This is a genomic window from Micromonospora humidisoli, from assembly GCF_016900955.1.
Taxonomy (GTDB): domain Bacteria; phylum Actinomycetota; class Actinomycetes; order Mycobacteriales; family Micromonosporaceae; genus Micromonospora; species Micromonospora wenchangensis.
Genome location: NZ_JAFEUO010000007.1, coordinates 286,648 through 399,946, shown reverse-complemented (window position 1 = coordinate 399,946; position 113,299 = coordinate 286,648). Strand labels below are relative to the sequence as shown.

The following is a 113,299-nucleotide window of genomic DNA, read 5'->3' as shown; positions in this document are numbered from 1 at the left end:
CGGCCGGGGCGTCGGGCGTCGCCGCCACCGGGTCCGGGTCGACCCAGTAGCGCCGACGCTCGAACGGGTACGTGGGCAGCGGCACCCGCCGGGCGGCCGGGTCGGCGTCGAGCCGCACCCCGGTCCCGGCGCACCACAGGGCGGCGGCGCTGGTGAGCAGGGTGGCCAGGTCGCCGGTGGGCTCGCCCGGGCCGGGCAGGCTGCCCAGCGGGGTCAACGCCCGCTGCGCCGGGGAGCCCTTGGCGACCTGCATCCGGGCCAGGTTGGCCAGTTGCCGGCCCGGACCGCACTCCAGCAGCGCCCAGGTGCCCGCCCCGAGCAGGGTCGCCACGCAGTCACCGAACCGCACCGGCTGGCGCAGGTGCGCCGCCCAGTACGCCGGGTCGGTGGCCTGTTCGGCGGTGATCCAGGTGCCCGTCACGTTGGACAGGAACGGGATGGCCGGCGCGTGCAGCGGCACCGTCGCCATCAGCGCGGTGAACTCGGCCAGGATCGGGTCCATCATCGGCGAGTGGAACGCGTGCGAGGTGCGCAGCGGCTTGCTCTTCTTGCCGCCGAGGCTGTCGGCGAACGCCGCGACGGCCTCGCTCCCGCCGGCCACCACGCAGGTGCCGGGCCCGTTGACGGTGGCGATCGACAAACCCTCGGGCAGCCGGGCGGCGACCTGCGTCTCGTCGAGCGACACGGCCAGCATCGCCCCCGCCGGCAGCGACTGCATCAGCCGGCCCCGGGCGGCGACCACCCGCAGCGCGTCGGGCAGGGTCAGCACCCCGGCGACGGTGGCGGCGACGTACTCGCCGATCGAGTGGCCGATCATCGCCGCCGGGCGTACCCCGGCCCGCTGCCAGTGCAGCGCCAGGGCGTACTCGACGACGAACAGCGCCGGCTGGGTGTAGCGGGTCTCGGTGAGCTTCTCCGCCGCCTGCGGGTCCCGGCCGAGGATCAGGTCCCGCAGGTCCAGGCCCAGCTCGGGCCGGAGCAGCGCGGCGCACTCGTCGACGGTGGCGGCGAAGGCCGGCTCCTCGGCGTAGAGCTGTGCGCCCATCCCGGCGTACTGGGCGCCCTGGCCGGAGAAGAGGAACGCGGTGCGCGGCGCGGCGGCGTCGACCACCCCGGACTGACGGCGGCGCGGGGTGCGCAGCGCGGTCACCGCCTCGGCCAGGTCGGTGGCGACCACGGCCACCCGGTGCGGGTACTCCTGGCGGCCCACCCGCAGCGTGTGCGCCACGTCGGCGAGCAGTTCCGGCCCGCCGTCGGTGGCCGCGGCCAGGTGGTCGGCGAGCCGGGTGACGGCGCTGTCCAGCGCCGACGCGGTCTTCGCCGACACCGTCAGCAGGTGCGCCGGGCGGACCCGCCGGTCCGCGCGGTGCGCGGCCGGCGACTCCTCGAGCACCACGTGGGCGTTGGTGCCGCCGATGCCGAACGAGCTGACCCCGGCCCGGCGCGGCCCGCCGTCGGTGTCCCACTTGGTCAGGGTGTTCGCGACGTAGAACGGGGTGTCGGCGAAGTCGATGCCCGGGTTGGGGGTCTCGTAGTTGATCGTCGGGGGGATCAGCCCGTGCTCCATCGCCAGCACCGTCTTGATCACGCTGACGATGCCGGACGGCTGGCTCAGGTGCCCGATGTTGGACTTCACCGAGCCGATGCCGCACCAGCCCCGCTCGTCGGTGTCCCGGGTGAACACCGCCGACAGGGCGGCCACCTCGATCGGGTCGCCGAGTGCGGTGCCGGTGCCGTGCGCCTCGACGTAGCTGATGGTGCGCGGGTCGATCCCGGCCATCCCGACCGCCTGGGCGATCGCCTCGACCTGCCCGTCGACGCTGGGGGCGGTGAAGCCGACCTTCCCGGCGCCGTCGTTGTTGATCGCGTTGCCCAGCACCACCGCGCGGATCGTGTCGCCGTCGGCGATCGCGTCGGAGAGCCGCTTGAGCAGGGTCACCCCGACGCCGCTGCCCCAGACCGTGCCGTTGGCCCCGGCGTCGAACGGCCGGCACCGGCCGTCGGGCGAGGTGAAGCCGTCCATGCCCAGGTAGCCGACGTGCGGCAGCTCCACGTTGACCCCGCCGGCCAGCGCCATGTCGCACTCGTGGTTGCGCAGCGCCTCGCAGGCCAGGTGGAAGGCGACCAGCGAGGTCGAGCAGGCGGTGTGCACGGTCAGGCTCGGCCCGCGCAGGTCCAGCCGGTACGACACGTTGGTCGCCACGTAGTTGGGCGAGTTGCCGGTGGCCAGGGATACCGCGCCGTGCGGGTTGCCGCCGACGCGCTTGTTGCGCAGCACGTACCGGTGCAGGTAGGTGTTGCCGCCGGTGCCGGCGTACACGCCCACCGCACCGTCGTAGCGGGCCGGGTCGTAACCGGCGTCCTGCAACGCGGTGTAGCAGCTCTCCAGGAACAGCCGGTGCTGCGGGTCGGTCATCTCCGCCTCACGGCTGGTCATCCCGAACAGCCCGGCGTCGAAGGTGTCGTACCCGTCGATCAGCGGCGCCCGGTTCACCCAGCCCGGGTCGTCGACCTCGTCGGCGCTGGCGCCCCGGGCGAGCTGTTCCTCGCGGCTCAGCTCGGTGACCGACTCGACGCCGTCGACCAGGTTGCGCCAGAACTCGTCGACGTCGGCGGCACCGGGCAGCCGGGCGGCGAGCCCGACGATGGCGATGGGTTCGATGCCGTCGTCGGTGGGCGGCACGGTGGCGATCTCGTTCTGCATCGGGGTTGTCCTTTGTCGCAAGGTGCCGCCCGCGGGCGGTGGGGAGGGAGGCGTCGTCACGGTTGGTGCGGTCGGCGGGGTGGCGGGGGCCGACGGGTCCGGCCGCGCCGGGCGGCGGCGCGCAACGCGGCGCGGGCCAGCTCGGGTCGGTCGGCGGCCCCGTCGAGGCTGGCGGCGAGCGCCCGGACGGTGGGGTGCCGGAACAGGTCGAGCATCGTGATCGACCGGCCGGTGGCGGCGGTGAGCCGGGCGTGCACCGCCGCCAGCGCCAGCGAGTGCCCGCCGATGTCGAAGAAGTTGTCGGCGACCCCGACCCGGTCGCGTTCCAGCACCTGCCGCCAGATGCCGGCGATCAGCTCCTCGGTCTCGGTCAGCTCGTCCGGCCCGGTCGGCACCGGCGCGACCGGGGCCGGTGCGGCGGCGGCCACCGTCATCGCGCCCAGCGCCGCCACCCGGACGGTCGGCCGGGGCAGCGCCTCGGCGACCGCGTCGGCCGGGGTGTCGGGGTCGGCGGCGAGCGCGCCGACCAGGTCGGCGAGGTCGGCCAGGAGCGCGTCGATCCGGTCGGCGTCGAACAGGTCGGGGTTGTAGACCACGTCCACCCCGCACCGGCCGTCGCGCTGCACCACGTAGACGGTGATGTCGAACGGGGAGCCGGGCTTGGGCACCGGCAGCGCCTCGGCGGTCAGCCCGGTCAGCGTCAGCCGGGGTGCGGTGAAGTTGAGCACGTTGAACAGCACCTGCACCAGGGGCGCCCGGGAGGTGTCCCGGCCGACGCCCAGGGTCTCGACGAGCTTCTCCAGCGGCGCGCCCGGGTGGGCGGTCGCCTCGTGCAGCTCGGCGGCGCACCTGTCGACCAGTTCGGCGAACCCGACCCCACCGCCGGTCGTGCCGTCGGGGCCGGTGCGCAGCCGCACCGGGACGGTGTCGATGAAGAAGCCGACCACGTCGTCGAAGGCGGCCAGCCGGCGGTCGGCGACGATCGCCCCGACCAGGTGGTCGTCGCCGCCGGTGAGCCGGCGCAGCAGCTCGGCGAATCCGGCCAGCAGCACCGCCGCGACGGTGCTGCCGCGCCGCCCGGCCAGGTCCCGCACCGCCCGGTCGGCGGTGGCGGTCAGGGTCACCGCTGCCTCCGCGCCCGCGTACGTCTGCACGGCCGGGCGGGGACGGTCGCGGGGCAGATCCAGCACGGTCGGCACGCCCCGCAGGTGCTCCGCCCACCAGGTGAGGTCGGCGGGGCCCTGCCGGCGGTCCCGCTCGTCGCGCCACACCGCGTAGTCGGCGTACGAGGCGGACAGCGGCGGCAGGGCCGGCGGCGTCCCGGCGACGGCGTGCGCGTACCCGGTGGCCAGGTCGGCGTAGAGGACGGCCTCGGACCAGCCGTCGAAGACCGCGTGGTGCATGGTCATCGCCAGCACGTGCTCGGCGGGGCCGAGCCGGTAGACGGTCACCTGCCAGGGCGGGCCGGTGGCCAGGTCGAAGGCGTGCGCGGCACCGGCGGCGAGCATCCCGGCCAGTTCGGCCTCGGCATCGGCGCGGCCGGTCAGGTCGACCACCGGCACCGCCACGTCGGTCGGTTCCTCGCACACCGCGTAGGGCACCCCGGCGGTCTGCGGGATGCGCCAGCGCAGCACGTCGTGCCGGGTGGCCACGGCGCGCAGCGCCGCGCCGAGCGCCCCGGTGTCCAGCGGGCCGCGCAGCCGGTGCGCGACGGCGATGTTGTAGGGGGCGCTGGAGGGGGCGAGCTGGTCGACGAACCACAGCCGGCGCTGCGGCGGGGACAACGTGGGGGGGTTGCCGGTGGTCAGCCCGTCGGCGTCGGCGGGCGCGGCGGCCCGCAGCCGGGCGGCCAGCGCGGCCGGGGTGCGCCCGGTCAGCACGTCCCGGGTGTCGACGTACCGGCCCAGCTCGGCGCGCAGCGCCGCGACCAGCCGCATCGCGGCGATGGAGTTGCCACCGGCGGCGAGGAAGTCGGTGTCCGGGCCGGGTGCCGCGCCGAGCAGCCGGGTCCAGGCCCGCCGCACGGCCCGCTCGACCGGGTCGGCCGGCTCGTCGGTCGGCCCGGCGGCGGGGGCGGCGGTCAGGGCGGCGTCGGCAAGCGCCCGCAGTGCCGGCCGGTCCAGCTTGCCGGTGGTGGCGCTGACCGGCAGGTCGCCGCGGCGCAGCAGCCGCGCCGGCAGCATCGCGGCGGTCAACCGCCCCCCGGCGTACGCCCGGACGGCGTCGTCGTCGGGCGCGGTGGCCGGGGTGAGGAAGGCGACCAGTTCCGTCCCGGCCGGGCCGGGCACCGCCTCCACGGCCACCCGCTCGACGCCGGGCACGGCGGCCAGCACGGCCTCCACCTCGCCCAGTTCGATCCGCTGGCCCCGGATCTTGACCTGCCGGTCGGTCCGGCCGAGATAGACGATCCGCCCGTCGTCGGCCTGCCGGACCAGGTCGCCGGTGCGGTAGAGCCGCTCGCCGGGCAGCCCGGAGAACGGGTCGGGGACGAACCGGTCGGCGGTCAGGCCGGGCCGGTTGAGGTAGCCGTCGGCCAGCCCCGGCCCGCCGATCAGCAGTTCACCGGTCTGCCCCGGCGGCACCGCCCGCAACGCGTCGTCCACCACGTACGCCCGGTGGTTGGGCAGGGGCAGCCCGATCGGCACCGGGTCGGTGTCGAGGCCGGTCAGCTCGCCGCTGACCGCCAGCACGGTGGTCTCGGTGGGGCCGTAGCCGTTGAGCAGCCGTCGGCCCGACGCCCAGCGGGCGGCCAGGTCGGCGGGGACGGCCTCGCCGCCGCAGAGCACCGTTCGCCAGCCGGGCACCCGGGCCGGGTCCAGCATGGACAGCACGGTCGGGGTGATGAAACCCCAGTTGACGTCGTGGGCGGCGATGAACCGGGCCAGCCGGTCCGGGTCGGCGCGGTCGTCCGCGCCGAGCAGTTGCACGCTGCCGCCGAGCAGCAGCGGGACGAACAGGTCGATGCTCGCCGCGTCGAAGCCGAGCGAGGCGATGCCGAGGCTGCGGACCCCGGCGTCGGCGGCGCTGAGCGCGGCGCAGCCGGTGACGAACTCCACCACGTTGCGGTGGGTGGTCAGCACCCCCTTGGGCCGCCCGGTGGAGCCCGAGGTGAACAGCACGTACGCCGGGTCGCCGGCCCGCGCCGGGCAGGGTGCCAGCGGGGCCGGGCCGGTGGCGGTGACCACCTCGATCCCGGGGGTGTCGGCGAACTCGACCGCCGCCGCGTCGCCGACGACCAGCGTCACCCCGGCGTCGGCGGCGATCTCCCGCAGCCGCCGCCGGGGGCCACCGGGCTCCAGCGGCACGTAGCAGCCCCCGGCGAGCAGCACACCGAGGACGTCGACCACCAGGTCGGGGCGGCGGTGGGCGCAGATCCCCACCCGGGTCTGCCGGCCCACCCCCCGGGCCCGCAGCGCGGCGGCCAGGCCGGCCGCCCGGCCGACCAGCTCCCGGTAGGTGAGCCGGTCGTCCCACTGGCGCACCGCCACCGCGTCCGGGCAGCGGGCCGCCCGCTCGACGATCAGGTCGGCAAGCGTGCCGTCCGGCCAGGGCAGCGTCTCCCCGGCGACGGCGCTGACGGTCAGGATGTCGGTCACTGCACTCCCCGTACGGTGGCGGGGTCGGCTCCCCGGTGGCTGGCGGGTTCGACGCCCGGGTAGGTGGCCGGGTCGGTGATCAGCAGGCGCAGTTCGCTGACGTAGCCCCGGCCCGCCGCATCGGGCACCCAGGAGTCGGCCGGGGTGGGCAGCAGCTCGGTGACGACCAGCGGGACGTCCGGGCCGGTCCGGGCGGCGGTGTCGACCATGGCGCACAGCGACTGGGCGTACAGCGGGCCGGTCAGGTCGACGTAGCAGGGCTTGACCTCGGTGCCGACCTTGACGAACACCCGCTCGGGCAGGTCGGCGGCGGCCCGGAAGCGGCGCACCGCGAGGTAGCGGGCCGTCTCGTCGGGGTGCCCGGCGAGGCCGCTGGCCCCCACCGTGGTCCGCCAGGTGCGTCGGGCCACCACCAGCCGGTCGATGACGATCCGGGGCATGTGCGGGGCCGGGTCGAGCAGCTTGAACGCGTCCAGCAGCAGCGCGCCGAGGACCTGGGCGAAGACCTCCACCAGCGGCCAGCGGACGCCGTCGGGGAAGACCGCGACCAGCTCGTCGCCGTCGTGGCAGACGGTGACGGCGGTGGACGCCACCAGCCTGTCGACGTCGGCCCCCTGCGCGGTGTCGATGCCCAGCTCACGGTCGGTGGGTCCGGGCAGGCCGTAGGTGGTGCGGGTGGCCCGCCGGGGGAAGCTCTCCGGCCACAGCACCCGCAGCCGGGTCGGGCCGAGATCGGTGTCGAAGTCCGCCCGCAGCGCCGCCGGGTCGGGGTGGAACATGCTGAGCACCGCGCTGTCGAACGCGATCGCGGCCGGATGCAGCTCGCCGAGGACCAGCAGGAACTCCCCCCGCTCGAACGCCTGCGGGGAGGCGGCGGCGAGCTGCACGTCGGGGTTGTGCAGCCGGGCCGACGGCCAGCCGGGCCGGTCGGCGGGGAAGACCTCGGCCACCTGCCCGGCCAGGTCGGCGGCGGACAGCCGCAGCTCGACGCAGTCGGCCGGCAGGTCCCGCAGGCCGAACAGCCGGGCCCACCGCTCGGTGAGCTCGGCCCCCGCGGTGGCGATCGGACCGTGCGGGGAGACCAGCGTGCCCTGGGCCAGCGACCAGATGTCGGCGAGCCGGACCGGCCCGTCGACGGCCAACTCGTCGTACAGCTCGGCCAGCAGGGTGCCGACCCCGACGCCGATCTCGGCGGTCAGCCAGCGGGCGGCCTGCAACACCACCGCCAGCGGGGCGGCCAGCGCGTCGAGGACCGGCGCGCCGAGGCGGAACTCCAGGTCCCGGGCGGAGTCCTCGTAGCAGACGGTGCGCCCGGCGTACATCTGGCCACGGTGGCGGGTGGCGGGCCGCCCGGTGACAGCGGTGAACTCGGTGTTGAGGCCGGCCAGCGCGGCGGCGAGCCGGTCCGGGTCACCGGCGGCGGCGGCGACCTCGTCGCGGGCCGCCCGCAGCCGGTCGAACCCGGCGGCGGCCCCGGCGCGGGCCGGGTCGTCGCCGATCGCGGCGATCCGGTCGGCGAGCACCCGTTCGGCGTCCGGGCTGACCGGCAGGTTGGCCCCCCAGGAGAGGTGGCCCCGCTCGACCCAGCGGTCCAACAGCAGGTAACCGTCGTCGACGCGGTGTACCAGCCCGTCGGCGTGCAGCCGCCGGACCAGGTCGACGGCGGGGGTCCGGCCGTCGCAGTCGGCCAGCAGCCGGGCCTCGGTGGCGGTCAACGCGATCGGCGGGTGCAGCGGCCGGCGCAACTGTCGGTCCTCGACGGTCAGGTGCGGTTGCCGCATCGGCGCCCACCACCGGCGGACGACGAGGTCGTCGGCGAGCCGGTCGGCGTACTCGGTCAACGCCCACGCCTCGAAGAACACCTGCCGGCGGGTGACCAGGGCCGGGCCGGGCCGCAGCTGCACGCCCGGGTGGGCGGGGTCGAACACGCCCCAGCAGACCGGGCCGAAGAAGCCGATCGTCTCGGCCTTGCCGCAGTACCGCTGCCAGTAGCGCAGCAGGCTCGACTCGCGCTTGCGGCGGCGGACGTTGCGCACCGCCGGATCGGTCCGCAGCAGCCCGTCCAACGCCGCCAGCATGTCCGGGTTCTGCCAGGTGACCGCCTCCCGCAGCAGCGGGTCGGCGGCGATCTCCCCGGCGGCGGCCGAGGACTCCAGGAAGGCCGCGCCGAGGATCTTGCCGAAGACCTCCGGTGGGACCTCCCCGGCGAGCACACCGTCGGCGGCGGCCGCCGCGCCGGGGGCGGCGAACCGGTCCAGCCCGGTGGCCGGGAAACCGGCGCTGCGCAGCACCACGTCCCGCCACACCGACCAGCCGGTGCCGCCCAGGGGTATCAGGTGGCTCATCGGGTGGCCTCCCCGGCGGGGGCGTCGACGATCTGCAACCGCAGCTCGCTGAAGTAGCGCCGGCCGGCGGCGTCGGGCACCCACGCCTGGTCGGGGGTGGGCAGCATCTCGCTGACCACCAGGGAGACCGCGTCGCCGCCGTCGACCCGGGCGGCCCGGACCATGGCGCAGAGCACGTTGGCGAAGGCGGGGCTGCTCAGGTCGACGAAGCAGGGCTTGGTCTCGGTGCCGAGCTTGACGTAGACCTGCTCCGGCAGGCCCAGCCGCCGCCGCCAGGCCCGGACGGCCAGGTAGCGGTCGCGTTCCCCACGCGCGTCGGCGAACCCGCACTGCCCGACGGTGGTCCGCCACGTCTCACGGGCCACCACCAGGTTGTCCAGCACGATCCGGGGCGTACGGGGGGCGGCGGCGACCAGCTTGAACCCGTCGACGGCGTGCGCGCTGAGCAGTTCGGCGAAGATCTCCACCAACGGCCACCGCTGTCCGTCGCCGGCGGTCGCGACCAGTTCCCCCCGCTCGTCGGTGACGGTGAGATCCACGGTGGGCAGCAGCCGGGCCGGGTCGCCGCCGGGCGCGGGCAGGAACGCCAGGTGCCGGTCCGTCGGCCCGGTCAGCGCCTCGGCGGTGCGACTGGTCCGGCGCGGCCAGTCGGTCGGGAAGAGCAGCCGGACCCGTCGTGCGCCGAGATCCTCGGCGAGCGCGGCGCGCAGCCGTTCGACGTCCGGATGCGCGGGGGTGAACACCGAGCAGTCGAACGACGACCAGCCGGCGTGCAGTTCACCCAGCACGACGGTGTAGTCCCCGCGCCGCAGGGCGTCCACGTCGGGGGCGCAGATCTGCAGGTCGGGGCTGTGCAGCAGGGCGTTGGACCAGGTCGGTCGGGTGGCGGGGAAGGTCGCGTCGACCCGGTCGGCGAGGTCGGCGACCCGCAGCCGGACCACCCCGGCGTCGGCGGGCCGGGTGTCCAACCCGAACAGTCCGGCCCAGCGGGCCGCGAACTCGGCGGCCACCGCGTCGACCGGCCGCTCCCCCTCGCCCCAGAACAGGCCCTGCACCAGGAACCACAGGTCGGACAGGGCGACCGGGCCGTCGCCGGCCTCGGCGCGCAGTTCCTCGTAGAGCGACCGGAACACCGCGTCGTACGCCTGCGCCAGCGCCTGCACCAGCCAGCGCGCGGCACGCAGCAGCACGTCGAGCGGGGCGGCGAGGTCGGCCAGCAGGGGTGCGCCGAAGACCGCGTCGAGGTCCCGGCTGGTGTCCTCGTAACAGATGGTCCGGCCGGCGTACATCTGGCCCTCCCGGCGGCGGGCGGCGGCCCCGGTCAGCGCGGTGAAGGTCCCGTCCAGTTCGTCGAGAGCGACCCGCAGCCGCTCGGGGTCGCCGGCCGCCGCGGCGACGGCGTCACGGGCCGCCCGCAGCTCGTCCCAGCCGGCCTGTGCGGCCAGCCGGGCCGGTTCGTCGCCGATCGCGGCGATCCGGGCGGAGAGCACCGGCTCGGCGTCGGGGCTGACCGGCAGGGCGGCGTCCCAGGTGAGCAGTTCCCGGGCCACCAGCCGGTCCAGCAGGGCGTAGCCGTCCTCGGGCCGGCGCAGCCCGACGGCCGGGTCGGCGACCAGGTCGTACGCGGGCCGGTGGCCGTCGACGGCGGCGAGCAGCGCGGCCTCCACCGGGGACAGCGGGACCGGTGGCCGGCCGGGCCGCAACACCTGGCGTCCCCGGACGCTGAGCTGGGCGCAGAGCCGCGGCGGCCACCAGCGGCGGACCGCCTCGTCGGCACCGATCCGGTCGGCGTAGGCCGTCAGCGCCCACGACTCGAACCAGACCCACCGGCGGCGGACCAGCGCCGCGCCGTGGTCGATCCGGGCCACCTCCGGCTGCTGCGGGTCGACGGTCACCCAGCAGCTCGGCCCGAAGAAGCCGACGGTCTCGTTCTTGCCGGCGTAGCGCTGCCAGTACTTGAGCAGCGCCCGTTCGCGGTCGCGGCGGCGCACGTTGCGGGCCGCGTCGCCGCCGCTGCGGGCCAGTCCGTCCAGGGCGACCAGCGCGCCCCGGTTCTGCCAGGTGACCGCCTCCCGCAGCAGCGGGTCGGCGGCCAGTTCGCTGCACCGGTGCGCGGCGGCGCGGACGGCCTCGGCGAACTCCTTGTCGAACCGGTCCGGTGGGGTGTCGCCGTCGAGCAGGTCGTCGGCGGCGGCGGCCAACTGCGGCGCGGCGAAGCGGGTCAGCCCGTCGGCGGGAAAGCCGGTGCCGCGCAGGATCGCGTCGCGCCACACCGACCAACCGGTGTCGCCCAGCGGCACCCGGTGACCGCCGACCCCGGCCGGCACCGGCCCGACGGCGGCTGGCAGGTCGGCGCGGATCAACCGCAGCAGCTCGGGCAGCCGGTCGTGCAGGAAGAAGTGGCCGCCGTCGAGTTCGTGCAGGGTGAAGCCGGCAGTGGTGTGCTCCGCCCAGGCGGCGCTCTGTTCCCGGCTGACCGCCAGGTCGTGCCGCCCGGCGAACGCCACCACCGGCACCGGCAGCGGCACCTCGGGGACGTACCGGTAGCTGTCGACCCGGCCGAAGTCGGCGCGCAGCAACGGCAGCAGCAGCTCCACCAGTTCCGGGTGGTCCAGCAGGCCGTCGGGCAGGCCACCACCGTCGGCGAGCCGGCGCAGCAGCTCGTCGTCGTCCACCCGGGACAGCCCGTCGAAGGAGCTCGCGGCGGTGACGTGCGGGGCGCGGGCACCGCCGACGTACAGCCGCACCGGCAGCTGACGGCCGGCCCGGCGCAGCTCCCGCACCACCTCGAAGCCGAGCCGCCCGCCCATCGAGTGTCCGTAGATCGCGTACGGGCGGTCGGCCCGGTCGGCGATGGCGGCGGCCAGCTCCGCGACGGTGAAGTCCGGGTCGTCGCCGATCCGGTTCTCCCGACCGGGTAGCTGCACCGGCAGCACCTCCACGTCCGGGCCGGCCTCCGGCTGCCAGCGGCGGAACGCGCTGGCTCCACCCCCGGCGTACGGCAGACAGAACAACTGCACCGGTGCCTGGGGTCGGCTTCCGGGCGAGACGAACCAGTTCACCGTGCGCCTCTCTGCGGTGGGTCGATCCAGTGCCGCCGGCGCTGGAAGGGGTAGCCGGGCAGTCCGGTGCGTCGGACGACGCCCTGCGGGTGCAGTGCGGCCCAGTCGACGTCGCGGCCGGCCACCCAGCCGGCGGCCAGGTCACGCAGCGCCCCCGGCGCACCGGCCACGGTGGCGTCGGTGGCGAGCAGTTCGTCGAGTCCGGCGACCGCCTCGGCCAGGTCGGCGGCGACCACGGCGGCCCGCCGGGCGAAGGACCGCCGGCCCAGCGCCAGGGTCGCGGCCACCTCGGGCAGGGCCGGCCCGACGCCGGCCAGGTGATGCCGCAGCCGGGTCAACGCCGCGTGCAACGCCTGCGGGGTACGCGCCGACACCGGCAGCAGCCAGGCCCGCGGCGGCGACGGCTCGACCGGTACGGCAGGTGGCGGCTGCTCCACGACCACGTGCGCGTTGGTGCCGCCGAGCCCGAACGCGCTGACCCCGGCCACCCGGCGCGGCGCGTCCGGCCAGTCCCGCGCCTTGGTGGGCACGTAGAACGGGCCGCCGGCCAGGTCGATCTCCGGGTGCGGGCGGGTGAAGTGCAGGTTCGGCGGGATCACCCCATGCTGGACGGCGAGCACCGTCTTGATCAGCCCGGCGATGCCGGCCCCGGCGTCGAGGTGACCGATGTTGGTCTTCACCGCGCCGAGCGCGCAGGACTCGGCGGGGGCGGCGCCGCCGTACACCTCGTGCAGGGCGGCGACCTCGATGGCGTCGCCCAGGGGCGTACCGCTGCCGTGGGCCTCGATGAAACGGACCTCGCCGGGGGCGACCTCGGCGGCGGCCAGGGCGTTCGCGACGGCGGCGGCCTGGCCGGCGGGTCCGGGGACCGCGAAGCCGGCCCGGTCGGGGCCGTCGTTGGTGACCGCCCAGCCGGGCAGGACGGCGTAGATCCGGTCTCCGTCGGCCTGGGCGTCGGCGAGCCGGCGCAGCGCCACCACGCCGACGCCGGACCCGAAGCCGGAGCCCTCGGCGGCCTCGTCGAAGGCGCGGCAGCGGCCGTCCGGGGAGGCCAGCCCGCCGGGGGTGGCCCGGTAGCGGGGCCAGGTGACGTTGACCCCGCCGGCGAGGGCGATGTCGCACTGGTAGTCGGCGAGGCTCTGGGCGGCGGTACACACCGCTACCAGGGAACTGGAGCAGGCGCTCTGCACGGCCACCGCCGGCCCGGTCAACCCGAGCCGGTACGCCACCTGGCCGGGCAGGTGGTCGGTGGACTGCCGGCCGATCAGCCGGGCCTCCCAGTCGTCCGGGTCGACGTCGCCGACCACCGCCGGGTTGTCCATCAAGTGGAACAGGAAGTAGCGGTTGGCGGAGGTGGCCGCGTAGACGCCGACCAGTCCGGGGAAGCGGGTCGGGTCGTGCCCGGCGTCCTCCAGCGCCTCCCATGCGGTTTCCAGGAAGAGCCGGTGCTGGGGGTCGGTCCGGGCGGCCTCCTCGTCGCCCATGGCGAAGAACTCGGCGTCGAAGTCGGTGACCCCGTCGAGCCGGCCGGTGGCCCGCACGTGCCGGGGGTCGGCGCGTAGTCGCGGCCCGATGCCGAGGGCGGTCAGCTCGGCGTCGGAGTGGTCGTGCACCGAGTCGACCCCGGCGCAGACGTTCCACCAGAAGGTGGCCGCGTCGGGTGCGCCGGGGAACCGGCCGGCGAGCCCCACCACCACGATCTCGTCGCCGGTGTACTCGCGGGCGGCGACCGACGGCGCGGTCGGGGTGGGCAGGCTCGGCGCGGGGGTCGGGCCGGTGCGCGCCGCCCCGGCCGGCGGCCCGTCGACACCCGGGTCGAGCAGCCGGGCCTGGGCGGCGATCGTCGGGTGGGCGAACAGCCGCACCATGGGCAGCGTCGCGCCGAACCGGTCGGCGATGCGCTGCTGCACCTGGCCGAGCAACAGGGACTGTCCTCCGGCGTCGAAGAAGCTCTCCTGCCGGCCGACGGCGTCGCGGCCGAGCACCGCGCACCAGATGTCGTGCACGGCCCGCTCGGTGTCGGTGGCCGGTTCCTGCCCGGCGGGGACCGTCCGGGGCGGGTCCGGCAGCGCCCGCTCGTCGATCTTGCCGGTGACGGTGAGCGGGAACGCGTCGAGGACCAGTACGGCGCGGGGCAGCGCGTAGTCGGGCAGCCGTCGGGCCAACGCGGTGCGCAGCGCCGCCGGGTCGAGGTCACCGCCGGCCGGCACGGCGTACGCGAGCAGCGTCCCGTCGCGGGCGATGGCGCGGACGGCGGCGACGCCCGGCTGCGCGGCGAGGACGGCCTCGACCTCGGTCAGCTCGACCCGGAACCCACGGACCTTGACCTGGCGGTCGAGCCGGCCGAGGCAGACCAGTTCCCCGTCGGGCAGCCACGCGCCGAAGTCGCCGGTGGCGTAGCTGGGCGTCCCGTCGGGGTCGACGCCGAACCGGTCGCTGTGTTGGCCGAGGTAGCCGGGGGCGAGGTGCGGGCTGCGCACCACGATCTCGCCGGAGTCGGCCAGCCGCAGCGTGTAGCCGGGTAGCGCCGTGCCGATCGGCAGCGGGCCGGTGCGGCCCGGGTCGGCGTCGGCCAGCGGCAGCGCGTACCGGGCGGCGAACGTCATCTCGGTGGCGCCGTAGCCGTTGACCAGCACGCATCCCGGGGCGAACCGGTCGCGACCCCGGGCGGCGTCGACGTGGGTGGCCTGCTCGCCGCCGAGCAGCACCACCCGGATGCTGTCCAGCCGTCGCTCACCGAGGGTGTCGAGGAGGAACCGGTAGACCGTCGGGGTGGAGTGGTAGACGGTGACCCGGTGCCGGGCGAGTTGCCCGACGGCGTACGCCAGGCCGTGCCGGCGCAGGTCGACCGGGACGACGGCGGCCCCGGTGAGCAGCGCCGGGTAGAGGTCGGGGATGGCCGCGTCGAAGCTGAACGAGGCGAGCAGGCTGAGCCGGTCGGTCGGGCCGATGGCCAGGGTGCGGATCTGGTTGTCGACGACGTGCCGCAGGTTGCGGTGGGTCTGCGCGACGGCTTTCGGGGTGCCGGTGGACCCGGAGGTGAACAGCACGTAGGCCGGGCTGTCGGGATCGACCGGGACGGGGTGCAGCACGGCGGTGGCGGTCGGGTCGAGGACCAGCACGGCGGTGCCGGGGCGGGCGGCGCACAGGGCGTCGGCGAGGTCGCGGTGGTCGGGGACGCAGGCCACGACGCGCACGTCGGCGGCGGCGAGCATGTGCCGGAGCCGGTCGACCGGGAAGCCGGGGTCCAGCGGCACGTACACGCCACCGGCGGCGAGGGTGCCGAGGACGGCCGCGATGGTGCCGACGCCGTGCCCGGTGAGCAGGGCGACCCGGTCGCCGGGGCGGACGCCGGCCGCGGTGAGCGCGACCGCGTGCCCGCCGACGGTGGCGGCCAGGGCGGCGTAGCTGACCTCGTGGGTCTCGCCGAGGATCGCCGGGTGGTCGGTACGGGTGGCCGAAACCTCGGCGAACTGTTGGATGATCGTCGGTTGCGCCATGTCAGCGGATCGGCTCGACTCCACTGTGGGCGGCCGCGCAGGAACAGCCGATTGTGATCATGATCCCCCCCAGGACTTCACAATGGAAGCAGAATAGGGCGACATCCGGCCGAGGAAAGATCATCGATCGGAGTCGGACCGAAGGGCCCACCAGGCCCTGAAGATCGGACGGCGAAAATCGGCCGATCATCCCCCTAGCGCGAAAAGGAGTTTCAGCTTAAGTGTCCAACGACAAGTGATTTTGCGGCGAAAGAGCTTGCAAACCGGCTATTTTCCATCTTGGACGGCGCCTTAACGCCAGGTCAGGCGGGTTGCCGCAGCCGCCGGCCCACGCCATCCTAGGGTCGGCCGACCACCCGGGACCTCCGGCCCGTCAGGACGTGACGGCGGTCGACGCGCGCACGGTGGACGAGGGCACCGGCTACCGGACGGTGGTGGACCTGCTCACCGCCCGGCACGTCACGGCGGCGCCGGTGGTCGACGACACCCGACGGGTGCCCGGCGTGGTCTCCCAGGCCGACCTGCCGACCCGGGGCCGGGGTCACGCCGGCGGGGCACCCGTCCCGCACCCAGGGTCGACCCTGCAACACCCTGCGTCACCAGGGCCGACCCGCCACCCGTGGGGGCTGACGATGGCCGCCCGGGTCCGTAGCATCTGTCGGGTGTCCGCGTCGGCGCGGACACCCGACGGCCGGCGGCGTGCCCTCCGCACGCGCGCCGGGTGGCGACGTTTCCGCGACGGGCAGAGAGGCCGGCGATGAGTCGAGCAGAGCAGGACACCGCGGCGGGCACCGAGGGTGAGGACTACACCCAGCGGCTGCAACGCCTCGGTGGCGCACGCTGGAAGCAGGTGCTCGACGTGCAGGCGCCGTACCGGTGGAACCTCCAGCGGCTCGACCTGGGCCGCACCCTCGACGTCGGCTGCGGCCTCGGCCGCAACCTGGCCAACCTGGGCGAGGGCGCGGTCGGGGTGGACCACAACCCCACCTCGGTGGCGCACGCACGGGCCGCCGGACTGGAGGCGTACACGATCGAGGAGTTCCACCAGTCCCCGCACGCCCGGCCCGGTGCCTTCGACGCGCTGCTCGCCGCCCACCTGCTGGAGCACCTGCCCGCCGACGCGGCCCTGGAGGTCATCTCCAGCTACCTGCCGTTCCTGCGTTCCGGCGGCACGGCGGTCTTCATCACCCCGCAGGAGCGGGGTTACGCCAGCGACGCGACCCATGTCCGGTTCGTCGGGTTCGACGAGGCCGCGCAGGCCGCCCGGGATCTCGGCATGACGGTGGTCAAGCAGTACTCCTTCCCGTTCCCCCGGTCGATGGGCAAGGTCTTCACCTACAACGAGTTCGTCACGGTGGCCCAGCTGCCCTGAGCCCCGCCGTGACCGGCCCGCCTCCCCCGGCACGGTGGGCGGTGCCGTGCCGCCCCGGCACGCCGGGCCGGCCGGTTACCGTGGCGGCATGACCAACCCGACCCGGTGGGCGACCGAGACCGGCCCCGAACACTCCCAGTGGTACATCGACCGGTTCCGCCGGCTCGCCGCCGAGGGGGCCGACCTGGCCGGGGAGGCCCGCCTGGTCGACGCGGTGGTGGCCCCCGGCTCCCGCATCCTCGACGCCGGCTGCGGCACCGGACGTGTCGGTGCCGCGCTCGCCGCGCGGGGGCACCAGGTGGTCGGGGTCGACGCCGATCCCGCCCTGGTCGAGGCGGCCCGCACCGACCATCCCGGGCCCCGCTGGCTGGTCGCCGACCTCGCCACGCTGGATCTCGCCGCCGACGGCGAGGCCGAGCCGTTCGACGCCGCCGTGGTGGCCGGCAACGTGATGGCCTTCGTCGCTGCCGGCACCGAACCCGCCGTGCTGACCCGGATCGCCGCCCACCTGCGCCCGGACGGGGCGGTGCTGGTCGGGTTCGGCCTCGACCGGGGCTACCGGCTCGACCACTTCGACAGCGACCTGGCCGCCGCCGGCCTGCGGCTCGAACAGCGCTTCGCCACCTGGGACCTGCGCCCCTGGCGCGACGACGCGGACTTCGCCGTCAGCCTGCTGCGCCGCCCCACCGGCTGACCCCCGCGCACCGCCCCGGGCGCGGGCCGGGCCGGGTGGTCAGGACGGGGCAGCCGCCGCCCGGGCGGCGGCCGGGTCGAGGGTGCTGCCGGCGGGAACGAGGCTGACCAGGCCGGCCGGGAGCCGGACCGGGGTGACCCCCCGGTAGCCGAGCATGCCGAGCACCCCCTCGTCGGCGAGCACGTAGCGGCGGCCCAGGTCGGTGACCACCGACACCGCCCCGCCGTCGGCGCCCGGCGCGGCCACCGACTCCACGACCGCACCGCGTCCCGGCTCGACCAGCACCTGGTCGGCGCGCACCCCGCCCGGGGTGTCGGTGCTGCGGGCGGCGGTGAGATCCGGCACGGTCGCGTCGACCCGCACCTCACCGACCGTGCCGTCGTCGCCGATCCGGGCACAGAGCACGCCGCCGTCGACCCCGGCCAGGCGGGGCGGGGCCGGTGGCGGCGCGGTCGGCCCGGTCGGCACCAGATCGGGCAGCTTGGGCGACGCGGCGAACCGGCCCAGGCTGATCGGGGCCGGCTCGTCCTGGCCGGTGCGGGCCATCAGCAGGGCCGCCTGGAGTTCGGTGATCCCGGCCAGGCCCGCGCGCCCGGCGACCGCGTACTGCCGACCGCCGCCGGAGTTGCGGACCAGGTAGACGTCCCCGACCGTGGCGTCGGTGACCCCGGACGAGGGCTCGCCGAGCCCGGCCAGCGACGGCGGGGCCAGGTCGACGCCCGCCGGCAGGGCGTTGAGCAGCGCCGGGGCGGCGGGAACCGCGCGTTCCCTGGTGGTCGCCAGCGCGGCGAGCACCCGGGCGGTGTCGCGCAGCAGGTGCCGACGCTGGTGCCAGATCAGGTGCAGCCCGCCGTCGGGGTGCCGGACCAGCACCGCCTCCTCGGTGAGCCGCCGCCCGCCGGTCGGCTCCCGGCCGATCAGCAGCGCCGAGCGGGGTACGGCCCGCGCCGCCTCGGCCGACACCCGCGAGCAGACCGTCCACGGCGCGGTGGACAGCCGCCCGGCGGCCGGCAGCGAGTCCGGGGCGTCGGCGATGCCCAACGGCAGCCCGCGCGGCACCCCCTCGATGGAGCGGCGGGACACCAGCACCGTACGGGACCGGTCCGCGCCGACGATCAGCAGCGCGGAGGCGTAGTTGAGCACCGGGTGCAGCCGGCCGTCACGGTAGACGAACCGAGCCCCGGACTCCTTCTCGACGATCACCGCACCGGCGTCGCGCCAGCTCGACCCGCCCCCCACGAACAGGCCGTAGAGCGCGCAGCCACCCAGCCCGATCGCCGCCACCAGGACGCTGGCCAGCCCGGCACCGGCCAGCCGGCGAAACGGTGACCGCGCCGGGTCGGTCTCCCGCATGACCAGGGCGGCGACGGCCCGCTGCACGGTGAACTGGTAGGAGTGGAGCTGGTCCTGCCGCGACGGCATGGCGTCCCTTCCGCGAGTCCTCGGCGGACAGGATATGCGCTGCGTCGATGTCCCGTGGACCCTGCGTGGTGACCGGCGACGTCCGCCCGGCCGCGTCGCCGCGCGCCGGTGCCGCGCCGAACCGGTCACCCGGTAGCATCCCGGCACGACGACGGTGGAGGGACGACCGGGTGGGCGTGCGATTCGAGGAACTGGCCTGGCGGGAGACCCCGATCGGCGCGATCAGCCTGCGCCGGCGGCGGGAACCCGCGCTCGACGTCGACGTCTACGAGGTGAAGCTCGACGACGAGTATCTGATGTCCAGTCTCTTCCCGGTCGCCGAGATCGAACTGGCCCGGCTGGGGCTGGCCCCGTTGGGCGACGGGCCGCTCGACGTGGTGGTCGGTGGTCTCGGCCTCGGCTACACCGCCCGTACCGCGCTGGAGGACGCCCGGGTACGCACGGTGCTGGTGGTGGAGACGATCGAGGACGTCATCGACTGGCACCGCCGGCAGTTGCTGCCCTTCGCCGCCGGTCTCGCCCCGGACCCACGGACCCGGTTCGTCCGGGCCGACTTCTTCGCCGCGGTCGCCGACGGCAGCGGTTTCGACCCGGACCAGCCGGGCCGCCGGTTCCACGCGGTGCTGCTCGACGTCGACCACTCCCCGCGCAACGTGCTGCACCCCAGCCACGCCGCCTTCTACACCGCCGACGGGCTGCGCCGGCTGGCCGACCTGCTGCTGCCCGAGGGGGTGTTCGCGCTCTGGTCGGACGACCCGCCGGACGACGCGTTCGGCCGGGTCCTGGCCGAGGTGTTCACCACCTGGCAGGCGCACGTCGTCCCGTTCGCCAACCCGCTGACCGGCGGGAAGTCCGCCAACACCGTCTACGTCGCCCACCGGCGGCCCGACCCGCGCTGACCCCGCTCCCGGTGGCTGCGGGGCATACGGCGGCCCGGAACGGGAAGGCTGCCCGGTCAGCGAGTCACGGGAGGTGGACATGCGGGCCATGCTCTGGGTCGTCGGTGTCGTCGGCGGCGCGCTCATCCTGCTCGGGCTGCTGCTGGAGGCGGTCCGTTGGCTGGCCATCATCGGCCTCGTCGCGCTGCTGGTGGTGATCGTGCTGGCGTTCGTGCGGGGACGGCAGGTGGTGCACCGGCACTCCGCGGGCCGCCGCTAGCCCACGTGCCACAGCCGGCCGACCCCGCACCGGGGGCGGCCGGCTCAGTGCGCCCCACCCAGGTTGAGCACGACCACTCCCCCGATGATCAGTCCCACCCCGATCACCTTCGTCAGGCTCAGCGGCTCACCGAGGAAGGCCGCGCCGACGGCGACGATCGCGGCGGTGCCGAGCCCGGACCACATCGCGTACGCCACCCCGACCGGGATGTCCCGGACCGCCAGCGCGAGCATCCCGAAGGCCAGCAGGTAGGCCACGGCCAGCCCGACCGTGGGCCAGAGCCGGGTGAACCCCTGCGTCGCCTTGAGCAGGCTGGTGCCGGCCACCTCGGCACCGATCGCGATCAGCAGGAACAGGTAGGCCATCGCATTTCCTCCGCTGCTTCACCCCCGCGGTCCCGCACCGCCGCGACGCCGGGCAGGGTCCGACGCGGGACGGACCGGCGGGCCGGTCGCGTATCGGACACCGCGCAACCTGACCTCGGTTTCGACCGTAATACAGGCAACACAGGCGTCCGGTCCGCCCGGTCGACACAGCGGGACGGGCCGGTACGCCGGACCACCCCGCACCGGTCGCGCCCCGCCGCGACCGACGTGGCGGGGCCGGGCGGGTGCCGGGACCACCACCACGTCCGAAGGGATCCGCCATGATCGGTCAACGAGTGTTCGCCGGGGCCGCGGTCGGCCTGCTCACCGCGGCGCTGGCCCTGCCCGGGTCGGCCGCGGCCGGGCCACGCCGGGACAGCATCGGGTACTGCGCGTTGCGTCCGTTGCCACTGCCGGCGGGGCTGACGCACGGCGAGGCCCAGGCGGTGGACCCGACCGGCCGGTTCGTCGCCGGCATCGGCACCCGGATCACCGACGGGGTGTGGGAGCAACTCCTGCTGATCTGGCAGGGCAACCGGGTCACCGCCGTGGACACCCCGCTGGCCGGAGAGGTCACCGGGATCAACCCGGCCGGCGTGGTGATCGGCAACGGGGCCATGTCCGCGACGTACCGCCCCTGGCGTTACCAGGACGGCCAGCTCACCGAACTACCCGTCCCGGGGACCGTCTCGAACGTCTGGGCCGAGGGGATCAACGCCCGCGGCGACATCGTGGGACGCGGCTCGGTGGACGCCGCCGAGACCCAGGTCCCGCTGCGGTGGCCGGCGGACCGGCCGGGCACGGTCGAGACGGTCGCGCCGCTGACCGACGCGGTCGCCAACGCGGTCCTGGACGACGGCAGCGTCGTGGGCACCTCGGTCGGACCGGACGGCCCGCCGAGCTACGCGGGCTGGGTACGTCGCCCCGACGGCAGCATCCGCTGGCTCAGCGTGCCCGGCAAACCCCGCGCCTGGGCGTCCGTGGGTCGGGGTGACTGGGCCGCCGGTGGGGTGGACGACACCCCGGAGGAGGGGGACGGGACCCCCCAGCGGTGGAACCTGCGCACCGGGGCGGCGACACCGGTCCATCCGGCGGTGGGGTGGCGGATCTACGGCGTGACGGCAAGCGGTGTGGTGCTCGGCGAGTCGGCGGTGGGGCACGGTGACCGGGTGACGCCGCTGCCCGGGGCGGGCAACACCATCCGCTTCGTCCGGGCGGGCGCAATCGCGGACAACGGCACGGTGGTCGGCTGGACCGTCGGTGACCGGCTCACCCCGGTGCGCTGGACCGGCTGCTGACGGGCCACCCAGCGGGCCGCCTGCGGGGTCAGACCCCGGAGGTGGCGAGCACCCGGGCCGGGGGTTCGTCGGTGGCCGGCGGGGCGGTCTCCCGGTTGGGCAGGGAGAGCCGGATGACCTTCCACCAGGCGGAGGCGACCTGCTTGGGCAGCGGGCCCGTGGTGTAGGTCAGCCCGTACCTGTCGAACAGTGCCCGCACCTGCGGGGCGATCTCCTGGTAGCGCTTGCTGGGCAGGTCGGGGAAGAGGTGGTGCTCGATCTGGAAGGACAGGTTGCCGGTCATGATGTGCATCAGCCGGCTGCCGCTGATGTTGGCCGAGCCGAGCATCTGCCGCAGGTACCACTCGCCCCGGGTCTCCCCCTCGATCGAGGTCTTGGAGAACGTCTCGACCCCGTTGGGGAAGTGGCCGCACATGATCACCGAGTGGCTCCAGAGGTTGCGGAGCAGGTTCGCGGTGAAGGTGGCGGCCAGGGTGGTCAGGAAGGACGGACCGGACAGCAGCGGGTGGATGACGTAGTCCTTGAGCACCTGGCGGCGGATCTTGCGGCCGACCGCGCGCAGCCGGGCCCGGAACTCGGGGGTCTTGTGCCGGCCCTTGCGCAGGTTACGACCCAGCTCCAGGTCGTACGCGGCGATGCCGTACTCGAAGAAACAGGCGTTGACGAAGTTCCACAGCGGCTGGCCGAGGTGCATCGGGTACCACTTCTGGTCCTCGTCGACGCGCATGATGCCGTACCCGAGGTCGTTGTCCTTGCCCAGCACGTTGGTGTACGTGTGGTGCAGCTGGTTGTGCGAGTGCTTCCACTGGTCGGCCGGGGAGACGTGGTCCCACTCCCAGGTGGTGGAGTGGATCTTCGGATCGCGCATGAAGTCGTACTGGCCGTGCAGGATGTTGTGGCCGATCTCCATGTTCTCCAGGATCTTGGCCACCGTCAGGCCGGCGGTGCCGACCACCCAGGCCGGCGGGAAGAGCGAGAAGAGCAGCACCGCGCGGCTGCCCATCTCCAGGGTCCGCTGCGTCTTGATCACCTTGCGGATGTAGGCCGCGTCGCTCGCGCCGCGCTCGGCGAGCACCCGGTCCCGGATGGCGTCGAGTTCCTTGCCGAGCGTCTCGATGTCCTCGGCGCTCAGGTGGGCGATCGGGTTGACGGGCTTGTGCTGGATGACGGTCACGTCCGGCCTCCGGTCAGAGATCGATGTCGCAGGAGCCGGCCGCCGCCGACACGCAGGTCTGGATGAGCACGCCGTCACCGGGGACGGCGGTGGTGAGTTCCCCGGTCCGCAGGTCCCGCACCGCCCCCTGGCGCAGCGGCAGGACGCAGCCGTAGCAGATCCCCATCCGACAGCCGGACGGCATCAGCGCGCCGGCGGCCTCACCGGCGTCGAGGATCGGGGTGCCGCCGCCCGCGGCGAGGGTGAGGCCGGTGCGGGTGAAGGTGACGGTGCCGCCCTCGCCGGGCGCGATCACCGTCGGCCGGAACCGTTCGGTGTGCAGCCGGTCGGCGACGCCGGCCGCCGCCCAGTGCTCCTGCACCGCGTCGAGCATCCCGACCGGGCCACACGCCCAGGTCTCCCGGTCGAGGTAATCGGGGACCAGGGTGGCCAGCTCGTCGACGCCGAGCAGACCGTGCCGGTCGGTGTGCCGCTCGACCAGGCGGATACCGCCCTGCCCGGCCAGCGCCCGCAGCCGCGGGCCGAACACGACGTCGTCGGGGGTCGGCGCGGAGTGCACCACGACCACGTCGGCGCGGGTGTGCACACCGGCGCGGAGCATGCCCATCACCGGGGTGATGCCGCTGCCGGCGGTGAGGAACAGCACCCGGGCGGGAACCGGGTCGGGCAGGACGAAGTCACCGAGTGCCTGGTCGAGCTGGACGACGGTGCCGACCGGGGTCCGCCGGACCAGGTGGTTGCTGACCCGGCCGTCGGGGATGGCCTTGACGGTGACGCTGATCAGGCGGTCGGGGCGGTCGGGGGCGGAGGTCAGCGAGTAGGCCCGCCACTGGCGTACCCCGTCGACGTCGACGCCGAGGCGGACGTACTGGCCGGGGGTGTGGCCGCGCCAGTTGCGGCCGGGCCGGATGGTGAGGGTCGCCGCGTCGGGGGTCTCGGGCTCGACGGCGACGATCCGCCCGCGCAGGGCGGCCCCGGCGCGCAGCGGCGCGACCAGGTCGAGGTAGTCCTCCGGCAGCAGCGGGGTGGTGACCGTCTCGGCCAACCGCAGGAGCCGGTCCCGGACGGTGGTCTTCGCCGGGCGGTGCGGGACGGTGGTGGTCATGAACCCAGGGTCCTCGCACTTCCGCATAACATCTTGACCAGGGAAGGTGAATCGGACGCGATAACTTGTTCGAAGGGAACAACATGTCGGAAACGGAGGCGGCCGGCCACCCCGGCGGACGGCTGGAACTCGACGCGCCGGTGGCCGCCCGGTTACGCGGCCGGTTGCCGATGGTCGCCGCGCACACCGTGACCACCATCACCGCCGAGGTCCCCGCCTACTCCGGCACCCTCACCGGCCAGATGCGCGAGAAGATCGAGAATGCGGTACGCATCGCGTTGGGCACGTTCCTCCAGCTCATCGAGCGGGCCGGCACCGCGGCCGACCCGAGCACCCCGCTGAACCGGGCGCTGGAGGCCGCGTACGCGCTGGGCGCCGGGGAGGCGCGGGCGGGGCGCAGCATGGACGCGCTGCTGGCCGCGTACCGGGTGGGGGCCCGGGTGGCCTGGCGCGAGGTCTCCACCACCACCGTACGCAGCGGGCTGTCCGCCGAGACGGTCGCCGAGTTCGCCGAGCTGATGTTCGCCTACATCGACGAACTCTCCGCCGCCAGCGTCGCCGGCCACTCCGACGAGCTGGCCAACGTCGGCCGGGCCCGGCGGCGCGACCTGGACCGGCTCACCCAGCAACTGCTGACCGGCGAGCCGGAGGAGGTGCTGCGGCGCAGCGCCGAACGGGCCGAGTGGCCACCGCCGCAGACCCTGACCGTGGTGGTGCTGCCCCGCAGCAGCCTGCGCGGGGTGCTCGCGGTGCTCCCGACGCACACCCTGGAGAGCGGTGAGGAACTGCCCGGGGCGCAGTGGGCCGAGGAGGGGGCGCTGCTGCTCGTACCGGACATGCACGGTGGGCGGCGGCGGCAGCTCGCCACGGCGCTGCACGGGCACCGCGCGGTGCTCGGCCCGGCCCGGCCGTGGGTGGCGGTGGCCCGGTCGTACCAGCGGGTGCTGAAGGCGCTCGCCCTCGGCCTGCCGTCACCGGCGGACGCCGCCGCGTGGGACACCGAGCAGCACCTGGCCCGGCTGGTGCTGCACACCGACCCGGAGGCGCTGGCCGACCTGCGCGCCCAGGTGCTCGCACCGCTGGCCACGCTGCCGGCGGCGACCGCCGCGCGGCTGGCCGAGACGATGCGGTCCTGGCTGCTGCACCAGGGCCGGCGCGACGACGTCGCCGCCGACCTGTTCGTGCACCCGCAGACGGTCCGGTACCGGATGGGCCGGCTGCGCGAGCTGTACGGCGACCGGCTCAACGAGCCCGGCACGGTGCTCGACCTGACCGTGGCGCTGGCGTTCCCACCCACCGACGACACCGTGCCCGCCGGCTCCTGAGCCGGCACTCCGTCACCACCGACGCCTCCCCCACATCGGACGGTCCACCGGCCGCGCAATTCCCACCGGACTCGGTCGTGGCGGTGGTCCGACATGGACGGTCGGCGGGACTGTGTCGACAGGACGACAGGAGAGCGTCCCGCGGCTGACACCGCGTGACGGCATGGGCCATGATGACGGCATGCGTCTGATCTTCTCGGTCTCGGACTCCGACGAGTCGCCGGTGCACGACCTTCGCGACGAGTTGGTGGCCGACCCGGAGCTGCGCGACGCCCGGGTCCGGCTGATCCACCGCGCACCCGAGCCGGGCACCCTCGGGGCCGCCGAGGTGCTGGAGTTCATCGGCCAGGACGTGCTGCTGCCCGTGGTGATCCAGGCGGTGTACGACTGGTACCAGGCCCGGCGCGGCGCCCGGCGCGGCGGCGACACCACCGTCACGGTGACCCTCACCGACAGCCCGGACGGCACCCGGGAGGTGAAGATCGAGGCCAGCGGCTCGGCCGAGGACGTCGTCGCGGTGCTCAAGCAGGGCCTGCGGTGACCGCTGCGCACCAACCACGGTTCGATCCGGCCCAGTCCCGTGCCGTCCTGCTGGGGGTCAGCTCCTACGCCCATCTGGGGCTGACCGTCCCGGCCGCCGGGGACAACCTCACGGCCCTGGCCGAGGCGTTCGCCGATCCCGCCGTCTGGGGGCTGCCGAAGCGGCGGATCGCCGTGGTGCCCGACCCCACGGCCGACGACCTGGCCGGGTACGTCGAGGACGCGGCCCGGCTCGTCGGCCGCGACGGCGTGCTGGTGGTCTACTTCGCCGGTCACGCCGTCCTGGCGGGCCGGTCGCTACGGCTCCTTCCCCACGAGGCTGCGGACACCTCCGGCAAGGAGTTCCCGGTGGAGAGTTTCGTGGCGGCGGCCAGGGGCACCGACGCCCAGCGGTGCCTGCTGATCCTCGACTGCTGCCACGCGGGCAACGCCAGCCTGGTCCTGCCGTCGGAGGCGCTGCACCTCGACGAGGACCGTGGCTGGCAGCTGATGGCGGCCGTCCGCAGTGGGCCGGCGCTCGACGCCGGCCCGGACGAGCTGCACACCCCGTTCACCCGGGCCCTGCTGGAGGTCTTCGGGCGCGGCCGGGCGGACGCGCCCGAGTGGCTGAGCCCGACGGAGGTGCTGCGGGAGGCCGGGGAACTCCTGGCCGGCGAAGGCTTTCCGCCGCCGGCCCGCAGCCCGGTCGAGTTCGACCGGGGCTGGGTGCGTAACCCCGCGTGGCGTCCGCCGCAGCGGCGTGCGGTGCCGTTCCCCCGCCGGCCCGCCGGCTCCCCCACCGACCACGGCGAGCGGGCCGGCTTCGAGAGCGCCTGGCCGGACCGGCAGCTGCCGTTCGCCGGCCGGGTCCCGGAACTGGTCCGGGGCGGGGCCAGCCTGCGCCTGCCACAGGGGGCGGTGCTGCCGGTCGTCGGGCCCCGGCACGCCGGCAAGCGGTACTTCGTCGACGAGGTGCTGGCCCGCTTCGCCGAGGAGGCCGGGCAGCTCGACGAGGTGGCACTGCTGCGGCTGGACATCCCCAACAGCAGCGCGCCCGAGCCGGTGCTCGGGGCGCTCGCCCGGGAACTCGACGTCACCATCGACGACGTCACCGACTACGGCATGGACTACGCCGAGGCGGTCCGGACGACCCTGGTCGAGGAGTTGCAGCGGCAGCTGCACCGCCGACGGCTGATCCTGTTCGTCGAGGGTTCCCGGTTGGGCACCCGGCCGGGGGCGGTCCGGGCGCAGCTCGACCGGCTGCTGGAGCTGTCCGTGTTCGACCGGGCGCTGGTCATCATCGCCACCCGGGCGGAGGTCCACGTCAGCGGCGACAACCGGTTGCGCTACCTGCCGGTGATCCAGCTGCGGGAACTCAGTGAGGACGAGGCCACCGCACTGGTCGACCAGGTGCTCGCCGACCCGCTGTACGGCGGCGGCCTGACCATCGCCGGCCTCGCCGAGGGTCGGCTCTGGACGGAGCTGGACGACAAGCTGGTCCGGCTGCCCGGGGTGCTGCACAACGGCATCGACGAACTCGCCAACGACGTGCTGAACAAGCGCATCGAGCAGCCGGGCGTCGAACACCTCATCGACGCGCTGCTGCGCCGTTCTGCCGCCACGGTCGGTGCCGGCCTGCGCGACGTGGACTGCTTCGCGCTGTGGACCGGCGTCGACGGCAAGCGGGGCCGGCCCGGTGCGCTGGCCGTGCTGACCGCCTGGGCGATCACCGACGGGCTGTGGATGTCCGCCGAACTGCTCGAAACGATGGGCTGCGGGCTCACCCCGCAGGCCACCCACCATCTGGTCGAGGCGCGCATCCTCACCCAGCAGGAGCACGACGGCGTCCTCTGGCACGACCTGGGGCGGTCGGCCCGGCACGCGCTGAGCAACGCGTTGACCGCCACCCTGCGCGGCAGCGGCGGCGACAACGTCTACGGGCGGGCACTCGTCGACGGTGCCGAACTCACCCCCGACCAGCTCGACGAGCCGGTGGCCGAGGCGATGTTCGCACTGGTCATGGCGATGCTGCGGCAACGGCAACGCCACCCGGACAACTCCGACCGGCACGTCCTGAAGGGCGTCGACCGGGCGATCGGCTGCCTCGACGAGGCGGTGGTGGCCGGATACCCCCGGCTGCGGGAGACGCTGACCAAGCTCGCCGCCGCGCACTCAGGCGACGCGGCGTTCAGCCCGGTGCTGCTGGAGGCCACGGCCGTCGCGGCAACCGACGGGCCGGTCACCAACCCGACCGACGCCGTCGCGCCGCCGGTCGAGGTGGACGTCCCCGCCGCCCGGCCGGTCCGGGCCAGCGGCTACCCGGTGGTCGCCGGTGCCGCCCGGCTCAACCAGGCGATGCGGGCCACCGGGCAGAGCCAGCAGGTGCGCGAGGCGTTCGTGGCCGCCGCCGACGCGGTGGCGGAGGCGATCGGGCAGGCCGACCGGGACGCGCTGTCGCACCGGCTGCTGAAGTCGATCGACACCGCGCTGTTCATCGGTGGCCGCCGGTTGCGGGCGGGGACGAGCCTGCTGCCGGCCCGGGAGCAGGCCGCGCCGGTGCTGGCCGACTGCGCCCGGGTGGCCGGCGGCAACCGCCCGGATCTGATCACCGTGGCGATCTCCTGGCTGCTGAACACCGTCGACCTCCAGCTCACCTCGGGCCGGGTGCCGGCCGCGCGGGCCGCGCTGGGCACCGCGTTCGAGCTGTTCGGGCTGATGCCCGAGCCGGTCACCCTGCGGGACCGGTTCGCGGTGTTGCAGATGCGCCACCGGCTGCTGTGCGGTCGCGCCCGGGGGGAGCGCACCCTGGCGGAACGGGTGGCGACGCTGACCGAGGCGACGGCGGCGGTCAGCGAGGGGTTGGCCCTGTCCGGGTCGGACAGCGACCGGGGACTGTGGAGCATGCGGCTGTGCGGCGTGGCGACGCTGCTCGTCGCCGAACAGCCCACCTTCGCCGACCAGGAGGCGACGGGCCGGCGGGTGGTCGAGGAGCTGACGACGGCCTGGGGTTCGCCGGCCCGCTGGCCCGGCGACACCCGGATGTACGTGTGGCGGCTGCTGCACGCCGTGCACCGCAGCGACCCGGACGTGGTCAGCCAGCTGGAGGCCGCCCGACGGACGATGGCCCTGGTGCTGACCGACGGCGAGTTCCCGCTGTTCCCCGGGATCGAGGCGGAGGTGCACCTGTTCGTCGCGCACTGCCTGCGTCGCAACAACAGGTTCGCCGAGGCGACGACCGAGGCCGAGGTCGCGCTGGAGTGCGCGAAGCGGGCCCACGAGGACCGGCCGAGCGCCCGGTCGCTGCTGCGGGAGCTGCGTATCCAGCGGGAGCTGGGCGGCTGGCGGGCCGAGATCGACGCGTCCCCGCGCGGCGGTGACGCCCCCCGGACCCGACCCCGCGACCAGAAACTGCTGCGCCGGATCAAGGAGGTGCAGAACTGGCTGGCCGAACAGGAGCACACCACCTGGCACCACGCGGTGCTCGACCTGTGGTGCCACCGGGCCCGGTGGAGCAGCGAGGGTAACCTGCTGGCCGCGGCCACCCCGGAGGGCGTGGAGCGCCTGGAGCGCAGGAAGCGGCTGCGGCCGGAGGATCTGGTCGACATCCGCCGGGTCTACCGGCTCCGCCGGGACAAGCTCGACGGGCACCTGCGCCGGTTCAGCCACTCGATCGAGCTGCTCCAGATGGAGGTGGGACTGGAGCGGCAGTACCGGCGCTGGCTGGGGGTGGGCGAGCAGCAGCCTGACGAGCAGGGGGTGCACCGGCGTAACGACGTCGACAACAGCACGGTCTGGGAGCTGATCCGGGCCGCCGAGCAGCGCTGGCCGGACCATCCGGGGGTGCTGGAGGTCCGGGCGGAGTTCCACCGCTACATCTGGGAGTACCGGCAGGCGATCGAGACGTACCGGCGGCTGATCGTGACCGCGTCGGACGGTCGGGGACGGTTGCGGTACGGGCTGGCCATGGTCGAGGCCATCGTCGGGTACGCCCACTTCGGTTGGCCGCGTAACGATCCCGACCCGCGTCCGCTGCTGCTGGAGGCGGGCGACCTGCTCGCCGCCGAGGAGCGGGAGGGTCCGCTGCTGGAGCAGTTGGTGATCCTGCGGACCCGGGTCGACCTGGAACTGAACCGGGAGATCGCCTGGAGCGACGTCGAGAACGTCGCCACCGAGATCATGAGCAACGGCGGCTACACCGAGGGTGTCGCGCGGATGCTCAACCGGCGGCGCAGCGGCGACGCCGTGGTCACCAGCCTGGCCGACCGGGGGGTGTGGCGGATCGCCGAGGGCAGCGAGTTCGCCGACCAGCTCAGCCGGGTCTTCGACCCCACGCCCCGGGTGCGTCCGCCGGCCGACCGGGAGGTCACCGACGAGTCCCACTCGACGATCGCCGACCTCCTCCGGGAGAACTTCACCGAGGTGCAGCTCCTGCGCGGTCTCGGTGCGGTCTACCTGCGGATGGCGGAGCTGCGGCGGGACCCCGAGAAGGCGGTGAAGGCGTTCCACTTCTTCGACGGGTGCCGGGTGTTCCAGCAGGTCCACCTGGCCGGTCGGGTCACCCCGGTCACCATGTTCCTGATGGCCCGCGCGATCCTGCTGGCCGCCGAGCTGACCTCCGCGGCCGATCCGATCGCCGAGCCGTGCCCGTGGGAGGGCCACAGCTGGCTGGAGTACGCCGAACGGCTGCTCCAGGCGAGCAAGGACCAGTCGGTGGGCGAGTTCGGCAAGCAGTGCAGCCACTTCCGCAAGGAGACCAGCAAACTGCTGCGTACCGTCCAGGCCCGGCAGGGCATGGAGAAGTTGGCCAACCTGCGTCGCCGCCCCCGGTGACCGCGCCGCAGGCCCGGCCGGGTGGTCAGTCGGCGGGGCGGGGCGCTGCCCGACCGGCCCCGGACGGGGCACGTCGGGCACAGGCCAGCGCGGCGAGCGCCGCGCCGGCCGCGAGGCCGGCCAGGCCGGTCCACAGCGCCGGGTCGGCCCGAACCTCGCCGGGTAGTTGCCGGACCAGCACGAAACCACCCATCACCAGCACGAACCAGCCGAACGACCGACCCAGGACCTCGGCCGGCACCCGGCCGGTGAGCCGCCCGCCGAGCAGGCTGCCGAGCACGGCGGCGGCCGTGACGGCAAGCGCCAGCGGCCAGTGGATGTCGACGGTCCAGAGGTAGCCGGCGAGACCCGCGAACGACTTCATCGCGATCACCACCAGCGAGGTGCCGATGGCGACCGGCACCGGCAGGCCGCCCAGCAGCGCCAGCGCGGGCACCACCAGGAACCCGCCGCCGGCCCCGACGAGTCCGGTGGCCAGCCCGACCACCGCCCCGTCGGCGAGCACCCGGGCCAGAGGCAGCCCGTGCGGCCCGGTCCCCCCGGCGACCCGTCGGCCGCGGATCATGGCGACGGCGGTGGCCAGCATCAGCACCGCGAATCCGGTGAGCAGGAGCGTCGGCGGGAGGTGGCCGGCCAGCCGCCCACCGGCGTACGCCCCGGCCATGCCGGCGAGGCCGAACACCAACCCGGTACGCCAGCGGACCCGGTGTGCCCGGGCGTGCGGCAGCACCCCGACGAGGCTGGTGACGCCGACGACGAGCAGCGAGGTGGCGATCGCCTCCCGTACCGGCAGGTCGGCGACGTAGACCAGCAGCGGCACGGCCAGGATGGAACCGCCGCCGCCGAGCAGGCCGAGGCTGACCCCGATCAGCACGGCCAGCCCGACGGTCAACGGCAGGGTGGCGCTCACCCCTGCCGTCCGGTGTCACCGCGTAGCTGGGCGACGACACCGTCCAGGTCGCATCCGACGCCCCGGTTGTAGGGCAGCCGGCCCAGCAGCATGCCCATGGCGCAGGTGTCGGTGAGGGCGGCGACGGTGAGCCCGCCGCCGATCAGCGCGGCGACCCACTTCAGTCCCGGCACCAGCACCGAGCCGAGGACGCTGACCAGCACGATCGACCCGGCGACGAGGCGTACCTGCCGTTCCAGGTCCCAGCGGGGGGTGCCCCGTCGTACGGGTGCCGCGGTCTTCTCCCAGGCGAGCATGCCGCCGTCGAGGACCCGCAGGTGCGGCAGGCCGGCGGTGGCGAGCGCCCGGCCGGCCTGGTTGGCCCGTGCGCCGGAGCGGCAGATCAGCACCACCTCCTCGTCGAGGTGTCGCCGCAGCTCGTCGCGGTGTTCGCGGAGCAGGTCGAGCGGGACGTTGTAGGCGCCGGGGATGTGTGCGGTCGCGAACTCGGCCGGGGTGCGGACGTCCAGCAGCCGGGGTGCCCGGCCGGCGTCGACCAGGGCACGCAGGGTGTCGGCGTCGACGGTGGCCGTGCGGGTGGGGTCGGTACGGTCCATCTCTCCTCGTTTCGGGTCCGCCGCGGCGGGTGGGGATGTCAGGCGGGGGTGGTGAGGGTGAGGCCGGCGGGCGCGGCCCGGTCGAACCGGTCGTCGACGACGACCACCGTCCGGCCGGCGTTGGCCAGCAGGGACGCGGCGGCGCTGGCCCGGTAGCCGGAGCCGCAGTGCACCCAGATCACCCCGGTGGGGATGTCGGCGAGCCGGGCCCGCAGGTCGGGCAGGGGGACGTGCACGGCGTCGGTGAGGTGCCCGGCCGTCCACTCGTTGGTCATCCGCACGTCGAGGACGACCTGCGGGGCGGGCAGTCCGGCGGGCGGGTTCCCGGCGCGGGCGGCGGCCAGGGCCGCGAAGTCGGCGGTGGGCTGCTCGCGGAGCTGGCCGGGGTCGGCGGCCCACCGTTCGGGGCCGCCGGTGGCCTGGGCGGCGGGCCGGTCGATGCCGATGCGGGCCAGTTCCCGCTGGGCCTCGGCGATCTGTTCCGGGGTCTCGGCGAGCAGGGTGAGCGGGGCGCCCCAGTCGATCAGCCAGCCGAGCCAGGTGGACATCGGCCCGTCGAGGCCGAGGCTGACCGTGCCGGCGAGGTGCGCGGCGGCGTACGCCTTGCGGTGCCGCAGGTCGACCACCCACTGCCCGGCGGCGATCCGTTCGCGCAGTTGACCGGCGTCGGCGCGGGTGACCGGGGTGAGGTCGATCGGCGTCGGGCCGGCGGCGTTGGTGGACCCCATGTGCGCGTAGTACGCGGGGTAGGCGTCCAGGCCGGCGAGGATGTCGGTGACGAAGTCGTCGGCGGCGAGCCGGAGCACCGGGTTGACCTGCCGCTCCCGGCCGATGGTGGAGTCGGGGGCGTCGGACTGGGTGGCGGAGCAGAAGCTGCCGAAGCCGTGGGTGGGCCAGACCTGGGTGCCGTCGGGCAGCAGGTCGGCCAGCCGCCGGGCGGAGGCGTGCTGGTGGTGGGCGAGTTCGTGGGCGTGCTGCTGGCCGAGCAGGTCGGTGCGGCCGGTGGTGCCGAAGAGCAGGGAGCCGCCGGTGAAGACACCGACCGGCTGCCAGCCGCCGTCGGTGGCGGCGTCCAGGACGTAGGACAGGTGGTGGAAGGTGTGGCCGGGGGTGGCGACCACCCGTAGCCGCAGGGTGTCCGACACGGGCACCTCGTCGCCGTCGTCGACCGGGGTGCGGGGGAAGTCGACCTGGTCGGCGGCGGCCACCAGGTAGTCGGCGCCGGTGAGCCGGGCGAGTTCCCGGCCGCCGGAGACGTAGTCGTTGTGCAGGTGGGTCTCCACCACGTGGGTGATCCGGACGTCGTGCTGGCCGGCCAGGCGCAGGACGCGGTCGACGTCGCGCTGCGGGTCGACCACGACCGCGACCCGGCCGTCGGAGGCCAGGTAGCTGCGGTCGCCGAGGGAGGACGTGCTGAGCACCGTCACCTCAACAGTCATGACAAACCTCTCTTTCTGCTTATACCCCAGGGGGTATTTAACGGACAGACGGGTGTTCGTGTTCCGAGGTACGGAGTACCCGCCCGGAGCGCGCTCAGGCGGGCCGGGCGGGACGCCGTTCGCGGGTCAGGCCAGCGCCAGGAAGAGCTTCTCCAGCTCGGCCTCGGTCATCTCGGGGGTCTCGCCGCGCCCGCGCGCCGCGTCGCAGTGCCGCATCCCGGAGGCGATGATCTTGAAGCCGGCCCGGTCGATGGCCTTGGAGACCGCCGCCAGCTGGGTCAACGCCTCCCGGCAGTCCTCGCCGTTCTCCATCATCTCGATCACGGCGTTGAGCTGACCCCGGGCCCGCTTGAGCCGGGTCAGCGCGTCGCCGGTCATCTCCGGTCGCAGTTTCACAGTGCACCTCCTGCCGCCAACATACCCCCGGGGGTACCTGGACCGCCACCCGGCGCAACGGCCGCGTCGGCCCGCCCCGGGGAGAGGGCGGGCCGACGCGAGGGGGTGCGGGTCAGTGCCGACGTCGGCCGTACGTGCCGGCGAGAACAGCCACGCCGACGGCCGCGAAGGCCACCTGGAGGAACAGCTCGATCCAGTCGATGCCCGGGGTGTCGTCCACCCCGAACGCGCCGGCGAGCAGGGTACCGAGGATCGCCGCCACCACGCCGATGGCCAGGGTGAGCAGGATCGAGATCTTCTGCTTCCCGGGCACCACGAGGCGACCCAGGGCACCGATGATCAGACCGATGATGATGGCGGTGAAGAAGCCCTGTACTTCCACGTGTGTCGTCCCTCCACGAGTCGCTGTCGACCTGGACTCTGCCCCCGGCGGGCGGGCGGTGAAACCACGGCGGGACGCTGCGGGCCGAATGTCACGCGACTGTCATACGCTCGCATGGGGACCGTCATCCGACCGCCGCGCCGACCCCCGGAAGGTCCGATCCAGCAGGTCGAACAACGCCGTCCAGTGGCGCTCGGCGGCCCCCTCGTCGTACATCGCGGTGTCGGCCATCGTGAAGCCGTGCGGGGCACCGACGTACACCTCGGAGCGGTAGGCGACCCCGGCGGCGTCGAGCGCCGCCTCCAACGTCGCGATCTGGTCGGCGGTCATCGAGTCGTCCCGGTCGGCGTGGGCGAAGTACAGCTCACCGGTGACCGCGCCGACGCCCCGGTGCGGGCTGTCCGGCTCGTCGGTGACGACCCGTCCGGCGTGGAAGCTGGCCAGCGCCGCGATCCGGTCCGGGTGCGCCTCGATCGCGCGCAGCGCGTTGGTGCCACCCATGCAGTACCCGACGATCGCCGCCGGCCCGTCCGCGACGTCGTCACGGGCGGCGAGGAAGTCCAGATAGGCCCCGGCGTCCCGGGCCACCAGCTCCGGGGTGAGCGCCATGATCAGCGGCACGATCCGGCCGAACAACTCGCCGCGCCGCTGCGGGTCGGCCAGGTCGGCGAGGTCGACGCGCGGCATCGGGCCGGTGCGGTGGAACAGGTTCGGCACCAGCACCAGGTAACCCCGCGCGGCGATCCGCTCGGCCATCTCGGCGAGCCGGGGACGCAGCCCGAAGGCGTCCATGAAGAACAGCACCGCCGGGAACGGCCCGTCCCCGTCCGGCCGGGCCAGGTACGCCTCCGCCGCGCCGTCGCTGGTCGGAACCTCCACCGTCGTCGTGCCCGCCATGGTGTCTCCTCACCCGGGTGCCGGCGCACCCACCGCGGGAACGCTACCCGCTGCCGCGGCCACCGGCGGACCGTGACCCGGCCACCCCACCGGGCCGCCGCCCCGCTCCCGGCCCGCCACGACGCCTGTCACGGATCACCGGTCCCGTCGGTCGTAGGGGTACGGGGCGGCGCGACCGCCAGGGACGGACAGGGAGTGGATCGACCATGAAGATCGTCGTCATCGGGGGCAGCGGACTCATCGGCAGCAGGCTGGTGGCGCTGCTCGGGCAGCAGGGCCACGAGGCGGTGGCCGCCTCGCCACGGACCGGGGTCGACGCGGTCACCGGCGCGGGCGTGGCCGAGGCGCTCGACGGCGCGGACGTCGTGGTGGACGTGTCGAACTCCCCGTCGTTCGAGGCGGACGCCGTGCTGGCGTTCTTCGGGACGTCCACCCGGACCCTGCTGGAGGCAGCGGCGAAGGCCGGCGTACGGCACCACGTGGCGCTGTCGATCGTCGGCGTCGACCGCATCCCCGACAGCGGGTACATGCGGGCCAAGGTGGCCCAGGAGGCGCTGATCGCCGCCGCGGGCGTCCCCTGGACGGTGCTGCGCGCCACCCAGTTCTTCGAGTTCGTGCCGGCCATCGTCGAGTCGTCAGTGGTGGACGGGGAGGTACGGCTGCCGTCGGCGCTGATCCAGCCGGTCGCCGCCGACGACGTGGTGACGGTGCTGGCCGAGATCGCCCTCGACACGCCTGCCGACGGGATCGTGGAGCTGGCCGGACCCGAACGGTTCCGCCTGGACGAGCTGGGCCGGGCGACGCTGACCGCCGCCGGTGACCCCCGCCCGGTGGTCAGCGACCCGCAGGGGCGCTACTTCGGGGCGCTGCTGGCCGAGCAGGCGCTGGTTCCGCTCGGCGACGCCCGCACCGGCGGCACCCGGCTGGCGCAGTGGCGCGGACGCTGACCCGGCGCGGGGGGCCGGCGGGTGCCGCCGCGCCCCCGCGCCGCACCCCCTACGGTGGGTGCATGACGACCGGGTCCGGGGCCGCCGCCGACGCGCCGGCGGCCGTCGCGCCGGCCGACCTGACCGCGTTCCTCGACGTACGGCCGAGGCTGTTCGGGCTGGCCTACCGGATGCTGGGCAGCGTCGTCGAGGCCGAGGACGTGGTGCAGGAGGCGTGGCTGCGCTGGCAGCGCGCCGACCGCAGCAGGGTACGCAACCCGGCGGCCTTCCTCACCACCACGACCACCCGGCTGGCGGTGAACGCGGCCACCTCCGCCCGCGCCACCCGGGAGACGTACGTGGGGCCGTGGCTGCCCGAACCGGTCGCCACCGACGCCGATCCGACCCTGGGCGCGGAACGGGCGGCGGCCCTGGACGTCGCGGTCCTGCTGCTGCTGGAGCGGCTGACCCCCGCCGAGCGGGCCGCGTACGTGCTGCGTGAGGCGTTCGACTACCCGTACCGGGAGATCGCCGAGGTGCTCGGCACGTCGGAGCCGAACGCGCGGCAGCTGGCCACCCGGGCCCGGCGGCACCTCGCCGTCGAAGGCCCCGCGCCCGCCGCGCCGCAGCACCGTCGGCGGCTGGCGCAGGCGTTGCTCGGCGCGGCCCGCGACGGCGACCTGGCCACCCTGGAGCGGCTGCTCACCGCCGACGTGGTGGCCCGCTCCGACGGCGGTGGCCGGGTGCACGCGGCCCGCCGGGACGTGTGCGGGCCGGCCCGGGTGACGAACTTCCTGGACAACGTGCGGCGCAAGTACTGGCGGGGCACGACGGTCGGCCTGGTCGAGGTCAACGGCGGCCCGGGGGTGCTGGTCGCCGCCGACCGGCCGGTCACCCTGATCACCCTGGACACCTCGGTACGGGGCATCGAACGGCTGCTGCTGGTGGTCAACCCGGACAAGCTGGCTCGGCTGCCGACCCGCCGCTGACCGGCGAGTTCGGCCACCGTTCACACCGGGCCCACTGGACCGCTCCTTCGACTTCCGTCTATACATGGGGCAACGGAGCCCGCATCTGACCGGACGGAGCACCCATGAACCGACACCTGCGCGCCGCCGCGACCATCCCCGCCGCGGTCCTCGCCGCCACGCTCGGCCTCGCCCACCCCGCCGAGGCCGCCGGCTACTCCGCCCCGCTGACCACCGCCGTCGCCGACCTTCCCGTCGCCACCGAGATCCGTACCGGATACAGCCGTGACCTCTTCCCGCACTGGATCGACGCCGACGGCGACGGCTGCAACACCCGCAACGAGGTGCTGCTCGCCGAGGCGGTCAGCGCGCCCACCGTCACCGGCACCTGCACGCTGAGCGGGGGACGCTGGTACTCCTACTACGACAACGCCTACTGGACCGCCACCGGTGACCTCGACATCGACCACATGGTGCCGTTGGCCGAGGCATGGGACTCCGGCGCGCGTACCTGGACCACCAGCCGCCGCCAGGCGTACGCCAACGACCTCGGCGACAGCCGCCCGCTGGCCGCCGTCACCGACAACGTCAACCAGGCCAAGAGCGACCAGGACCCGGCCACCTGGCTGCCGCCGTACGCCGCCGCCCGGTGCCGGTACGTCAACGAGTGGGTGGCCACCAAGACCCGGTGGCGGCTCACCGTCGACAGCGCCGAGAAGAGCGCCCTGACCAGCCTGGCCGGTGGCTGCCCCAACGCCACCATCTCGGTCACCTACGCCTACTGACCCCCGTACGGTCAGCGGGGTGTCATCCGCAGCGCCCCGTCGAGCCGGACCACCTCGCCGTTGAGGTAGTCGTTGCCGACGACGGCGAGCACGAGCGCGGCGTACTCGCCGGGGTCGCCGAGACGGGCCGGGAACGGCACCCCGGCGGCGAGCCCGGCCCGGTACTGCGCCGACACGGTCTGCATCATCGGGGTCAGCATGATGCCGGGCGCGATCGTCATCACCCGGATGCCGTGCGGGGCGAGGTCCCGGGCGGCGGGCAGGGTGAGGCCGACGACGCCGCCCTTGGACGACGCATACGCCGCCTGACCGACCTGCCCCTCGAACGCGGCGACCGAGGCGGTGTTGACGATCACGCCCCGCTGGCCGTGCCCGTCCGGGGTGGTCTGCGCGATCCGCTCGGCGGCCAGGGTCAGCACGGTGAACGTGCCGACCAGGTTGACCCGCACCACGCGGGCGTACAGGTCGAGGTCATGCACGCCGCGTCGGCCGAGGATGCGCTGTGACGGGGCGATCCCGGCGCAGTTCACCACCGTCCGCAGGGGCGCGTCGCCGTCGGCCGCCCGGTCGACGGCCGCCCGCACCGACACCGGATCGCACACGTCGACGTCGACCAGCCGTACCCCGGACGGGGTGTCGCCGGCCGCCGCGATGGCCGGCCCGAGGTCGAAGCCGTGCACGGTGGCACCGGCGGCGGCCAGCGCGGCGGCGGTCGCCGCACCCAGCCCGGATGCGGCGCCGGTGACGATGGCGGTGGTACGGGCGAGATCCATGGATGCTCCTTCGTGCCGGGGCGGGGTCTGCTGCCGGTGACAGCGCGGCTTCGGCCGAGGGCGGCGGGTCTTCGGCCGGGGGGCGGGGTCAGACGTCGGTGACGCGCAGGCCCGCGTGGGCCCGGTAGCGCCGGTTGACCGAGATCAGGTTGGCGGTGAACGCCTCGACCTGGTGGGCGTTGCGCAGCCGGCCGCCGTAGACGCCCCGTACACCGGGAATGGCGGCGGCGAGGTCCCGGACCAGGTCGGTGGCCTCGCGGTCGTCGCCGAGCACCAGCACGTCGGTGTCCACCCGGTCGAGGTCCGGGTCCTCCAGATGCACGGCCGAGACGTGGTGGAACGCGGCGACGACCCGCGACCCGGTGAGGATCGCGGCGGCCTGCTGGGCGGCGGAGCCCTCCGCGACGGGCAGGGCGTAGGCACCCTGCTTGTCGAAGCCCAGCGGGTTCACGCAGTCCACGACGATCTTCCCGGCCAGCGCCGGGGCGAGCGTGGCGAGCAGTTCGGCGTGCCCCTCCCAGGGCACCGCGACCACCACGATGTCGGCCTGCCCGGCGGCATCGGCGTTCGACCCGCCCCGGACCCGGCCGGGCAACCCGGCCGCCGTCCGCGCAGCCCGCTCGGCGTCCCGCGACCCGAGTACGACGTCCAGCCCGGCCGCCCCGAACCGCCGCGCCAACCCCCGCCCCTGCGGCCCCGTCCCGCCGAGCACACCGACGGTGAGGCCCCGCAGTTCGTCACTCACACTCACATCGATCTCCTTCTCATACCTCTCCGAGTGCCCCTGCCCTCCCCACCAGCCGCCCCGCCCCCTCCCGCCCCGTGCCCTGCCCTGCCGGCCCCTTGCCCACTCTCCGTGCCCTACCCCCGCCGCTCGCCGCTGCGTGAGGTGGAGGTGCTGTCCCGGCTCGCTTCGGTGATCAAGAGGTTTGCGTCAGATGATCAAGAGGTTTGCGTCATCGTGGAGATCACTCCTGACGCTTTTCTCTTGATCACGGGGCGGGGTGGGGGGTGGGTGAGGGGGTGGGGTGGGGTGGGGGGTCAGGGGTGGGGTTGGTAGAGGGTCAGGGGGTTGCCGGTGGGGTCGGTGATCAGGGCCCGGCGTTCGTGCGGGCCGGTGGTCGGGGTGGTGGCGGTGACGCCTACGGCGGCCAGTTGGGCGAGGCAGGCGTCGAGGTCGTCGACCTGGATGCTGAGCACGGTGCGGCCGGCGACGGGTTGCTGGCCGGCGTCGGCGAGGCCGATGGTGACCGTGCCGTCGGTGACGGCGGCGTAGCGGTCGCCGTCGCGGAACCGCACCGTCAACCCGAGCGCGGTGTAGAAGGCGAGTTGGGCGTCCAGGTCGTCGGCGGGGACGATCACGTGACCGATCCTCATGGCCGGAACCTCGGCATCACCTCGCGGGCGAACCGCTCGACGATCTCCATGGACCGTTCGATCGGCAGGCCGAGCCACTGGGCGCGGAAGACGAAATGGTTGAAGCCGGCGTCGGCGAAATCCTGAATCTTGGCGGCGATGTCGTCGGGCGAGCCGAAGAAGAGCGCCTTCTCCTTGATCGCGTCCCACTGCGACTCGAAGAAGTCCATGCCGTACTGGACGTACTCGCCGTAGGAGCGTTTCACCTGTTCCCCGGCGACGGCGAACGCGGCGTCGGCGGAGTCGGCCACGCACAGGTCCCGGTGGATCGGGAAGACCGCGTCCCGTTCGTCGAAGCCGGCGGCCCGCCGCTGCTCACGGTAGTCGGCCAGGTTGCCCACGGCCCAGTTGCGGCGCACGTTGGACGGGGCCAGCCAGGGCAGCCCCTGCCGGGCGATCCGGGCGATGCCGGTCGGGCCGTTGGCACCCACCCACACCGGCGGGTGCGGGCGCTGCACCGGCAGTACGCTGCACCGCACCCCGTCCAGGGTGAAGTGCTTGCCCTCGTGGTGCACCGGCTCCCCGGTCCACAGCTGCTGCATCACCGCGAGCGCCTCGTTCATCCGGGACACCCGGGTCCGCCGTTCGATGCCGAACGACGTGAACTCGACGTCGCGGTAGCCCGAGCCGATGCCCAGGACGAACCGGCCGCCGGACATCTGGTCGATGGTGGCGATCTCCTCGGCCCAGTGCACCGGGTGGCCCAGCGGCAGGATGAGGATGCCGGTGCCGAGCTGCATCGTCCCGGAGTGGTCGATGAGCCGGCTCAGCAGCGGCAGCGGCTGCGGGGTGCGCAGCGACGACAGGTAGTGGTGGATGCCGAAGACCGAGTCGTAGCCCAGGTCGCGGACGTGCTGGACGTACTCGACGGTCTCCCCGATGCGCCGGCCCAGGTCGTCGCCGGGGGCGTACTGGTGGTCGAGCAGGATGCCGAACCTCACGCCGTCGCCTACTCTTCCCGCGACCGGCTGTCGCTGAGGCGGAAGTACGGGGCGACCAGCCGGTCCCGGTCGGCCAGCGCCTGCCCGATGCCCTTCTCCCGGCGTTCCTTGAGGAAGTTCCAGTCCCCGTCGGCGAAGCTGACGTTGGTGGCCCAGCCGTGCCCGACCCAGCCGGTCATCGCCCCGAGGCCCTTGCCGCGCGCCTCCATCACCACCTGCATCATCGACTTGCCCATCATCAGCGAGTCCAACGGCATCACCGCGATCGCGTCGGCGTAGTCGTCGACCCACTTCTGGAGTTCGTCACGCGGGACGACCTTGGTGACCAGGCCCTTGCGTTCACCCTCCTCCGCGCCGATCGCCCGCATGGTGAGCATGACGTCCTTCATCGTGGTCAGGCCGACCTTCTCGATCCAGTGGTACATGTCCTGCGGCGCGGGCCCCAGGTAGCGGAACGCCGGGTGGGTGAACCGGGCGTCCGGGGAGGCGATGACGATGTCGGCCGACAGCGCGATCTGGAAGTGCCCGCCGTAGCAGTAGCCCTGCACCTGGCAGATGGTCGCCTTGAGCGATTCGATGATCGGCCGGGTGAAGCCGGAGCTGAGCACGTTGCGGTCGGGCAGGATGCGCTGCCGCTGCGCCGGACGACGCCGGGACGCCTTGTCGGTGCCGGTCTTGTAGCCGATGTAGTGCCCGAGTTCGGCGGCGTCGGCGCCGGTGCCGAAGTGCTCCCCCTCCCCGGTGAACACGATGACCTTGACCCGGTCGTCGGTCTCCGCCTCCTTCACCAGGTCACCTACCCGTTCGAAGGCGGCCACCGGGATGGCGTTGAGCCGCTCCGGGCGGTCGAAGGTGATGGTGGCGACGGCCCGTTCCTCGTCGACGTGGTAGCGGACGTACTTGGCGAGGACCTCGGGGTCGACCTCCATGTTCTCGACGTCCCACTGGTTCTCCAGCAGTTCGGCTTCGGTCTTCTTCACGGCGAATTCCTTAGGTCAGGTGGTGGTACGGAAGGCGGGGATCACCTCGGCGGCGAACAGCCGCAGCGAGGCGCGGAGCTTCTCGGTGGGCATGCCCAGCCACCCGGGCCGGAAGATGAGATGGTCGAACCCGAGGTCCCGCAGGGCGGAGATCCGCTCGACGAGGAACTCGGGTGAACCCAGCAGCAGCGTGTTACGGACCAGCTCGTCGAACCGGTCCCGCTGCCAGCGCAGCGCCGGATACTCGGCGTACGTCGAGTACTCGACCCGGGCGTGCGGCAGCGCCTCCGCGACGGCCTGTTCGGTGCTCGGCGCGCAGTACAGCTCCACGCCCACGGGACGCTGCACCGTCGCCGGGTCCCGCCCGTACTCGGCCAACGCCTCGTTGTAGACGGCCAGGTGCTCGGGCAGGAACCGGCGGCTCGGCGAGTTGCCCGGCGCGTACCAGGCGTCGCCGAGCCGGGCGGCCCGACGGACCGCCTTCTTGCCACCCGCGCCGACCCAGATCGGTGGCCCGCCCGGGGTCAGCGGCGGGATGCCGATGGTGGCGTCGACCTGCGGGTAGAACTCCCCGTCGTGGGTGACCGGCTTCCCGGTCCACAGCGCCCGGATCAGCCGCAGGCTCTCGTCGAAGCGGCGGAACCGGCTCTCCGGGTCGACGCCGAAGGCGGCGAACTCGTTCTCCCGGTAGCCGGCACCGACGCCGAGGATCACCCGCCCGCCGGAGAGGTGGTCCAGGGTGGCGAACTCCTCGGCGACGTGCACCGGGTGGAACATCGGCAGCAGCAGGATGCCGGTGCCGAGCAGCATGTCCCCCGAACGCGGGATCAGGCTCGCCAGCATCGAGATCGGCTGCGGGGTGGCCAGGTTGGACTGGAAGTGGTTGATCGTCCAGACCGAGTCGTAGCCCAGTTCGGCGGCCAGCTCGACGGTGCCGAACAGGTCGTCGAGGTGCCTACCGAGGTCGTCGCCGGGCGGGTACTGGTGCGACGCCATGATGCCGAACCTCATCGTCCTCCGCCTCCCTGCGATGGGGCCGCCACCCGGCTGAGCTTGCCGGTGGCGCTGCGTTCCAGCGCCGGCACGAACTCGATCCGCCGGGGGGCCTTGAAGTGGGCCAGCCGTTCCCGGGCGTACGCGACGAGCAGTGCGGCGAGGTCGGTGTCGTCGACCGTGTCGTCGGCGGCGCGGACCACCAGCGCCACCGGGATCTCGCCCAGCCGGTCGTCCGGCCGGCCGAGCACCCGGACGTCGCGCACCAGCGGATGGGTCCGCAGTTCGTCCTCGATCTCCTCGGGCCAGACCTGGAAACCACCGCACTTGATCATGTCCCGCTTGCGGCCCACCAGGAAGAGCACCCCGTCGGGGTCGACGTAGCCCATGTCGCCGGTGTGCACCCAGCCGTCGCGGACCAGCTCGGCCGAGGCGGCGGCGTCGTCGACGTACCCCCGGGTCAGGGCGGAGCGGACCACCACCTCGCCCTGCGCGCCGGTCGGCAGCGCGGCCCCGGCGTCGTCGCGGATCTCCAGCTCGACGCCCGGGTAGACCCGGCCGGCCGAGCCGGGCTTCCACCGGCCGGCCCTCATGTCCCGGCCGGTCCAGCCGGCGATGTGCCCGGCCTCGGTCGAGCCGTAGTTGACCAGGATCGGCACCCGGTAGCGCTCCTCGAAGGCCCGCCGCACCGGCCAGGAGATCGCCTGCCCGGCCACCAGCACCGACCTGACCCCGGCGAACGGCAGGTCCCGTTCGGCGTGCACGATGTCGTAGACCATGGTCGGCAGCAGGAAAAGGTTGTCGAAGCCGAAGCGGGGCATCAGGTCGGCGAGCCGGTCGACGCCGAACCGTTCCCAGACCACCGCCGGCCGGCCGACGAAGTACGCGAACAGCAGCGCGTGCTGGCCGCCGCTGTGGAACAGCGGCAGGGCGATCAGGTTGGGGCGGGCGTCGCGGGCGGCGCTGCCCTCGGCCTCGGTGCCGGTGGTGACCCGGGCCAGCCGGATCAGCGACTCCCGCGTCCCGCCGTGGGTGACGCTGACCGCCTTCGGCCGCCCGGTCGTGCCACCGGTGAACAGGATGCACGCCTCGGCCTCCGGCCCCACGTCGACGCCGGTGACCCGGGTCTCCTGCCGCCACGGCAGTTCGGGCACGTCGGTCAACGCCGCCGTGACGGACCGGACCGGGACGGCGGTGGCGTCAGCTACGCCGTTCCCGTCGGGGTCGGACCGGGCGGCGAGGAACGCGGCGACCACGTCGGGCCGGCGGTCGTCGACCAGCAGCAGCCGGGGCGCGGTCTTGGCCACCGACTCGGCCAGTTCGGCGGCGTTGTAGAGGCTGCTGACGGTGACCGGCACCGCGCCGATCTTCCAGGCCCCGAAGAGCAGGAAGACGATCTCGGGGCCGTTGGTCAGGTAACAGGCGACCCGGTCACCGGGGCCGACGCCCTCGGCCCGCAGCGCGGCGGCGACGCCCCCGGCGAGCAGGTCGATCTGGTCGAACGTCCAGGACCGGCCGTCCTCGCCGTACAGGCCGGGCAGGTCGCCCCGGTCGGCGCACCGGCCCTCCAGAATGCCGACCAGGCTGCCGGCGCTCACCGGGTCACCCCGGGTGCGGTCGCGGCGACCCTCGGAATGACCTCCGCGCCGAAGCGGGCGAGCTGTTCCATCGCCTCGTCCTGGCCCGCGCCGACGAACTGGTGGCGCAGCGACACCTCGGTGATGCCCAGTTCGGTCTCCCAGCGGCGCAGCTTGGCCACGATCTCGTCGGCCGAGCCGACCAGGCAGTCCTCGGCCAGATAGCGGTCGAGATCGAGGGACTGCGCGTCGTCCCAGGACCGGTAGCCGGCGTACTGGCGTTGCAGGTGCGGGCGGACGGCCGCGACCGCCGCCGGGTAGCTGTCGCCGAGGTACGCCTCACGGCTCATCGGGTACTCCCGGTCGAGGGAGAAGCCACGCTCGCCCAGGTCGGCCCGGTAGATCCCGAGCAGCCTGGCCAGCTCGGCGTCGTCGCCCTTGGGTCCGATCAGCCAGGGGGCGTCCAGCCGGGCGGCGCGGCGGACGGCCGGCTCGGCGAACGCGCCGATCCACAGCGGCGGGCCGCCGGGCTGGGCCGGGCGCAGTGCCAGGGACGCGCCGGGAGCCTCGCCCCAGCTGCCGGCGACGTCGACCGTCTCGCCGTTCCACAGGGCGCGCAGGATCGGCACGTACTCCCGCAGCCGGCGCAGCCGGTCCTCCCAGGCGACGCCGAACGCGGTGGTCTCACGCTTGCGGTAGCCGGCGCCGATGCCGACGGTCAGCCGGCCCCCGCACAGCACGTCGAGGGAGGCCAGGTCCTCGGCGAGGGCGACCGGGTTCAGCAGCGGGGCCAGCAGGACGCCGAACCCGATCCGGACCCGCGAGGTGGCGTGGGCGAGGTAGCCGGCCAGCGGGACGGGTTGGACGAACGCCGACCGGGCCAGGTAGTGGTGGCCGAGGTAGACGGCGTGGAAGCCGGCCGCCTCGGCGGCGGCCGCCTGGGCCAGTACGCCGTCGATGCCCTCGGCGGCGGACGCCGACGGATCGAACTGGGCGCTCAGGAAGCAGCTGATCTTCACCCGAGGACCGCCTCGGCGGTGGGCACCCGCCCGGCGGCGCGGTCCTGGGCCCGGAAGTGCGGGATGACCTTGTCGGCGAACTCCTCCATGGAGCGCAGCGCGGCGGCCCGGTCCAGCGACGGGATCCGCAGCCAGCCGATGTAGTGGTTGATGCCGAGCTGGTCGCGCAGCATCTCGATGGTCTCGATGACGCGCTCGGCCGAGCCGAAGTTGCCGCCGTGGGTCAGGGTCTGCTCCAGGGTGAGCAGTTCGATGTTCTTGGCGACGGCCGCGTAGTAGGCGCGTTCCTGGGCGATGGCGTCCTCCGAGCCGGGGATGACCTTGCCGACAGACTTGTAGTAGTTCATGGCCGCCTGGGCTGCCGCGCGCAGTCCCTCGTCGCCGTCGCCGCACCAGACCTGCTGCATGAACGGCAGGTCGTAGGTGGACAGGTCGAAACCGTTGTCCCGCATGCTCTGCCGGTAGAGGTCGAAGTTCTTCTGCATGATTCCCAACGGCGTGAAGTTCGGTGAGGTGATGATCGACTCGCCGACCGCGCCGCGTTCCCGGAAGCTCTCCGGGGAGACCGTGCCCTGCAGGATGGGCGGCCCGCCGGGGGTGAACGGCCGGGGGTAGGTGGTGACGTTGTCGTAGTGGAAGATCTCGCCGTGGTAGGAGAAGTTCTCCTGCGACAGCGCGAGCCGCAGGATCTCCAGGGTTTCCTGGTAGCGCTGCTTCGACTCCTCCAGCGGCACGCCGAAGCCGGCGAACTCGGCGGGCTGGTAGCCGCGGCCGACGCCGATCGAGACCCGGCCGCCGCTGAGCACGTCGAGGGCGGCGATGTCCTCGGCCAGGCGCAGCGGGTGGTGCAGCGGGAGGACCAGGACGGCGGTGCCGATGGTGATCCGGCGGGTCCGCTCGGCGACGGCCATGCCGAAGTTCACCGGGCTGCCGAGGATGCCGTACTTCGAGAAGTGGTGCTCGGCGAGCCAGACCGAGTCGAAGCCCAGCTCGTCGGCCAGCTGGATCTCTTCGAGGGTTTCTCGGAGCACCTGATGGTCCGATGCGCCGTCGGCCACCGGGAACAGGTTCATGATTCCGAACTTCACGGCCTTCTCCTCATTTATTCCGACCAGCCGGTATGTTACTGCTCCGGGTTGGCACCCGGCAAGACTTCCGCAGGTCAGCCCCGCGTGGCCCGACGTGCCCGGATGCGCAGCTCGCCGGCCCGCCGCCGGTGCCACGACCCCCGCCCGCAGCGGGCGTCGAGCACGAACGCGCGACGCAGGAACAGGTGCGGGTCCGCCTCCATCGTGATGCCCATCCCGCCGTGCACCTGGATGCACCGCTCGGCGGCGAACACCGCCGCCTGTCCGGCCGCCGCCTTCGCCGCGTGCACCTGGACCCCGGCGTCCGGGCGTCCGGTGTCGACCGCCCACGCCGCGTACAGGGTCAGGTCCCAGGCCGCCTTGCGGGCGGTGGCCGCCTCGGCCAGCGGGAACGCCACCCCCTGGAACGACCCGATCACCCGGCCGAACTGGCGGCGGGTGCGGGCCTGCTCGGCGGCCAGGTCGATCGCCCCCTGCGCCACCCCGCACAGCTCGGCCGCCACCACCAGCGCCGCCCGCAGCGGCCCGGCACCGGACGGCTGGGGCCGCTCGGGCGCGGCCAGAGTCAGGTCCGCCAACGGCACCGACGGGTCCAGCGACTGCCGCGCGGTGATCCGGACCGGGTCGGCGAACCAGACCCCGGCCGGGCCGAGCGCTACGACGCCGTCGGCCTGCGCCGCGTACGGCACCAGGGTGCGTACCAGCGGGTCCACCGACGCCGTGTCGGCCCAGCCGGAGTTGCCCGGCACGTCGACCGCCGTGGTGAGCACCCGGCGGCCGTCGAGCACCTCCTCGGGCAGCGGCCCGCGCCGCCCGTCGCCGCAGAGCAGCTGCACGGCCGCCGCGTGCGCCGGGAACCGGCTGGGCACCAGCCGCCCGCCGAGCGCCTCGACGGCGACCAGCAGGTCGATCAGGCCCGACCCGATGCCACCGGCCGACTCGGGCACCCCGAGCAACCCGAAGTCACGCAGCAGCGGCCCGTCCCCCGCCGGGGCCCGCCAGCCGCCCGACCACGCCGCGCGGGCCGTGCCCCGGTCGGCGTCCGCGAGCGCGCCCACGGTCCGGCCGATGTCCTGCTGTTCCTGGGTGAATGTCGCGCGCACCGGACCACCTCGCTCAGCGGGAGCGGGGCAGGCGCAACACCCGCTCCGCGAGAATCGACTTCTGGACTTCCTCCGTGCCGCCCTCGATGGTGTGGGCGCGGGCCCGCAGGTAGCGGCGCATCCGGGCGGCGGCGCCGGCGCCGTCGACCAGCACCCCGCCGGCCTCGTCGAGCTGCACGGCGAGCCGGTTGGCGTTCTGCACCACCCGGGCCCACAGGCTCTTGAGCGCCGAGGTCTCCGGGCCCGGCACCCCGCCGGCCCGGCTCTCGCCGAGCATCCGCATCGACCCGATCCGGACCGCCTCGGCGTCGCACTGCAACGCGCCCACCGCGTCGACGAACGCGCTGTCGTCGGCGACGCCCCGCTCGACCGCGACGTCGATCAGCCGGTCGACCGCCTGCCGGGCCCAGACCCACAGGTTCAGCGCCATGCTGCCGCGCTCGAACGCGAGCGTGGTGAGCGCGACGGTCCAGCCGTTGCCGACCCCGCCGAGCACGTCGTCGTCGGCGACGAACACGTCGTCGAGGAACATCTCGTTGAACTCGGTGTCCCCGTTGATCATCACCAGCGACCGGACGGTGAACCCGTCCATCGGGGCGAGGAAGTAGGTGATCCCCTGGTGCTTCGGCGCGGCCGGGTCGGTACGGGCCAGCAGCAGGCAGCGCGAGGCGTTGTGCGCATTCGACGTCCAGATCTTGGCCCCGTTGATCCGCCAGCCCCCGTCGACCCGGGTCGCCGCCGTGGTAAGGCTGGCCAGGTCCGACCCGGAGCCGGGCTCGCTGAAGCCCTGGCACCAGTACTCGTCGCCGCGCAGGATGCCGGGCAGGTGCCGGGCCTGCTGGGCGTCGGTGCCATGCGCGATGATCGTCGGCCCGGCCAGCATCATGCCCACCCCGTTGAGCGGGTACGGCGCGCCGCGTACCGCGGCCTCCTCGTTGAAGACGGCCTGGGCCAACGCGTCCATCCCCCGGCCGCCGTGCGCGACCGGCCAGGACAGTCCGGCCCAGTTGCCGGCGCAGAGCCGGTCCTGCCACACCCGGGACCAGTGCTCCCGCTCGTCCTGGGTCAGCTCCTCCTGGTCGGGCACGTCGGCCAGCGCCCCGTCGAGCCATCCGCCGACCTCGCGCCGGAACGCCAGGTCGGTGTCGCTGTCAGCGAAGTCCATGCCCACCCCCCTGTGGGTCGTCGGTGTCGCCGGTCATGCGCTGGCCTCCTCGGCGGGCACGAGCCGGGCCTTGTAGAGCTTGCCGTTCGGGTCGCGGGGCAGCGCGTCGCGCACCACGTAGGACTGCGGGCGCTTCGGCTTGGCCAACCGCCCGGTGAGGTACCGGCGCAACTGCGCGACGGCCGTGTCCGGGTCGGGCGCGGTGCCGGTGAGCACGACGTGCGCCTGGGGCACCTCACCGAACTCCGGGTCGGGCACCCCGACGACCCCGACGTCGGCAACCCAGTCGTGGCCGATCAGCGCCGCCTCGATCTCGGCAGGGTAGACGTTGACCCCGCCGACCAGGATCAACTCGGCGGCGCGGCCGGTGATGTAGAGGAACCCGTCGGCGTCGACGTGCCCGACGTCCCAGACGGTCAGCAGGCCGTCGCGACGCGCGCCGTCGGTCTTGCCGGGGTCGTTGTGGTACTCGACCCGGTCGTCGCCCTGGCGCATGTAGACGATGCCGGTCTGCCCGACGGGCACCTCGTTGCCCAGCTCGTCGAGGATGCGCAGGGTGGAGATCGAGGCCGGCCGGCCCACCGTGCCGGGGTGGGCGAGCCACTCGTGCGGGCGTGCGATGGTGGTGCCGACCTCGGTCGAGCCGTAGTACTCGTAGACCACCGGGCCGAACCAGTCGAGGATGCGCTGCTTGACCTCGCGCGGGCAGGGCGCCGCGCCGTGCAGCACGTAGCGCAGCGACGAGACGTCGTAGCGCTCGCGCACCGCCTCGGGCAGTTGCAGCAGCCGGTAGAAGTGGGTCGGCACCATGCTGGTGCCGGTGACCCGGCACTGCTGGACCCGGCGCAGGAAGCCCTCCGGCGTCCAGCCGTCCATCAGCACCATGGTGCCGCCGGCGTGCAGCGCGCCCATCGCCGGGGTGATGTTGGCGGAGTGGTACATCGGGGCCGACACCAGCCAGGACGCGAACGCGTCGCGTTCCATGCCGAACTCGCGGAACAGCCAGACGTAGGTCAGCGCGCCGGTGTCCGCGTCGACGCCGCTGAGTGGGCGCTTGACCCCCTTGGGCCGGCCGGTGGTGCCGGAGGTGTACATCATCAGTGAGCCGGCCGGGGTCTGCGCCGGGCTGGTGGCGGGCATGTCGGCGGTGAGCGCCGACAGCGGCCGGGCCCGGTCGGTGCGGGGCGTGCCGTCGACGAAGACCTGGATGTCGGGCACGTCCGCGGCGGCGTCCACCACCACGTCCTGCACCCGCTCGGAGCCGACCACCACCTTCGCGGCGCTGTCGGCCAGGATGTAGCCGATCTCGGGCGCGGTGAGGTGGTAGTTGAGGGTCACCAGGTAGAGCCCGGACTGCATCGCCGCGAGATAGAGCGCGACCAGGCCGGGGCTGTTGGTCAGCACCGCCGCGACGGTGTCGCCGGGCCGCAGGCCCGCGTGGCTACGCAACCCGTGCGAGATCCGGTTCACCTCGGCGAACAGGTCACCGTAGGAGATCCGCCGGTCGTCGGCGGTCACGATCGCGCACAGCTCCGGTTCCGCGGCTGCCCACAGCCGGAACCCGGTCCGCTCGTCGCTCATCGAACTCCTTGAGCTAGATTCCGACCATCCGGTATGTTGATGTCCCACAGTAAGGGAGCCTCCCGACGATGTCCATACCCGTGAGCGACGCCCACGCCGCCAGCTGGCGGGCCCGTCAGGTGCCGGTCCCCGCGCAGGTCGTCGCCGGTGTCTGGGCCATCCCGGTCCCCCTGCACGGCAGCGCCCTGCGGTCCATCACCGTCTTCCTGATCGAGACCGGAGACGGCCCGGTCCTCGTCGACGCCGGCTACGACCACCCGAGCTGCTGGACGTCGTTCCAGCGGTCGCTGGCCGCCATCGGCCACCGGGTCGAGACGATCCCGGCGGTCCTGCTCACCCACAACCACCCCGACCACGTCGGCTTCGCCGACCGGGTACGCGCCGCCTCCGGCGCGCGGGTGGTGATGGGCGCGGCCGACGACTTCGCCACCATGCACCGGCGGCGCGGCACCTTCCTCCAGCAGGTACGCACCGCGCTCGACCTGACCGGCGCGCCACCCGACGTCGTCGCCGCCATGTACGCCGACGCGGTCGCCGTCGCCGTGCACCGCGAGGACCTGCAGCTCGACGTGGCCGTGGTCGACGACACCGAGTTCCGCTTCGGCGACGTGGGCATCCGCGCCCTGCCCGCCCCCGGGCACACCTACGGCCACACCGTCTACGTCGACGACCGGGGCCTGGTGTTCACCGGCGACACGATGATGGCCGAAGGGCCCACCCAACTCGCCATCGTCAGCCGCCCCGACGACGACCCGGCCGCCGACCTGTTCGACACGCTGGCCCGCATCCGCGACCTCGGGGCCGCCATCGCCTGCCCCGCCCACCAGTTCCCCTACCGCGACGTCGCCGCCCGGGCGGGTGCCCTCGCGGCCCTCCACCGCGACGAGGTCGGGACGGTCCGGGAACTGGCCCGCGACGGCGGCACCGCGTGGGATCTCGCCCAGCGGATGACCTGGAAGAAGCCGTGGGACGAGCTGGGCCGGGGCACCCGGCGGTTCGCTCTCGTGCACACCCTCGCCCTGCTGCGGCACGCCACCGGCCGCTGACGCCGGGGCGGCCGGCCCGGCGCGGCCTCAGTCGCGCCGGGGGTCGTCGTACGTCCAGTCGGGGCGCAGCGTCGAGCGCAGCTCCCGCAGGGACCGCTTGAGCACCTTGCCCGACGGGTTGGTGGGGAACTCCGGCACCAGGTAGACCTCCTTGGGCACCTTGAACCGGCCGAGCCGCTGCCGGGCGTGCGCGATCAGCGCCTCGGGCGTCAACCCCGGCCGGGCGACCACGAACGCGGCCGGCACCTCCTGCCACACCGGGTGCGGGGCCGCCACCACCGATGCGGCCAGCACCAGCGGGTGGTCGGCCAGCACGTTCTCGATCTCGGCGCTGGACATGTTCTCCCCGCCGCTGCGGATCATGTCCTTGAGCCGGTCGCGGATGTAGAGGTAACCGTCGGCGTCGAAGCAGCCGATGTCGCCGGTGTGGAACCAGCCGTCCCGGAACGCGGCGGTGGTCGCCGCCGGATCGTCGAGGTAGCCGGGGCTCACCTTCGGCCCGCGCGCGACCACCTCACCGTGCGCGCCGACCGGCACGTCCACGCCGTCCGGGTCGACCACCCGGACCTGGACCCACGGCACCGGCAGCCCCACCGACCCCTGCTTGGACTCCTGGTGCGCGGCGTCCAGGTAGGTCAGCCCGCTGCACGTCTCGGTCAGGCCGTACCCCTCGATCAGCCGGGCGTTCGGGAACAGTCCCCGGGCCACCCCGAACAGCGCCGAGGTGACCTGCGAGAAGATCAGCCAACGCACCGACGACAGGTCGGTGGTCGCGGCGGTGGGCTCGCGGCGGACCAGGTCCAGCATGGTCGCCGCCACCACCATGCCGGTGATCCGTTCCGTCTCGATCGCCCGCAGCACCGCCGCCGGCACGAACCGGCGGTGCAGCACCATGGTGCCCCCGACGTGCCAGATGCCAAAGCCCGGCAGGTCGGTGCCGCCGACGTGGTAGAGCGGCGCGGCGTTGAGGATCCGGTCGGTCGGACGCAACCCCAACTCGACGATCTGGGCGTGCATGTTCCGGTTCACGTTGCCGTGGGTAAGCAGCACCCCCTTGGGCAGACTGGTGGTGCCGGAGGTGTAGACGATCCGTTGCAGGGCCGCGTCGTCGAGGTCGGCGTCGGCGACCCGCGCCCCCCGGTGCGCCGCGACCAGCGCCCGCACGTCGGTCCAGCCGTCGTCGACCGGTTCCAGCGCGAACCGGCGCACCGCCGGCAGGTCAGCCAGGGCGGCGGCGGTGAGCGCGGCGAACTCCGGCACCGTGGCCACCGCCTCGACCCGGGCGTGCGCCAGCAGCCGGGCCAACTCCCCCGCCGTCAACCGGTAGTTCAGCGGCACGACGACCGCGCCGAGTTTCGCCAGCGCCAGGCAGAGCAGCAGGAACTCGGGGACGTTGTCCGCGACCACCGCCACCCGGCCCTCGGGGCGTACCCCCTCGGCGGTCAGGCCGGCGGCCAGCGCGTTGACGTCGTCGTCAAGCTGCCGGTGGGTCCACCGACGCCCCTCGAAGACCAGCGCGTCGGCGTCGGCGAACCGGCGGGCGTTGCCGGCCAGCATCGCGGCCAGGTTCGCGGTGCTCACTCCGCCGCCTCGCGCAGCGCCTTCTTCAGCACCTTGCCGGAGTCGTTGCGCGGCAACGACGTCACCAGTTGCACGTACCGGGGGACCTTGAAGCGGGCCAGTTCGGCCCGGCAGTGCGCACGCAGGTCCTCGGCGGTGCCGGTCGCGCCGTCGCGGAGGATGACGAACGCCTTCGGCACCTCGTCCCACTGCGGGTCGGGCACCCCGATCACGGCGACCTCGGCGACGTCGGGGTGCTGGGCCAGGACCCGTTCGATCTCGGCGCTGGCGATGTTCTCCCCACCGGACTTGATCAGGTCGGTCCGGCGGTCGACGAACCACAGGTAGCCGTCGGCGTCGATCCGGCCCACGTCGCCGGTGCGGAACCAGCCGTCGCGCCGGCTGCGCCGGTTGGCCTCGTCGTCGTTCCAGTAGCCGGGCGACACCTTCTCCCCCCGGACGACGATCTCCCCCTCGACGTCCGGGCCGACCGGCCGGAAGTGCTCGTCGACGATCCGGATCTGCACCCCGGGGAACGGCGCGCCGAGCGCACCGAGCTTGCTCTGCTCGTGGGCGGCGTCGAGGTAGCACACGCCGTTGCACAGCTCGGTCATGCCGAACGTGTCGATCAGCCGGACGTGCGGCAGCCGGCGCTTGACCTCCTGCCGCACGCTCGGCGCGACCCCGGCGAAGAGCAGGTAGCGCAGCGTCCCGAGATCCGGCGGGGCGTCCAGGTCGAGCAGGCCGAACAGGATCTGGGCGGCCAGCACCATGCCGGTGATCCGCTCCTGCGCGGCGATCCGGGCGATGTCGGCCGGCTTGAACGTCGGGGTGAGCACCATCGTCGCCCCGGCCACGAACGTCGCCAGGCCCGGCGCCTCCAGCCCGCTGACGTGGAACAGCGGCGCGGACACGAGGATCCGGTCGGCGGCGGTCAACTCCAGTTCGAGGACCTGCGCGAAGTGGTTCGCGGTGAGGTTCCCGCAGGTGTGCACCACCCCCTTGGGGCGGGCCGTGGTGCCCGAGGTGTAGAGCAGCCGGTGCACGTCGGCGGGGCCCTTGTCGGCGTCGGCGACCCGCACGCCCGGCGGCTGACCGGCCAGCAGGTCGGCCAGCCGTCGCGCGGCACCGACGACCGTGTCGCCGGTGGCGACCAGCGTGCGCAGCCCGGTCGTGGCCGCCAACCGGGCGGCGTCGGCGGCGAAGTCGTCGTCGTAGAGCAGGCCGGTGACGCCCGCCTGGTCGATGACGTACGCCTGCTCGTTGGCGTGCAGCCGCCAGTTCAGCGGCACCGAGACCGCGCCGAGCCGGCTCAACGCCAACAGCACGACGACGTAGGTGGCGGTGTTGCGCCCGAGCACCCCGACCAGGTCGCCGTCGGCGATGCCGGCGTCGCGCAGGGCCGCGGCGTGCCGGTCCACGTCGGCGTCCAGCTCGGCGTACGTCCAGCGGGCCGCCCCGTCGACCAGGGCCTCGGCGTCGGCCCGGCGCAACGCCTGCCGGCGCAGCGTCTCGGTGAAGTTGCTGCCGCCCATCAGTCGCCGCTCCCCCGCCGCCGGGCCAGGATCTCCTCCCGGGACGGCAACGACACGAACTCCAGCAGGTTGCCGTCGAGGTCCCGGGCGGCGAACGCGGTGATGTACCCGTAGTTGTCCAGCAGCACCCGGTTCGGCGCGGACAGGCACTCCGCCCCCAGCTCGGTCAGCCGTCGGTGCAGGTCGTCCAGTTCGTCGAGCGGCACCTCGAAGCTGAGCAGGAAGGTGCCCAGCTCCAGGTGACCGGCGGTGGCGGTGCGGGTCTTCACGCCGTTCCACTCGATGAGTTCGAGCTGGCCGACCCGGCTGGGCCCCTGGAGGTACTGGACCCGGCCGGTGGTGCCGGCGGGCAACCCCAGCGACACCTCGATCCCCGGCCCGCCGACGTCGGTCCGCAGCGTCCGGCGGTAGCCCAGGGCCCGCTCGTAGAAGTCCGCGGCGCGGTCGACGTCCGAGACGGTCATGGCCACGTGGTGCACTTCGCTGACCGGCATGATGCCTGCCTTCCTGTTGGTTCGCGCCGGATCAGGCGGACGGTCCGGACGGCCCGCCGAGGACCCGTTGGATCAGGGTGACCTCGTCGGCGCCGCTGTCCGGCACGATGAAGTCGTCGAGCCGGCAGATGTCGTCCACCGCGCCGAGGATGTCGTCGGGCGAGGCCGGGGTGGGCCCGCCGTACCAGCCGGGGGTGACGCCCAGGAAGATCCGCCCGACCCGGCCGCCGCCGACGGTGAGGATGTGCCGGTTGAGCTGGCACTGCTCCGAGGCGAGGAAGGTCGCCACCGCCGCCACGTGCTGCGGGTCGAACCGGTCGGTCAGCTCGCCGAGCAGGTTCTCGGTCATCCGGGTCGCCGCCGTCGGCGCGATCGCGTTGACCAGGATGCCCCGGCGGGCCCCCTCCAGCGCGAGCACGTTCATCAGCCCGATCAGGCCGGCCTTGGCCGCGCCGTAGTTGGCCTGACCGAAGTTGCCGAACAGGCCGGACGACGAGCTGGTCAGCACGATCCGGCCGTAGCCCTGGGCGACCAGGTGCGGCCAGGCGGGCCGTAGCACGTGGAACGCCCCGGCCAGGTGCACGTCGAGCACCGCGCTGACGTCCTCGTCGGACATCTTGGCCAGCGTCCGGTCCCGCAGGATGCCGGCGTTGTGGATGACCGCGTCGAGCCGGCCGTACGTGTCGATCGCCCGGCCGACCAGGTCCGCGCCCCCGGCGGCGGTGGCCACCGAGTCGGTCGAGGCGACGGCGGTGCCACCGGCCGCGCGGATCTCGGCGACGACCCGCTCGGCCGCGCCCGAGGAACCGGAGCCGTCGACCGTCCCGCCGAGGTCGTTGACGACCACCGACGCGCCGCGTGCGGCGAGGGTCAACGCGTGGGCCCGGCCGATGCCGTTGCCCGCGCCGGTGACGACGACGACCCGGCCGTCGAGGGTGACCCGGGCGCTCATCGCTCGTTCCCCAGGACCGCCACGAACGCGACGCAGGAACCGGGCTGCCCGCCGAGGTTCTGGGCGACCGCCAGCCGGGCGTCGGGCACCTGCCGGGGCCCGGCCTCCCCGCGCAGCTGGGTGAAACACTCGAACATCATCCGCAGCCCGGTCGCGCCGATCGGATGGCCGAACGACTTGAGCCCGCCGTCGGTGTTGACCGGCAACGCCCCGTCGAGGTCGTAGCGGCCGTCGAGGATGTCCCGCCATGCCTTGCCGCGGGCGGAGAAACCCAGGTCCTCCATCAGCACCACCTCCGTCGGGGTGAAACAGTCGTGCACCTCGGCCAGCGAGATCTGCGCCGCCGGGTCGGTCACGCCGGCCTGCTCGTACGCCTCACCGGCGGCGGTGACCACCTCGGGGAAGCTGGTGAAGTCGTAGCCGTCGGCGGCCAGCCCGGCCCCGGAGCCGGCGACGAAGCTCATCCCGCGCAGGTAGACCGGCCTGTCGGTGTACCGGTGGGCGTCCTCGGCGCGGACCAGGATCGCCGCCGCCGCGCCGTCGGAGACGCCGGAGCAGTCCATGACGCCGAGCTGCCCGGCGATCCGCGGGGACCGTTCCACCGTCTCGGCGGTGACCGCCCGACGGAACTGGGCGCGGTCGTTGCGGGCCCCGTTGGCGTGGTTCTTCACCGCGACCCGGGTCATCGCGGCGCGCATCTCCCGCTCGTCGATCCCGTACGCCGCCTGGTAGGCGGGGGCGAGCAGGGAGAACCCGGCCGGCGCGGTCCAGTCGACGTCGGTGCCGTCGGCGGGTGGGAACACCGCCGACAGCCCGGAGTAGGAGGAATCCTTCAGCTTCTCCACCCCGGTCGCCATGACCATGTCGTACGCGCCGGAGGCGACGGCGAAGGCGGCGTTGCGGAACGCCTCGGAGCCGGTGGCGCAGTAGTTCTCGACCCGGGTCACCGGCTTGCCGGTCAGCCGCAGCGGGCGGGCCAGGGTCTGCCCGGACAGTCCCGAGCCCTGGGTGCCGACCCAGAACGCGTCGACGTCGTCGAGGGTGACGTCGGGCAGCGACCCGACGCACTCCTGCACGGCGTCGACCAGCAGGTCGTCGGCGGAGGAGTTCCAGTGGTCCCGGAACGGGGTGCAGCCCATCGCGACGATCGCGACGTCGTGGGTGGTGCGCCTACTGGCCATCGGCGGTGTCCTTCCCTGGCGTGGCGTCCGCGGGTGCCGGGCGGAGCTTCCAGAAGTAGTTGTGGATCGAGTCGGTGGTCCAGAGCCGGCGGAACACCGGGGTCATCGCCATCCCCACCGCCACCTCACCGGGTGCCACGTCGGTGACGTACGCGTTGAGCCGGCCGCCGCCGTCGACGTCGGCGACGACGATCGCGACCTCCGGTTCCGGCATGGTGGTCAGGTGGTCGCGGGTCACCGAGACCACCCGCGCGGTGCGGTCGCGCAACGACACCGGGGCCGCGCCCGCCCCGGCGACGCCGCAGGAGGCGCAGACCCGGCCGGGGGGTGTGGTGACCCGGCCGCAGGCGGCGCACCGGCTGCCCTCCAGCCGGTACTTCCAGCCGGCCCGGCGGTGCATGGGCGGGGCGGCCGGGGCGGGGGCGGCCGGTCGGGCCGGACCCTGCACGTCGAGCAGCCCGCGCCAGCGCAGGTAGCGGCCGTAGCCGAGGCGCTGCCGGGCGGCGAGCTGGGCGCGGACCGACGGCCCGCCCCGGGCGGCGCGGACGCCGTCACCGACCCGCAGCACGAACGCGTCGCCGCCCTCGGTGGCCGACAGCAGCAGGATGGTCTGCCCGGGTTCCGCCTCGTCGAGAGCGGCGGCGAGCAGCAGGCCGGGGTGGGCGACGCCGGTGAAGCCGGTGGCCCGTTCGACGGTCGCATCCCCTCCGGTGCCGCCGAGCGTCTTGCGCAGCGCCGCCGCCGCACGCGGGTTCGACGACGACACGACGACCTCGTCGACGGTGTCCAGGGACGCCTGCGCCAGGGCCCGGCGGGCGGCGTCCAGGCCGGCGGCGACGAGGATCTCGGCGGTGAACCGTTCGTCCCAGACCCGGTCGTGGCGTTCGCCGGGCAGCCGCCAGCGGTCCAGCAGCTCGCTGGTGTGGCCGGCGCGGGCGAGGAGCACGGCGGCCCGCCCGCCGCCGACGAACGCCGCGGCGGCGTCGCCCTGGGCCAGTTCGTCGGGGGCCCCGGGGCGGGTGGTGCGCACGTCGGCCAGGGCCGCCGTGGCGACGCCCCGCAGGACCAGGTCGAGGGCGGACGCGCCGGCCCGGTGGCCGCGCAGGTCGAGGGCGGTGACCCCGGGGTCGAGGCCGAGCGCCTCGTGGACCACCCCGGCGGAGGTCTTCGTCTCGTACGGTGCGCTGGTGGTGGCCAGCAGCAGGTGCCGCCCGGCCGGGGTGTCGGCGGCGACGTGCCGCAGCGCCTCGACGGCCATGGTGACGGCGTCCTCGTCGTGGCCGGCGACGCCGCGGGTGGGGCCGCCGGCACGGGCCGGGGCGCTCGGGTCGAGCCGGTTGTCGTCGAGCACGTACGCCGGGAGGTAGGCCGCGTAGGCGTCGATGCCTGGTTGCTCGGGCATGGGTCGCGGGTTCTCCTTCAGCTCCACGAGGGGATGGCGGCGAGCAGGCGTCGGGTGTACTCCTGCTGCGGTCGGTCCAGCACGGTCAGCGCGTCGCCCTGTTCGACGACCCGCCCGCCGCTCATCACCGCGATCCGGTCGCACAGGTCGCTGGCGAGCATCAGGTCGTGGGTGACGAAGAGCAGGCCGATGCCGAGTTCGTCGACGAGGGTGCGGAACAGGTCGACGACCTTGGTCTGGGTGGTGACGTCCAGGGCGGTGGTGCACTCGTCGGCGATCACCAGCGCGGGGCGGGTGACGACGGCGAGCCCGATGGCGACCCGCTGCCGCAGGCCGCCGGAGAGCTGGTGCGGGTAGCTGGCCAGCACCCGGCCGGGGTCGTCGATGCGCATCTGGGCCAGCACCTCCACCGAGCGCCGCTCGACCTCGGCCCGGCTGATGTCCCGGACGTGGCGGCGCAGCACCTCGGCGAGCTGGGTGCGGACCTTCAGCAGCGGGTTCAGCGACCGGGACGCGTCCTGGAAGACCATGCCGACGGCGCTGCCCCGGACCCGCGCGGTGCGGTCGACGCCGGGGGCCACCACCTGTTCGTCGCCGACGGTGACGGTGCCCCGGTCGACCCGGACGTTGCGGTCGAGCAGGCCGACGACGGCGCGGGCGAGGGTGGTCTTGCCGCTGCCGGACTCGCCGACGACACCGACGATCTGGCCCCGGCGGATCTCCAGGTCGACGTCGTCGAGCAGGGTCAGCTCGCCGTCGGCGAGCCGGGCGGTGATGGACAGCCCGGAGAGCTTCAGCAGTGCGCTCATCGCCGCCTCTTCCGTGGGTCGTGGTGGGTGAGCAGCGCGTCGCCGAGCAGGTTGACCAGCAGCACCAGCACGGTGATGGCGAGGCCGGGGAAGAAGGCGATCCACCAGGCCTGGCTCAGTTCGTCCTGGCCGGAGGCGAGCATCGAGCCCCAGCTGTTCATCGGCGGCACCACGCCCAGGCCGAGGAAGCTCAGCGCGCTCTCGACCAGGATCGCGGTGCCGACCTGGAGGGTGCCGAGGGCGACGATGGTGCCGGCGAGGTTGGGCAGGATGTGCCGGAAGACGATCCGGGGTTCGGACGCGCCGGCCGCGCGCAGACCGACGACGAACTGGCGTTCCCGGATGGCCAGGGTCGCCGCCCGGGTGACCCGGGCGCAGACCGCCCAGCCGGTGAGCGCCAGCACCAGGAACAGCACCGGCAGGGAGCTGCCCCGGTTGGCGATGATGGCGAGGGCGACCAGGATGAACGGCAGGGCGAGCTGGGCGTCGATGAGGATCGAGATGACCCGGTCGACCCAGCCCCGGAAGTAGCCGGCCAGCAGGCCGAGCAGGGTGCCGGGGCCGATCGCGACGAGCGCGCCGACCAGGCCGATCACGATGGTCAGCCGGCCGGCCGAGACGAACTGGGTGAGCAGGTCCTGGCCGAGCTTGTCGGTGCCGAGGGGGTGCGCCCAGCTGCCGCCGGCCAGGAACGCGGGCGGCTGGCGGGTCGCGTCGAGGTCCTGGCCGGCGGCGGGCAGCAGCCCGGTCAGCGGCAGCACGAACACCGCGACGGCGGCCACCGCCAGCGGCAGGGCCAGCCAGAACACCGAGGTACGCGCCCGGCGGCCGGCCCGGCGCGGGGGCACCGCCGGGGCGGTGACCGGGTCGAGTTCGAGTTGGCTCATGCTCACCGCACCCTCGGGTCGACGATCGAGTGCAGGACGTCGACGAGCAGGTTCAGCAGCACGAACACCAGCGCGCCGAACACCACGATCGCCTGCACCAGCGGGAAGTCGCGGAACTGGATGGCCTGCAACGCGAGCTGGCCGAGACCGGGCCAGGAGTACACGTACTCCACGGCGACCGCGCCGGAGAGCAGGATGCCGGTCTGCAGCACGACGATGGTGAGGATCGGCATCATCGCGTTGGTGAAGGCGTGCCGCCACACCACCCGGCGGGTGCTGATGCCCCGGGCGCGGGCGGAGTCGATGTAGGGCTCGGCCAGCGCGTCGCTCATCGAGGCGCGGGTGAGCCGGGCGATGTGCGCCATCGGGTAGACCGACATGGTGAGCGCGGGCAGGATCAGGTGTCTCGGGCTGCCGGACTGGCCGGCGGGCAGCCAGCCGAGTTTGACGGCGAACAGCACCACCAGCATCATGCCGAACCAGAAGACCGGCACGGACTGGCCGAGCAGGGCGACGGTGGAGGCCCCCCGGTCCCACCAGGTGCCCTCCCGGGTCGCCGCGAGCACCCCGAGCGGCACGCCGACCAGCAGCGCGAGGGCCATGCCCGCACCGACCAGTTGCAGGGTGTACGGCAGCCGGTCGGCGATCATCGAGGTGTTGGACTGGTAGAACTGCAACGACTGGCCGAGGTCGCCGGTGAAGACGCCCTTGAGGTAGTCGAGGTACTGCACGACGACGGGCAGGTCCAGGCCGAGCTGCTGGCGCAGCGCCTCGCGTTGTTCGGGCGGGGCCATCGGGCCGAGGATGGTGGCGGTCGGGTCGCCGGAGAGCCGGCCGAGCAGGAACGCCAGGCTGAGCGCGATGAGCAGCGAGGCGAACAGCGACGCGAGCCGGCCGCCGACGCGGCGTACGGTGCTGGCCTTCATCGGCGGGACCTCCAGCGCACGCCGGGCATCGCGGCGAGCAGTTCGCGGGTGTAGTCGTTCTCGGGGGTGCCGAAGACCCGGTCGCAGGGTCCCGCCTCGACGACCCGCCCCCGGTACATCACGTGCACGACGTCGCAGAGCGACCGGACCACCGCCAGGTCGTGGCTGATCATCAGCAGCGCCGCGCCGGTGGTGGCCCGGATCTGGCGCAGCAGGGCCAGCACGTCGGCCTGGACGGAGACGTCGAGGCCGGAGGTCGGCTCGTCGGCGACGATGAGGCGGGGGCGCATCAGCAGCGCGCGGGCGATGCAGACCCGCTGCGCCTGGCCCCCGGAGAGCTGGTGGGGGTAGCGGTCGAGCAGGTCCGGGGCGAGCCGGACCCGGCCGAGCAGGTCGGCGTCGTCGATCCAGGAGGTCCGTTCGGGTTGCAGCGCCCGCAGTTCCCGTAGCCCGGAGCGGACCGACTGGCGGGGGTCGAGCGAGCCGTGCGGGTCCTGGAAGACCACCTGCACCTCGGGGCGCAGCCGACGCAGCTGGGCACGGCTGACCGCCGCCAGCGAGTGGCCGAGCAGCCGGATGTCGCCCCGGCCGCGCGGGCCCAGCCCGGTGGCCGCCATCGCCAGGGTGGTCTTGCCGGAGCCGGACTCGCCGACGACGGCGACGCTCTCGCCGGCCGCGATGCGCAGCGACACCTGGTCGACGGCGCGGAAGAGCGCGCCGGTGCCGCCGTCGCGGTGCTCGACGACGAGGTCGTCGACCTCCAGCACGGGAGGCTCCGACTCCGGGGTGCGGGGGTGCCGGGCGAGGTCGCCCGGCACCCCCGTCTCCACTACCTCGGACATGGTCAGCGGGTCGTCTTCGTGAAGTCCACGGTGTTCAGCGGGCCGAACACCACGCCGGAGACGCCGGGGCCGGTCGCGTAGTTGAACACCTGCCGGTACAGCGGCACGTAGCAGTGCTTCTGCACCACGCCGATCGTGTTGAGCTGCTCGTAGATCGGGGCGGCCTGCTGGGCGTCGTTCTGTTCCAGCGCCTGCTGGGCCAGGGTGTCGATCTGCGGGTCGGGGCAGTTGCCGGTGATCGACTTGGTCTTCATGAAACCGCTGACGAAGTAGTCGGGCACGGCGACGTTCGGCACCCCGGCGAAGATCGACAGACCGGGCACCTGGCGGCCGACGATCCGCTTGACCAGCGTGCCGTAGTCCAGCGGCACGTAGCTGACCTTGAAGCCGGCCTTCTCCAGGCTGCCGCCGACGGCCTGGGACACCTCTTCGATGTTGGTGTACTGGGCCGCCGGGTAGGTGATCTGCACGGTCGGGGTGGCCCCGCCGAGGAGTTCCTTGGCCTTGGCGGCGTCGGCGGTCACGCTCTGCGTCGGCTGCTGACCGGGTTTGACGTTGAGCAGCCCGGCGTCGGCGACCGCCTGGCCGTCGAAGATGCCCTTGACGATGGCGTCGCGGTCGATGGCCAGGGCCGCCGCCTCGCGCAGCTTCGGGTCGTCGAACGGCGCCTTGGTGGAGTCGAGGAAGGCGATGATCTTCATGGCGGTCTCGGTGCTGACCACCTCGACCCCGGCGGCCTTGGCGGCGCTGGCCTGGGCCGGCGGCAGGTCGAAGGAGACGTCCACGCTCTTGCTCTGGATCAGCGCGAGCCGCTGGGCGGCCTCGTTGGCCCAGGTGAAGGTGACACCCTCGTTGGTCGCCTTGGTGCCCCAGTAGTCGGGGTTGCGCTTGACCGAGATGTCGCGGCCGGCGTTCGCGCCCGACCAGACGTACGGGCCGGTGCCGACGGGTGCGGCGGCGAAGCCCTCCGAGCCCTTCTCCTGGTAGTACTTCGGCGGCACCAGGTAGACGGTGGTGAGCAGGTCGGGGATGTCGTACTGCGGGGTCTTGGTCGTGACCACGACGGTGGTGGCGTCGGGCGTCTCGATCGCGGTGACGTTGCCGAAGTACGACTTGAGCTGTGAGGCCGGGTTGTCGCGGGTGAGCGTGATGGTGTTGGCGACCGCCGCCGCGTCGGCCTTCTCGCCGTTGCTGAAGCTGATGTCGGGCCGGACCTTGAACGTCCAGGTGGTGGCGTCGGTGCGGGTCCAGCTCGTGAGCAGGCCGGTGTCGGCCGGCGCGAGGTCGCTACCGGTGTTGATCAGAGGTTCGAGCATCGTCGCCCAGACGATCTGGGCGGAACGCGCGCCGACGATCGGGTCGAGGGTCGCCGGTTGGGCGGCGAGCAGCGCCCGGATCGGGCCGGTGCCCGAGCCGCCGGAGTTGTCGGAGTCGGAGCCGCCGCACCCGGTGAGGCCGGCGCCCACGACGGTCAGCGCGGCGGCCAGTGCCAGGAAGCGCCGGGAGCGCAGGGATTTCATGATCATCATGGGTGTCCTTCACTGCGATGGACCCGTTCTGTCTCCGCGTGAGGCGGCGGTGACGTTCGCCACAAAGTACCGACCAGCCGGTATCAAGTCAACGGGTCAACCCGGTATCCCGCTCATGACATTCGCATGACAAAGGCCCGCCGGCCAGCGCCGTTGTGTTCATACCGACCGGTTTGTATGATACCGCGGTGACCATCACCCTCACCCATGGGCACGACGGCCGCCTCGCCCGGGTCCGCTTCGACAACGCGGCGCGCGGCAACTGTTTCGACACCCCGACGCTGCACCGGCTCGTCGACACCCTGGAGACCGCCGCCGCCGACGCGACCTGCGCGGTCATCCGCCTCGACATGGCCGGGCGGCACTTCTGCGCCGGCTGGGACACCTCGTCGTTCACCGCGCTGGCCGGGGCCACCCGCGAGGAGGTCGCCGCCGACCTGCGCGCCAGCGACACCGCGGTGCAGCGCATCCGTCGGCTCCCGGTGCCCGTCGTCGCCGCCGTCCGGGGGCGGATCATCGGGTTCGGCGTCGGCCTGCTCAGCGCCGTACACCTGCCGGTCGCCGCCGCCGACGCCCGGCTGTCCCTGCCGGAGGCGCGCTACGGCTTCGCCCCCGCCGGGGTCGGCCACACCATCGCCCGGTCGGTGCCCCGGCCGCACGCCTACCACCTGCTCACCGGGGTGGCGGAGGCGACCGCCGGGCAACTGCGCGACTGGGGCCTGGTCGCCCGGGTGGTCCCCGACGACGAGCTGGACCGGGCGGTCGACGAGCTCGTCGACGCGTTGCTGGCCGTGCCGGGGGCGACCCTGCGCGCGGTGGTCGGCGTCGTCGAGTCGAGCCTGGTCACCGGGACCGCCGACCAGGCGTACGACATCTCGGCCCGCACGATCGTCGCGGGCCCGGCCACCAGGGGGGCAACCGGATGAGACCACGCTTCCAGCCCGGCGAGGCGGTCTGGGTGGAGCTGTGCACACCCGACCCGGCGCAGGCCGAGACCTTCTACGCCGCGCTGCTCGGCTGGACGGTCCGCGCCGAACGCCTCGGCGGCACCACCTACCGGATGTGCAGCATCGACGGGCGGGACGTCGCCGGGATCTCCGACGCCGCCGCCCTGCACGGCGACCGCCCCCGGGGCTGGCTCACCTACTTCGCCGTCGACGACATCGCCGCGTCCGCCCGGCAGGCAGTGGCGCTCGGCGGCGAACTGGTCGCGCCGCCGCGGTATCTGCCGGCGGCGGGCACCGGCGCGGCGGTGATCGACCCGTTCGGCGCGGCCTTCGGCCTCTACCAGGGTGAGTCGCGTGTCGGCGTCCAGGCGGTCAACTCGGTCGGGGCGCTGTGCTGGAACGAACTGGACACCGGTGAGCCGGCCGAGGCGGTGGCCTACTACCGCACGTTGTTCGGCTACACCACCCAGCAGCGCGACGACTCGCCGACGGCCCGGCCCTACACGGTGCTGATGCTCGCCGACGTGCCGGTCGCCGGGGTCCTCGAACTCGACAACGCCTGGCCGAACCCCATCCCGTCGACGTGGGTCACCTACTTCGCCGTCGCCTCGCTCGACGACGCGCTGGCCCGGGTGACCGCCCTGGGCGGCAAGCCGACCGTCGGGCCGGTCGACACCCCGCACGGCCGGCTGCACCTGGTGAAGGACCCGGGTGGGCACACCCTGTGCCTGATCCAGCTCGACACCGGGCTGCGTCCCGACCACGACTCCTGCGACCCGGCGGTGAACCGATGATGGCCGAGCCCCTGTTCGACTCCGCCGAGTTCCGCCAGGTGTGCGGGCACTTCCCCACCGGCGTGACGGCGGTGACGGCGGTGACCGCCGGGGGCGCGGTCGCCGCGCTGACCGTGAACTCGTTCACCTCGGTCTCCCTGCACCCGGCGAAGGTGCTGTTCTGCGTCACCAGCTTCTCGTCGAGCTTCCCGGTGCTGATGGACGCCGACCGGATCGCCGTGCACATCCTCAGCCAGGACCAGGAGGACGTGGCCCGGCGGTTCGCCACCTCCGGGCTGTCCGGGGAGCAACGGCTCGACGGGGTGTCCTGGGTGCCCGGCCCCGACGGCGTCCCGCTGCTGCCCGACACCCCGGCGATCCTGGCCGGACGGCGCGACGAGGTGATCACCAGCGGCGACCACGTGATCGTCCTGATCGACGTCGACCGGGTCCACCTCAAGCCGACCGACGTGCCCGCGCTGTCGTTCTACCGGGGCCGGTTCGTCGCGCCGTCGCGGACGACCGAGTGACCACCGCCGCCGGGCCGGGTGACCGCCGGCCCGGCGGCGGCCGTGACCCGGCCGACGCCTGGCGGCGGCTCCCCGCTCAGGCGTAGTAGCGGAACAGGATCTCCGCCACGCAGCAGGGCTGCGACGTGTCGGCGAACTCCACCGCCACCGACGCCTTGGCCTGCACGCCGGGGGTGGCCTCCGGGCCGGGCGCGGTGATCGCGGTGGCCGCGACGAGCGTCGCGGTGCCCTGGATCTCGACCCCCGGCGGCAGCGGCCTGACGAACCGGACCCGGTCGAGCCCGTAGTTGACCCCCATCGAGAAGGTCCGCACCTCCAGGATGTCGGCGAGCAGGCACGGGACGAGGGCCAGGGTGAGGAACCCGTGCACGACGGTGCCGCCGAACGGCCCGGACCGGGCCCGTTCGACGTCGACGTGGATCCACTGGTGGTCCCCGGTGACGTCGGCGAACTGGTCGACCTGCCGCTGGGTCACCACCTGCGGCGCGCTGACGCCCAGCTCCGTGCCGACCAGCCCCAGCAGGTCGGAAGGGGTGTCGACGGTGGTCCGTCTCATGGTGCGCATCAGGGGTGCTCCGTTCCGGGTGGTCGGTCCAGGGTGGCGGGTCGGGTCGGTGTCCCGGGGGTGTGGCGGTCGGGCGGGGACGCGGCTGCGGCACGGGCCGCCGCCTGGGCCGTGACGTGCGCGGTGAGGGTCTCCCACTCCCGGTCCCAGTCCGCCTCGGCAACCGGCGGGCGGGCGAGCGTGAGCATCCGGCGGACCGCCGCCGGGTCGCGGGCCGCGACCGCGTCGGCCAGCGCGTCGACGTGCCCGACGAGCCGGTCGGCGGCGACGGCGGCGCTGACCAGTCCCCGGCGCTCGGATTCCTCGGCGGACCAGGTCTCCCCCGTGAGCAGCAGACGGCGGGCGGGCGCGGGGCCGACGGCGAGGGGCAGCAGGACGCTTGACCCCCAGCCGGGGACCTGACCGGCGGCGAGGTGCCGGTCGCCGATCCGGGCGGTGTCGGCGGCGACCGCGATGTCGCAGCCGAGCAGCAGTTCGAGGCCGCCGCCGAAGGCCGCCCCGTTGACCGCGGCGACGGTGGGCACCGGGGCGGCCCGGAGGGCGCGGACGAGGCGGCGGCCCCGGTCGAGGTGGGCCAGCAGCGCGGGCAGGTCGCCGAGCAGGCCGGTGGCCTCGGCGAGGTCGGCTCCGGCGCAGAAGCTGCGGCCGGTGCCGGTGAGCACCAGCACCCGTACCGCCGGGTCGGCCGCGCCGGCCAGCCACCGTTCGAGACCGGTCAGCACGGTGCTGTCGCAGGCGTTGCCGGACCCGGGCCGGTCGATGCGCGCCCAGAGGGCGGCCCCGCGCCGGGTCAGCACCACGGAGGTCACGTCAGGCTCACGCAGAGCTTGCCGAACGCGGTGCCGGCCAGCATCCGGCCCGCCTGGGTACGAATGTCGGCGAGGTCGACGACGCTGTCGACGACCGGCCGAATACGGTGGGTGTCGACGAACCCCACCAGCGCCTCGAACTCGTCGAGGGTGCCCATGGTCGCGCCGTGCACGCTGATCTCCCGGGCAAAGAGCCGCGGCAGGTCCAGCTCGGCGGTGAAGCCGCTGGTGCCGCCGCACACCACGATGGTGCCGCCGGCCCGGGTGCAGCGGGTCGAGTGGTCGAAGGTGACCGCGCCGACGGTCTCCACCACGATGTCGGCGAGTTCCGGGGTCCGCGCGCCGACGTCCAGGGCGACGGCCGCGCCGAGGGCGAGGGCCCGTTCCCGTTTGGCCGCCGACCGGGAGGTGACCATGACAGTGGCGCCGGCGGCCACGGCGAGGCTGATCGCGGCGGTCGCCACCCCGCCGCCCGCGCCCTGCACCAGCACGGTCCGCCCGGGACCGACCGCCGCCCGGGTGAACAGCATCCGGTACGCGGTGAGCCAGGCGGTCGGGAGGCTGGCGGCCTCGGCCCAGCTCAGTCCGGCGGGCTTGGCGACGAGGTGGGCCGCCGGGACGACGATCCGTTCGGCGAGCACGCCGTGGCCGGCGTCGGGCAGCAGGGTGGCGTGCGGGACGGTCCGGCCGTCCGGCGCGGTGGGCAGCACCGGGTAGACGATCACCTCGCGGCCTGCGGCGACGCCGGCCGCGTCGCTGCCGATGACCCGGGGCCCGTCGTGCCCGGTGGTGCCGATGCCGCGCAGCGTCCACAGGTCGTGCATGTTCAGCGCACCGGCCCGGACGTCGACCTCCACCCAGCCCGGTGGCGTCTGCGGGACGGCGAGGTCGCCGACGAGCAGCGCGCCCACCGGGTCGGCGGCGCTCGGGGTGCGGACGTGGGCGGCTCTCACCGGGTCGCCGATCCGGCCGGCTCGGTGGGCCCGTTCCAGAACGCCACGTCGGCGAGGTCGGCGCGGGCGGCGGGGCGGAAGTCCAGGCCCCGGGTGTAGGCGACCGGGACGAGGGTGACCGGTCGCCAGTCGTCGGGCAGGCCGAGCACCTCGCGTACCCGGGTGGCCCGGTGGGCCAGGGCGGTGGCCAGCACCGAGCCGAGGCCCCGGGAGCGCAGGGCGAGCTGGAACGACCAGGCGAACGGGAAGATCGACCCGTAGTAGCCGGAGGCGGTGCCGCCGACGGGCCGTTGCGGAACCGGTTTGGTGCTGCACAGCACGACCAGGACGGGCACCTGCGCCAGGTGGTCGACGAGGTGCTTGACGGCGGCGAGGACCCGCTGCTGGCGGGCCTGGGCCTGCGGGTCGGCCCGGACGCCGGGTGACAACCGGGTGGTGGTGGCCGCCTCGCCGTCGGCCAGCGGGCGGGCGACGGTGGCGTGCCAGATCTCGGTGTACAGGGTGGACAGTTTCCGCCTGAGTGCCGGGTCGTCGACCGCGACGATCCGCCAGTCCTCCAGGTTGGAGCCCATCGGTGCCTGCTGGGCGAGGCGCAGGCACTCCTCGACGACGGCGCGGCCGACGGGCCGGTCGAAGTCCAGCCGGTGGCGCACCGCGCGGGTGGTGGTCAGCACCTCGTCGATGTCGGTGATCACTGCGCCGGTCATCGGTGCTCCTCTCCGGTGAGTCGGTCGACGGGCTTGTCCCGGTAGGGCAACGGGGTTCCCCACCGGTCGAGGTAGCTGACGCTGCGCACGGGTCGGCGGGCGGCGACCCTGAAGTCGGTGCCGAGGGTGTACGCGACAGGCAGCATGGGTGATCTGCACCGCGCCGTCGGGGATGCCGAGCAGCGCGGCGACGGCGGCGGCGTGGTGCAGGTGCAGGGTGGTGATGACGGTGCCGAGTCCGCGCGCCCGCAGCGCCAGGTTGAACTGCCAGATCGCCGGATAGAGCGACCCGTAGAGGGCGGAGTTGGTGCCGGGGCCGCCGGTGGCCGGGTCGGGCCGGGTGGCGCACGGGATGACCAGGTACGGGGCCCGCCCGATGTGCTGCGCGAGGTGTTCGGCTCCGGCGAGGATACGGGCGGTGCGGGCGCTGACCGTGCCGTCCGCGTCGACGCCGCCGAGGCGGCCCCGGACCAGGTCGTTGCCGGTGCCGGCCGCGCTGTGCAGTGGTTCGTGCACGTGGGTGCGGTAGGCGGCGTGGTAGAGCGTCGCCAGTTCGGCCTTGAGCGCCGGGTCGCCGACGACGAGCCAGCGCCAGTCCTCGGCGCCGCCGCCGGTGGGCGCCTGGACGGCGAGTTGGAGGCACTCGCCGACGAGGTCGAGGGGCACCGGGCGGTCGTAGTCGAGGCGGAGCCGGACCGACCGGGTGGTGGTCAGCACGTGGTTGAGGTCGGTGAACGGCAGGGTCATCGGTCGGCCTCCGGGGCGACGCCCAGCAGGTCGGTGACGTGCAGGGTGTCGCAGTACTCGCGGACCCCGGCGATGCCGCCGGGTCGGACGTCGACGATCCAGAGGTAGCGGTTCTGGTAGCGGGCGCCGTCGCCGAGGACGGCGTGTCCGTGGGCCTCGACGGCGACCAGGGTGTCGTCGACGATCCACCGGTCGGCGGTGACCGCGATCCCGGGGGACCGGTAGGTCCCGCCGGCCAGTCGGGCCCGCATCGCGGCGAGTTTCCCGCTCATCGCGACCCGGCCGTGCAACGGCCCGTTGGCGTCGAGGTCGCCCCGGGCGAGGGCCGGCCACATCGCCAGCGCGGTCGCCAGCGCCGGGGGCACGTCGACCGGGTCGGGCGGGTCGTGGTGCGGGGGGTCGTCGAGGCTGCTGCGGGGTACGGGCGCGTCGTCGCCCACGACATGCTGCGCGTGGGCGGTGTCGAGGTACTCCCGCACGGCGACGATCGCGCCGGTCGGGTCCACGTCGACGACGAAGCCGTAGCGGTTGGCGTACTCGCGTCCGCTGGCGTGGACGCCGTACCCCTCGACCTCGATGACGCAGGTGTCGTCCCCGGCGACGATCCGGCGGGGGATCTGCCGACAGCCGGTGGGGAACGCGTGCGGGCCGAGGGACCGCATCAGCGCCAGCTTGTCGCCCATCCGCATCAGGCCGTGCAGCGGGAAGCGTCCACTGCCGTGCGGCGCGAGAGCCGGATCGCCGCCGCGCCGGTCCGGGCCGGTGTCCACCCACCAGGTCGCGTCGGCGGCGCACAACCGGGCGAGGCCGCCGAGGCTGCCCCGGTCGAGCGCGGAGACGAAGTCCATGCCTGCCCGGACCGCGCGGGTCATCCGGCCTCCCACATTCCGACTGGTGGGTATCTAACACCGCCGGCCCGGACAACTCAAGGGGTGACCAACATACCGACCGGATGGTATTTTGCTGGCCGGCGGTTCCGACGAGGGGGTCTGTGGTGTTCGAGGCGTACCGGTTGCCCGAGGAGCACGAGGCGGTCCGCGAGGCGGTCCGCGAGGTCTGTGCCGCCAAGGTGGCCCCGTACGCCGCCGAGGCCGACGAGACGGGGCAGTTCCCCGGCCCCAGCTACGAGGCGCTGCGCGCCGCCGACTTCCACGCCCCGCACATCCCCGTCGAGTACGGCGGGGCCGGTGCGGACGCCCTGGCGACCGCGATCGTCATCGAGGAGGTCGCCCGCGCCTGCGCCTCGTCGGCCCTCATCCCCGCCGGCAACAAGCTCGGCACCATGCCGCTGCTGCTGGCCGGGTCCGAGGAACTCCGACGGCGTTATCTGAGGCCGGTGGCGGCGGGTGAGGCGATGTTCTCGTACTGCCTGTCGGAGCCCGAGGCCGGCAGCGACGCGGCATCGATGACCACCAAAGCAGTCCGCGACGGCGACCACTGGATCCTCAACGGCGTCAAACGATGGATCACCAACGCCGGCGTCTCACAGTTCTACACCGTGTTCGCCGTCACCGACCCGGCGGCCCGCTCCCGCGGCATCTCCGCCTTCGTCGTCGACAAGTCCGACCCCGGCGTCAGCTTCGGCGCACCCGAGAAGAAACTCGGCATCAAAGGCTCCCCCACCCGCGAGGTCTACCTCGACAACGTCCGCATCCCCGCCGACCGCATCATCGGCGACCCCGGCACCGGCTTCACCACCGCCATGCGCACCCTCGACCACACCCGGGTCACCATCGCCGCCCAAGCCGTCGGCATCGCCCAGGGCGCCCTGGACTACGCCAAGGGCTACATCCGCGAACGCAAACAGTTCGGCAAACCGGTCGCCGAGTTCCAGGGCATCCAGTTCATGCTCGCCGACATGGGCATGAAGCTGGAGGCGGCACGGCAGCTGACCTACGCGGCGGCCGGGAAGTCCGAGCGTGGCGACGCGGACCTCACCTACTTCGGGGCGGCCGCGAAGTGTTTCGCCTCCGACGCCGCGATGGAGATCACCACCGACGCCGTCCAACTCCTCGGCGGCTACGGCTACACCCGCGACTACCCCGTCGAACGCATGATGCGCGACGCCAAGATCACCCAAATCTACGAAGGCACCAACCAGGTCCAACGCATCGTCATGGCCCGCCAACTCCTCAAGGACTGAGCAGCGGGGACCGGCGCGCGCCGGCGGGACTCAGGCGGTCAGACCCTCCAGCACCATCGCGCTGAACTGGCGGGCCACCTCGTCGACGCTGAGCGGTCCGCCGACGTTGAGCCACTGGTAGGCCCAGGCACACATGCCGACCAGCCCGAAGGTGGCGATGCGCGGGTCGACGTCCGCGCGGAACGTCCCCCGGGCGACCCCGTCGGCGATCATCCCGGCGAACGCGGCCTCCACCAGGCCCCGCTTGCGGGTCACCTCGGCGAACAGGTCACCGGAGAGGTACCGCCGCTCCTGGTAGAAGATCGTCACGTGGGCCCGGTACTCGGCCACGCTGGTGAGGCTGAACCGGATCAGCTCGCGTACCCGTACGGTCGGGTCGTCGCTGTCGGCCTCGATCTTCTGGATCGCGGCGAGCTGCGCCTCCAGGTACTCCTCCTGGATATGCCGCAGCAGGTCGTCCTTGCTGGCGAAGTGGTGGTAGAAGGCACCCTTGGTGAGCTGCGCCTGGTCGGCGATCTCCTGCACCGAGGTGCGGTCGAAGCCCCGTTGCTCGATCAGCCCCAACGCGCTGGTGATCAACGAGTTGCGGGTGTTCTCCGGGTCGTACCCGTCGGGCCAGCGCTGCCGGCGTCGGGTCGACTCCGGCCGGGACGTCGCACGCGCCATTGGTGGCCTCCTATCCCCGGTGCAACCCCACAATGCTACCGTCCGGTCGGAAGGAAACGAAGAGAGCCACCCCGGTCAATCCGTCCGGGAAGTGTCGCGCACCCCCCAGGGGGAAGCCCCCGCGGTGACACCGGCCGTACGCGGGGCGGACTCAGCGGCGGGTGTCGCCCGAGCGGCCCCGACCCGGCCCGGCGGCGCGGAGGCCGACGCGTGGCGCGCGGACCACCGGGGACGCCCCGGCACCGGGACGGAACTCGCGGGCCGCGGCGGCGACCAGTTCGTCCGGGTCGTCGGTGAGCGCGCGCCGCAGGTGCGCCGGGACGAGTTCCGACGTCGCCACCGCCATCCGCACCTGCGCCGACCGGTCCTCGACCAGGGGACGCAGGTCGGCTTCGTCGAGCGCGACGGCGGACACCAGCGCGGCCCGGACGTCCGGCACCGGGTCCCCGGCGAGGGCGCGACGGTGCTCGGCGGTGGTCCGCGGGTTGCGCGCCAGACCCTTGCGTACCCGGGCCGTGCGGTCGGCCAGCAGCGTGGTCATCACGTCGGAGTCGTGGGTGTGCGCGGCGAGGCGTTCCCGCACCTCGGGTGAGACGTCGTCGACCAGCCGCGCGGCCAGCTCCGGCTCCAGGTCACGCGACTCGGCGAGCAGGCCCCGCAGTTCCTTGTCGGCGGTCTGCGCCATCGCCCGGCGTACCGACGCGTCGCAGGCCGGGTTGCCGGCGACCGCCCAGCGGACCCACCGGTCGGCGTCCCTGACCAGGCGCAGCAGGTTGGCGATCGAGGTGGCGGGATTACGCGCCACGGCCTCCCGCACCTCGCGGTCACGGTCACGGGTGAGCGGGCGCAACGCCTGGGCGGGCGCGTCGGCCCGGGTGGCGACCGCCCGGCGGACCGCCGGCGACGGGTCGGCGGCCAGGTCGATCAGGGTCAGGTGGGTGGTGCCCGGGTCCTGCGCGAGGCGGAGCCGGGCGTCCGCGTCGCCCTGCGTCGTCGGGTCCGGTCCGGTGTCCGCCCCTGCGTGCCGCCCGGTTCCGTCGACGTCCTGCGTTCTGCCCATCGCGTCATCATGTCACGGTCGGCCGGGGACACCGCCGGGCCGACCACCGCTGCGCCGACCTCGGATGTTCGCCGGGGTGGTGATGGCGTGCGCGATCGGCATCCTGCGTGTTCCAGGACTACAGCCGCTCGCTGTTCCCTTGGCTCACCGTCGAACGCGACATCGGGCTGCCGCTGCGCCGCGACCGGGGCCAGATCGTCAGCAAGCAGGCGCCCCTGTTCGGCAAGCTGCGCAGCGAGGTGATGGACCTGGTCATGGGCCACTGACCGACCCGCTGCGGGCCGCCGGGGTCGTCCTGCCGACGGGCGGCCCGGCGGCCCGCGGGCGGCCCGGTCGGCGGCACCGGCCGTACGGTGGTGCGACAATCTGACGGGGTGACCGCCGAACAGCCCGTCCCCGACGTCCGCACCCCCCGGGCCCCGCTCGGGTCGAGCCCGCAGCACCTGCTGGCCACGCTGCTCGGCGAATACCTCGACTCGGCGGACGCCGACCTGCCGTCGGCGGCGGTGATCGCGATGCTGCGGGAGTTCGGGGTCACCGAGCCCAGCGCCCGCGCGGCGCTGTCCCGGCTGGTCAAACGGGGTCTCATCGCCACCCGGGGCGACACCCGGCCGCCGGTCTACCACCTCACGCCCACGGCGATCGCCCGGCACCGTTCCCGGATGCGGCACTTCCTGACCTTCGGCGCGCAGCCGCCGCCCTGGACCGGGGACTGGGTGCTGGTCTCCTACTCGATCCCCAGCGCCGGTCAGGCCGCCCGGCACGTGGTGCGCCGGGCGTTGGCCGGGCTGGGGTTCGTGGGCCTCTACGACAGCGTGTGGATCAGGCCGGGGGTCGACGCCGCACCGGTCCGGGCGGAGCTGGCGGCGCTGCTGCACCCCGTCGTGGGGGCCCGGTGGTCGGTGCTGCACGCCCGGTTCGACGAGGAGGCCGGACCGCACGGCCCGGCCGCCGCGTACGACCTGGCCGGTCTCGCCGCCGGCTACGCGGCGTTCGTCGCGCGGTTCGCGCCGTTGCGGGCGGCGGCCCGTCGGGGCACTGTCGATCCGGCCACCGCGCTGGTGGCGCGGACCTCCGCGATGGACTTCTGGCGCCGGTTCGCCGACACCGACCCGGATCTGCCCGCGCACCTGCTGCCGCAGCCCTGGCCCCGTGGTCAGGCCCGGGAGACCTTCCTCGACGTCCACTCCCGGCTCGGTGCGCTGGCCCGGTCCCGGCTGATCGAGGTGACCGCGCCGCACTGGCCGGACGCCGCCCGGTGGATCACCCACTTCGACGCCCCGGGCGACCCCGACCGACCGGGACCGGCCGGTGGCCCGCGTCGCACCTGCTGACCGTTGCCGCACGGGCGTCGCACCCGGCCCGCCAGGCGGGCAGAACATTGACACTTTTCGTTACCCCGGTGATAGTAACTGCATACCGCGACCGCCTGTGGGACTGCGGCCGGCCGGTCGACGCGTCCACGTCGACCCGCCCCGTTGCCGGCGCTGACCACCCTGGTCGGGCCCGGCGGCAGACCCGCCACCGCAGGGGGTGCCACCGCCGACACCCGCAGGAGGGTGCATGCCAAGGAGATCGAAGCTCTACGCGGGTCTGACCGCCGCGCTCGTGCCGGCAGCCGCCGTGCTGATGGCCCTCGGCGCGACGCCGGCCGACGCCGCAGTGGGCGGCTCGGGCCCCTACCCCGCCGACTACGAGACCTCGACCAGCCTGCCCAACCACACCATCTTCCGGCCCCAGACGCTGCCGACCGAGCGCCTGCCGATCCTCGTCTGGGGCAACGGCGGCTGCTCGGCCAACGGCCTCTCGCAGGGCAACTTCCTGCGTGAGATCGCCTCGCACGGCTTCCTGGCCATCGCCAACGGCGGCCCGAACGCCTCCGGTTCCACCAACTCGCAGATGCTCACCCAGTCCATCGACTGGGCGGTGGCGGAGAACTCCCGCCAGGGCAGCAAGTACTACAACCGGATCGACACCGGCAAGGTCGCCGTCGCCGGCTTCTCCTGCGGCGGCCTGGAGGCGTACGCCGTCTCCAACGACCCCCGGGTGACCACCACCGGCATCTTCAGCAGCGGCCTGCTCAACGACGCCGACGACTACCAGCTGCGGCGGCTCACCAAGCCGATCGCCTACTTCGTCGGCGGGCCCAGCGACATCGCCTACCCCAACGCCATCGACGACTGGGGCAAGCTGCCCGCCGGGCTGCCCGCCTTCATGGGCAACCTCAACGTCGGCCACGGCGGCACCTACGACCAGCCCAACGGTGGCGAGTTCGGCCGGGTGGCGGTGCTCTACCTCAAGTGGCGGCTCAAGGGCGACACCACCGCCGGCACCAACTTCGTCGGCGCGAACTGCGGGCTGTGCCGTACCCAGTGGACCGTCCAGCAGAAGAACCTGACGCTCGACGGCCCGCCGCCGACCACCCCGCCGCCCACCACCCCACCCCCGACCACTCCCCCGCCCACGACCCCACCCCCCACCACTCCCCCGCCCACCACTCCCCCGCCCGGCGGTGCCGGCTGCACCGCCGTCTACGCCGTGCAGGACCAGTGGAACGGCGGCTTCGTCGCCAACGTCAGCGTCACCGCCGGCTCCGCCGCGCTCACCGGCTGGCGGGTCACCCTGACCCTGCCGGGCGGGGCGGCGGTCAGTTCGGTGTGGAACGGCGTCGCCACCGGCACCAGCGGCACCATCACCGTCACCAACCAGAGCTACAACGGCAGGCTGGGGGCCGGACAGAGCACCAGCTTCGGGTTCCAGGGCACCGGAAACGGCACCGGAACCACCGCCACCTGCACCGGAAGCTGACCGCCGCACGGGTCGCACGGTGTGGCGGGTCGGTACCGGGTACCGGCCCGCCGCACCGTGTTCTAGGGTGCCGGCATGACGAGCGCGCCCCGGGAGGCGGAGACCCGCATCGGGCCGGTCGGCGCGCTGCTCTGCCGGCTGATCTTCCTGGCCATCTGCCTGCCCGGCCCGGTCCTGCTCGCCGCCGACGTGACCGGCGACCTGCCGGTCTCACCCGGGGAGCGCTGGGGGCTCGTCGCCGGCGGGGTGTTCACCACCATCGTCGGGGTCGGCTTCGGTGTCTTCGGCTGGCGGGTGGTCGACCGGTCCCGCCGCGACGCGCGCCAGCTCGACGCGACCGGAGTCGCCGCCACCGCCGAGATCCTCACCGTGGCGCACCACCTCGGCGGAGAGGGCCCGGAGCTCGACCTGCGCCTGCGGATCAGCGGGCCCGGCTTCGCCCCCTTCGAGGCGGACACGGTCCGGCCCGACGACCCGGGACTCGTGCCCGGCCGGCTGCTGGCCGCCGTGGTGGACCCGGCGAGCCGGCTCTACCGGGTCCGGTGAGGACGCCAAGCCCTCACCCGCCGCGCAGGTCCTCCTCGATCCGCTTGGCGGTGGTCAGCAGCGGCGGGAGCAACTCGCGCCGGATCAGCTCGAACGACCCCCGCGAGGCGTGCGCGGACAGGTTCACCGCCGCCACCACCGACCCGTGCGGGCCATGGATCGGCGCGGCCAGCGACCGCAACCCCTCCTCCAGTTCCTGGTCCACGATCGCGTACCCCTGGGCGGCGATCTTCGTCAGGACGGCACGCAACTTCGCCGGGTCGGTGACCGTACGCCGGGTCAACGGTTGCAACCGCGCGGTGGCGAGGTAGTCGGTCAACCGGTCCGCCGGCTGCGCGGCGAGCAGCACCCGCCCCATCGACGTGGCGTACGCGGGGAACCGGGTCCCGACGCTGATCCCCACCGTCATGATCCGTCGGGTGGGCACCCGGGCGACGTAGACCACTTCGTCGCCGTCGAGCACCGACACCGAACAGGACTCGTGCACCTGCGCGACCAGCGCCTCCATGTGCGGTTGGGCGATCTCCGGCAGGCCCAGGCCGGACAGGTAGGCGTAGCCGAGGGCGAGGATCCGCGCCCGCAGCGAGAACAGCCGGCCGTCGCTGTGCACGTAGCCCAGCTCGACCAGGGTGAGCAGGAACCGGCGGGCCGCGGCCCGGGTCAGCCCGGTGCGCCGGGCCACGTCGCTCAGGGTGAGCTGCTGATGCTCGGCGTCGAACGCCCGGATCACCGCGAGCCCACGCTCCAGCGACTGCACGAACTCCGGTGACCGTGCCGCCTGACCGCCCACCTCACCCAGCCTCTCGCCGCAGCGCCTCCCGGGCCACCGAGAACGCCCGGTTCGCCGCCGGTACGCCAGCGTAGACGCCCACCTGGAGCAGGACCTCCGCCACCTCCAGTTCGGTCAGCCCGTTGCCCAGCGCGGCCCGCACGTGCATCGCCAACTCCTCCTCGTGGCGCAGGGCGGCGAGCACCGCGAGGGTGACGCAGCTACGGGTACGCCGGTCGAGGCCGGGCCGGGTCCACACCTCACCCCAGGCGTAGCGGGTGATGAAGTCCTGGAAGTCGGCGGTGAACGCGTCGGTGCCGGCCACGGCGCGGTCGACGTGCGCGTCACCGAGCACCTGTCGGCGTACGGTCATGCCGGCCTCGTGCCGTTCGCGGTCGTCCATCAGCCACCCGCCTGTTCGAAGTGTTCCCGCAGGAGTCGGCCCACCTGTCCGGGTCGCTCGACGTTGGCCAGGTGGGCCGCCGCGTCGAGGACGACCAGCCGCGCCCCGGGGACCAGGTCGACGATCTCCCGGGCGTGCCCGACGGGGATCGCCGGGTCGTCCGCGCCCGCGACGACCAGCGTCGGCACGCCGATCCGGCCCAGGTCGGGGCGCAGGTCCAGGGCTGCGATCGCCTCGCAGCAGGCCGCGTAGCCGGCCGGGGAGGTCGCGGTCAGCATCGCGCGGTATCCGGCCACCAGGTCCGGGCGGGCGGCGGCGAGGGTCGGGGTGAACCAGCGGGCCACCACGGCGTCGGCGACCGCCGGCAGGCCGGCGGCGCGGACCGTGGCCGCCCGCTGCCGCCACGGGTCGGGCGGGCCGAGCCACGCCGCCGTGCAGAGCAGGGCGAGTCGGCGCACCCGCCCGGGTGCGTGGGCGGCGAGCCACATGCCGACCATGCCGCCCAGCGACAGCCCCGCGTAGTGGACCCACGGCACGTCGAGGTGGTCCAGCGCCCGCAGCACCTCCCGGCCCAGCAGTTCGATGGTGTACGGGCCGGTCGGCGTCGCCGAGCGGCCGTGGCCGAGGTGGTCGTAACGGATCACCCGGAACCGTTCGGCCAGCGCCGCGACCTGGGGCTCCCACATCGCGCCGGTGGTGCCGAGGGAACTGCCGAGCAGCAGCACCGGCGCGCTGGGCGGGCCGTCGACGGTGAGGTGCAGCCGGGAGGTCACGGTGCCGCGTCCCGGGCGACGGCCGGCGTCGCGTCGACGGACCGGCCGGCCGACCCGGGCCGGTGGTCCCGGTCGCGCACCTGGTCGATCCGCCCAGCGGACATGCCGGTGAGCGGGCCGTCAGACGGCGAAAAAGACGGTCTCACGGTCGCCCTGGAGGTGGATGTCGAAACGGAACCCGTCAGGTGCGGCGCTGGCCAGCAGCGTGCCCCGGCGCTCGGCCTCCACGCTGTTCAGCACCGGGTCGACGGCGTTGGCCGCCGGCTCGTCGGGGAGGTAGAGCCGGGTCACCAGGCGGTGCAGCAGCCCCCGGCCGAGCACCGACAGGGTCAGGTGCGGGGCCTCGGTGCCGCCGTCCGGGTCGGGTAGCGGCCCCGGCCGGACCGTCAGCAGCCGGTAACACCCCTGGTCGTCGGTCTCGCTGCGGCCGAACCCCCGGAATCCCGCGAGCCGCGGCGGCCGGGCCCCGCGCGGGTCGTCGGGGTGGTCGAACCGGCCGTCCGGGTCGGCCTGCCAGCTCTCCACCAGCGCGTCGACCACGGGTTCCCCGGTGCCGTCGACGATCCGGCCCCGGATCCAGAACGCGCCGGGGGTGCCCTCGGGGACGATGTACGGGCCGTCGGGCCAGTGCAGGCCGATGCTCAGGTACGGCCCGACGGTCTGCGCCGGGGTGACGCCCAGCCGGTCACTCATCGTCGCCGTCCTCGAAGGGGGTGTCCTCCCGGCCCCGCAGCACGATGTCGAACGCGTAGGCCAGCGCCCACTCGGGCTGGGTGGCGGCGTGGTCGTAGCGGGCGACCAGCCGTTGCCGGGCCATCGGGTCACGCACCGAGTGCAGCACCGGGTCCTGGAAGAACAGCGGGTCACCGGGGAAGTACATCTGGGTCACCAGCCGCTGGGTGAACGCCCGGCCGAACAGGGAGAAGTGGATGTGCGCCGGCCGCCAGGCGTTGTCGTGGTTGCGCCAGGGGTAGGCACCCGGTTGGACGGTGACGAACCGGTACCGCCCCTGCTCGTCGGTGAGCGTCCGGCCCACCCCGTCGAAGTGCGGGTCGATCGGGGCCGGCCAGGTGTCGCGGGCGTGGCGGTAGCGTCCGGCGGCGTTGGCCTGCCAGATCTCGACCAACGTACGCGGCACCGGCCGGCCGTCGCCGTCGCGGACCCGGCCGTGCACGATGATCCGCTGCCCCTGCGGTGACCCGTCGTGCTGGCGGGTCAGGTCGTGGTCGAGGTCGCCGAGGCGTCCCTCGCCCAGCAGCGGCCCGGTGACCTCGGTCAGCCGCTGCGGCAGGTGGGCCAACGGCTGCCGGGGCGCCCGCGTCACGGTCGACCGGTAGCCGGGGCTGAACAGCGGCGGGTGGGCGTCGACGTCGTCGCGCCGGTACGCCGGCAGCGGCAGCCCGCGCCCTGTGGTGTCCTCGGTCATGGTCGGCTCCCCTCGGCCGTGGCCCGCAACGCGCGCAGCACCGCCAACTCGTGTGCCGTGGGCGGGTCGTTCGTGGTCAGCGGTTCGGCGACGGCGAGGTCCCAGCCGGTGGCGGCCCGCGCCTGTTCCCGGGTCACCCCGGGGTGCAGCCGGGTGAGGGTCAGCTCGCAGCTGACCGGGTCGGGTGCCAGGACGCCGAGGTCGGTGATCACCAGTCGGGGGCCGCCGCCGCGCAGGCCGAGCCGTTCCCGGTCCCCCGGGCCGGTGCCGTAGCCGACCGAGGTGACGAAGTCGACGCGGCTGGTGAAGGTGCGCGGGTTCTGCCTGACGATCACCACGACCTCGCGGCAGGAGGCGGCGATCTCGGGGGCCCCGCCCGCGCCGGGCAGCCGGACGGCCGGGGTCGCGTAGTCGTCGCCGACGACCGTGGTGTTGAGGTTGCCGTACCGGTCGAGCTGGGCCGCGCCGAGGAAGCCGACGTCGATCCGGCCGGGCTGGAGCCAGTAGTTGAACACCTCGGGCACCGACACGACCGCGTCGGCGGTGTCGGCGAGGACGCCGTCACCGATGGACAGTGGCAGCCGGTCCGGTTTCGCGCCGAGGCAGCCGGACTCGTAGACGAGCACCAGGTTCGGGGCGTGGGTGGCGCGGGCGAGGTTCGCCGCGGTGCTGGGCAGTCCGATCCCGACGAAGCAGGCGACGCCGTCGCGGAGCTGCCGGGCGGCGGCGACGGTCATCATCTCGTCGGCGGTCCACCCGGTCGGGCCGCTCACGTCGGCCTCCCGGGGCGGGGGTCGGGCGGCGCGCTCATGCCGCCGCCCCGGCCCGGTGCACGTGCCGGTCGAGCCAGGCGCGGAAGGTGTCGCGGTCCCGGCTGACGGCGTCCCAGGCCCGGTAGAAGTCGTTGTCCCGGACCGAGTAGCCCTGGGCGTAGGAGGGGTGGGCGCCGCCGGGCACCTCGGCCACGGCGGTGACCGCCCAGCCGGGCAGCACGACCTGCCCGGGGACGGGGGTCAACTCGGGCACGACCTCCTCGACGGTGACCAGCGACCGGTGGGCGGCGAGCACCGCCTCCTTCTGCACGCCGGTGATGCCCCACAGCTGCACGTTGCCGGCCCGGTCGGCGCGTTGGGCGTGCACCACTGTCACGTCGGGGCGCAGGGCCGCCACGGCGGTGAGGGTCTCGCCGGTGAACGGGCAGTCGACCGAGCTGACGTTGGCGGTGTGCCGGGGCAGGTCGGTGCCGGTGTAGCCGCGCAGCACGGCGAACGGCAGGCCGGACGCGCCGGCCACGTAGCGGTTGGCCATCCCGGCGTGGCTGTGTTCCTCCAGCTCCAGCGGGCGCGGCCAGGAGTGCTGCACGGCGTCGCGGAACCGGTGCAGCGATCCCACGCCGGGGTTGCCGCCCCAGGAGAAGACCAGCCGGCGGGCACACCCGGCACCGATGAGCTGGTCGTAGATGACGTCGGGGGTCATCCGGACCAGGGTCAGCTCCTGCCGTCGCTGGCGGATGATCTCGTGACCGGCGGCGAACGGGATGAGGTGGGTGAAGCCTTCCAGGGCCACCACGTCGCCGTCGTGGACCAGTTCCGCCACGGCCTGCGCGAGCGGGACGAGCGTCGCCATGCGCCTCCCGCCTCGCCTCGGACCGGTGTTCGCCATGCGGACCATCGTGCTCATGTCGAACGTACGACGGGTGGCGACATCCGTCAATGTCCGCATCGGGCCCGGCGTCGGGACGACCACCGTCCGGGCAGGACGTTGACGGGAGCCGGGCCGCGTGCCAACGTTCAATGGGAGAACACCCGTTCGCCCAGCGAACACTTTCGGTGGCCCGCCGCCGGGCCCCGGTGTCGGGCCGGCGTCCAGGAAGGACGGACCGGGATGCGAACCCAGGTCGGCATCGTCGGCGCCGGGCCGGCGGGCCTCATGCTGTCGCACCTGCTGCACCGGCAGGGCGTCTCCTCGGTGGTGCTGGAGAGCCGCAGCCGCGAGCACGTCGAGCACCGGCTGCGCGCCGGGGTGCTCGAACAGGGCTCGGTGGACCTGCTCTGCCGCACCGGCCTCGGCGAGCGGCTGCTCCGCGAGGGGCTGCGGCACGAGGGCATCGAGCTGCGCTTCGCCGGGGAGTCGCACCGGGTGCCGATGACCGAGCTGACCGGACGGGCGATCACCGTCTACGGGCAGCAGGAGGTGGTCAAGGACCTGATCGCCGCGCGCCTCGCGGCCGGCGGCACGATCCTGTTCGACGCCGAGGTGACCCGGCTGGACGGGCTCGACTCCCCCGACCCGGTGGTCCACTACCGACGCGACGGCCGCGACGAGCAACTGCGCTGCGACTTCGTGGCCGGCTGCGACGGGTTCCACGGGGTGAGCCGGGGCGCGGTGCCCGACGGGGTGCTGACCAGCTACGAGCGGGCGTACCCGTTCGCCTGGCTGGGGGTGCTCGCCGCCGCCGCGCCGGCCGTGGAGGAACTCGTCTACGCCCACCACGAGCGGGGTTTCGCCCTCTACAGCATGCGCTCGCCGCAGGTCTCCCGGCTCTACCTCCAGGTCGCCCCCGACGAGGACCTCGCCGCGTGGCCGGACGAGCGGATCTGGGCGGAGCTGCGGGTCCGGCTGGAGACGGTGCCGGGCTGGTCGCTCACCGAGGGCCCGGTGCTGGAGAAGTCGATCACGCCGATGCGCAGTTTCGTGGTGGAGCCGATGCAGTGGGAGCGGTTGTACCTGGCCGGGGACGCCGTGCACATCGTCCCGCCGACCGGGGCCAAGGGCATGAACCTGGCGCTGGCCGACGTCGCGCTGCTCGGCGAGGCGTTCGCCGCCTGGTACTCCCACGGCCGCACCGACCTGCTGGCGGGCTACTCCACCACCGCGCTGCGCCGGGTCTGGCGGGCCCAGCACTTCTCCTGGTGGATGACCTCGATGCTGCACCGGCTGGCGCACGACGACCCGTACGAGGCGAAGTTGCAGACCGCGACGCTGCGGTACGCCGCCACCTCCCGGGCGTACGCGACGAGCCTGGCCGAGAACTACGTGGGCCTGCCCGAGGTCTGAGCGACACCACCACGACGCAGCGTCGTTCAACTTATTCATGACGGGCGTCAGAAATTCTTGACTTTCGATGTCGGGGTGGCCGACCATGGCCACCACAGCGGCGTGCGCCCCCACGCAGCGGTTGGTTCCCCCCGCAGGTCCGAGGCATCCCGCCGACTTCCGACGCACCCCACCACCCCCGCCCAGGAAGGGCCTCGTCAATGAAGAAGGTCATGGCTCTCGGGTTGATCGCCGTCACCGCGATCGCCCTCACCGGATGTACCGACTCCGACGCGTCCACCCCGTCCGCGCCGACCTCCGGCGACCTGCGCAAGGTCCGGGTCGCCGCGCTGCCGATCACCGAGACCGCCGCGCTGTGGGGCGGCATCAAGGCGGGCCTGTTCGCCGAGCGCGGGCTCCAGGTCGAGGTGCTGCCCGCCCAGGGCGGCGCGCAGGCCATCCCGGCGCTGATGAACGGCGACATCGACTTCGCCATCGGCCAGCCGTTCGGTCCGTTCCGCGCCGACCTGCAGAACCTGGGCGTCGTCATCATCGGCAACTACGCCTCCTCGTACGCCCAGGGCGACGACATCAACGCCGTGGTGGCCTCGGCGAAGTCCGGTGTCACCAGGCCGGCCGACCTCGCCGGCAAGCGGGTCGCGGTCAACAGCCTGGGCGCGGCCGGCGACGTCACGATCATGGCGGCGGTGGAGAAGGACGGCGGCGACCCCAGGAAGGTCAAGTTCGTCGAGGTGGCCTTCCCGGACGCCCCGGCCCAGCTCGCGGCGGGCAACATCGACGCCGCCTGGGTGCCGGAACCCTTCGTCACCCAGCTGAAGGGCCGGGGCGACAGGTTCGTGGTGGCGCCCTACCAGGCGGTGGTGCCCGGCCTGGCCACCCTGACCACCATCACCACCACCGCCCGCCTCGACAAGGACGCCGAGCTGGTCGAGGACTTCTCCGCGGCGATGAAGCAGACCCTCCAGTGGGCGCAGGACCCGGCCAACGCGCCGGCCCTGCGACAGGCCATCAAGGACAACCTCCAACTGCCGCCGCCGGTGGCGGAGTCGGTCAGGCTGCCGGCGTTCGGCTGGGACGTCGACCGGGCCAGCCTCCAGACCCTCGCCGAACTCGCCGGCAGGTACCGGGTGCTCGACCGGCAACCCGACCTCGACCGGCTCATCCGCCAGCAGTAGCCGACCCGGCGACGCCCCGGCGGCCGGGCCGCCGGGGCGAGGCCGACCCCGCCACCTTCGGAGGTGACCCGCCCGTGCCCACCACCCGACGGCCACCCGCGTTGCGCAGGACGCTGCTGGGCGTCACCGGCCTGGCCGCTTTCCTCGTCGGCTGGCAGGCGATCCCGACGCTGGGCCTGATCGACCCGCAGTACCTGCCGTACGTGACGGACGTGCTGGCCCGGCTCGCCGAACAGCTCGTCGACCTGGCGTTCTGGCGGCGACTCGGCAGCACCATGACCTCCTGGGCGATCGGGCTGACCGTGGCGACCCTCGCCGCCGTGGCCCTCGGCACCCTCGTCGGCCTGGTGCCGTTCCTGCGCCGTAGCACCCACACGATGGTCGAGTTCCTGCGCCCCATCCCGTCGGTCGCGCTCATCCCGCTCGCCGTGCTGATGTTCGGCATCCAGCGGCAGGCCGCCCTGGTCATCATCGTCTACGCGTCGTTCTGGCAGGTGTTCGTGCAGGTGATCTACGGGGTAGCCGACGTCGACGCGGTCGCCCGGGACACCGCGCGCAGCTTCGGTCTGCGCCGCCGCGAGCAGTGGACGCACCTCGTCCTGCCGACCACCCTGCCGTACCTGATGACGGGTCTGCGGCTCGCGGCGGCGGTGGCGCTCATCCTGGCCGTCACCGCCGAGATGGTGATCGGCAACCCCGGCCTCGGCCGCATGATCGAGCTGTCCCGTTCCGGCGGCGACGCGGTCGGCCTGTACGCCCTCGTCGTGGTCACCGGCCTGCTCGGGCTGGCGGTGAACCTCGTCTTCCGGTTCGTCGAACGGCAGACGCTGTCCTGGCACGAGTCCGTCCGTGGGGAGCGGGCGCGGTGACCGCGTACCCGGGCCGGGTCGTCGCCGGGCCACGCCGCCGCCGGGCCGGCGCGCGGGCCGGGGCGGGCCTGCTGCACGCGCTCGGGCTGCCGATGCTGCTGCTGGTGCTCTGGGGCCTGGCGGCGACCGGGACGACGAACCGGTTCCTCCCCGACCCGGTGACGATCGCCGACGCCTTCGTCGACACCTGGATCGGGCCCGCGTTCGTCCAGGACGTGCTGCCCAGCCTCTACCGCCTCGGCCTCGGGGTCGCCGCGTCGGTCGTGCTCGGCGTCGCCGCCGGCACCGTCATCGGCCTGACCCCGTGGCTGCGTGAGCTGCTCGAACCGCTGCTGGAGTTCCTCCGGGCCGTCCCGCCGCCGGTGCTGATCCCGGTGGCGATGCTCCTGCTCGGCATCACCGACACCATGAAGGTCGTGGTGATCGTCTCCGGCGCGGTCTGGCCGATCCTGCTCAACACGGTCGAGGGGGTCCGGGGCACCGACAGCGTGCTGACCCAGACCGCGCTGTCGTTCCGGGTCACCCGGTGGGAGCGGCTGTGGTTCCTGGTGCTCCCCGCCGCCAGCCCCCGGATCATGGCCGGGGTCCGGCAGGCCCTCTCGGTCGCGCTCATCCTGATGGTCATCTCCGAGATGTTCGCCTCGTCGGCCGGGCTGGGCTACCGGATCGCCTACTTCCAACGCAACTACCTCGTCGCCGAGATGTGGAGCGGCATCCTGCTGCTCGGCGGGGTCGGCGTGCTGCTCGCCGTCGTCTTCGGGGTCGTCGAACGGCGCGTGCTGCGCTGGTACCACGGAATCAGGGAGGTCAACCGTGTCTGACCGGGGCACCCTGCTGCGGGTGGCGCAGCTGCGCAAGGTCTACGAGTCCCGCACCGGGGACGTCGAGGCGATCGGGGACCTCAGCTTCACGATGGACACCGGCGAACTCGTCTGCATCGTCGGACCGTCCGGATGCGGCAAGACCACCCTGCTGAAGTGCCTCGCCGGGCTGCTGCGCCCGACCGGCGGCACCGTCGAGATGCACGGCGCGCCGGTGACCGGCCCCAGCCCCGCCATGGCCGTGGTGTTCCAGGAGTACGGCCGCAGCCTCTACCCGTGGCTGACCGTACGCGGCAACGTCGAGCTGCCGCTGCGGCACAAGCGGCTGTCCCGCGCGCAGCGGCACACCCTGGTCACCGACGCGCTCGACGCGGTGGGCCTGGCGCACGCCGCCCGCAGCCACCCGTGGCAGCTCTCCGGCGGGATGCAGCAGCGGGTGGCGATCGCGCGGGCCGTCGCCTACCAGCCGGAGGTCCTGATCATGGACGAGCCGTTCGCGGCGGTGGACGCGCAGACCCGGGCCGACCTGGAGGACCTGGTGCGGGAGCTGCACGCCCGACGCGGGATCTCGGTCCTGTTCGTCACCCACGACATCGACGAGTCGGTCTACCTGGGGCAGCGGGTGCTGGTGCTGTCCCACGCGCCGACCCGGGTACGCGAGGACCTGGTGATCGACCTGCCGGCCGAGCGTGACCAGATCACCACCCGGGCCCTGCCCCGGTTCACCGAGCTCCGCACGCACGTCTACGGCGAGATCCAGCGGGCCAGGCGCGGGCAGAATATGGCCCCGCGACCCGCGCCGTGAGTGCGCCGGGCGACGGAGGCGGCGGAGGGGATGACCGTGGGTAGGCGGCAGCCGAAGCAACTGGTGCTCGCGTTCTTCGGCGAACACGTCGTCGACGGCGACACCGGTCCGATCCGGGCCAGTGTCCTGATCACCGTGCTGGAGGGGGCCGGGGTCGCCGCGCCGGCGACTCGGGCCACCCTCGACCGGCTGGTGCGCAGCGGCATCCTGGCCCGGGGCCGCAGTGGTCGGGAGACGTTGTTCTCGCTGACCGAGCACGGGGCGGCGGTGCTGCGCGAGGCGACGTACCGGGTGCGTGGGCCCCGACCGTTCGACCCGCAGGGCAGCGGCTGGACGCTCGTCACCTTCTCGATCCCGGAGGAGCAGCGGACGCTGCGGCACCGGCTGCGCTCCACGCTCACCTGGGAGGGTTTCGCGCCGATCCGCGACGGGCTGTGGCTGGCCCCCGGCGAGGTCGACCTCGCCGGGTCGCTGGAGCCATTGCGCCAGGATCTCGCCCCGCACCCCGTGGTCGCCTTCCACGCCCGCGAACTCGCCGGCTTCCCGATCGGCGACAGCGTCCGCGCCGCCTGGGACATCGAGGCGATCCGGCGCGAACACCTGGCGTTCATCGACCGATGGGCCGACCCGGCCGCGACCACGGCGGCGGCCGGCGCGTTGACCCTGCGCACGATGCTGGTGGCGGACTGGCTGGCGCTGCTGCGGGCCGACCCGAGGCTGCCCGCCGAGTTCATGGACGCGCAGTGGCCGGCCGCCCGGTCGGCGCAGACCTACCGCATGGCGCACCGGGCGCTGGCCGAGGCGTCCACGGCGGAGTTCGCCGCCCTGGTCACCCACCGGCCCACGGTCAGCCGGCGAACCGCGCCCGCAGCTCGGCCTTCCTGACCTTCCCCGAGGCGGTGCGCGGCAACTCGTCCACGATGACCACGTTCCTGGGCAGCTTGTAGCGGGCGATCCTGCCGTCGAGGTGGGCCCGGACGGTGCCGGTGTCCACCGACGCCCCCGCCCGGACGGTCAGCACCGCCCACGGCACCTCCCCCCAGCGGTCGTCCGGCACGCCGATGACGGCCGCCGACACCACCCCGTCGATCTCGCCGAGCAGCAGTTCGACCTCGGCCGGGTAGATGTTCTCGCCGCCCGAGATGATCATGTCCTTGAGTCGGCCGGAGACGTAGAGGTAACCGTCGTCGTCGAGGCGTCCCAGGTCGCCGGAGCGGAACCAGCCGTCGGCGGTGAACGCCTCGGCGGTCGCCTCCGGCAGGCCGTGGTAGCCGGGGAAGACGTTGGGCCCGGCCACCTCGATCTGGCCCACCGCACCGGCGGGCAGCACGGCCCCACCCGGGTCGGTGATCCGGACGTCGGTGAAGAAGTGCGGCAGGCCGACGCTGCCCTGCTTGGCCCGGGTCATCGCCGGCGGCAGCGCGGTCGCGCCCGGCGACGCCTCGGTCATCCCGTAGCCCTGGGAGAACGACAGGCCACGCGCCTCGTACGCGTCGAGGACGCGGGTCGGCACGGCGGACCCGCCGCAGGTGAGCTTCGTCAACGTGGACAGGTCGGTCGCGGCCCAGTCGGGGTGGTCGGCCAGCAGTTGGTAGGTGGTCGGCACCCCGCTGAGCATGGTGACCCGGTGCCTGGCTATCTGCGCCAGCGCCCGGCCCGGTTCGAAACCCCGCTCGATGACCATCGTGGCCCCCTTGAGGATGACGGGCAGCGCGCCCATCCCCAGCGAGGCGACGTGGAACAGCGGCGAGATCATCAGCGCCACGTCGGTGGAGACGACGTCGTAGTCGACCACACAGTTGAGCGCCACCCAGGTCAGGTTGCCGTGGGTGAGCACCGCGCCCTTGGCCCGGCCGGTGGTGCCCGAGGTGTAGACGATCGCCGCCGGGTCGGTGGGGCCGGGGTCGGCGTGCCCGGCCCGCGCCGGATCGGCGTCGCGGGTGAGCGTCGCCAGGCCCGGCCGGTCCGGGGTGCCCTCGCCGGTGACGACGACGAGTGGGGGCCGGGCGGCCGGCAGCGCGGCGGCCACCGGCACCGCGAAGTCCGGGTCGTGGATCAGCACCCGGGCCGCGCAGTCGGTCAGCACGTGGCCGATCTCGGGGGGTGCGAGCCGGGTGTTGACCGGCACGAACACGGCACCGAGCCGCACCGTCCCGAACATCACCTGGAGGAACTCCGGACTGTTCTCGCCCAGGTAGGCGACGGTGTCGCCGGTGCCGACGCCGAGCTCCGTCAGCACCGCCGCGACCCGGTCCACAGCGTCGGCGAACTGCGCGTAGGTGACGGTCGCGCCCGCACCGTGCACCAGGGCGACCCGGTCCGGGGACCTGAGCCGACGTCGGGTGACCCAGGCGTCGATTCCGTGCTGGTGCATCAGCGGTCTCCCGGTGGTGGAGGTGGGGTGATGACCTGGCCGCACGCCCGGGGTCTCAGGCGTGGAAGCGGTACAACCCGCGGGCGACCACCGCCGGCTTGGTGCCGCCCTCGATCTCGATGGTCTGGTCGACGGTGAGCTGGTAGCCGCCCCGGACCTCGGCCACCTCGACGACGGTGGCCCGCATCCGTACCCGCGCGCCGACCACGACCGGCGCGGGGAAGCGCACCCGGTCGAGCCCGTAGTTGACCTTGGTGGTCACGCCCTTGACCTCCAGCAGTTCGGTCCAGAGCGGCACGGCCAGCGACAGGGTGAGGAAGCCGTGGGCGATCGGCGCGCCGAACGGGCCGGTCGCCGCCCGCTGCGGGTCGACGTGGATCCACTGGTGGTCGTCGGTGGCGTCGGCGAACAGGTTCACCTGCTCCTGGGTGACCGTCCGGTAGCCGGTGTGCCCCAGGTCCGTGCCGGCGAGGTCGGCAAGCTGGTCGTAGGTGACGGTGGTGGTCATGGCGCTTCCTCTCGTCGTTGCCCGGCGAGGCCCAGCAGCCGGGCCGCGTTGTCCTTGAGGATGCCCGGGAGCACGTCGGGCTTGAGGTCGGTGGCCGCCACGTCGCGCAGCCACCGGTCAGGGGTCAGCAGTGGATAGTCGGTGCCGAACAGCACCCGGTGCCGCAGGACCGAGTTGGCGTGGCGTACCAGCGCGGCCGGGAAGTACTTCGGGCTCCAGCCGGACAGGTCGATCCAGGTGTTGGGTTTGTGGGTGGCCACCGACAGCGCCTCGTCCTGCCAGGGCACCGACGGGTGGGCCATGACGATCTGCAGGTCGGGGAAGTCGGCGGCGACCGGGTCGAGCAGCATCGGGTTGGACAATCCGAGCCGCAGGCCGTAGCCGCCGGGCAGGCCCGCGCCGATGCCGGTCTGTCCGGTGTGGAAGATCGCCGGGAGGCCGGCGCGTTCGATCAGGGCCCACAGCGGGGCGTACGCCGCGTCGCCGGGGTCGAAGCCCTGCACGGTGGGGTGGAACTTGAACCCGCGTACCCCCTCCTGCTCGATCAGCCGGGCGGCGAGGTCGAGCGCCGCCGCGCCGGTGCGCGGGTCGACCGACCCGAAGGGGATGAGCACGTCGGCGTGCTCGGCGGCGGCGCGGGCGATGGCGGCGCTGGACAACGGCGGGTGCCGCAGTTGGGTGCCCGCGTCGACGGTGAAGACGACGGCGGCCATCCGCCGCTCGCGGTAGTACCGGGCCACCGCGTCGACGGCGGGCCGGGGCCCGTCGGTGCGGAAGTACTTCGACACGGCCGCCACCAGCGGTTCGGGCAGTGAGGCGTGGCCGTGGTCGTCGACCTCGATGTGCACGTGCATGTCGATCGCGGTGACGGCGTCGAGGTCGATCGCGGACTGGTACATGGGGCGGCCTCCGTCGGGCGGGTCCGGTCCGGCGGGTCGGGCGGTGTCGCGGGTCGGCTGACGCGGGCCGGGTCAGGGGTTGGCCGGCTGGAACTGGGCGGGCAGTTCGGGGAAGCGTTCGCCGACGCTCTGCGTGGCCCCGTCGAACGTCGTCGGCCAGGCCTCCACCAGCGCGTCGTAGGTCCAGCCGCCCTCGCGGTAGGCGGTCAGCGCCGCCTCCGGGTGGGTCCAGATCTGCAGGCGGTCACCGCCCACCCCGATCACCTGGCCGGTCACCTGGGCCGCCGCGTCGGAGGCGAGGAAGGCGACCAGGCCGGCCACGTCGGCGACGGTGCCGAAGCCGAGGTCGTGCCGGAAGAACGCGGGCATCGGCTCGCCGGCTGCCTCGGCGCGTACGGCGGCGGCGAAGTAGGGGACGGTGGCGGTCATCGCGGTCGCGGCGACCGGGACGACGGTGTTGGCGGTGATACCGGCCCGCCTGAGCTCCAGCGCCCAGGTGCGGACCATGCCGACGATGCCCGCCTTGGCCGCCGCGTAGTTGGTCTGGCCGAAGGTGCCCCGCTGCCCGGTGGGCGAGCCGATGCAGATGATCCGGCCGCCCTCGCCGGCCTGCCGCAGGTGCCGCACCGCCTCGCGCACGGTGGTGAAGGTGCCGCGCAGGTGCACGGTGACCACGGTGTCGAAGTCGTCGTCGCTCATCTTCCACAGCACGGTGTCGCGCAGGACACCGGCGTTGGTGACCAGGGCGTCGAGCCGGCCGAACGCGGCGAGGGCGGTGTCGACCAGTTCCTTGGCGGTCTCGGTCGGGCCCACCGGCGCGGTCACCCCGACGGCCCGGCCGCCGGACGCCTCGATCGTGGCCACCGCCTCGGCCGTGACGTCGGCGTCGATGTCGTTGACCACGACGCGGGCGCCCCGCCGCGCCAACTCCCGGGCGTAGGCCAGGCCGAGGCCGCGCCCGGAGCCGGTGACGATGGCGACTTTGCCGTCCAGTGACATGGGCACTCCCTTTCGTCGATGCGATCTGAGCACGAACCATTGAGAATGTCAATTATTTAGGAAGCTTGCTACCATCGTCGCCATGCCCGCCGAACGGACCCGGTCGACCGGCAGCGACCGGCTGCGGGACAGCGCGCTCGCCGGTGACCTGAGCTTCCTGCTCGCCCGCGCCAACGCGCTCGCCCTCGCCGCGGCGAACGCCGCCCTGGCCACCCATGGCCTGAAGGCCCGCTCCTACTCGGTGCTCGCCCTGGCCGCCGACGACGTCCGCCCGACCCAGCGGGAACTCGCCGAGTTCCTGCGGCTCGACCCCAGCCAGGTCGTCGCCCTCGTCGACGGGCTGGAACAGCGGCACCTCGTCGAGCGGCACGCCGACCCCGCCGACCGGCGGGCCAACGTCCTCGTCGCCACCGACGCCGGCCGGGCCCTGTTCGCCCGCGCCCGTGACGCCGTCCGCGCCGTGGGGATCGACTCGCTGTCCGTGGTGCCGGCGCAGGACCAGGCGCGGCTGGCCCGGTTGCTGCGGCTGCTGGCCTTCCCCGACTGAACCCCCGGTTCACCGGGGCGTGCTGCCCAACGCCCGGGACAGCACCCGGCCCGCCGCCTGCACCAGCGGGGCCAACGCCACCGGGTCCGCCCGGTCGTGGGCGACCACCAGCGACAGCGCCGCCACCACCCCCTCCGGGGCCCGCACCGGCGCCGCCACCGACAGGGCGTCCATGGTGACCTGCCGGTCGCTGACCGCGTACCCGACCCGGCGCACCTCGGCCAGGCAGCTGCGCAGCCGCCCCGGATCGGTGACCGTCAACGCGGTGTAGCGCTCCAGCGGCGCGGCCAGCACCCGTTCCTGCACCTCGGCCGGGGCGTGGGCGAGCAGCACCAGCCCGACCCCGGTGGCGTGCAGCGCGAACCGGCCGCCCACCCGGGTGCGCACCGGCACCGCCTGCCGGCCGGCGATCCGTTCGATGAAGACCAGTTCGAGCCCCTGGCGGACGGCGAGCTGCACGTTCTCGTGCGTCACCTCGTACAGGTCCTCCATCACCGGCAGGGCCACCTCACGCAACCCCAGGCCCCGCGGCGCGAGCGAACCCACCTCCCACAGCCGCAGGCCGATCCGGTACCGACCGTCGTCGCCCCGCTCCAACGCGCCCCAGGCGAGCAGTTCCGCCACCCGACGGTGCACGGTGGACAGCGGCAGCCCGGCCCGGCGGGCCAGCTCGCTCAAGGTCAGGGCCGGCCCGTCCGGGGTGAACGCGTCGAGCAGCGCCAGCACCCGACTGGTCACCGTCCGACCCGGTTGCCCACGCATCCCACCATCCTCCCCGCCCGCGCCGGCCGGTCACAGTTCCAGGACGAGCCGGGGCGTACGGGCCCGCGAGACACAGATCAACATGGTGTCCCCGGCGGCGCGGTCCTGCGCGGACAGCAGGCTGTCCCGGTGCTCGGGCACCCCGGCCAGCACCGGCGTCTCGCAGGTGCCGCAGGTCCCCTCCCCGCAGGACGACAGGACCGGCACCCCGGCCTCCTGCACCGCCCGCAGGATCGGCACCCCCGGCGGCACGGTCACCGTCCGCCCGGACAGCGCGAGTTCCACCTCGATCGCCGTCTCCGGGCCGGTTGTGGCGTCCCGGGGGGCGAACCGCTCGACGTGCAGCCGGCCGGGCGGCAGATCCCGGCAGTGCTCCTCCACCGCCCGCACCAGCGCCTCCGGGCCGCAGCAGTAGACCAGGCCGTCGCCGGCACCGGCCAGCAGCCCGGCCAGGTCGAGCAACCCGGTCTCGTCCTGCGGGTACAGGCCGACCCGGTCGCCGTACCTGTCGCGCAGCGCGGCGGCGTACGCCATCGTGGCGCGGGTCCGCCCGCCGTACGCCAGGTGCCAGTCGGCGTCCGCGGCATCGACGGCGGCGACCATCGTCAGAATCGGGGTGATCCCGACGCCACCGGCGACGAACAGGTACCGGCGGGCCGCGACCAGCGGGAACGTGTTGCGCAGGCCGTGCATCCGGACCGTGCCGCCGACGGCGAGCCGCTCGTGCGCCGCCCGGGAGCCGCCGCGTCCCGCCGCCTCCCGCTGCACCGCGATCCGCAGGACGCTCCGGTCGGCCGGGTCGCCGCAGAGCGAGTACTGCCGCACCAGCCCCGGGCCCAGCTCCAGCTCGACGTGCGCGCCGGGCGCCCAGCCGGGCAGTTCACCGCCGTCCGGGCGGGTCAGGCCGAACTCGACCACCCCGTCCGCGACCGGCTGCCGGGCCACCACCACCAGGTCCGTCCCGGTCACGCCGGCACCGCCCGCCGACCGGTCGGGACGCCCGCCGCCGGGGTGCGGTGGCCCCGCGGGTGCCCGAGCAGCCACTGCCACAACTCGGCCGGTTCCTCGGCGAGCCGCTGCGCGCCACAGTGGCAGGTGCCCCGCAGGGTGTCGGTGCCCGGCACCCAGTGCACCCGGTAGACCCGGCCCCCGCCGGCCCCGGGCGTCACCGGGGCGCTCCCACCGTCCCCGGGGCGACCAGCCGGGCCAGCAGCCGCCGGGCGGCCAACCCGCCGGTGTCGATGTTGATGCTCAGCTCCTGGTACCGCTCCGGTTCGGCCGCGATCACCCGCTCCAGCACGTTCAGCGCCGCGACGTCCTGCATCACCACCGTGTGGTTGCTCTGGTGCAGGTACGCGCTGACCGACTCGTCGTCGACCGCGAAGTCCCTGGCCACCGCCCAGAAGTCGTACGTGCTGTGCGCGGTCGACGGGGTGATGGCGTAGACGATCTCGGCGTGGAAGGCGTCGCTGTCCTCCCCCTGCGCTGGCGGGTAGACGCCCTGCGGGGCGATCCGGCTGTGCAGCAGGTAGAGGCACGGCGGGTGGTACTCGATATCCTGCCAGCGGGTGATCCGGCCCTGGATGCCTGTCGAGCGGGCGTAAAACGGCGGGCACTCGGCGTCGTCCATGTGCCGGCTGACGTGCACCACGCCCCGGTCCTCGTCCACCTCGGTGGTGATCGGGGTGTCCGCCACCTCGGGGGTGCCGATGTAGCCGCCGTGCAGGTAGGTCTCGTGGGACAGGTCCATCAGGTTGTCCACCAGCAGGCCGTAGCGGGCGTCCAGCGGGGCCATGCCACGGACCACCGCGTACCGGGGGTCGGCCAGCCACGGCGCGCGGGGGATCATGGCCGGATCAGCCCGCTCCCGGTCGCCGATCCACACCCAGACGAAGGAGTCCTGCTCCACCACCGGGTACGCCGCGACCCGCGCGGTGCGCGGAATCCGCCGCTGACCGGGGACGAAGACGCAGGCACCGGTGGGGTCGTAGGTGAAGCCGTGGTAGCCGCAGACGACGGTGTCGCCGTCGAGCCGGCTCTGCGACAGCGGGTAGCGCCGGTGCACGCACCTGTCGGCCAGCGCCACCGCCTCCCCCGCGCCGGTGCGGTACAGCACCAGCGGTTCACCGAGCACGGTACGGGCGAGCAGGTCCCGGCCGACCTCGACGCCGTGGGCCGCCACGTACCACTGGTCTCGGGCGAACTCCATCCGGACGACCTCCTAGCCGGCTCACCATCGACAGAGGTGAATCATCGCGCCCGGGGCCGCCACCGGGGAGCATGCCTTCCGTCGAGTGGAAGCCGGGGTCCGGGCACCGCCGCCGGAACCACGCCGGGTGCCACGCGAGCGGGGTGCCGCGGCTGCGGATCGTGCGGCACGATGGTCAGGTGAACACCCAGGGGTACGCGTTCGACAACGCCAGCGACCAGGCCACCGCCCACCACGACGCGCTGGCCGACCTGCTGGACGGGCCGACCCGGGACGCGCTCACGGAACTCGGCGGGCTGACCGGCCGACGCTGCCTGGAGGTGGCCGCCGGGGCCGGCAGCATCGCGCTCTGGCTGGCCGACCGGGCCGCCGAGGTGGTCGCCACGGACATCGCCCCGCAGCACATCCCGGCGCACCCCCGCCTCGTCGTACGTCGCGAGGACATCGTCACCGACCAACCAGCTGGCACCTTCGACCTGGTGCACGCCCGGCTGGTCCTCGGCCACCTGCCCCGGCGGGAGGAGGCCCTGCGGCGGATGGTCGCCGCGCTGCGGCCCGGTGGCGCGCTGCTCATCGGCGAGTTCGCCCACCCGTCCGCCGACTTCGTCGTCGACGCGCCCGACCCGGCAACCGCCGACCTGCTGATCCGTTACCTGGCCGCGCACGTGGCGACGCTGACCGCCCGGGGCCTCGACACGGGGTGGGCGCAACGGGCCCCCGCCGTCTTCGCCGACGCGGGACTGACCGATGTGCGGTCGGGCACCACGGCGGGCCGCTGGCGTGGCGGCGGCCCGGGCTGCCGGCTGCTGCGGGCCGGCATTCCGCAGCTGCGGGCCGCCCTGCTGAGCCACGGGATGACCGACGCCGACCTCACCGCGACGATGGCCGCCCTCGACGATCCCCGGGTGGTCGTCAACGGCTTCCCCTTCGTGCAGGTCAGCGGTCGCGCCCCGGACCACCCCGGCCCGGCCTGACGCAGCCGGCCCGGGTCACCCGGCCACCGGCCGGGGCGACGGCGGCCGTGGGTGCGCCGGTCAGGCCCGGACCCGACGGGCCGAGCGGGGCGCGGGGCGGACGGGCCGGCCGACCCGGGTGACGTGCAGCAGCCGATGCGGTGCGACGTCGAGCAGCGCACCGAGCGCCGCCCGGGTGGCGGGGACGTCGATGAGCTGGCTCAACGGGTGGGCGGCCAGTCCCGCCGTGTGCAGGGTCAACCAGGCCCGCAGCAGCACCCGCCCGAACGTGACCTGCCCTGGGTGGTCGAGATGGTCCGGGGCGAGCAGCACCAGCACGGTGCCGCCCTGGGCGAGGGGGTCGCCGGCGGCGGCGAGCAGGCGCGGCAGGCCCAGCGGGCGCAGCACCGGGTACCCGGCCAGTGCCGCGCGCAGCCCGACGGCGGCGGGGCGGGACAGGGCGAGGCACCTGTCGGTCAGCCCGTCGGCGTGGTAGCCCGGGTGGGTCGGGTCCAGCCGCAGCCAGTGCCGCAGTTCCGCGACGACCGCCGGGTCGGCGTACTGCCGGCGGTCGGCGGTGCGCAGCAGTGCGCCGAGCCGGCCGGCGTCCGGTACGGCCCGCACGCTGCCGCCGGCCGGGCCGGCGACCGCGTCCAGGGCGGTACGGGTGTCGGTGTCCACCGCCCCGACGAGGACGCCCCGGTGGGTCCGGCGTTCCCACACGTCGGTGGTGCGGAACGGGGTCGGGTAGCGGTCGGGCGCGGGGCGCAGCAGCCCCACCCAGCTGTGGTGTTCGTCGTGGTCGGCGACGTACTCCAGCCGCAGGCCGGCGTCGGCCGCGACGATCAGGCAGGTCTCCACGAACGCGCCGAGGGACAGCCGCAGGTCCCGACCGGTGGGGTCGCCGACGGGCAGGGTGTGGGCGGGTTCCCAGCCGACCCGGATCGCGTCGGGTTCGTAGCGCAGCCGCCACGGTTGGGTGTTGTGCGCGCTCGGGGCCCGCCAGCACCACGGTTCGAGGGCGCGGAACGCGTCGTGGTCCACTAGCGCTCCCTGGCGTAGAAGGTGTAGCCGTGCAGCGGGCGACCGCCGAGGCGGCGGTACTGGGCGGCCGAGGCGGCGTTGTCCCGTTCGACGTAGGTGCTGCGCAGCGTGGTGTAGCCGCCGGTGTACAGGTTGCGGTGCAGGTGGGCGGAGAGCAGCCGCTGGTAGCCGCGTCCCTGGTGCTGCGGGAGCACCCCCTTGACGATCAGCACCGCCTCCCGACGGTAGCGGCGGCGGGTGGCCAGCAACCGGGCCTGGTTGAGCAGGTGCAGGTCACCCCGGACGGCGATCAGGAACTCGCTGATGTCGGGCACGCAGAGCACGAACGCGACCGGCTCGCCGTCGCGGGTCAGGTAGAGCAGCAGCGACTCGTCCAGCAGGTACGCCAGCCCGTCGGTCTGCCGTCGCAGCTGCGCGGCGGAGATCGGGGTGTAGTAGCCGAGCTGGGCGAAGGAGGCGTTGAGCATCCCGCGCAGCAGGTCGAGCTGCTCGTCGAGGTGGCGTACGTCGCCCCGGTGCAGCGCGATCCGGGCGCCGTCCGGGTCGACGTGCTCTGCCGGGACCGGCTCCGGTGGGGCGGGCACGGGGCAGATCCAGGTGTCGGCCTCGAACCGGCGGACGAACCCGTACGCCTCGTAGGCGGTCGGGTACCACGGCGGGTTCCAGGCGCTGTCGACGAAACCCCGCTCGGCGTGCCCGGAGGTGATCACGCCGCCGGCCTGGTTGGGCAGCAGCGCCACCGGGCCGAACAGCAGGTCCCGGTCGGCGTCGGCGTGCGCGGCGATCGCGTCGAACAGCGGCTGCGCCGCCGGCTCGGTGAACTCGGTGAGCCCGAAGAGCTGGCACCGGCGGCCCAGCTTGGCGTCGAAGTCCGCGTCGGTGTGCAGGGTGGTCCGGCCGACGACCGTGCCGGTGGCGTCGCGCAGCAGGTACAGCGGTACGCCGTCGCGCCACCAGCGGCGGATCTGCTGGCGCGGGATGGGCACATGCCGGGGTTCACCGGCGTAGAGGCGGTCGCCGAAGGCGAGGAACTGCCGCAGGCCACGTCGGTCGGTGACCCGGGTGAACCGGTGCCGGGCGGGGCTCATCGGCGTACCGCCGGCCCGGTCGTCTCCGCGCCCAGCGGGGTGAAGGTCTCGATGTGCCCCATCTCGGGGTCCTCGGCCCGCCAGGTGCCGTTGGAGTAGCCGTCGGGGCTGGCGGTGTAGAGCCGGATGAAGCCGGCGGTGGCGTTGCGGGTGCCGTCGGTCAGCCAGACCATCAGCCGGCGGTGGTGCCGGGTACGGGCGAAGCGCAGCATCGCGTCGCGGTCGGTGAAGAACGCGATGGTGCCGAGGGTCAGCGGGAACTGCCAGTAGACGGTGTGCCAGCAGTAGCCGTTCATCCGGCGCATGTCGCGCAGCATCCGGAACCAGGAGGGGGCCAGCCGCAGCAGCACCAGCGGGTTGGTGTAGCGGGTGCCGCCGATGAACATCGCGCCGGCGCGGGCCTGCGCGGGGGCGCGGGAGAAGTCACGGGTACGCATGGTCACCTCACCAGGTAGCTGTTCTTGATCTTCTGTTGCCCGGCGAACGGGCCGGTGCCGGGAGCGTGCAGCTCGACCCGCAGGTCACCGGCGGTGGCGTCCTCCACCAGGGACTGGGCGAAGTCGCGGGAGACCGAGGTCAGGTGGCGGCGGACGCCGAGGCGGCACGCGTCGGCGAGCGCGGCGCGTTGCGGGGCGGTCAACGGGCGGCGCAGTTCGAGGTGGATCACCGGTCGGCTCTCCAGCGTCGCGTCCTCGACCAGGGCCAGGCAGAACCGGCTGATCTCGGCGGCGTACGGGTTGCCGACGTAGAGGCCGTACTCGACATCCTGCGGGTAGAGGTTCGCGCCGAGGTAGGAGATGGTGGAGTCGCTGCGGCCGAAGAGCAGCAGCAGCGGCAGGGTCATCCGCTCGGCGGCGAGCGCGGTACGCAGTTCGGCCCGGCGTACCGGGTCGGCGCAGACCAGGTCGACGGCCCGCTGGTACGACACGAGCAGCGCCTCGTCCCCGACGTTGTAGCGCAGCCGGGGCTGGAGCACGTCCCCGCCGGTGACCGTGCAGAGCAGTTCCCGTCGCTGGTTGGTCTCCAGGTAGGTGGCGAACGGGTTGTACTGGAACACCATCGGCAGCCGTTGCTCGCCCGCGCCGAGCAGGGCGTCGCGCAGCCCCCTGTCGGTCTGCAACCGGCGGCGCAGCCACACCGTGAACCGGGTCTCCGCGCCGATGCCGATGCTCAGGTCCGACGCCCCGTACGCCGACCGGACGAGGGTGAAGCGTTGCTCCAGGTAGTCGCGCAGCGCCTCGGTCATCGCCTCCCCGCCGCAGCTGGCCGCGACGCGGTACCGCGTCCAGGGGAAGCCCTCGGCGTCGAGCCGGTCGCGCAGGTGCTTGAGAAACGGCGGGTAGGCGGTCACCAGGTAGTCGAAGTCGGGACCGAACTCCCGCAGGGTGTCGATGATCTTCCCGAGGTCGGGGCCGGTGTTCTTCACCACCGCGATGCGGGCCATCGCCGCGCCGGTGGTCGTCCCGGTCGCCCAGGCCCCCATCGAATAGGCGTTGATGACGAACGGTCGGCGCATCGGGAAGACCAGTCCGGTGTAGCCGGCGATGTCGCGGTGCACCGCGTGCAGTTCCCGTTCGCCGCGCGGCCAGTTGAACGGTTGTCCGGCCGAGCCCGCCGACTCGTCGACGATGACCCCCCGGCTGGGCAGCCGGCCGTGCCGGCACCGGGCGGCGACGTCGTGCGCCAGCACGTAGCTGCGCTTGTCGGTTTCGGGGAAGTCGGTGAGCCGGCGGCGCACGCCCGTCGGGTGGGCACGCAGGAAGTCACGGTAGGCGGGGACCTGCCGGGCGGCCCGGGCGCACACCGCCCAGGCGTGCGCGTCGGCCAGCGCGTCCAGGGCCGGGTGGTGCCGTCGGGCCGTCCAGCGCCAGCCGGCGGGGTGCCGGGCGGCGAGCCGGCCCAGCGCGGCCACCGCGCGGCCGAGGGCCCCCAGGCCGACCTGCCGGCCGTGCGCCACCACGGCCGGCAACGGCGATTCGACGGTACGCAGGGCGACGGGTCGGTGTGGTAGTTCGGCCATGCCGACCACTCTGTCCGGGCCGGCGCGCCGGGTCCTGAGGCCGGATGCGGTGGGTACCTGAGTATTCCTACTCGGTCGGCCGACCCGGCCCGCTCGTGCCGGGTGTTCCTGGCACGAGCGGGCCGGCCGGGGTCAGCCCCTGGGTCGGCCGAACCAGCGGGTCAGGTGGTCGTCCAGGTCGGTCTGGTCGTCGCCGAGCCAGGCGACGTGGCCGTCGGGGCGCAGCAGGACGCCCGGGGCGTCCAGGGCCGCCGTGGGGTCGGCGAGGTGGTCGACCCGGTCGGCCCAGCCGGCGACGCCGAGCCGGCCGGTGCGGTCCAGCAGCAGACCCCGGCCGTGGCGCAGCCGGTCGTAGAGGCGACCCTGGCGCAGGTCGAGGTCGCGCAGCCGCCGGCCGAGCAGGTCGGGTCCCGGGCCGAGGTCGTAGCGGACGCCGATCGCGGTGATCTTCTCGGTCAGGTGGCGGTTCACCGCGTCGATGGCCATCAGTTCGGTGAGCAGCCGGCGTACGGCCTGCGCGCCCGGTCCTTCGGAGAGCAGTTCGGTCTGGGCGCGGGTGTTGTCCAGCACGTCCGCGGCGACCGGGCGTCGTTCGGCCTGGTAGGTGTCCAGCAGGGCGGCCGGCGCCCAGCCCCGGACCTGGGCGGCCAGTTTCCAGCCGAGGTTGACCGCGTCCTGCACACCGAGGTTGAGCCCCTGCCCGCCGATGGGCGGATGGATGTGCGCCGCGTCGCCGGCCAGCAGCACCCGTCCCACCCGGTAGGCGTCGGCGAGCCGGGTGGCGTCGCCGAAGCGGGACGGCCAGCGTGGGGAGTGCACCCCGAAGTCGGTGCCGGCGACGGCGCGTAACCGCTGCCGGACCTCGTCGATGGTGGGCGGCACGGCCCGGTCGGTGACCCCGGCGGCGGGGACGACGACGCGGCAGCCGCCGTCGCCGAAGGGGGTCAGGCTGAACCGTCTGTCGAGCTTGCCGAGCCCGGCCAGCGTGGCCGCGATCTCCTCGGGCGACACGCCGACCGCCATCTCCCCCATCAGCGTCTCGGTCCGCGCGGGTTCGCCGGGGAAGCCGACGCCGAGCAGCTTGCGCACGGTGCTGCGGCCGCCGTCGCAGCCGACGAGGTGGCGGGCCCGCAGCCGGTGCCCGTCGGCCAGCGTGACGCCCACCCCCGTGTCGTCCTGGTCGAGGCCCACCACCGGCGTGCCGTGGCGGACCTGCGCCCCGAGGCCGGTCGCGTGTTCTTCGAGCAGCCGCACGACGACCGGCTGCGGGATGCCCAGCAGGTAGGGGTGGGCGGTGTCCAGACCGGGGGGCGGGGGCGCGGCGATGGCGGCGAAGAAGCCGGCGGCGGGTCGTCGCCGGCCGTGTTCGTGCAGGCGGTCGAGCAGTCCGCGCATCGCCATCAGTTCGATGGTGCGCACGTGCAGGCCGACGATCCGCACCATCGAGGTGGGCTCGGTCTCCCGTTCCAGGACGAGGACCCGCACGTCGTGCAGCCGTAGTTCGGCGGCGAGCATCGCCCCGGTCGGGCCGCAGCCGACGATGACCACGTCGGCGTCGTGGGGTGGCCGGCCGGCAGGGGGCGGGAACCCTGGTGCGGGCCCGGCCACGGCGGTGGGCGGGGTGGTGGCGAACTGCGACTGGTGCACGGGAAGCGCCTTTCGGGAGAGCCTGGTGGGCGGGCGCTCCCGGGCGACGGTTACGTCGGTCGCCCGACCGCGACGTTCAGGGGGAGCACCCACGTGGGTACGGCGTTCATGGGTCTCACCTCCTCGGGCGGTGTCACGGGCAGCGGCAACCTATCCACCGGCCGGCGGTCTGTCCAGCGTTTTTCCGGCCGTCCGGCCACCGCCGGACCGGATTTCGAATGTTTCGGCGTCCGCCCGGCGCACGGTGGAGGCAGCCACGCGTGGCCCTTCGGGCGACCCCACGTCCCGGCGTGTCCACCTGCGCGAATCTGACTTCCACCAGCTCAGCACACCCACAGAGGTTTCCGGAACATTTCCGAAAGTTGTTGACAGTGCGGTCGGGCGGTATCGATACTGACCCTTCGATGGGCATACACATTCATCAATTATTGACGTCATGTAGCGAGGAGGTTCCGTGGGCAGCAGCCTGAGGCGACGCAGGATAGTGAGCAGAACAGCCTTACCGGCGGCGGTGTTGCTGCTGGTCGGCGGCGCGGTGGCGGTCCAGTCCGGCACCCCGGCCGCCGCCGCCGAGACCACGCTGCGGGCCGCAGCGGCCAAAGCCGGCCTGTTCTTCGGCACCGCGTCCTCACCGAACCGGCTGTACCCGATCCTTGCCCAGGAATTCGGCCAGCTGACCCCCGAGAACGACATGAAGCCCGACCGGATCGCCACGTCGAGCGGTGGGTTGCAGAACACCAGCGGCGCGGATCAACTGGTCAACCACGCGCAGAGCAACGGCATGCTGGTCCGGGGGCACACCCTGGTGTGGCACTCACAGGCCGGCGCGCTCCAGGGCGCCAGCCAGGCCACGCTGAACACCTTCATCGGCAACGCCATCAACCGCTGGGGCAGCAAGATCGCCTACTGGGACGTGGTCAACGAGGCGCTGGAGGACAACAACACCGGCCGCCGCCGCAACCAGTGGCCGCACACCATGAACCGGGACGCCAACGGCGACGGCGACTTCTTCGACGCCGGGGACACCGACGTCATCCGGGACTCGTTCATCCGGGCCAAGCAGGTCGTGCAGGCCGGCGGCTACTCCACCAAGCTCTGCATCAACGACTACGACGTCGAGGGGCTGACCGTCCAGGGCGGTGGCCCCAACCGCAAGGCCAACGCGCTGTACGACATCGTGCGGACCTACCGCCAGTACATCGACTGCGTCGGGTTCCAGTCGCACTTCAACGACAACCCGAACAGCATCATCAGCAACGACCTCCAGGCCAACATCCAGCGCTTCGCCGACCTCGGCGTCGAGGTGCACCTGTCCGAGGTCGACATCGACGACGACCTGAGCAACAACGACATCGGCACCGGCCAGGCGGACAACTACCGCAAGGTCGTCCGGGCCTGCCTGAACGTCGCGAAGTGCACCGGCATCACCGTCTGGGGCATCTCCGACAGCGAGTCGTGGCGTTCCTCCGAGCGGGGCCTGCTGTTCACCGGCGGCAACGGCAACTACCAGAAGAAGGCCGCGTACTACGCCGTCCTCGACGAGCTGAACAAGGGCCGGACCACCACCCCGCCGACCACCACGCCGCCGCCGACGACTCCCCCGCCGACCACGCCGCCGCCGACGACCCCACCGCCCACCACGCCGCCGCCCACCACCCCACCGCCGACGACTCCCCCGCCGACCACGCCGCCGCCGACGGGCGGCTGCACGGCCACGGTGTCGTTGAACTCGTGGACCGGCGGCTTCGTCGCCACCGTCCGGGTCACCGCCGGCAGCGCGCCGATCCAGGGCTGGAACGTCCAGCTCACCCTGCCGTCGGGCGCCGCGGTCACCGGTGTGTGGAACGCCAACCGCACCGGCACCAGCGGCAGCATCCAGTTCAGCAACGTCAACTACAACGGCTCGGTCGCCGCCGGCCAGTACACCGAGTTCGGTTTCCAGGGCACCGGGGCCGCCACCGGCCTCACCCCGGTCTGCACCGCCTCCTGAGCACCGTCGGTCCCGGGTGGGCACGCGCCGCCCGCCCGGGACCGACGCAGGGAACCGACGGAAGACGCTTCTGACGGCGCGAGGACGACCCGGCGGGTGACCGCCGGGTCGTCCTCGCGCCGTCGCGTACGTCGTGGAGGTCGGCACGGGCCGCCGGTCGCCACCCGGGGTACGACGGCCGGGGCCCGCTCGCCGGGGCGCAGACGGCGACCCGGTGGTCCGCCGGCCGGTCCCGTCGCCCGGGGCAGCAGGCTAGGTTGCACGGATGAGTCTCCTCGATGAGGTCGCACAGCGCGACGGTTGGCGATGCTGGGTATGCGACGAGCCGGTCGACGCCGACATGTCGGTGAACCACGCGCGTGGTCCCAGCGTCGACAGCCGCACCGCCGACCGGAAGGCCAAGGTCGTGGAACGGCTCGCGCACCGCGCCTGCAACAGCCGCAAGGGGGCGGTCAAGGTCGTCGTCGCCTGGCCGGACCACCTGCACGTGGTGGAGCCCGCGCCGCTGATCACCGTCGCCGAGCGGCTCTCCCGCAAGGCGGGCCGTGAGGTGGTCGCCCGCTGTCCGCGCCGCCGGGACGCCCAGGAGGCGGCGGACTGGCTGGTCGACCGGTTCTCCCGGCTGGTGCCCGGCATGCCGGTGACCGCCAGCGTCGAGGAGGGCGGCGGGCAGTACCTCGTCGCCCTGACCAGCGGTCGTCGCTGACGGCGGACGGCTCGCCACTGCCCCGGACGTCGGGCTCAGCTCGGCAGGGCGTCGCCTCCCACCGCTGAACCGAGCGCCGCCACCGGCGTCGGCCAGCGCAGGTCGACGCCCCGCCGGGCCAGCTCGGCTTGGAAGTCCTCGAGCAGTTTCGGGCTCGCCCGGACCCCGTGCGGCGACGTCTGCCGGTCCAGGCAGTAGGCGGCCAGCGCGCCGGCGGCCTCCCCGATCGACCACTCGGCCGGATGCACCCGGTAGCAGCCGTTGGTGATGTGGGTGGTGCCCACGGCCTTGCCGGCGGCGACCACGTTGGTGACCCGCTCGGGCAGCAACGCCCCGAGCGGGATCTCGAACGGGTGCGCCGCCACGTCGAGGTAGCCGTCGCCGCCGGTCGTCGGGTGCAGGTCGATCCGGTAGTGACCGGTGCCGACCGTGTCGGGATAGTGGACCGCTCCGGCGGCCCCGCGCACCGCGACCGACAGGTCCTGCTCGGTCGGCGTGGTCACCGCCGCCAGCCGGCGGGCCTCCCTGATGTACGGCGCCTGCGCGAAGCCGTCGGCGGTGCCGGTCACGTCGGGGCGCAACCGCAGGCCGGGGAAACCGGTGCCGCCGTCCGGGCGGGGCGCCTCGGTCTGCAACCAGTACAGGAACGCGTGACTGGCCTCCCTGGCCCGTTGGACGTGCCGCCCGGCGTCCGGCACGTCGAACAGCGGCCCGTCCAGGTAGTCGTTCATCGGCCAGTTGACCAGCGTCACGTCGCTTACGAACAGGCCGGGCCGGAACGCCTGCCGGTCGAGGATCCGCCGGTACGTCCACAACTCGGGGGCGACCAGCCCCTCCTCCATGGAGGTCGCCGTCGAGCGGGGGTTGGGGGTGAACCGGCCGGTGACCGGGCGACCGGTGCGCGGATCGGGGTAGGTCCAACTGAACAGGGGGCCCGGCCAGCCGGGTGCGGTCCGGGTCCGCCAGTGGTCGTAGTCGGCCGGCCGGTCCACCGTGTGGTCGCCGTCGACGTGTTCGAGGGCGAAACAGACGGTGGCCGCCTGCATGTTCAGCGGATCGGGCCGGTCCGGGGCGCTCGGTTCGCCGGTCTGCGCCTGCGACTCGGTGCCGGTGCGGTGTTCGATGCCGGCCAGCGCCAGCAGCTCACCGGTCTCGCTCGCCTCCAGGACGAGGCTGGCGGTGAGGTGGCGCAGGGTGCCGTCGGCAAGCCGGACGGTCAGGGCGGTCACCGTGTCCCCGTCGGTGTGCGCCCGTTCGACCTGCGCCCGGGTGTGCACGGTGAGCCGCCCCGCTGCCCGCCAGGGGGCGGTCATGGCCTGGAGCACGGCCAGCGCCGCCCGGGGCTCGTGACACAGTGGACTGACCCAGCCGTGGCCCGGGTTCAGGGGACGCCCGGACCCGTCGGCGGCCAGCGGATACCAGGTCCGGTAGTGGTCGCGTACCGCCTGCCGGAACCGGCGGTAGCTGGCCGTCGAGCCGTGCGTCTCGATCCAGGGGTGTTCGTCAGGCGGCACCGCCTGCGAGGTGAGCTGCCCCCCGATCCACCCGTACGGCTCGACCACGACGACCCGCGCGCCGCCCTCGCAGGCGGCCAGCGCGGCGGCGATCCCGCCCACGCCCCCGCCGACCACCAGGACGTCGGTGTGCTGCTCCGCCGGGGTGGTACGCATCAGTCCGCCTCGCCTCGTCGTGCGGTCAGGGAGAAGTGGTAGCGGTCGCCCCGGTAGAGCGACACCGCCCGTTCGACGGCCCGGCCGCGTCCGTCGTAGCCGATCCGGCGGACCTCCAGCAGCGCCGCCGAGGGCGGGATCTCCAGCAGGTCGCACTGCCGCCGGGTGGGCACCACGGCCGCGATCATCTGCTGGGCCACCGTGACCTGGACGTGGTAGCGGTCCTTCATGATCCCGTAGAGCCCGGTGTCGAGGTTCTCCACGAGCAGCCCGGGGAACAGGTCGGCCGGCAGGTGCACCTCTTCGAGGCACATCGGTGCGCCGTCGGCCAGCCGGAGCCGCTCCACCCGGTAGAGCAGCGACCCCTCGGGCAGGCCGAGGTCCGAGGCGTCCGCGTCGCGGGCGACCATCGCGTCCGCGACGATCAGCTTGCTGCTCGGCTGCAGGCCCCGGGCCAGCATGTCCTCGGTGAACCCGCTGAGGCTGGTGCCCTTGGCGATCCGGGTGTCGGAGACGAAGGTGCCCTGCCCCCGGATGGTGTAGACCAGGCCGGCGTCGAGCAGTTCGCGCAGCGCCTGGCGCAGCGTCGTCCGGCTCACGCCGAGTTCCTCGGCGAGGTCCCGTTCCCGGGGCAGGGCCGAGTGCGCCGGCAGGCCCGCGACGCGGTGCCGGAGTTCGGTGCGGATCTGGCTCAGTTTGGTGGTCATCACGAGTCCAACCGGGGATGCGGGCAGGCCTGCGCGAACCTGCGCGTGGTGTTGACCGGGTCCGAGATGGCGGTGCCGACGACGACTGCCCATGCGCCCTCGTCGAACGCCGCCGCGACCTGGGTACGGGTACGGTATCGCCCCTCCGCGATGACCGGAACCGGACAATGTCGACTGAGCGTCCCCACCAGGGCGATGTCCGGTCCGTCGGGGACGGGGCCGGTGACGTATCCGGACAGCGTGGTGCCGACCAGGTCGGCACCGGCGTCGACGGCGGCCAGGGCCGCGTCCAGGCTGTCGACGTCGGCCATGAACAGCGCCCCGGCGGCGTGGGTCGCCGCGACGAGGTCGGACAGCTTCTCCCCGCCGGGCCGGGGGCGGCCGGTGGCGTCGGCCGCGACGATCTGCGCCCCGGCGTCGGTCAGCGCGGTCACGTCGGCCTCGGTCGGGGTGATGTAGACCGGGCTGCCGGGAGTGTGCCGCTTGACCAGCCCGACCACCGGCACCCCGAGGTCGACCATGCCCCGCACGTGCTCCACGCCCTGCCCCCGCAGCCCGGCGGCGCCGCCGAGCACGGCCGCGGCCGCCATCGCCATCATGTGTCCGGTGTCCCGGAACGGGCTGCGGCCCTGGGCCTGGCAGGACACGACCAGGCGTCCACGGATGGCATCGGCCACGTTCATCGGTGTTCTGCCTTTGCGTCGAAGTCGGTCTGGACGGTGAGTGCGGCGAACGGGCCGGACGGTGCGTCGACCAGGGCCAGCGCACCGGCGAGCGGGTCCCCGGTGGCCGGCACGGGCTGCGCCGCGGGCGCTGCGGCCCGTAGTGCCGCGGTGAACGACGGCCACAGCAGGTCGGCGGCCCGGAAGACCCCGCCGGTGCCGGCGACCGGGACCGGGGTCGCCTCGAGGCCGACCCGGAACAGCGCCCCGACCACGGATTCGGCGAGCAGTTCACCGGCCCGACGCCAGATCCGGCCGGCGTCGTCGTCCCCGGCGCGGGCCAGGTCGGCGACCGTGGCGGCGAAGCCCGCGATCCGTTGCGGGGTCGGCGGGTCGGCCCGCCAGCGGCCCGGCAGCGTCTCGACCGGCCCCCAGGCGGCGGTCACCGCGTCGGCGAGCCGGCCGGGCGCGGCCCGGTCCCGGTCGCGTAGGGCGAGCCGGATCGCGGTCCGGCCGATCCAGTGCCCCGAGCCCCGGTCGCCGAGGTCGGCGCCCCACCCGTCGGAACGGGCGGTCCGGCCGGTGGCGTCGGCGGCTAGGACCACCGCGCCGGTGCCGGCGGCGACGACCGCGCCGGGGACCGGGCCGAGCGCGCCGAGGTACGCGGTCACGCTGTCGTCGGCGACCCGTAGCCGCCCGGCCAGACCGAGGGTGCGCAGCCCGGCCCGCAGGGCGTCGGTCGCCGGCGGCCGGCCGTTGAGCCCGGTCATGCCGACGCCGACCAGCACCCTCGGCTCCGGGCCGAACGGGCCCAGGTCGGCCAGCGCGCCGGCCACCGCCTCGACGATCCGGGCGTCGGCGTCACCGGCCCAGAAACCCGGGGTCTCGGCGTGCCCGGTCGAACGGCCGTGCCGGGCCACCGCACGGCAGCCGCCCTGGCCCAGGTCGACCCCGACCCGGACGGGTTCGACGCCGCTCACCGGGTCACCGCCGGGTGCGACGGCGTGCTGTCGGCCAGGCTGGCTTCGGCGTAGTGGCAGGCGACCTCGCGTCCGGCGACCGGCCGCAGTTCGGGTTCGACCTCGGCGCAGCGCGGCTGGGCGAGGCGGCACCGGGTCCGGAAGCGGCAGCCGGACGGCGGCGAGGCCGGCGACGGCACCTCGCCGGTGAGCAGGATGCGTTCGGCCGGCGGCGTCGCCCAGGGGCGGGGCACCGGGGCCGCCGAGATCAGCGCCCGGGTGTACGGGTGGGCCGGGGTGTCGTACACCGTCGCGGCCGGTCCGGTCTCCACGATCCGGCCCAGGTACATCACCGCGAGGTCGTCGCTGATGTGCCGGACCACCGACAGGTCGTGCGCGATGAACAGGTAGCCCAGCCCCAGGTCGGCCCGCAGGTCGGCGAGGAGGTTGAGGGTCTGCGCCTGGACCGACACGTCCAGCGCGCTGACCGGCTCGTCGCAGACCAGGATCCGGGGCGACATGGCCAGGGCGCGGGCGATGCCGACGCGCTGGCGTTGGCCGCCGGAGAGCTGGTGCGGATACCGGTCGGCGAGTTCGGCGGCGAGACCGACCCGGGCCAGCAGGTCGGCGGTGCGGGCCGGCCACTGGTCGCGGGGGACGGAGTCGCGGTGCACCCGCCATCCCTCGGTGACGATGAAGGAGACCTTCTTGCGGGGGTTCAACGACGAGTACGGGTCCTGGTAGACCATCTGGATCTCGGCGGTCAGCCGGCGTCGGCGGGCCGCGTCGGCGGTGTCGACCCGTTCGCCGGCGTACCAGATCTCGCCGCCGGTCGGTCGGCGCAGGCCGACGATGGTCCGGGCCAGGGTGGACTTGCCGCAGCCGGACTCGCCGACCAGGCCCAGGGTGCGGCCGGTGGTGACGGTCAGGCTGAGCCGTTCCACCGCGTGCACGGCCGCTCCCCGGTGCAGCAGGCCACCGTGGGTCGGATAGCTGACCTGAAGCTGCCGGACCTCAAGCCGCGTCGGCGACGTCGACACCGGCCATCACCTCCTCGGCGTAGTGGCAGGCCGCCTCGTGGCCGGCGGCGACGGTGCGCAGGGTCGGCCGGTCGGTGCGGCAGGCGCTGCGGGCGAGGGGACACCGGGGGTGGAAGGGGCAGCCGGCCGGTGTCGCCAGCGGCGACGGTGGCATTCCCTCGATCGGTGTCAGCCGTTCGCCGGGGCGGTCGGGGGCCGGGATCGACGCCATCAACCCCCGGGTGTACGGGTGGGCCGGTGCGTCGTACACGGTGCGCAGCGGGCCCGACTCGACGACCGTGCCGGCGTACATGACGGCGACCCGGTCGGCCACGTCGGCGACCACCCCGAGGTCGTGGGTGATGAGGATCATCGACATCCCGTCGGCCTCGCGCAGTTCCCGCAGCAGGTCCATGATCTGCGCCTGCACGGTGACGTCCAGCGCGGTGGTCGGCTCGTCGGCGATGAGCAGCCGGGGGCCCAGGGCCAGGGCCATCGCGATCACCACCCGCTGGCGCATCCCGCCGGAGAACTGGTGCGGGTAGTCGTGGGCCCGGCGGGCGGCGTTCGGGATGCCGACCCGTTCCAGGCCGGCGACCGCGCGCCGCCAGGCCTCCCGGCGTGAGGTGCGCTGCCGGACCCGGAACAGTTCGGCGATCTGCTGGCCGACCCGGACCACCGGGTTGAGCGCGGTCAACGAGTCCTGGAAGACCATCGCCATCTCGGTGGCGGACAACTCGCGGGTACGCCGTACCGGCAGCGCGGAGATCTCCTCGCCGTCGTAGCGGATGGTGCCGCGTTCGATGGTGGCGCTGTGCCGGGGCAGCAGCGCCATCACCGCGCGGACGGTGACCGACTTACCGGACCCGGACTCCCCCAGGATCGCCAGGGTCTCGCCCCTGTCGACGGAGAACGAGACACCGTTGAGCGCCCGGTAGGCGCCGAGCGGGCCGTCGAACGAGACGACGAGGTCGTCGACAGTCAACAGGGGACGGGGGGTGTGCGGTGGTGCGACCATCGGGTCCTCCGGGTCCGGTTCTCGGGTCAGCGCAGCGACACGCCGGTGAAGTCGGGCAGGTCGTTGGGGGTCGGGGTGAACCCCTCGACGTTGCCGCGCAGCACGACGTTGCCGTTGAGGTCGAGCGGGAAGATGCCCACCGCCTGGTCCCAGACGATCTTGCCGGCCTGGGCGTACAGGGTCGCCCGCTTGTCCTGGTCGAGTTCGGCGCGGGCGGCGAGCAGGATGCGGTCGAGTTCCGGGTTGGCGTAGCCGTTGCGCTTGGCGGTCGACAGGTAGAGCCGGGCCAGGGTGAAGTCCGCGTCGCCGGTGACCGTGCTGCCGGTGGTCATCGTGCTGTCCCAGTCGAGCTTGAGCAGCTTGTCCAGCCAGGTGGCCCGTTCCAGTTCCTGGGGCTTGACCACGATGCCGACCTTGGCCCAGTCGCTGATCATCGCGTCGGCGAAGGAGTTGCCGTTGGTGCAGCAGCCGCTGCTCCACATCATCGTGGTGCTGAACCCGTCCGGGTAGCCGGCCTCGGTGAGCAGCTGCCGGGCCCGGGTCGGGTCGTAGGCGTACGGGTTCTGCCCGGCGGCGCCGAACACGGCCTCCGGGAGCGGGCCGGTGGCCGGGGTTCCGGCCTGGTCGAACAGCGACTTGCTGATCTTCGCGAAGTCGACCGCGTGCCACATCGCCTGCCGGACCCGCGCGTCGGTGAACGGCTTGCGGGAGCTGTTGAACCAGATGTAGTAGTTGGCGTACGTCGGGAACGACCGGACGGTCAGGTCCTTGTTGTCCCGCAGCCCGGTGAGCTGGTCCGGCGGCAGGCCCCAGGTCACGTCGATCTCGTTGTTCGCCAGCGCCGTCACCCGGCCGGACACCTCGGGGATGTAGCGGTAGGAGATGCTGGTCAGCTTCGGCCGGTCGCCCCGGTAGTTGTCGTTGCGGACCAGGTTCACGCTCTGCCCGGCGGTGAACGACGAGACCTTGAACGGGCCGGTGCCGTACGGGGCGTCGAAGAACGCGTTGTCGCCGAGCTTGGCGGCGGGGGCGATCCAGAGCAGGGTGAGGTTGCTCAGCACCGTGCCGAGCTGGCTCGTGGTGTGGATGGTCAGGGTGCGCTCGTCGGGGGTGCGGATGTCGTCGACGGTGGCCCACAGCCCGGCCAGCGGCCCCTTGCCGTCGATCAGCGCCCGGAGCGACGCCTTGGCGTCGGCGCTGGTCATCGGCGTCCCGTCGGCGAAGGTGACGCCGCTGCGCAGCACGAACTGCCAGGTCAGCGGGTCGGGGTTGGTCCAGCTCTCGGCGAGCTTCGGGGCGATCTTCCCGTCCTGGCGGACCACCAGGGTCTCGAAGACCTCCTGGACGACGGTGAGGGTGGGTTGGTCGGCCGAGTTCGCGGCGAACGGGTTCAACGAGACCACCGGGGTCGGGTTGGCTACCCGCAGGGTGGTGACGCCGCCGCCGTCACCGGCGGGGTCGTCGGAGCCGAAGGAGCACGCGGTCAGTCCGAGTACGCCGGCGAGGGCCAACGCACCGAGTCGGATGGTCGGAGATCTCATGTCTTCCCATTTCGCAGACGGGTTACCGGGTGGAGAGGTTCGGATCGGAGCGGTCCCGTAGTTCGTCGCCGAGCACGCCGACGCAGACCACGAAGACGGCCAGGACCAGGCCTGGCAGGGTGGCGATCCACCAGGCGCTGGCCAGGTAGTCGCGGCCGTTGGCGATGGTGGTGCCCCAGCTCGGCGTGCCGGCCGGGATGCCCAGGGACAGGAAGCTCAGCGACGCCTCGGCGACGATGACGAATCCGAGCTGGACGGTGGCGATGACCAGCAACGGGCTGGCCACCGCGGGGAGCACGCAGTGCCGTACGACGTGCCACGGCCCGGCGCCGAGGGTGCGGGCCGCGTTGGCGAAGTCCCGGGAGCGGGTCGCCATGGTCTGCGCGCGGGCCACCCGCGCGAAGATCGGCCAGGTGGTGATGGACAGGGTGAGTACCACGTTGGTGACGCTGGAACCGAGCACGCCGGCGACGAAGACGGCGAGCAGGATGGACGGGAAGGCGAGCTGGATGTCGGCCAGCCGCATGACGGTCGCGTCCACCACCCCGCCGAGGTAGCCGCAGAGGATGCCGATCGCGGCGCCCACCGTGCCGGCCAGCAGCAGGGTCGCCGCGCCGACCAGCAACGAGATCCGGGCGCCCTGCATGATCTGGGGTAGCAGGTCCCGGCCGACCTGGTCGGTGCCGAGCAGGGCCAGGCCGCCGTCGGACATCCGGCTGCCCGGCGGGAGCAACCGGTCGGTGACGGAGGTCGCGATCGGGTCGTACCGGGCGATCAGCGGCCCGATCACCCCGGCGACCAGGTAGGCGGCGATCACCCCGAGCGGGAGCCACAGGCGCAGCCGGCGACGTCGGCGGCGGGGCGCGGTGGCCGGTGGGGTCGCCGTCGCGTCGGGCGGACCGTCGTCGGTGGGCACGGGCGGGGCGCCGAGCACGGCCGGGCCGGGTACGCCGTCGGACACGGTGGTCACCTCTCAGACGCTCTCGCGGACCCGGGGGTCCAGCCGGACGTACAGCAGGTCGACGAGCAGGTTGATGACGATGAAGATCACCGCGACG

At 73.8% G+C, this 113,299-nt stretch carries 105 protein-coding genes (2 of these 105 running past the window's edge); 31 read left to right on the top strand and 74 right to left on the bottom strand.

The window, feature by feature from the left end:
• The 5 genes in view from JQN84_RS25480 to JQN84_RS25460 are tightly spaced (at most 56 nt apart) and all read right to left on the bottom strand, a layout consistent with a single transcriptional unit that may run on beyond the window.
• Window positions 1-2,704: the 5' end (the start) of a type I polyketide synthase gene (locus tag JQN84_RS25480; RefSeq protein ID WP_204961084.1), read on the bottom strand. It extends 2,768 nt beyond the left edge of the window; 2,704 of the gene's 5,472 nt are visible here — the first part of the coding sequence; it begins with the start codon at window positions 2,702-2,704; its stop codon lies off the left edge, out of view.
• 56 nt (window positions 2,705-2,760) lie between these two features.
• Complete coding sequence (locus tag JQN84_RS25475) at window positions 2,761-6,300, bottom strand: non-ribosomal peptide synthetase (RefSeq protein WP_204961083.1); 3,540 nt, start codon at window positions 6,298-6,300, stop codon at window positions 2,761-2,763.
• The gene (locus tag JQN84_RS25470) at window positions 6,297-8,645 is read right to left on the bottom strand and encodes a lantibiotic dehydratase (RefSeq protein WP_204961082.1); all 2,349 of its coding nucleotides are present in this window, start codon (window positions 8,643-8,645) and stop codon (window positions 6,297-6,299) included. The genes JQN84_RS25475 and JQN84_RS25470 overlap by 4 nt, the downstream gene beginning before the upstream one ends.
• Window positions 8,642-11,707, bottom strand: coding sequence for a thioesterase domain-containing protein (locus JQN84_RS25465; protein WP_204961081.1), 3,066 nt, complete (start codon window positions 11,705-11,707; stop codon window positions 8,642-8,644). Before JQN84_RS25465 ends, JQN84_RS25470 begins: the two co-directional genes overlap by 4 nt.
• Window positions 11,704-15,207, bottom strand: a complete 3,504-nt coding sequence (locus JQN84_RS25460; RefSeq protein ID WP_204961080.1) for an AMP-binding protein — start codon at window positions 15,205-15,207, stop codon at window positions 11,704-11,706. Before JQN84_RS25460 ends, JQN84_RS25465 begins: the two co-directional genes overlap by 4 nt.
• Window positions 15,208-15,587: 380 nt before the next feature.
• Here JQN84_RS25460 and JQN84_RS32620 point away from each other — a divergent pair, with 380 nt between their 5' ends.
• The 3 genes from JQN84_RS32620 to JQN84_RS25450 all read left to right on the top strand — a co-directional run bounded on the left by JQN84_RS32620 (window position 15,588) and on the right by JQN84_RS25450 (window position 17,273).
• Entirely contained in the window at window positions 15,588-15,968 is a 381-nt protein-coding gene (locus JQN84_RS32620; protein WP_372446013.1) for a CBS domain-containing protein, read from the top strand.
• Window positions 15,965-16,579: a methyltransferase domain-containing protein gene (locus JQN84_RS25455; RefSeq protein WP_204961079.1), complete on the top strand. Its 615-nt coding sequence runs from the start codon at window positions 15,965-15,967 to the stop codon at window positions 16,577-16,579. Before JQN84_RS32620 ends, JQN84_RS25455 begins: the two co-directional genes overlap by 4 nt.
• A gap of 88 nt (window positions 16,580-16,667) precedes the next feature.
• Window positions 16,668-17,273: a class I SAM-dependent methyltransferase gene (locus tag JQN84_RS25450; protein ID WP_204961078.1), complete on the top strand. Its 606-nt coding sequence runs from the start codon at window positions 16,668-16,670 to the stop codon at window positions 17,271-17,273.
• Window positions 17,274-17,312: 39 nt separating this feature from the next.
• Here JQN84_RS25450 and eccB read toward each other — a convergent pair whose 3' ends face one another.
• On the bottom strand, window positions 17,313-18,695 hold the full coding sequence (gene eccB, locus JQN84_RS25445; RefSeq protein ID WP_204961077.1) for a type VII secretion protein EccB: 1,383 nt from the start codon (window positions 18,693-18,695) through the stop codon (window positions 17,313-17,315).
• A gap of 170 nt (window positions 18,696-18,865) precedes the next feature.
• Here eccB and JQN84_RS25440 point away from each other — a divergent pair, with 170 nt between their 5' ends.
• Together JQN84_RS25440 and JQN84_RS25435 are read left to right on the top strand one after the other, a co-directional pair.
• A complete protein-coding gene (locus JQN84_RS25440; RefSeq protein WP_204961076.1) occupies window positions 18,866-19,594 on the top strand; it encodes a polyamine aminopropyltransferase in 729 nt (242 codons plus the stop codon).
• A gap of 79 nt (window positions 19,595-19,673) precedes the next feature.
• Window positions 19,674-19,853: a hypothetical protein gene (locus JQN84_RS25435; RefSeq protein WP_204961075.1), complete on the top strand. Its 180-nt coding sequence runs from the start codon at window positions 19,674-19,676 to the stop codon at window positions 19,851-19,853.
• 44 nt (window positions 19,854-19,897) lie between these two features.
• On the opposite strand, the gene JQN84_RS25430 is transcribed toward JQN84_RS25435, so the two are convergent.
• Complete coding sequence (locus JQN84_RS25430; protein ID WP_204961074.1) at window positions 19,898-20,218, bottom strand: DMT family transporter; 321 nt, start codon at window positions 20,216-20,218, stop codon at window positions 19,898-19,900.
• 281 nt (window positions 20,219-20,499) lie between these two features.
• On the opposite strand from JQN84_RS25430, the gene JQN84_RS25425 reads away from it, so the two are divergent.
• On the top strand, window positions 20,500-21,516 hold the full coding sequence (locus tag JQN84_RS25425) for a hypothetical protein (RefSeq protein WP_204961073.1): 1,017 nt from the start codon (window positions 20,500-20,502) through the stop codon (window positions 21,514-21,516).
• 28 nt (window positions 21,517-21,544) lie between these two features.
• Here the strand turns inward: JQN84_RS25425 and JQN84_RS25420 are convergent, their stop codons facing one another.
• Both JQN84_RS25420 and JQN84_RS25415 read right to left on the bottom strand, forming a co-directional pair.
• On the bottom strand, window positions 21,545-22,690 hold the full coding sequence (locus JQN84_RS25420; protein WP_204961072.1) for a fatty acid desaturase family protein: 1,146 nt from the start codon (window positions 22,688-22,690) through the stop codon (window positions 21,545-21,547).
• Between the two features lie 13 nt (window positions 22,691-22,703).
• The gene (locus JQN84_RS25415; protein ID WP_204961071.1) at window positions 22,704-23,795 is read right to left on the bottom strand and encodes a ferredoxin reductase; all 1,092 of its coding nucleotides are present in this window, start codon (window positions 23,793-23,795) and stop codon (window positions 22,704-22,706) included.
• A gap of 83 nt (window positions 23,796-23,878) precedes the next feature.
• Here JQN84_RS25415 and JQN84_RS25410 point away from each other — a divergent pair, with 83 nt between their 5' ends.
• From JQN84_RS25410 to JQN84_RS25400, 3 genes are all read left to right on the top strand, one after another.
• Complete coding sequence (locus JQN84_RS25410) at window positions 23,879-25,120, top strand: PucR family transcriptional regulator (protein WP_204961070.1); 1,242 nt, start codon at window positions 23,879-23,881, stop codon at window positions 25,118-25,120.
• 181 nt (window positions 25,121-25,301) lie between these two features.
• Window positions 25,302-25,661 (top strand): effector-associated constant component EACC1, encoded by a 360-nt coding sequence (locus JQN84_RS25405; protein ID WP_204961069.1) that lies wholly within the window; start codon window positions 25,302-25,304, stop codon window positions 25,659-25,661.
• Entirely contained in the window at window positions 25,658-30,469 is a 4,812-nt protein-coding gene (locus JQN84_RS25400; protein WP_204961068.1) for a caspase family protein, read from the top strand. Before JQN84_RS25405 ends, JQN84_RS25400 begins: the two co-directional genes overlap by 4 nt.
• 25 nt (window positions 30,470-30,494) lie before the next feature.
• Here JQN84_RS25400 and JQN84_RS25395 read toward each other — a convergent pair whose 3' ends face one another.
• The 6 genes from JQN84_RS25395 to JQN84_RS25370 all read right to left on the bottom strand — a co-directional run bounded on the left by JQN84_RS25395 (window position 30,495) and on the right by JQN84_RS25370 (window position 35,089).
• Window positions 30,495-31,379, bottom strand: coding sequence for a sulfite exporter TauE/SafE family protein (locus JQN84_RS25395; RefSeq protein ID WP_204961067.1), 885 nt, complete (start codon window positions 31,377-31,379; stop codon window positions 30,495-30,497).
• Window positions 31,376-31,975 carry a rhodanese-like domain-containing protein gene (locus JQN84_RS25390; RefSeq protein ID WP_204961066.1) on the bottom strand — a complete coding sequence of 200 codons (600 nt, stop codon included), beginning with the start codon at window positions 31,973-31,975 and terminating at the stop codon, window positions 31,376-31,378. The genes JQN84_RS25395 and JQN84_RS25390 overlap by 4 nt, the downstream gene beginning before the upstream one ends.
• Window positions 31,976-32,013: 38 nt before the next feature.
• Window positions 32,014-33,414, bottom strand: coding sequence for an MBL fold metallo-hydrolase (locus JQN84_RS25385; protein ID WP_204961065.1), 1,401 nt, complete (start codon window positions 33,412-33,414; stop codon window positions 32,014-32,016).
• Between the two features lie 126 nt (window positions 33,415-33,540).
• Window positions 33,541-33,810 (bottom strand): metal-sensitive transcriptional regulator, encoded by a 270-nt coding sequence (locus tag JQN84_RS25380; protein WP_204926517.1) that lies wholly within the window; start codon window positions 33,808-33,810, stop codon window positions 33,541-33,543.
• Window positions 33,811-33,922: 112 nt separating this feature from the next.
• Window positions 33,923-34,192 (bottom strand): GlsB/YeaQ/YmgE family stress response membrane protein, encoded by a 270-nt coding sequence (locus JQN84_RS25375; RefSeq protein WP_204961064.1) that lies wholly within the window; start codon window positions 34,190-34,192, stop codon window positions 33,923-33,925.
• Between the two features lie 102 nt (window positions 34,193-34,294).
• Window positions 34,295-35,089 (bottom strand): dienelactone hydrolase family protein, encoded by a 795-nt coding sequence (locus JQN84_RS25370; RefSeq protein ID WP_204961063.1) that lies wholly within the window; start codon window positions 35,087-35,089, stop codon window positions 34,295-34,297.
• 206 nt (window positions 35,090-35,295) lie between these two features.
• Here JQN84_RS25370 and JQN84_RS25365 point away from each other — a divergent pair, with 206 nt between their 5' ends.
• The 3 genes from JQN84_RS25365 to JQN84_RS25355 all read left to right on the top strand — a co-directional run bounded on the left by JQN84_RS25365 (window position 35,296) and on the right by JQN84_RS25355 (window position 37,768).
• Window positions 35,296-36,036, top strand: a complete 741-nt coding sequence (locus tag JQN84_RS25365) for an SDR family oxidoreductase (protein ID WP_204961062.1) — start codon at window positions 35,296-35,298, stop codon at window positions 36,034-36,036.
• A 62-nt stretch (window positions 36,037-36,098) separates the two neighbouring features.
• Entirely contained in the window at window positions 36,099-37,004 is a 906-nt protein-coding gene (locus JQN84_RS25360) for an RNA polymerase sigma-70 factor (RefSeq protein ID WP_204961061.1), read from the top strand.
• 104 nt (window positions 37,005-37,108) lie between these two features.
• Window positions 37,109-37,768 (top strand): HNH endonuclease family protein, encoded by a 660-nt coding sequence (locus JQN84_RS25355; protein ID WP_204961060.1) that lies wholly within the window; start codon window positions 37,109-37,111, stop codon window positions 37,766-37,768.
• An 11-nt stretch (window positions 37,769-37,779) separates the two neighbouring features.
• On the opposite strand, the gene JQN84_RS25350 is transcribed toward JQN84_RS25355, so the two are convergent.
• From JQN84_RS25350 to JQN84_RS25295, 12 genes are all read right to left on the bottom strand, one after another.
• Window positions 37,780-38,541 (bottom strand): SDR family NAD(P)-dependent oxidoreductase, encoded by a 762-nt coding sequence (locus tag JQN84_RS25350; RefSeq protein ID WP_204961059.1) that lies wholly within the window; start codon window positions 38,539-38,541, stop codon window positions 37,780-37,782.
• An 88-nt stretch (window positions 38,542-38,629) separates the two neighbouring features.
• Entirely contained in the window at window positions 38,630-39,298 is a 669-nt protein-coding gene (gene npdG, locus JQN84_RS25345; protein WP_204961152.1) for an NADPH-dependent F420 reductase, read from the bottom strand.
• A gap of 284 nt (window positions 39,299-39,582) precedes the next feature.
• Window positions 39,583-39,918 (bottom strand): VOC family protein, encoded by a 336-nt coding sequence (locus JQN84_RS25340; RefSeq protein ID WP_204961058.1) that lies wholly within the window; start codon window positions 39,916-39,918, stop codon window positions 39,583-39,585.
• Complete coding sequence (locus JQN84_RS25335) at window positions 39,915-40,898, bottom strand: LLM class flavin-dependent oxidoreductase (RefSeq protein ID WP_204961057.1); 984 nt, start codon at window positions 40,896-40,898, stop codon at window positions 39,915-39,917. Before JQN84_RS25335 ends, JQN84_RS25340 begins: the two co-directional genes overlap by 4 nt.
• Before the next feature lie 8 nt (window positions 40,899-40,906).
• Complete coding sequence (locus JQN84_RS25330; protein ID WP_204961056.1) at window positions 40,907-41,878, bottom strand: enoyl-CoA hydratase/isomerase family protein; 972 nt, start codon at window positions 41,876-41,878, stop codon at window positions 40,907-40,909.
• A 15-nt stretch (window positions 41,879-41,893) separates the two neighbouring features.
• Window positions 41,894-42,889, bottom strand: a complete 996-nt coding sequence (locus tag JQN84_RS25325; RefSeq protein ID WP_204961055.1) for an LLM class flavin-dependent oxidoreductase — start codon at window positions 42,887-42,889, stop codon at window positions 41,894-41,896.
• The gene (locus tag JQN84_RS25320) at window positions 42,886-44,469 is read right to left on the bottom strand and encodes a class I adenylate-forming enzyme family protein (RefSeq protein WP_204961054.1); all 1,584 of its coding nucleotides are present in this window, start codon (window positions 44,467-44,469) and stop codon (window positions 42,886-42,888) included. The genes JQN84_RS25325 and JQN84_RS25320 overlap by 4 nt, the downstream gene beginning before the upstream one ends.
• The gene (locus JQN84_RS25315; RefSeq protein ID WP_204961053.1) at window positions 44,466-45,467 is read right to left on the bottom strand and encodes an LLM class flavin-dependent oxidoreductase; all 1,002 of its coding nucleotides are present in this window, start codon (window positions 45,465-45,467) and stop codon (window positions 44,466-44,468) included. The genes JQN84_RS25320 and JQN84_RS25315 overlap by 4 nt, the downstream gene beginning before the upstream one ends.
• Window positions 45,464-46,555 carry an LLM class flavin-dependent oxidoreductase gene (locus tag JQN84_RS25310; RefSeq protein ID WP_204961052.1) on the bottom strand — a complete coding sequence of 364 codons (1,092 nt, stop codon included), beginning with the start codon at window positions 46,553-46,555 and terminating at the stop codon, window positions 45,464-45,466. Before JQN84_RS25310 ends, JQN84_RS25315 begins: the two co-directional genes overlap by 4 nt.
• Before the next feature lie 74 nt (window positions 46,556-46,629).
• Window positions 46,630-47,658 (bottom strand): acyl-CoA dehydrogenase family protein, encoded by a 1,029-nt coding sequence (locus JQN84_RS32400; protein ID WP_204961051.1) that lies wholly within the window; start codon window positions 47,656-47,658, stop codon window positions 46,630-46,632.
• A 13-nt stretch (window positions 47,659-47,671) separates the two neighbouring features.
• A complete protein-coding gene (locus JQN84_RS25300; RefSeq protein WP_204961050.1) occupies window positions 47,672-48,823 on the bottom strand; it encodes an acyl-CoA dehydrogenase family protein in 1,152 nt (383 codons plus the stop codon).
• A gap of 33 nt (window positions 48,824-48,856) precedes the next feature.
• Window positions 48,857-50,404, bottom strand: a complete 1,548-nt coding sequence (locus JQN84_RS25295; RefSeq protein ID WP_204961049.1) for an AMP-binding protein — start codon at window positions 50,402-50,404, stop codon at window positions 48,857-48,859.
• Between the two features lie 68 nt (window positions 50,405-50,472).
• On the opposite strand from JQN84_RS25295, the gene JQN84_RS25290 reads away from it, so the two are divergent.
• Complete coding sequence (locus tag JQN84_RS25290) at window positions 50,473-51,450, top strand: MBL fold metallo-hydrolase (protein WP_204961048.1); 978 nt, start codon at window positions 50,473-50,475, stop codon at window positions 51,448-51,450.
• Window positions 51,451-51,477: 27 nt separating this feature from the next.
• On the opposite strand, the gene JQN84_RS25285 is transcribed toward JQN84_RS25290, so the two are convergent.
• Genes JQN84_RS25285 through JQN84_RS25235 form a run of 11 tightly spaced genes read right to left on the bottom strand, consistent with a single transcriptional unit; the run spans window position 51,478 to window position 63,564 of the window.
• A complete protein-coding gene (locus tag JQN84_RS25285; RefSeq protein WP_204961047.1) occupies window positions 51,478-53,031 on the bottom strand; it encodes a class I adenylate-forming enzyme family protein in 1,554 nt (517 codons plus the stop codon).
• Window positions 53,028-54,545 (bottom strand): class I adenylate-forming enzyme family protein, encoded by a 1,518-nt coding sequence (locus JQN84_RS25280; protein ID WP_204961046.1) that lies wholly within the window; start codon window positions 54,543-54,545, stop codon window positions 53,028-53,030. Before JQN84_RS25280 ends, JQN84_RS25285 begins: the two co-directional genes overlap by 4 nt.
• A complete protein-coding gene (locus JQN84_RS25275; protein ID WP_204961045.1) occupies window positions 54,545-55,039 on the bottom strand; it encodes a VOC family protein in 495 nt (164 codons plus the stop codon). Before JQN84_RS25275 ends, JQN84_RS25280 begins: the two co-directional genes overlap by 1 nt.
• Window positions 55,040-55,070: 31 nt before the next feature.
• Window positions 55,071-55,991 (bottom strand): SDR family NAD(P)-dependent oxidoreductase, encoded by a 921-nt coding sequence (locus JQN84_RS25270; RefSeq protein ID WP_204961044.1) that lies wholly within the window; start codon window positions 55,989-55,991, stop codon window positions 55,071-55,073.
• Window positions 55,988-57,172, bottom strand: a complete 1,185-nt coding sequence (locus JQN84_RS25265) for an acetyl-CoA acetyltransferase (RefSeq protein WP_204961043.1) — start codon at window positions 57,170-57,172, stop codon at window positions 55,988-55,990. The genes JQN84_RS25270 and JQN84_RS25265 overlap by 4 nt, the downstream gene beginning before the upstream one ends.
• Window positions 57,162-58,574 (bottom strand): zinc ribbon domain-containing protein, encoded by a 1,413-nt coding sequence (locus JQN84_RS25260; protein ID WP_204961042.1) that lies wholly within the window; start codon window positions 58,572-58,574, stop codon window positions 57,162-57,164. The genes JQN84_RS25265 and JQN84_RS25260 overlap by 11 nt, the downstream gene beginning before the upstream one ends.
• Before the next feature lie 17 nt (window positions 58,575-58,591).
• Window positions 58,592-59,383, bottom strand: a complete 792-nt coding sequence (locus JQN84_RS25255; protein ID WP_204961041.1) for an ABC transporter ATP-binding protein — start codon at window positions 59,381-59,383, stop codon at window positions 58,592-58,594.
• On the bottom strand, window positions 59,380-60,270 hold the full coding sequence (locus JQN84_RS25250) for an ABC transporter permease (protein WP_204961040.1): 891 nt from the start codon (window positions 60,268-60,270) through the stop codon (window positions 59,380-59,382). The genes JQN84_RS25255 and JQN84_RS25250 overlap by 4 nt, the downstream gene beginning before the upstream one ends.
• Before the next feature lie 2 nt (window positions 60,271-60,272).
• A complete protein-coding gene (locus tag JQN84_RS25245; RefSeq protein ID WP_204961039.1) occupies window positions 60,273-61,196 on the bottom strand; it encodes an ABC transporter permease in 924 nt (307 codons plus the stop codon).
• Window positions 61,193-62,038 carry an ABC transporter ATP-binding protein gene (locus tag JQN84_RS25240; RefSeq protein ID WP_204961038.1) on the bottom strand — a complete coding sequence of 282 codons (846 nt, stop codon included), beginning with the start codon at window positions 62,036-62,038 and terminating at the stop codon, window positions 61,193-61,195. Before JQN84_RS25240 ends, JQN84_RS25245 begins: the two co-directional genes overlap by 4 nt.
• A 2-nt stretch (window positions 62,039-62,040) precedes the next feature.
• On the bottom strand, window positions 62,041-63,564 hold the full coding sequence (locus tag JQN84_RS25235) for an ABC transporter substrate-binding protein (protein ID WP_204961037.1): 1,524 nt from the start codon (window positions 63,562-63,564) through the stop codon (window positions 62,041-62,043).
• Window positions 63,565-63,755: 191 nt separating this feature from the next.
• On the opposite strand from JQN84_RS25235, the gene JQN84_RS25230 reads away from it, so the two are divergent.
• The 3 genes from JQN84_RS25230 to JQN84_RS25220 are packed head-to-tail and all read left to right on the top strand — an operon-like array spanning window position 63,756 to window position 65,817.
• Window positions 63,756-64,493 (top strand): enoyl-CoA hydratase/isomerase family protein, encoded by a 738-nt coding sequence (locus tag JQN84_RS25230; protein WP_204961036.1) that lies wholly within the window; start codon window positions 63,756-63,758, stop codon window positions 64,491-64,493.
• Window positions 64,490-65,308 carry a VOC family protein gene (locus JQN84_RS25225; protein ID WP_144081591.1) on the top strand — a complete coding sequence of 273 codons (819 nt, stop codon included), beginning with the start codon at window positions 64,490-64,492 and terminating at the stop codon, window positions 65,306-65,308. The genes JQN84_RS25230 and JQN84_RS25225 overlap by 4 nt, the downstream gene beginning before the upstream one ends.
• Window positions 65,305-65,817, top strand: a complete 513-nt coding sequence (locus tag JQN84_RS25220; RefSeq protein WP_204961035.1) for a flavin reductase family protein — start codon at window positions 65,305-65,307, stop codon at window positions 65,815-65,817. Before JQN84_RS25225 ends, JQN84_RS25220 begins: the two co-directional genes overlap by 4 nt.
• Window positions 65,818-65,893: 76 nt before the next feature.
• Here the strand turns inward: JQN84_RS25220 and JQN84_RS25215 are convergent, their stop codons facing one another.
• From JQN84_RS25215 to JQN84_RS25195, 5 genes are read right to left on the bottom strand one after another with little or no spacing between them, the layout of a single operon-like run.
• Window positions 65,894-66,382 (bottom strand): MaoC family dehydratase, encoded by a 489-nt coding sequence (locus JQN84_RS25215; RefSeq protein WP_204961034.1) that lies wholly within the window; start codon window positions 66,380-66,382, stop codon window positions 65,894-65,896.
• The gene (locus JQN84_RS25210; protein ID WP_204961033.1) at window positions 66,382-67,191 is read right to left on the bottom strand and encodes an enoyl-CoA hydratase/isomerase family protein; all 810 of its coding nucleotides are present in this window, start codon (window positions 67,189-67,191) and stop codon (window positions 66,382-66,384) included. The genes JQN84_RS25215 and JQN84_RS25210 overlap by 1 nt, the downstream gene beginning before the upstream one ends.
• The gene (locus JQN84_RS25205) at window positions 67,188-68,144 is read right to left on the bottom strand and encodes a zinc-binding dehydrogenase (protein WP_204961032.1); all 957 of its coding nucleotides are present in this window, start codon (window positions 68,142-68,144) and stop codon (window positions 67,188-67,190) included. Before JQN84_RS25205 ends, JQN84_RS25210 begins: the two co-directional genes overlap by 4 nt.
• Window positions 68,141-69,598: a nitroreductase family protein gene (locus JQN84_RS25200; protein ID WP_204961031.1), complete on the bottom strand. Its 1,458-nt coding sequence runs from the start codon at window positions 69,596-69,598 to the stop codon at window positions 68,141-68,143. Before JQN84_RS25200 ends, JQN84_RS25205 begins: the two co-directional genes overlap by 4 nt.
• Complete coding sequence (locus JQN84_RS25195; RefSeq protein WP_204961030.1) at window positions 69,595-70,470, bottom strand: nuclear transport factor 2 family protein; 876 nt, start codon at window positions 70,468-70,470, stop codon at window positions 69,595-69,597. The genes JQN84_RS25200 and JQN84_RS25195 overlap by 4 nt, the downstream gene beginning before the upstream one ends.
• 122 nt (window positions 70,471-70,592) lie before the next feature.
• Here JQN84_RS25195 and JQN84_RS25190 point away from each other — a divergent pair, with 122 nt between their 5' ends.
• Window positions 70,593-71,741 carry an acyl-CoA dehydrogenase family protein gene (locus JQN84_RS25190; protein ID WP_307821433.1) on the top strand — a complete coding sequence of 383 codons (1,149 nt, stop codon included), beginning with the start codon at window positions 70,593-70,595 and terminating at the stop codon, window positions 71,739-71,741.
• Window positions 71,742-71,771: 30 nt separating this feature from the next.
• On the opposite strand, the gene JQN84_RS25185 is transcribed toward JQN84_RS25190, so the two are convergent.
• Together JQN84_RS25185 and JQN84_RS25180 are read right to left on the bottom strand one after the other, a co-directional pair.
• Window positions 71,772-72,407, bottom strand: coding sequence for a TetR/AcrR family transcriptional regulator (locus JQN84_RS25185; protein ID WP_204961028.1), 636 nt, complete (start codon window positions 72,405-72,407; stop codon window positions 71,772-71,774).
• A gap of 151 nt (window positions 72,408-72,558) precedes the next feature.
• The gene (locus JQN84_RS25180) at window positions 72,559-73,467 is read right to left on the bottom strand and encodes a hypothetical protein (RefSeq protein ID WP_204961027.1); all 909 of its coding nucleotides are present in this window, start codon (window positions 73,465-73,467) and stop codon (window positions 72,559-72,561) included.
• A gap of 107 nt (window positions 73,468-73,574) precedes the next feature.
• Between JQN84_RS25180 and JQN84_RS25175 the strand changes: the two genes are divergently transcribed.
• The 4 genes from JQN84_RS25175 to JQN84_RS25160 all read left to right on the top strand — a co-directional run bounded on the left by JQN84_RS25175 (window position 73,575) and on the right by JQN84_RS25160 (window position 76,821).
• The gene (locus JQN84_RS25175; protein WP_204961026.1) at window positions 73,575-73,733 is read left to right on the top strand and encodes a hypothetical protein; all 159 of its coding nucleotides are present in this window, start codon (window positions 73,575-73,577) and stop codon (window positions 73,731-73,733) included.
• Window positions 73,734-73,841: 108 nt separating this feature from the next.
• On the top strand, window positions 73,842-74,801 hold the full coding sequence (locus JQN84_RS25170) for a PaaX family transcriptional regulator (RefSeq protein ID WP_204961025.1): 960 nt from the start codon (window positions 73,842-73,844) through the stop codon (window positions 74,799-74,801).
• 229 nt (window positions 74,802-75,030) lie between these two features.
• Window positions 75,031-76,275, top strand: coding sequence for a cellulose binding domain-containing protein (locus tag JQN84_RS25165; RefSeq protein WP_204961024.1), 1,245 nt, complete (start codon window positions 75,031-75,033; stop codon window positions 76,273-76,275).
• A 75-nt stretch (window positions 76,276-76,350) separates the two neighbouring features.
• Complete coding sequence (locus JQN84_RS25160; RefSeq protein WP_204961023.1) at window positions 76,351-76,821, top strand: hypothetical protein; 471 nt, start codon at window positions 76,351-76,353, stop codon at window positions 76,819-76,821.
• A gap of 13 nt (window positions 76,822-76,834) precedes the next feature.
• Here the strand turns inward: JQN84_RS25160 and JQN84_RS25155 are convergent, their stop codons facing one another.
• The 7 genes from JQN84_RS25155 to JQN84_RS25125 all read right to left on the bottom strand — a co-directional run bounded on the left by JQN84_RS25155 (window position 76,835) and on the right by JQN84_RS25125 (window position 81,818).
• Complete coding sequence (locus JQN84_RS25155; RefSeq protein ID WP_204961022.1) at window positions 76,835-77,611, bottom strand: IclR family transcriptional regulator; 777 nt, start codon at window positions 77,609-77,611, stop codon at window positions 76,835-76,837.
• Between the two features lies 1 nt (window position 77,612).
• Window positions 77,613-77,993, bottom strand: a complete 381-nt coding sequence (gene pcaC / locus JQN84_RS25150) for a 4-carboxymuconolactone decarboxylase (RefSeq protein ID WP_204961021.1) — start codon at window positions 77,991-77,993, stop codon at window positions 77,613-77,615.
• The gene (pcaD, locus tag JQN84_RS25145) at window positions 77,993-78,766 is read right to left on the bottom strand and encodes a 3-oxoadipate enol-lactonase (protein WP_307821429.1); all 774 of its coding nucleotides are present in this window, start codon (window positions 78,764-78,766) and stop codon (window positions 77,993-77,995) included. The genes pcaC and pcaD overlap by 1 nt, the downstream gene beginning before the upstream one ends.
• Window positions 78,767-78,886: 120 nt before the next feature.
• On the bottom strand, window positions 78,887-79,459 hold the full coding sequence (gene pcaG, locus JQN84_RS25140) for a protocatechuate 3,4-dioxygenase subunit alpha (protein WP_204961020.1): 573 nt from the start codon (window positions 79,457-79,459) through the stop codon (window positions 78,887-78,889).
• Entirely contained in the window at window positions 79,452-80,192 is a 741-nt protein-coding gene (gene pcaH / locus JQN84_RS25135) for a protocatechuate 3,4-dioxygenase subunit beta (RefSeq protein ID WP_204961019.1), read from the bottom strand. The genes pcaG and pcaH overlap by 8 nt, the downstream gene beginning before the upstream one ends.
• Entirely contained in the window at window positions 80,189-80,965 is a 777-nt protein-coding gene (locus JQN84_RS25130; protein WP_281898333.1) for a CoA-transferase subunit beta, read from the bottom strand. Before JQN84_RS25130 ends, pcaH begins: the two co-directional genes overlap by 4 nt.
• A gap of 34 nt (window positions 80,966-80,999) precedes the next feature.
• Window positions 81,000-81,818, bottom strand: coding sequence for a CoA transferase subunit A (locus JQN84_RS25125; protein WP_204961018.1), 819 nt, complete (start codon window positions 81,816-81,818; stop codon window positions 81,000-81,002).
• A 258-nt stretch (window positions 81,819-82,076) separates the two neighbouring features.
• Here JQN84_RS25125 and JQN84_RS25120 point away from each other — a divergent pair, with 258 nt between their 5' ends.
• The 6 genes from JQN84_RS25120 to JQN84_RS25095 all read left to right on the top strand — a co-directional run bounded on the left by JQN84_RS25120 (window position 82,077) and on the right by JQN84_RS25095 (window position 87,804).
• Window positions 82,077-83,249 carry a 4-hydroxybenzoate 3-monooxygenase gene (locus JQN84_RS25120; protein WP_204961017.1) on the top strand — a complete coding sequence of 391 codons (1,173 nt, stop codon included), beginning with the start codon at window positions 82,077-82,079 and terminating at the stop codon, window positions 83,247-83,249.
• A gap of 212 nt (window positions 83,250-83,461) precedes the next feature.
• Window positions 83,462-84,424 carry an ABC transporter substrate-binding protein gene (locus tag JQN84_RS25115; protein ID WP_239486102.1) on the top strand — a complete coding sequence of 321 codons (963 nt, stop codon included), beginning with the start codon at window positions 83,462-83,464 and terminating at the stop codon, window positions 84,422-84,424.
• Between the two features lie 74 nt (window positions 84,425-84,498).
• Window positions 84,499-85,293, top strand: a complete 795-nt coding sequence (locus JQN84_RS25110; RefSeq protein WP_307821428.1) for an ABC transporter permease — start codon at window positions 84,499-84,501, stop codon at window positions 85,291-85,293.
• Window positions 85,290-86,114 (top strand): ABC transporter permease, encoded by an 825-nt coding sequence (locus JQN84_RS25105; protein WP_307821427.1) that lies wholly within the window; start codon window positions 85,290-85,292, stop codon window positions 86,112-86,114. The genes JQN84_RS25110 and JQN84_RS25105 overlap by 4 nt, the downstream gene beginning before the upstream one ends.
• Entirely contained in the window at window positions 86,107-86,919 is an 813-nt protein-coding gene (locus JQN84_RS25100) for an ABC transporter ATP-binding protein (RefSeq protein WP_204961015.1), read from the top strand. The genes JQN84_RS25105 and JQN84_RS25100 overlap by 8 nt, the downstream gene beginning before the upstream one ends.
• Before the next feature lie 30 nt (window positions 86,920-86,949).
• Window positions 86,950-87,804 carry a PaaX family transcriptional regulator gene (locus JQN84_RS25095; RefSeq protein WP_204961014.1) on the top strand — a complete coding sequence of 285 codons (855 nt, stop codon included), beginning with the start codon at window positions 86,950-86,952 and terminating at the stop codon, window positions 87,802-87,804.
• On the opposite strand, the gene JQN84_RS25090 is transcribed toward JQN84_RS25095, so the two are convergent.
• The 4 genes from JQN84_RS25090 to JQN84_RS25075 all read right to left on the bottom strand — a co-directional run bounded on the left by JQN84_RS25090 (window position 87,767) and on the right by JQN84_RS25075 (window position 91,699).
• Window positions 87,767-89,293, bottom strand: a complete 1,527-nt coding sequence (locus JQN84_RS25090; protein ID WP_204961013.1) for an acyl-CoA synthetase — start codon at window positions 89,291-89,293, stop codon at window positions 87,767-87,769. The genes JQN84_RS25095 and JQN84_RS25090 overlap by 38 nt on opposite strands.
• Before the next feature lie 55 nt (window positions 89,294-89,348).
• Entirely contained in the window at window positions 89,349-89,801 is a 453-nt protein-coding gene (locus tag JQN84_RS25085; protein WP_204961012.1) for a MaoC family dehydratase, read from the bottom strand.
• Window positions 89,798-90,700 carry an amidohydrolase family protein gene (locus JQN84_RS25080; protein WP_204961011.1) on the bottom strand — a complete coding sequence of 301 codons (903 nt, stop codon included), beginning with the start codon at window positions 90,698-90,700 and terminating at the stop codon, window positions 89,798-89,800. Before JQN84_RS25080 ends, JQN84_RS25085 begins: the two co-directional genes overlap by 4 nt.
• 72 nt (window positions 90,701-90,772) lie before the next feature.
• On the bottom strand, window positions 90,773-91,699 hold the full coding sequence (locus tag JQN84_RS25075) for an SDR family NAD(P)-dependent oxidoreductase (RefSeq protein WP_204961010.1): 927 nt from the start codon (window positions 91,697-91,699) through the stop codon (window positions 90,773-90,775).
• An 82-nt stretch (window positions 91,700-91,781) separates the two neighbouring features.
• On the opposite strand from JQN84_RS25075, the gene JQN84_RS25070 reads away from it, so the two are divergent.
• Window positions 91,782-92,246, top strand: coding sequence for a MarR family winged helix-turn-helix transcriptional regulator (locus JQN84_RS25070; protein ID WP_204961009.1), 465 nt, complete (start codon window positions 91,782-91,784; stop codon window positions 92,244-92,246).
• A 9-nt stretch (window positions 92,247-92,255) separates the two neighbouring features.
• Here JQN84_RS25070 and JQN84_RS25065 read toward each other — a convergent pair whose 3' ends face one another.
• The 4 genes from JQN84_RS25065 to JQN84_RS25050 are packed head-to-tail and all read right to left on the bottom strand — an operon-like array spanning window position 92,256 to window position 95,217.
• Window positions 92,256-93,008 carry an IclR family transcriptional regulator gene (locus tag JQN84_RS25065; protein ID WP_204961008.1) on the bottom strand — a complete coding sequence of 251 codons (753 nt, stop codon included), beginning with the start codon at window positions 93,006-93,008 and terminating at the stop codon, window positions 92,256-92,258.
• 30 nt (window positions 93,009-93,038) lie between these two features.
• Window positions 93,039-93,977, bottom strand: a complete 939-nt coding sequence (locus JQN84_RS25060) for a PDR/VanB family oxidoreductase (RefSeq protein ID WP_204961007.1) — start codon at window positions 93,975-93,977, stop codon at window positions 93,039-93,041.
• Entirely contained in the window at window positions 93,974-94,177 is a 204-nt protein-coding gene (locus tag JQN84_RS25055; protein ID WP_204961006.1) for a hypothetical protein, read from the bottom strand. Before JQN84_RS25055 ends, JQN84_RS25060 begins: the two co-directional genes overlap by 4 nt.
• Complete coding sequence (locus JQN84_RS25050; protein WP_204961005.1) at window positions 94,174-95,217, bottom strand: Rieske 2Fe-2S domain-containing protein; 1,044 nt, start codon at window positions 95,215-95,217, stop codon at window positions 94,174-94,176. The genes JQN84_RS25055 and JQN84_RS25050 overlap by 4 nt, the downstream gene beginning before the upstream one ends.
• A gap of 179 nt (window positions 95,218-95,396) precedes the next feature.
• On the opposite strand from JQN84_RS25050, the gene JQN84_RS25045 reads away from it, so the two are divergent.
• Window positions 95,397-96,191, top strand: coding sequence for a class I SAM-dependent methyltransferase (locus JQN84_RS25045; RefSeq protein WP_204961004.1), 795 nt, complete (start codon window positions 95,397-95,399; stop codon window positions 96,189-96,191).
• Window positions 96,192-96,251: 60 nt separating this feature from the next.
• Here the strand turns inward: JQN84_RS25045 and JQN84_RS25040 are convergent, their stop codons facing one another.
• From JQN84_RS25040 to JQN84_RS25020, 5 genes are all read right to left on the bottom strand, one after another.
• Window positions 96,252-97,214: a nitroreductase family protein gene (locus JQN84_RS25040; RefSeq protein WP_204961003.1), complete on the bottom strand. Its 963-nt coding sequence runs from the start codon at window positions 97,212-97,214 to the stop codon at window positions 96,252-96,254.
• Entirely contained in the window at window positions 97,214-98,302 is a 1,089-nt protein-coding gene (locus JQN84_RS25035) for a GNAT family N-acetyltransferase (protein WP_204961002.1), read from the bottom strand. The genes JQN84_RS25040 and JQN84_RS25035 overlap by 1 nt, the downstream gene beginning before the upstream one ends.
• Entirely contained in the window at window positions 98,299-98,739 is a 441-nt protein-coding gene (locus tag JQN84_RS25030; RefSeq protein WP_204961001.1) for a DUF4188 domain-containing protein, read from the bottom strand. Before JQN84_RS25030 ends, JQN84_RS25035 begins: the two co-directional genes overlap by 4 nt.
• Window positions 98,740-98,741: 2 nt before the next feature.
• Window positions 98,742-100,322: a phenylacetate--CoA ligase family protein gene (locus tag JQN84_RS25025; protein ID WP_204961000.1), complete on the bottom strand. Its 1,581-nt coding sequence runs from the start codon at window positions 100,320-100,322 to the stop codon at window positions 98,742-98,744.
• Between the two features lie 132 nt (window positions 100,323-100,454).
• Entirely contained in the window at window positions 100,455-101,930 is a 1,476-nt protein-coding gene (locus JQN84_RS25020) for an FAD-dependent monooxygenase (protein ID WP_372446014.1), read from the bottom strand.
• A gap of 523 nt (window positions 101,931-102,453) precedes the next feature.
• On the opposite strand from JQN84_RS25020, the gene JQN84_RS25015 reads away from it, so the two are divergent.
• Both JQN84_RS25015 and JQN84_RS25010 read left to right on the top strand, forming a co-directional pair.
• Window positions 102,454-103,959: an endo-1,4-beta-xylanase gene (locus tag JQN84_RS25015; protein ID WP_281898362.1), complete on the top strand. Its 1,506-nt coding sequence runs from the start codon at window positions 102,454-102,456 to the stop codon at window positions 103,957-103,959.
• Between the two features lie 265 nt (window positions 103,960-104,224).
• Window positions 104,225-104,665, top strand: coding sequence for a hypothetical protein (locus JQN84_RS25010; protein ID WP_204960998.1), 441 nt, complete (start codon window positions 104,225-104,227; stop codon window positions 104,663-104,665).
• A 35-nt stretch (window positions 104,666-104,700) separates the two neighbouring features.
• Here the strand turns inward: JQN84_RS25010 and JQN84_RS25005 are convergent, their stop codons facing one another.
• The 9 genes in view from JQN84_RS25005 to JQN84_RS24965 are tightly spaced (at most 26 nt apart) and all read right to left on the bottom strand, a layout consistent with a single transcriptional unit that may run on beyond the window.
• The gene (locus JQN84_RS25005) at window positions 104,701-106,335 is read right to left on the bottom strand and encodes an FAD-dependent oxidoreductase (RefSeq protein ID WP_204960997.1); all 1,635 of its coding nucleotides are present in this window, start codon (window positions 106,333-106,335) and stop codon (window positions 104,701-104,703) included.
• Entirely contained in the window at window positions 106,335-107,042 is a 708-nt protein-coding gene (locus JQN84_RS25000; RefSeq protein ID WP_158224138.1) for a GntR family transcriptional regulator, read from the bottom strand. The genes JQN84_RS25005 and JQN84_RS25000 overlap by 1 nt, the downstream gene beginning before the upstream one ends.
• Window positions 107,042-107,725: an N-acetylmannosamine-6-phosphate 2-epimerase gene (locus tag JQN84_RS24995; protein ID WP_204960996.1), complete on the bottom strand. Its 684-nt coding sequence runs from the start codon at window positions 107,723-107,725 to the stop codon at window positions 107,042-107,044. The genes JQN84_RS25000 and JQN84_RS24995 overlap by 1 nt, the downstream gene beginning before the upstream one ends.
• Window positions 107,722-108,684 (bottom strand): N-acetylglucosamine kinase, encoded by a 963-nt coding sequence (locus JQN84_RS24990; RefSeq protein ID WP_204960995.1) that lies wholly within the window; start codon window positions 108,682-108,684, stop codon window positions 107,722-107,724. The genes JQN84_RS24995 and JQN84_RS24990 overlap by 4 nt, the downstream gene beginning before the upstream one ends.
• Window positions 108,681-109,703 carry an ABC transporter ATP-binding protein gene (locus tag JQN84_RS24985; protein WP_204960994.1) on the bottom strand — a complete coding sequence of 341 codons (1,023 nt, stop codon included), beginning with the start codon at window positions 109,701-109,703 and terminating at the stop codon, window positions 108,681-108,683. The genes JQN84_RS24990 and JQN84_RS24985 overlap by 4 nt, the downstream gene beginning before the upstream one ends.
• Entirely contained in the window at window positions 109,678-110,700 is a 1,023-nt protein-coding gene (locus JQN84_RS24980; protein WP_204960993.1) for an ABC transporter ATP-binding protein, read from the bottom strand. Before JQN84_RS24980 ends, JQN84_RS24985 begins: the two co-directional genes overlap by 26 nt.
• Before the next feature lie 26 nt (window positions 110,701-110,726).
• Window positions 110,727-112,241 (bottom strand): ABC transporter substrate-binding protein, encoded by a 1,515-nt coding sequence (locus JQN84_RS24975; protein ID WP_204960992.1) that lies wholly within the window; start codon window positions 112,239-112,241, stop codon window positions 110,727-110,729.
• 22 nt (window positions 112,242-112,263) lie between these two features.
• Window positions 112,264-113,211, bottom strand: coding sequence for an ABC transporter permease (locus JQN84_RS31665; RefSeq protein ID WP_204960991.1), 948 nt, complete (start codon window positions 113,209-113,211; stop codon window positions 112,264-112,266).
• 3 nt (window positions 113,212-113,214) lie between these two features.
• Window positions 113,215-113,299, bottom strand: the final stretch of a protein-coding gene (locus JQN84_RS24965) for an ABC transporter permease (protein ID WP_088642602.1). The gene runs 839 nt beyond the window's last position; the window shows 85 of its 924 coding nt (coding positions 840-924); its start codon lies off the right edge, out of view; its stop codon occupies window positions 113,215-113,217.

Bases quoted from the DNA above. Each gene is read 5' to 3' on its own strand.
- JQN84_RS25240 (WP_204961038.1), bottom strand. From the start codon at position 62,038: ATGTCCGAGGTAGTGGAGACGGGGGTGCCGGGCGACCTCGCCCGGCAC.
- JQN84_RS25340 (WP_204961058.1), bottom strand. From the start codon at position 39,918: ATGAGGATCGGTCACGTGATCGTCCCCGCCGACGACCTGGACGCCCAA.
- pcaG (WP_204961020.1), bottom strand. From the start codon at position 79,459: ATGAGTGACCGGCTGGGCGTCACCCCGGCGCAGACCGTCGGGCCGTAC.
- JQN84_RS25255 (WP_204961041.1), bottom strand. From the start codon at position 59,383: ATGAGCGCACTGCTGAAGCTCTCCGGGCTGTCCATCACCGCCCGGCTC.
- JQN84_RS25215 (WP_204961034.1), bottom strand. From the start codon at position 66,382: ATGCGCACCATGAGACGGACCACCGTCGACACCCCTTCCGACCTGCTG.
- JQN84_RS25195 (WP_204961030.1), bottom strand. From the start codon at position 70,470: ATGACCCGCGCGGTCCGGGCAGGCATGGACTTCGTCTCCGCGCTCGAC.
- JQN84_RS25360 (WP_204961061.1), top strand. From the start codon at position 36,099: ATGACGACCGGGTCCGGGGCCGCCGCCGACGCGCCGGCGGCCGTCGCG.
- JQN84_RS25470 (WP_204961082.1), bottom strand. From the start codon at position 8,645: ATGAGCCACCTGATACCCCTGGGCGGCACCGGCTGGTCGGTGTGGCGG.
- JQN84_RS25275 (WP_204961045.1), bottom strand. From the start codon at position 55,039: ATGCCGGTCAGCGAAGTGCACCACGTGGCCATGACCGTCTCGGACGTC.
- JQN84_RS25225 (WP_144081591.1), top strand. From the start codon at position 64,490: ATGAGACCACGCTTCCAGCCCGGCGAGGCGGTCTGGGTGGAGCTGTGC.
- JQN84_RS25180 (WP_204961027.1), bottom strand. From the start codon at position 73,467: ATGGGCAGAACGCAGGACGTCGACGGAACCGGGCGGCACGCAGGGGCG.
- JQN84_RS25350 (WP_204961059.1), bottom strand. From the start codon at position 38,541: ATGGATCTCGCCCGTACCACCGCCATCGTCACCGGCGCCGCATCCGGG.
- pcaC (WP_204961021.1), bottom strand. From the start codon at position 77,993: ATGGACGACCGCGAACGGCACGAGGCCGGCATGACCGTACGCCGACAG.
- JQN84_RS25000 (WP_158224138.1), bottom strand. From the start codon at position 107,042: ATGACCACCAAACTGAGCCAGATCCGCACCGAACTCCGGCACCGCGTC.
- JQN84_RS25425 (WP_204961073.1), top strand. From the start codon at position 20,500: ATGATCGGTCAACGAGTGTTCGCCGGGGCCGCGGTCGGCCTGCTCACC.
- JQN84_RS25125 (WP_204961018.1), bottom strand. From the start codon at position 81,818: ATGGCGACGCTCGTCCCGCTCGCGCAGGCCGTGGCGGAACTGGTCCAC.
- JQN84_RS25270 (WP_204961044.1), bottom strand. From the start codon at position 55,991: ATGAGCGCCCGGGTCACCCTCGACGGCCGGGTCGTCGTCGTCACCGGC.
- JQN84_RS25005 (WP_204960997.1), bottom strand. From the start codon at position 106,335: ATGCGTACCACCCCGGCGGAGCAGCACACCGACGTCCTGGTGGTCGGC.
- eccB (WP_204961077.1), bottom strand. From the start codon at position 18,695: ATGCCGTCGCGGCAGGACCAGCTCCACTCCTACCAGTTCACCGTGCAG.
- JQN84_RS24995 (WP_204960996.1), bottom strand. From the start codon at position 107,725: ATGAACGTGGCCGATGCCATCCGTGGACGCCTGGTCGTGTCCTGCCAG.
- JQN84_RS25430 (WP_204961074.1), bottom strand. From the start codon at position 20,218: ATGGCCTACCTGTTCCTGCTGATCGCGATCGGTGCCGAGGTGGCCGGC.
- JQN84_RS25050 (WP_204961005.1), bottom strand. From the start codon at position 95,217: ATGGAGTTCGCCCGAGACCAGTGGTACGTGGCGGCCCACGGCGTCGAG.
- JQN84_RS25460 (WP_204961080.1), bottom strand. From the start codon at position 15,207: ATGGCGCAACCGACGATCATCCAACAGTTCGCCGAGGTTTCGGCCACC.
- JQN84_RS24980 (WP_204960993.1), bottom strand. From the start codon at position 110,700: ATGGTCGCACCACCGCACACCCCCCGTCCCCTGTTGACTGTCGACGAC.
- JQN84_RS25165 (WP_204961024.1), top strand. From the start codon at position 75,031: ATGCCAAGGAGATCGAAGCTCTACGCGGGTCTGACCGCCGCGCTCGTG.
- JQN84_RS25160 (WP_204961023.1), top strand. From the start codon at position 76,351: ATGACGAGCGCGCCCCGGGAGGCGGAGACCCGCATCGGGCCGGTCGGC.
- JQN84_RS25405 (WP_204961069.1), top strand. From the start codon at position 25,302: ATGCGTCTGATCTTCTCGGTCTCGGACTCCGACGAGTCGCCGGTGCAC.
- JQN84_RS25410 (WP_204961070.1), top strand. From the start codon at position 23,879: ATGTCGGAAACGGAGGCGGCCGGCCACCCCGGCGGACGGCTGGAACTC.
- JQN84_RS25235 (WP_204961037.1), bottom strand. From the start codon at position 63,564: ATGATCATGAAATCCCTGCGCTCCCGGCGCTTCCTGGCACTGGCCGCC.
- JQN84_RS25260 (WP_204961042.1), bottom strand. From the start codon at position 58,574: ATGCCCGAGCAACCAGGCATCGACGCCTACGCGGCCTACCTCCCGGCG.
- JQN84_RS25450 (WP_204961078.1), top strand. From the start codon at position 16,668: ATGACCAACCCGACCCGGTGGGCGACCGAGACCGGCCCCGAACACTCC.
- JQN84_RS25250 (WP_204961040.1), bottom strand. From the start codon at position 60,270: ATGAGCCAACTCGAACTCGACCCGGTCACCGCCCCGGCGGTGCCCCCG.
- JQN84_RS25280 (WP_204961046.1), bottom strand. From the start codon at position 54,545: ATGGGCGGCAGCAACTTCACCGAGACGCTGCGCCGGCAGGCGTTGCGC.
- JQN84_RS25385 (WP_204961065.1), bottom strand. From the start codon at position 33,414: ATGACTGTTGAGGTGACGGTGCTCAGCACGTCCTCCCTCGGCGACCGC.
- JQN84_RS25065 (WP_204961008.1), bottom strand. From the start codon at position 93,008: ATGCGTGGGCAACCGGGTCGGACGGTGACCAGTCGGGTGCTGGCGCTG.
- JQN84_RS25200 (WP_204961031.1), bottom strand. From the start codon at position 69,598: ATGACCCTGCCGTTCACCGACCTCAACCACGTGCTGACCACCACCCGG.
- JQN84_RS24975 (WP_204960992.1), bottom strand. From the start codon at position 112,241: ATGAGATCTCCGACCATCCGACTCGGTGCGTTGGCCCTCGCCGGCGTA.
- JQN84_RS25080 (WP_204961011.1), bottom strand. From the start codon at position 90,700: ATGTACCAGTCCGCGATCGACCTCGACGCCGTCACCGCGATCGACATG.
- JQN84_RS25415 (WP_204961071.1), bottom strand. From the start codon at position 23,795: ATGACCACCACCGTCCCGCACCGCCCGGCGAAGACCACCGTCCGGGAC.
- JQN84_RS25325 (WP_204961055.1), bottom strand. From the start codon at position 42,889: ATGAGGTTCGGCATCATGGCGTCGCACCAGTACCCGCCCGGCGACGAC.
- JQN84_RS25115 (WP_239486102.1), top strand. From the start codon at position 83,462: ATGGCTCTCGGGTTGATCGCCGTCACCGCGATCGCCCTCACCGGATGT.
- JQN84_RS25120 (WP_204961017.1), top strand. From the start codon at position 82,077: ATGCGAACCCAGGTCGGCATCGTCGGCGCCGGGCCGGCGGGCCTCATG.
- JQN84_RS25390 (WP_204961066.1), bottom strand. From the start codon at position 31,975: ATGGACCGTACCGACCCCACCCGCACGGCCACCGTCGACGCCGACACC.
- JQN84_RS25085 (WP_204961012.1), bottom strand. From the start codon at position 89,801: ATGACCACCACCGTCACCTACGACCAGCTTGCCGACCTCGCCGGCACG.
- JQN84_RS25030 (WP_204961001.1), bottom strand. From the start codon at position 98,739: ATGCGTACCCGTGACTTCTCCCGCGCCCCCGCGCAGGCCCGCGCCGGC.
- JQN84_RS25245 (WP_204961039.1), bottom strand. From the start codon at position 61,196: ATGAAGGCCAGCACCGTACGCCGCGTCGGCGGCCGGCTCGCGTCGCTG.
- JQN84_RS25090 (WP_204961013.1), bottom strand. From the start codon at position 89,293: ATGCACCAGCACGGAATCGACGCCTGGGTCACCCGACGTCGGCTCAGG.
- JQN84_RS25035 (WP_204961002.1), bottom strand. From the start codon at position 98,302: ATGAGCCCCGCCCGGCACCGGTTCACCCGGGTCACCGACCGACGTGGC.
- JQN84_RS25365 (WP_204961062.1), top strand. From the start codon at position 35,296: ATGAAGATCGTCGTCATCGGGGGCAGCGGACTCATCGGCAGCAGGCTG.
- JQN84_RS25010 (WP_204960998.1), top strand. From the start codon at position 104,225: ATGAGTCTCCTCGATGAGGTCGCACAGCGCGACGGTTGGCGATGCTGG.
- JQN84_RS25455 (WP_204961079.1), top strand. From the start codon at position 15,965: ATGAGTCGAGCAGAGCAGGACACCGCGGCGGGCACCGAGGGTGAGGAC.
- JQN84_RS25295 (WP_204961049.1), bottom strand. From the start codon at position 50,404: ATGAGCGACGAGCGGACCGGGTTCCGGCTGTGGGCAGCCGCGGAACCG.
- JQN84_RS25075 (WP_204961010.1), bottom strand. From the start codon at position 91,699: ATGTCACTGGACGGCAAAGTCGCCATCGTCACCGGCTCCGGGCGCGGC.
- JQN84_RS25370 (WP_204961063.1), bottom strand. From the start codon at position 35,089: ATGGCGGGCACGACGACGGTGGAGGTTCCGACCAGCGACGGCGCGGCG.
- JQN84_RS25300 (WP_204961050.1), bottom strand. From the start codon at position 48,823: ATGGACTTCGCTGACAGCGACACCGACCTGGCGTTCCGGCGCGAGGTC.
- JQN84_RS25095 (WP_204961014.1), top strand. From the start codon at position 86,950: ATGACCGTGGGTAGGCGGCAGCCGAAGCAACTGGTGCTCGCGTTCTTC.
- JQN84_RS25435 (WP_204961075.1), top strand. From the start codon at position 19,674: ATGCGGGCCATGCTCTGGGTCGTCGGTGTCGTCGGCGGCGCGCTCATC.
- pcaH (WP_204961019.1), bottom strand. From the start codon at position 80,192: ATGACCGAGGACACCACAGGGCGCGGGCTGCCGCTGCCGGCGTACCGG.
- JQN84_RS25025 (WP_204961000.1), bottom strand. From the start codon at position 100,322: ATGGCCGAACTACCACACCGACCCGTCGCCCTGCGTACCGTCGAATCG.
- JQN84_RS25185 (WP_204961028.1), bottom strand. From the start codon at position 72,407: ATGGCGCGTGCGACGTCCCGGCCGGAGTCGACCCGACGCCGGCAGCGC.
- JQN84_RS25355 (WP_204961060.1), top strand. From the start codon at position 37,109: ATGAACCGACACCTGCGCGCCGCCGCGACCATCCCCGCCGCGGTCCTC.
- JQN84_RS25220 (WP_204961035.1), top strand. From the start codon at position 65,305: ATGATGGCCGAGCCCCTGTTCGACTCCGCCGAGTTCCGCCAGGTGTGC.
- JQN84_RS25290 (WP_204961048.1), top strand. From the start codon at position 50,473: ATGTCCATACCCGTGAGCGACGCCCACGCCGCCAGCTGGCGGGCCCGT.
- JQN84_RS25265 (WP_204961043.1), bottom strand. From the start codon at position 57,172: ATGGCCAGTAGGCGCACCACCCACGACGTCGCGATCGTCGCGATGGGC.
- JQN84_RS25070 (WP_204961009.1), top strand. From the start codon at position 91,782: ATGCCCGCCGAACGGACCCGGTCGACCGGCAGCGACCGGCTGCGGGAC.